The organism is Roseovarius sp. MBR-6 (assembly GCF_040547525.1).
Lineage (GTDB): Bacteria > Pseudomonadota > Alphaproteobacteria > Rhodobacterales > Rhodobacteraceae > Roseovarius.
This window is the reverse complement of the sequence record NZ_JBEPPW010000015.1, coordinates 1-89,872: the sequence shown is the minus strand read 5'-3', so window position 1 is coordinate 89,872 and position 89,872 is coordinate 1. Positions and strand designations below refer to the sequence as shown.

Here is an 89,872-nt window from a genome sequence, read left to right as displayed (position 1 = left end):
ACGCCGGCCGAGGCAAGCCCTTGATAAAATGGCAGATAAGTCCATGACCCTGCCTGGATTCTGAAGAAGGAGAGGCATTATGAAACGCGATCGCCGCGACGGCCACGGAAGCAGAATATCTCGCCCGCGTGCGGATCGCGTCCGAGCCCTTCCTGCACCTGCAAGGCCAGTGTGTTCATGCCGCGACGCATGTCGGTGACGCCACCCGCGATCCAGACCTTCACGCCCGCTGGAAACGCGATCATCGCCCGTCAACCACTGACAGGATCCGCGCCAGCGCTTCAGGCTCGACCCCGGCGGGCACGACAAGCCTACGGCCATTGACCAAGACAATCTCCACCTGAGAGGTCCGTGAGAGATCAGGAGCATCAATCGGACCGGGCCGAGTGGTCGGGATATCCTGCATCACGGCCACTGGGGCAAAGGAGGTCGGGCGAGGGCCATCCAACTCACCGTTCCGATACTGCCGACGCCAGACTGTCAGCAGCGACCGGCAAACTCCATGCCGCCGCGCCGTCGCCGTCACTTGCCCGTGGCCGACAAAACTCTCCTCGACAATGCGCAGCTTGTCCTCATCCGACCAATGCCGACGGCGAACACCATCGGCGGCAGACAGAACTTCGATTTGAGGGCGGTTGATAAAGTCGGACATAACGTCGGACTTACCATCGGATCGTCGCCGAAGTCAGACGGCCCCCGCCGGAGCGTTACTCCTTGAATTCAATCCCTTCGATGATTTCGGGCATGCGGTTGGCACCATCGAGTTTGCGCCATTTTGTCTGGGCTGACATCATGAGCTTGAAGGCCATGGCGAGCCCGGTTTTGCGGCTGAGGCTACCCTTGGTTTTGCCAGTGCGATGCCGCACCGTGGCGAAGGTGCTTTCGATGGGATTGGTTGTGCGGATGTGCTTCCAATGTTCAGCGGGGAAGTCATAGAATGCCAGGAGCACGTCGCGGTCTTTGGTCAATAGAGGTGGTCCTGCTTTTTCGACCAGAATGCAGCCCAGTTAAGGTGGATCAGGGTTTCACATCAGGCTGCCATTTTCATGGGTTCCGTTTTGCTGGCATGGACCTCGTCGGGGGTCAATATGCCATGGGTCGAGTGGGGCCGTTCGGCATTGTAATAGGCGAGCCATTGGCCGATACCCTCCCGGGCTTGTGACCCGGTCTCGAAGGCGCGCAGGTAAACGCATTCGTATTTCAGAGATCGCCAGAGGCGCTCGATCATGCGATTATCGATCCAGCGGCCTTTGCCATCCATCGATATCTTCACCTTGGCCGCCTTCAGCTCATCGATCCAGTCGCCGCTGGTGAACTGCGATCCCTGATCGGTGTTGAAGATCTCCGGCGGGCCGTATTCGGCCAGGGCCTCTTTCAGAGCCGCGACACAAAAATCCGCCTCAAGCGTGTTCGACAACCGCCAGGCCAGAACCTTGCGGCTGTGCCAATCCATGATGGCCACCAGATACAAGAAGCCCCGCTCCATCCGGATATAGGTGATATCGGCGCACCAGACCTGGTTGGGCCGGGTGATTGCCAGCCCTTTCAGCAGGTAGGGGTAGATCTTGTGCGCCGGGTGCTTCTTGCTGGTGTTGGGCTCCTGGTAGATCGGCACCAACCGCATCAGACGCATCAAGCGGCGCACACGGTGGCGACCGCACTCGTGACCCTGCCGCTTCATGTGCCGCGCCATCTGGCGAGAGCCATACCACGGGGTTTCCAGGAACTGCTTGTCGATGATCTCCATGAACCGCAGATTCTCGGCGCTTTCGCCCCTGGGCCGGTAATACAGCGTCGAGCGCGACAGCTGCAGCAGCGTGCATTGACGCCGCTGGCTCAGCTCATGATCCTTGCTCACCATTTTTTGCCTCGCGTCCCGAGCAGTTGAACCGAGGCATTGGCTAAAAAATCCCGTTCCACCACCAGCTGCCCAATCTTCGAATGCAGCTTCTCGATCTCCGCCTCGTTCCCCTTCCCGGGATCAGCGCCCCGCCGGGTGAAGGCCGTGGCCATATTCTCGATCGCCGCGCGCTTCCAGGTGCTGATCTGGTTCGGATGCACGCCATACTTCTTCGACAGCTCGGCCAGCGTCATCTCTTCTCGGATCGCTTCAAGCGCGACCTTCGCCTTGAACTCAGGCGTATGCATTTTTCTCTTCGTCATCATGGATCGTCTCTCTCGTCATGCGATCCACCTTAACAACTGGTCCGAATTTCTGCGACCACCTCTGTTCTCGACCGCCCAATGGACGAAGACGCGCTTGAACGCTTTGGTCTTGGTCAAGCCGATGGCGCCGTGTTCCTGCGCGTAGCGCAGTGTCAGCAGCGCCGCGCGCAGCAATGGCGAATGCGCAAGGTCAGGATGGTCATCGGGAAGGGTGCGAAACTCGATCATGGTGGAATGCTGCCACAAGGATTTCGGCCGGGCCAGACTTAATTGGTCGGTGACCATGAACATCGGGACTTATGTTAGGTCATTGATTTTCATACATATTTTCAACGCGACTCTTCAAACGTTGATGTGGCGTTGATGTGTTTTGGACAAGCCAAAACCCGACTGTTTAAGTCGGATTCTAACCATTTGGAAAAGTTAAAGAATTTGGTTGCGGGAGTAGGATTTGAACCTACGACCTTCAGGTTATGAGACAACCCGACGGGGCCAAAATAGTGTTTGAATAGCAAAGATTTAAAGGGATTCTGGACTGGCGACGTCGGCGTCGTGTCGCACGGAGCAGACGCAAATCATTGGGAAGAAACGGGAAAGCCGCATGTTCATGAATCAGCGAACCTCAGTGGTTTACAGCCTACTGGCTGATTATGAGCAAAGCCCGTCCATGCGTCATATGCGAGAGCAGCGGTCCCTCGCCAAACTGGCCATCGAGATCGTCACGAAGCTGGATCAGGACAGCTCCGTCTGGAAGAAATGGGAAGGCCCGCGGGACAAGGTCCTGGCGGCGGCAATAGAGTGCTGGATCCCGAAGGACGACATGCTCGCCTTCCTGAATGGCCTGCCTGGCCCGGCTCTGACGATGACCGATCTCGAGCAGCGCATGAAGGCCATGATCGAGGAGGAATACCTCGGAGATCCGGAACCGAAGCTCGAGGCCGAATGTTTGGCCATCTACCAGGCCGAGAAAGAGGCTGGCACGGAAATGCCCGCCATCATCGGGCACCTGTCGGATTACGTGGGCGCGCAGTGGCAGCGCCTGCGTGATGAGCAGCGTGCGGAGGCCGAGCGGCGCTCGGAAGAGGCGCGACTGGAACGGGAGCGGCGGCTCCTGTCCTATGCCGATTGTCCGTGGACCCAGATCAAGGGCTCGAAATTTTTCTATTGCCGCAAGAACGGCCGGGTCTTCCAACTCAAGCCCAACAGTGACAAGAGCCTGACGCTCTATCGGGTGCAGGAGGTCGACGACGCCGCCAGCGGCGACATGATTGGCCGATATCGGTCGCGTGGGGATGCCAGCAAGGTGGTGGCCAAGGCAGCCTATGAGCCTGAGCCATTTCGGTAGAGCGGTTCAAAGCCCCGCAACAGGGGCGTTGGTGAGGGCCGATCCGGGTCATACGGGTGAACCGGGCGAAGCATTCATCAGCCGCCGCTCGGAATCGGTCACCCCAGCAGCTTGGCCTCGACTTCGGCCATGGCGTTCTGGTGGTCGGGCGAAGGGAACAGGTGGCCGTAACGCTCCATGGTCATCTGGATCGAGGAATGGCCTGCGAAGGTCATGATCTCCTTGATCGAGAAGCCCTGCTCGATCCAGAGCGACACCGCGAAATGGCGCAGGTCGTGCCAGCGCAGCTTCACGCCGACCTGCTCTTGCAGCTTGCGGAACCGGGATTGCGTGTTGGTGTGCTGGAGAACGCCGCCGCGCGGCGCCGGGAACACCAGCCCGAGCTCGCTCTTCGGACAGCGCAGCTTCCAGCGGCGCAGGGCGTTCAGCACCATCGGCCCGGCGGGGATGTCGCGATAGCCCGCGCGCGATTTCGGCTCGCCCATCTGGTTGTAGGCGTCGGCGCGCTGGCGGATGTGGATGAAGCCCTTCTCGAAATCCACGTCCTGCCAGCGCAGGCCCCGCAGTTCGGACGCGCGTAGACCGCCGAGGGCCGAGACGATCAGGTGCGGCTTGAAATCCTCGTCGGCTGCCTCGATCAGCGCGCGGATCGCCTCCTTCGACGGCACGGGCGCCTTATGGTCGATCCGGCTGGACTTGATGATCCGGACGCCGTGGGCGGCGTTGGTGAACAGCTGGCCGTTGTCGATGGCGTGGTCGAGGATCAGCTTCAGCACCGAGATGGCGCGGCGGGTCAGATGCTCGGACCGCCCGTTCAGCAGCAGCCGGTCGCGGAACTCGTTGACATGGCGGCGAGTGAGGTGGGCGATCAGCTTGTCTCCGATCCCCACCTCGGGATCCTTGATGTGCAGCCGCACATAGTCGCTGTAGCCGCGCAGCGTCGAGCGCTCCATCCGCCGCCCTGTCTTGTAGCGCACCTCGCAATGGTCGAGCCACGCCTTGGCGGCCTCGGCCACCGTGATGCTCTCGCTGTCGGCCAGATAGGTGTTGTTGGCGACCAGCGAGCGGACCTTCACCAGATAGACGTCGGCATCCTTCCGGCGCGGGAACAGCTTCGAGCGGCGCTTGCCGCCCTGGTCGGTGAAATCCACCTGCCAGCGCACGAGGCCCGAGGGCAGTGTTCGCTTCCGGATCGTGGCCATGGGTTACCTCGCTTTGCCAATGGGTTGAGCCCGATCAGCCTGTCGTGCTGCCATGCATTTGCCGAGTTGGCGAGGCGAAAGCGACCGGGGTGGAGTCCACTTTAGGATTTTTACTCCGAAACCCTCTTGTGCGCCAGAAGTTTTGGACTTATGGTCCGAAACAAGCTCAGGAGACCCCGCCCGCGATGGCAAAGCTCAGCGATCTCATCCCCACTCTCGCCCGCATTCTGCCGATGCCCGAGCAGACCGTGGCGGTGATCGCGCGCGCCCTGCGCCAGGAAAGGCTCATTTCCACGGGAGGTAGGGGGCCGGGCGCCGCCGACATGACGCCCGATGACTGCGCCAATCTGTTGCTGGCGATCATGGCGGCCGATCAGGTGAAGGATGCCGTCGATGCCGTGCGTAGGTTCCGCAGCCTGACGATGGAGGCGGTTCACTGCCGCGATGCCGCGGCGGAGGGGGAAGAGGAAGACTGGCTGGCCCTTCCGCCGGCGATGCGCGGTCTCCTTGTCGTCCGGGACTTCGGGGAGATGCTGTCGGGCCTGATCGCGGCGGCGCGAGACGAGGTGCTCCACAAGGCCCTGGACGGAGTGGCGCTGCCCTTCATGAAGATCGAGGTCGAGCGGCGGTTCCGGACGGCATCGGTGTCCTTGAGCGGCTCGAGCAATGAACTGGCGCCACCGCAGCCGGTGCTGATCGCCACCTTTGGCATCCCGGAAGGACCGGAGCGGGAGCGAATTGAACAGGAGGATTTCGCCGCTGGCGGGGATGCCATGATCACCTTCGCCATCGGCCACAGAACGATCATCGCGCTGGGCGCGCTGATCCGCAGCTAGGAGGACAGGACATGCAAACGGAAATGCGGGCTGGACCCGCCACGGGAGAGGCTTGCCCGGCGCTGGCCGAGGATCTGCTGCGGGGCGCGGACGCCATCGCGATCTTCGTCTTCGGCGACGCTAAGGAGCGGCGGAAGGTCTACTACTACGCCAGCGAGGCCAAGGTGCGGATGCCTACCTTCCGCATGGGCAACGTGATCTGCGCGCGGAAATCGCGGCTCATCGACTGGATCGAGCAGCAGGAGGCCGCGCGATGAACGATTTCAACATCCCGCTCTCCACCGACGACCACGTTGTCATCGGCAATCGCCTCCGTGAGTGCCGTGACGCACTGATGCACGTCATGACCTCGGCGGTGCCCGGCACCCTGACCTATCTGGAAGCCGACCGGTCCCTCGCAGCGCTGGACCGTCTCCGCGCCGAGCTCGAGCACGATCTGCGAGGCACCACGTCCTACGAGCGCGACCCGCGGCATCTGACCGGCAAGGTCTACTACGGCTTCGTCCGGTTCGTCGGCAGCGGCGAGGGGCCGGAGGAGCACTGGAACGACGACTTCGCCGCCTGGGTCCTGGACGGGGAGTGAGCCATGGAGGACGCCATCCGCACGACCGAAGACATGGCCCGCGACGAGGCGTCGGCGGATGCGTCCACCGAGGCGCCCGTCGCGGCCGAGATTGAGGACCCGACCGAGCTACGCCTGCGGTTGCAGCGCAACGGCTATCGCCCGATCCCGGTTCTGGGCGCGCATGTCGCCATGAAGGGCGCGGGCAAGCGGCCGATGATGAAGGGCTGGGAGACGGTCTGCGCCAGCGCCGACGAGGCCGAGATCGCGCGCTGGACGAAGGCGCAGCGCAACTGCACCAATACCGGCCTGCTCTGCGGCGAGCTCGTCGGCGTCGATATCGACGTGCTGGATCGCGACCATGCCCACCGGCTGACCTGCATCGCCACCGAAATGCTCGGCATGTCGACCGCCTCTCGCATCGGGCGCGCACCGAAGATCCTGCTGGCCTTCCGCACCGATGCGCCGTTCGACAAGGTGCAGACCAGCGAGTTCCACATGCTCGACGGCACGGTGGCGCGGGTCGAGGTGCTGGCGACCGGGCAGCAGTTCGTGGCCTTCGGCATCCACCCCGACACGAAGGCACCCTATCATTGGCCGGAACGCTCGCCGCTCGACGTGCCGCTGCACGAGCTGCCGATCGTCAGCCGCGACCGCTGCGCGGCCTTCATCGCGGCGGCCGAGGAGTACCTGCGCAAGGTGGGCGGCCAGACCACCGCCGACCGGCGCGAGATCGACCGCGATGGGCGCAAGGCCGCCGGGCTCAAGCAGAAGGAAGCCCCGTCGCGCGAGCTGATCGAGGAAGCCGTCGCCCATATTCGCAACGACGAGCTGCCCTACGACGACTGGATCAAGGTCGGGCTCGCGCTCTACGCAGCACTCGGTCCCGATGGCCGCGACCTTTGGGAGACCTGGTCGGCCGAGGCGTCGAAGAACGACACTGCCTACACCGCCGAGAAATGGGACAGCTTCTCATCCGTGCGCAGCGTGACCGTGGGCACGCTGTTCTGGCTCGCACGGCAGAACGGCTGGCGCGCGGAACGGGTGGAGCGGGTGCGAACCTCGCGCGATCGTATTCCCGACGGCCAGGATGCCGACGATGACGACGGAGACGGCCGCCCGGTGATCCGCATCTTTGCGGGCTTCCTGCACCGGGCCGTCGACATGGCCGAGGGCGCGCTGATGCAGGCGGGGCTCGGCTACTATCAGCGAGGCAGCATGGTGGTGCGCCCGGCGATGGTGCCGGTGGCGGTCTCGGATGGGCGCACTGTCGATGCGCCCCGGCTGGTGGACGTCAAGGCGCACCACATGGCCGAGGCCTTCACCCGCGCGGCGAACTGGAAGCGGTTCGACAAGCGCGAGGGTGAGTGGCTCAGCACCGACTGCCCGCACAAGATCGCCGAGACCTTCCTCGTCCGCGAAGGCCAGTGGCGGCTGCCAGTGCTGACCGGCATCATCAACTGCCCGACCCTGCGGCCCGACGGCTCGATCCTCGATCTGCCCGGCTATGACCCGCAGACCGGGCTGCTGTTCGACCCGCAGGATGTCCGTTTCCCCGCCCTGCCGCGCGATCCCGACCGGGCCACGGCCCTGCGCGCGCTCGGGTTCCTCAAGGATCTGATCTCGACCTTCCCCTTCGTCACCGACGCGGACCGGTCGGTCGCGCTCTCCGGAATCCTCACGGCGCTGATCCGCCGGTCGCTGCCGACCGCGCCGCTGCACGGGTTCAACGCGCCGACCGCCGGGACGGGCAAATCCATGCTGGTCGACCTGGCGAGCCAGATCGCCACCGCCCGCCCCGCGCCGGTGATCGCGCAGGGCAAGTCCGAGGAGGAGATGGAGAAGCGGCTGGGCGCGGCGCTGATCGCGGGCGACGTCCTGATCGCCATCGACAACTGCGAGGAACCGCTGGGCGGCGAGCTCCTGTGCCAGACCCTCACCCAGACCAGCCTCAAGGTCCGCATCCTCGGCAAGTCGGTCAACGCCGAGGTGCCAAGCAACGCCGCCGTCTTCGCCACCGGCAACAACCTGACTCTCGAGGGCGACATGACACGCCGCTCCATCCGGGCGACGCTGGATGCGGGCGTCGAGCGACCCGAGCTGCGCGCCTTCGACCGCGATCCGCTCGCCATGGTGACGGCGCAGCGCGGCGACTACGTCACGGCCGGGCTGACGGTGCTGCGCGCCTACCACATCGCCGGTCGGCCCGAGATGCGCGCGCCCCTCGGCTCCTTCACCGACTGGTCGCGCTGGGTTCGCGACGCCTTGATCTGGCTGGGCGAGGCCGACCCTTGCGAGACCATGGAAGGCATGCGCGGGGCGGACCCGAAGCTGGAAGCCCTGACCACTGTGCTGGAGCAATGGCGCGAGGTGATCGGCATGGACCGGGTCAGCGTTCGCGAGATCATCGAGCGCGCCACGGAACAGCGCCCGCAGCTCTACGGTCGGTCGGAGTTCATCCACCCCGAGTTCCGCGAGGCCCTGCTGCGCGTGGCGGGCGAAGGCGGCGCAATCAACGGCGGGCGGCTCGGCAAGTGGATCGGCGGGCAGCAGAACCGCATCGTGAACGGGCTGCGCCTAGTCTCCGCAGGCTTGTCGGCAGGGCGCGCGCGCTGGCAGCTGGAGACCGCGGAGACCGGGGCCGCGCCGATCAACGACGGTTCTGAAGTTCTCCGGAGCCGTGCCGATGCGTGACGCTCATTCCCGATCCGTCTGGTGGGTTTGGTGGGTTTGGTGGACTTGTCCCCGGCCAAATCTGTGTTTGTCGCCCGAAGTGTCAGCGACGTGGCAGGTCACGACACGTGACGCCATGCATCACACCACCATGCGTGAAATGACAGTTTACAGGGGCAGGCCGGATCACCCCACCAATCTCCACCATCCCCACCAGACAGATCGTCAACCGGCGGGATGGCACGGCACGCCGCGCGAAAACTTCAGAACCGTCGTGTGCGAACGGGAACGCCGGGTCGCAGTCCACCGGGCGGTTCCTCCTGCGCACATTCGTATGTGGGGACGCGCAGCGCATAAGCCCGCCAGCGTCAGGGGGCGGAAATGACTAAACTCGACAGCCATGAGACCAAGACCGCCTTCGCCGCCCGCGTCGGGCTGACCAAGGGCCGCATCTCGCAACTGGTGGCCGAGGGCCTGCCGGTGCGCGCGGACGGGCGGATCGACGTGGCGGTGGGGCTCGCCTGGATCGAGAACAACCTCGACCCCGCCCGGCGCAACAAGGGTGGCGCCGCCAGCCCGACCCGCGCGGCGACGACGCTGGCCGAGGCCAAGCGGCTGCATGAGATCGTGAAGGTCCAGCGCGCCAAGCTGGCGTTCGAGCGCGAACAGGGCCAGCTGGTCGAGACCGCCGCCGCCACGCGCACGGTGTTCGCGCGCGCCCGTGCCGAACGCGACGCTCACATGGCATGGGTCCAGCGCACAGCGCCCCTGCTGGCCGCCGAGGTCGGCGCCGATCCCCGCGCCACCTTCGCCGCGCTCGACCGGATGATGCGCGAGCATCTCGAACACCTGGCCGACCTGCCGCTGGGGAGTTTTGGCGATGGTGCCTGACATCGACCTTGCCTGGCGGCGCGGCATCCGCCCCGAACCGCCGATCCCGGTCTCGGACTGGGCCGACCGGCACCGCATCCTGCCGCCGACCTCGGCCGAACCGGGCCGCTGGCGCACCGACCGCACGCCCTATCTGCGCGCGGTGATGGATGCGCTCTCGACCGCCAGCCCTTACGAGCGTGTCGTCCTGATGAAGGGCGCGCAAACGGGTGGCTCGGAGGCGGGGCTGAACTGGCTCGGCTACATCATCCAGAACGCGCCCGGCATAGCCATGCTGGTCATGCCCTCGCTCGACATGGTGCGCCGGAACACCACCGTCCGCATCGACCCGCTGATCGAGGCGACGCCCGCGCTGCGGGAGCTGGTCGCCGCGCCCCGCTCCCGCGACGCCGGAAACAGCCTGTTCCGCAAGTCCTTCCCCGGCGGCCAGCTGGTGATGACCGGCGCGAACAGCGCCGTGGGGCTCCGCTCCACGCCCGTCCGCTACCTGTTCCTCGACGAGGTGGACGGCTATCCCGGCGACGCCGATGGCGAGGGCGACCCGGTCGATCTGGCCATCCAGCGCACCGCCACCTTCCGCGGGCGGCGCAAGATCTACATGGTCTCTACGCCCACCCTGAAGGGCCATTCCCGCATCGAGGCCGCGTTCGAGCACAGCGACCGGCGCTTCTACCACGTCCCCTGCCTGCATTGCGGCGACATGGCCCCGATCACCTGGGCGCGCATCCGCTGGCCCGAGGGGCAGCGCGACCAGGCCTATCTGGTCTGCGAGGCCTGCGGCGGCATCCACCACGAGCACGAGAAGCCGCACCTGTTGGCCGCAGGGGAATGGCGCGCGACGGCTGAGGGCGATGGGCGCACCGCGGGCTTCCACCTCTCCGCGCTCTATTCCCCGTGGGAGACCTGGGCCGATATAGCCGCCGAACACGGCCGCGTCCGCAAGGACCCCGCGCGCCTGCAGGTCTGGGTGAACACCAAGCTGGGCGAGTCCTGGGAGGACCAGGCGGGCGACACCGTCCCGGCCGATCCGCTGATGGCGCGGCGCGAGGACTGGGGCGAGGCGCTGCCCGCCTCTGTCGCCGTGCTCACCGCGGGCGTCGACGTTCAGGGCGACCGGATCGAGGTGCAGATCCTCGGCTGGGGCCGCGACGAGGAGGCGTGGGTGATCGACTACCGCGTGCTCTGGGGCGACCCGTCCGGGCCGCGGCTCTGGTCCGACCTCGACATGGTGCTGCAGGCGACCTTCCCGCATCCCGCCGGGCTCGAACTCCCCGTGCGCGCCGCCGCCATCGACACCGGCGGCCACCACACCAAGATGGCCTACGAGTTCTGCCGCACCCGCCTCGCCCGCCGCATCTGGGCCATCAAGGGCCGCGGCGGGCCCGGCATCCCGGTCTGGCCGCGACGCCCGACGCGGACGAACAAGGGCAAGATCCCGCTCTTCATCGTCGGCGTGGACGCGGTGAAGGACGCCGTCTACGCCCGCCTGCGCCTGACCGAACCCGGCCCCGGCGCGATCCACTTTCCCCGCCGCCTCGACGCCGACTATTTCCGCCAGCTGACCGCCGAGCGCGTGGTCACCCGCTTCGAGCGCGGACGCCCCATCCGCTCCTGGCAACCCAAGCGCGACGGCGAGCGCAACGAGGCCCTCGACACCTTCGTCTACGCCCACGCCGCCCTGCACGGGCTCATCAGCATGGGGCTCAGGCTGAACGAGGAGGTGGCGGCGTCGAAAACTGGGGCGACGCCGACGCATGAGGCGAAGGGCGCTATCCGGTCGGCTTGGATGAAGTGATCAGTTGACAAGCGGAGGCGAGCAGTCTCGCCAACTGCCTATTTCGATCAGCTATTCCGCGGCCGCCGGTGATACAGCTGCGCCTCGCGTATGAGCCGCTTCGAGATTCTCAAGTCCTTGTAAGATCTCGTACTGACGCGCAGTGTTTAGAAGCCCTTCTGCCTCGAGGAACTCGATCTGCTTCGCCATGTAGTCGCGGAAAACGGGATCAGCATCAGTACATATGCTGTTTCGCCCCTCTCGAATTGCGACACGGGCGGTAACTCCGCTACCCGCAAAGAAATCAAGTACGGTGGAGCCGGGGAAAGAGAGGGCGCGAACTAGCCTCTCTATGACCGCAGCGGGCTTTTGAGTAGGATGCCCGACGCGCTCAAGTGAGTTACCGTTCAGGCGAGACATTCGCCAGACGTTGGTCGGGTTCCTTCCCTTCTCGACAGACTCTGGGTTGAGCCGCTTGTCTTTCATGTAAGCCGCTTTGGTTTGCTCGTCATACGGCTCCCGAACAGCGTCGAGATCAAAAAAGTACTTTTTCGTCTTCGCGAACCAAGCAATCTCTTCGTGCCTATTCGCAAAAAACCGCTGCGCACTCATTCCATTGGGGTAGTTCCAAATAATCAAATTTGCGAGCAGCATTTTGCTATTTTTTCGCATGTGCGAAATTATCGAAATCAGATCACCAGAACCAGCCTCTCCCTGATACTGCAAGCCACCAAAAATGGCGATGCTCCCGGTTGGCGACAGAACGCGCTCCGCTTCGGCGAGCCATTGACTTGCCCAAGTAATATAATCGACACGATTATCCCAATCCGCCAACATGATATTGTAGGGTGGGTCACAAATAATAAGCTGAACTGAATCATCTGGCAGTTTCGCCAAAGCGTCAAGGCAGTCGGCGACATCAAATATGTGCCTCGTGTTCTGGGCCTGATTAATGGACAGTGACGCTTCAGACGAGTGCTTTCCGCCAGACTTACGAAGCGCATTCATTGCGCGGTGACCTGCGTTGCGGTGCGATCGGTTTGCCATTTAGAGTTCTGCCTTCTTATTCTGCGTCGAATGTCCTGGGAAGGATGTCCATGTTGGCAACCCATAGTCCAGAGATTTCATGCCCCGGTCGCACCCAAGTCCTCCGCGATTATCTTTAGAGATGTCTGAGCGACGTCGAGCATCACTTCGCCCATCTCTCCCGCAGTCCACGGATCTGCTTTGCAGAAGAGTGAAGCAACTTGAGTCATGTGCTCGATGTCGCCTGCTTTGATTACGATGTTTTCACAGTAGTTCTTGTTGATCTCGCGAGAGAGGCTGCTGGCAGTAACCCGATCTATGCGATTCAACATCCCAGAATTATGCACCACCCTTACCACGCGACCATCGGGCCGAGTGACATCGAACGATTGAGTTGCAAAATTCGATCCTTGAAGGAAGACAACGTAGGGAAAGTGCCTCTCATCAAGCATATAGTTTCTGATCTCAAGAACGTTCTTGTGCATGCGTTCGATAGCGTTGCCAGCAGCCATGAAATCCTGGTCTTTATTCTTGCCCTGCAAAACACCGGCGCTAATCTTCTCGACGTCGTTTCCTTGATGCTTGGATTCACCCACCAAGACAATCCGCCATCGTCCGTTCTTGTCGAGAACTTCGGTGATGCCGCCGTCCGGTCGAATACTCGCGCTTTCGACGAATAGAGCCTGCCCGAGCCGCGCATCAAAACCCCGCAGCTTTTCGTTCATTTCTTTCTTGCTGAGAGATATGAGATGCCTGAACTCTAGCTCTGGGAACTGTTCAGCCAGCTTTGCCAGAACACCAACCATCACCTCACGGATGGACAGGTCGTGCTTCTGGGCAGCCGCTCCGAAGATGCTTAGCGGTCCTCCCCCGAGTTCTTGCTGCACCCCGAGTCTAAGTGCTTGACCCTTGCCCTTGAAATCAACCTCGCCCGCCACTGCGATCCCCCGAAATACACGATCTTGGGGTTTTCTCTATCAGACGGCACTACCACAAGATAGTGGGGATCGTCCTCATCTGTGAGGTGGCGTCAGCTTGCCGGCAGTCGTGATGGCAACGCTGGCTGGCAGTGACCAACCAATGCTGTGAGACGGTGCGAAAGTTCTTCGGCCATTGCCAAACATTCTGAATGGGCATGCGCGTTCCGATAGGCGATTCTGTCGCCCATGCGGACTATTCTCCATCGCCTTCTCGGCCTCGCGCGCGCTCGCGGCTTTGACGCTGCGGGTGGAGGGCGGCGTTGGGAGGGGGCGCGGACGGTCGACGGGCTGAACGCGGCGATCCTCGCGGGCGCGACCACGGCGGCGCGGCGGGCCGGGTGGTATGCGCGCAACAACCCGTGGGTCGCGGCGGCGGTGGACAGCCTGGTCGGCAATGTCGTCGGCGCCGGGATCAAGCCGCAATCCACCCATCCCGACCGGGCCGTGCGAGAGCGGCTGCAGGCGCTCTGGCTGCGCTGGACCGATCATGCCGCCCCGGACGGGCTGGCCGATTTCTACGGGCTGCAGGCCATGGCGGTGCGCGCGATGGTCGAGAGTGGCGAGAGCTTCGCCCGGCTGCGCGTCGCAAGCGACGCCGCCGCCATTCCTCTCCACGTCGAGCTTCTGGATCGCGAGCAGGTTCCCATGGACCTGCACCGCGAGATCGGCGGCGGGGCGCGGATCCGCGCGGGCATCGAGTTCGATGCCGCCGGTCGCCGGGTCGCCTACCGGGTCTTGTCCTCCCGCCCGGGCGATCCGCTGGGGTCTCTCCGCATGGACCCGCTCCGCGTCCCCGCCGCCGATTGCCTGCACCTGTTCAAGCCGCTCGCTGCGGGCCAGCTGCGCGGCATCACCTGGCTCGCGCCGGTGCTGTTGCGGCTGCATGAGCTCGACCAGTTCGAGGACGCCGCGCTGGTGAAGGCCAAGGTCGCGGCGCTCTTCACCGGCTTCATCACAGATCCCGATGGAACGGCGGGCGGGCTCTCGGGCTCCAACACCGGTGGCGCGCTGACCGTGGGCATGGAGCCCGGCAGCCTGATCCCGCTGCCGCCCGGCACCGACATCCGCTTTTCCAACCCCACCGAGCACGACGCCTACGCGCCCTTCGTCAAGAACCACCTGCGCGCCGTCGCCGCCGGGATGGGCCTGCCCTACGAGCTGGTCTCGGGCGATCTGGAAGGCGTGACCTATTCCTCCATCCGCGCGGGGCTGATCGAGTTTCGCCGCCGGGTCGAGCAGCTCCAGCACAACGTGGTGGTGCATCTGTTCTGCCGCCCGGTCTGGGAGCGGTTCGTGCGGCTCGCGGTGCTGACCGGCGACCTGCCCGCGCGGGACTTCGACCGGAACCCCGACGCCTATCTCGGCTGCGAATGGCTGCCGCCGAAGTTCGACTACGTCGATCCGATGAAGGACGTGCAGGCCGAGATCATGGCGATCGGCGCAGGGCTCAAGAGCCGGTCCCAGGCGATCTCCGAGCGCGGCTACGACGCCGAGCAGGTTGATGCCGAGATCGCGGCCGACCGCGAGCGCGCGGAGGGGTTGGGGCTCGCCTTCGGACAGGCGGCGTCGCTGCAGCAGAAGGAGCCCGCCGATGGCTGATATCGCGACAGACACCCTGCCAACGCTCGCGCTGCAAACCCTTCCAGACGGAAAGGGTATCCTCACCCGCCGCGCGACGCTTGCGCCTGCTACGGCCGATCCGGAGGCCCGCACCGTCGAGGTGGTCTGGTCCACCGGCGCGGCCGTGCGCCGCCGCGACATGGCGGGCCAGTACATCGAGCGGCTGAGCCTCGCGCCTGAAGCTGTCGACCTCTCGCGTCTGGAGGGTGCCAGCGTCCTCGACGCACATCGCCAGACCGCCGTGCGCGACGTGCTGGGCTCCGTCCGCAGCGCCGCCGTGGACGGCAAGCGCGGCACTGCGCTCATCCAGTTCTCGGCGCGGCCAGAGGTGGAGCCGGTCTGGCAGGACGTGCTGGCGGGCATCCTGCGGCATGTCTCGGTCGGCTACTCAGTCGAGGACTGGGCCGAGACCACCGAGAACAGCGCGCGCGTGCTGACCGCCGTGCGCTGGACGCCCCACGAGATTTCCCTGGTGCCGACGCCCGCCGACCCCGGCGCCCACATTCGCATGGAGACAGAGATGACCGACACGACCACCACCCCGGCGCCGCCCGAGGCGCCCACCACCGAGACCCGCGCCGAGGCGAACGCGGAGATCCGCTCCATCGCCCGCATCGCCGGGCTCGACCAGTCCTGGATCGATGGCCAGATCGACGGAGGCGCCGATCCCGACACCGCGCGCCGCGCGGCCTTCGAGGCGCTGGCGCAGCGCTCCTCGCCCACGATCCGCACCGAGCAGGTCCGCGTCGAGATGGGCGAGAGCCAGGACGATCCGGCCCTGCGCGCCCGGCAGATGGGCGAGGCGCTCTACGCCCGGATCAACCCGCGCCACGAGCTGAGCGAACCGGCCCGGCGCTACGCCTATTCGACCCCGGTCGACATGGCGAAGGAACTGCTGACTCTGCGCGGCGAGAGCACCATGGCGCTGTCGCCCGCGAGCCTCGTGACCCGCGCGCTGCACACCACCTCGGACTTCCCGATCATCCTCGGGGACACGGTGGGCCGGGTGCTGCGCGACGCCTATCAGGCCGCGCCCTCGGGCATCCGCCGCCTCGGTCGCCAAACCACGGCGCGGGATTTCCGCGCGGTGAACAAGATCATGCTGGGCGAAGCGCCGCTTCTGGAGAAGCTGAACGAGCACGGCGAGATCAAGGCCGGGACCATGGCCGAGGCGCGCGAGGCCTACAAGGTCGAGACCTGGGCGCGGAAGATCGGCATCACCCGGCAGGTGCTGGTCAACGACGACCTTGGCGCCTTCGCGGACCTCGCACGCCGCATGGGCCAGGCCGCGGCCGAGACCGAGGCGCGGATCCTCGTGACGCTCCTCGAGGCGGGCAGCGGCAACGGGCCGACCATGTCGGACGGCAAGACGCTGTTCCACGCCGACCACGGCAACAAGGCGGGCACGGGTGCCGCAATCTCCGACGCCACGCTGTCGGCGGCGCGGCTGGCACTGCGCACCCAGAAGGGCATCGAGGATCGCACGATCCGCGTCACACCCCGCAACCTGCTCGTCCCGCCCGCGCTGGAGACCACGGCCGAGAAGTGGCTGGCGAGCATCGCCCCCGCGACGGCGGCCGATGTGAACCCCTTCTCCGGATCACTGTCACTGGTCGTGGAGCCGCGCCTGTCCGGCGCAACGCGCTGGTATGTGACCGCCGACCCCGGCGAGATCGACGGGCTGGAGTTCGCCTATCTCTCGGGCGCCGAGGGCCCGCAGGTCGTAAGCCGCTCGGGCTGGGACGTGGACGGCGTGGAGATCCGGGTGATCCTGGATTTCGGGGCCGGGTTCATCGACCACCGCGGCTGGTTCATGAACGCCGGGGCGTGAGCATGGCCGGCCTCGCCCAGCTCACCGCCTGGCGGGACGCCCTGATGGCCGCGCGCTACCGGGGCATCCGCACCGTCGAATACGACGGCAAGCGCGTCACCTACGCGAGCGACGGCGAGATGGCTGCCGCGTTAGCGGACCTCAACCGGCAGATCGCAGGGACGACCGACCGCATCTCGGTCGTCCGCATCCAATCGTCGAAAGGGCTCTGAGATGAAGAACTACCTCCTGAACGGCCACATCGTCCGCGTCACCACGCCCGCGGGCGGCATCGCGTCGGGCGACGCGCTGATCGTCGGCAGCATCTTCGGCATCGCCGCCTATTCTTCGGCCGAGGGCGACCCGGTCGAGCTTTCCACCACTGGCGTGTTCCAGCTGCCGAAGGCCAGCGCCGCGGTACTGACGGTCGGCGCGCGCGTTTCGTGGGACAACCCGGCGAAGGAAGTGAGCAGCCCAGCTGCGGGACGCTTCCCTATCGGCGTGGCGGTCGAGGCAGCCGGGAGCGGCGTCACCAGCGTCGCTGTGCGGCTGGATGGGGTGGCGACGGCGGCGGCTTGACGGAAGGATTGACAAGCGCTCTGTGAGCAACATACACACTTCTTGTTTACGTTGTTCACAGGATCACCCAAAGTGTCTGAGGATGAGGATTTCGTCGGCATCAACGAGATTGCCGACATGGCCAAGGTAACGCGGCAAGCGGTAGCCAATTGGCGAACCCGCATGTCCGACTTCCCAAAGCCAGTCGTCGAACTCGCTTCTGGTCCTGTGTTCAAGCGCTCGCACGTTAGTGCTTGGCTCAGGAGAAGGAGGATACCGATGGCCCACGTGTTTTCGACCATCAATTTGAAAGGCGGCGTCGGAAAGACCACGACGACGGTAGCGCTTGCCGAAACGCTTTCTGGCGAGCTCGGCAAGAAGGTTCTCGTCATCGACCTGGACCCTCAGACCAACGCGACCACCATGCTGATTGGTGAGGAGCGCTGGCGAGAACTGAACGACGCAGGTCACACGCTCGCTCAGCTATTTAAGGATGCGCTGGACCCCTCGAGCAAGAAGTTCGACCTCGAGAAGACGCTGCAGAAGCGCGTCTCGGATGTTTCTGCTGCGCGATCTATCGACCTGCTTCCCTCGAGCCTGGACCTGATCGACGTGCAAGATGAGTTGGTGAACACGCCGGTCGGCAAGTACGGGGCGATCAGGCCCTTCGATATCCTGTGGCGTGCCGTGAAGGACATCGTGGAGCAGTATGACGTCGTCATTGTCGATTGCCCACCGAACCTCGGCAAGATCACGCAGAACGGCCTGCGGATGTCACAGGGTTTCATCATCCCGACGATCCCGGACATCCTATCTACGTACGGCATCCCTCAGATCGTCAAACGCGTGCGTGAATTTGCCGAGGAGATCGCCGAGCCAATCGAGCCCCTCGGCATCGTTATCCAGAAGTACCAAGCCAATTCGAACGTGCATGGCAACATGATCAAGCAGCTCAAGCAGAACCACGATGCCGAGCCGAGGAACTGGCCGCCCGTATTCGCGACGCGGATCCCACAAGCGAACCAGATCGCAGCCGCTGGGGAACATGCGAACTACGCCACACTCAAGCAGAAGTGGGGATATCAGGGGCTACACGAGAGCTTCTCGAATCTGACCAAAGAGATATTGGCCAAGTTGGGTGCGTGAAGATGAAGCTCAAGAAGACACTCCAAGACTTGATAAAGGTGGTCATCGAGGAGGCCAACCGGAACCCGGAATTCGCCAAGGAGCTTGAGACTGCCCTTGGCTTAGAACCGAAGCCCGAGAAGGAGGAAAAGAGCCGATCCGCTCACCGGCGCGCGGCTGCCATCCTCGACCCGATTTCGCTCGCCCGAGAGGGGGAGGACGCGCTCCGGACGAAGCTTGAGCCGCTGACACTCGACCAGCTACGGGACATTGTGGCCGAGTACGGCATGGATCCGGGCAAGCTCGTCATGAAATGGAAAACTCCTGACCGAGTCATCGACCGGATCGTCGAATACTCCGTAGCGCGGGCCAAGAAGGGCGAGGCGTTCCTTCGTTAGACGGAACGTGCCGTGAACACTTTGCGCATCCCGTGTCGCATCCGTGTTACACGGAGGAATCGGGGCTGGTCGTAAGCCTTTGGAATCTTTGGGGAGTGTTCGGGACGGGCTTGCAACACGACGCGACACGCAAAAGCCGCCCCGAGGGCGGCCTAAGTGTTTGATATATATCAGTAAAGTTTGGTTGCGGGAGTAGGATTTGAACCTACGACCTTCAGGTTATGAGCCAAAACCCCAGCGATTCCAATGACTTATAGATTTCAACGGCTTAGCCGACAAGCCTTTGTTCTCACGCATTTTGTTACCCGGCATCCAGCAACATACGCATGCACTCAATCGCGCTGGATGGGCCCAAAACCGCATATGTCCGTTGACTCAGCGTTGACTCGAACCGGCGCGATTACAATCAATCTTGGTCGCATCATCGTGCAGGAAACTCACAATTTCAGCTGCCGCTGTGCGGACCTTTCGGACCTTAGCTGCGCTTGCAAGTTTCTTGTTCGCATCTGCCGCATACCCTATGTGGTGTGGTATACTTGCTTCTTCGTGGCGTTACGCACCATTCAATCAACAACCAAAAAGATCGTACAGCCCTTCTAGGAGATCTTTGCCGCAGAACCCGAGCGGATCGCGTAGCTCAACCATGAAATCAACCTGCTCGCGCGAGTGGGATGGCAAACAGTAAATTCTTCCTAACTCTTCCTTTGTGAAGTGCTCGACCAAGTGCGCATATGGATCGGTCCCACGTTGTTTTGCACCCTGCAGCAATATACCCAAAGACATTACCTGTCCTGCCGACGTGGTAGCCTGTTTGCAGCGCAAGACTTCTCTAAACCCAGCTGTGTGGGATACTCCAGTTGCGCTGCCGTACGGCTCTGTTGCACAAATCCCGTGAGGGATTCATCTCGTGAATCCAGCGTGGTAGCTTGGATGCATGAGCAGACCCACATCCCCCACCTACAAGACCAGGAACTGGCCGGCCTATAACGAAGCGCTCAAGCGCCGGGGCTCGCTGACGATCTGGTTCGACCCCGAGATGACCTGGGATGCCGTGCCGACAGGCAAGCGTGGCCGCCAGCAGACTTACAGCGATACCGCCATCCAGACGTGCCTGACGATGAAGGTGCTGTTCGGCATGGCACTGCGGCAGACGACCGGGTTCGTCGAAAGCTTGTTGCGGCTGGTCGGGCTTGGCTGGTCGGTGCCCGACTTCAGCACGCTGTCTCGCCGCCAGAAGACGCTCGCCGTGAACATCCCGTATCGCGGCTCCAGAGGGCCGTTGCACCTGCTGATCGACAGCACCGGCATCAAGGTCGAGGGCGAAGGCGAATGGCATGCACGCAAGCACGGTGGCCCGAAACGGCGCGTCTGGCGCAAGATCCATCTCGGGATCGACGAGCAAACGCTGGAGGTTCGAGCCGTCGAGATCACCGGGAGCCATATCGGCGATGCGCCGGTGCTGCCCGACCTTCTCAGCCAGATACCGGAGGGCCAGGAGATCGGCAGCGTCACGGCAGACGGCGCCTACGACACCCGCAAGTGCCATGATGCGATCGCCGAGCGCGGCGCTCATGCCGTCATCCCGCCCCGCAAGAACGCGAAACCGTGGAAGACCGTCACCGCCGGGGCCGTGGCCCGTAACGAGGCCCTGCGCGCTTCGAAATACCTTGGCCGCGCGCTCTGGCGGCGATGGAGCGGATACCACCGCCGAAGTCGCGTCGAAACGAAAATGCTTTGCGTGAAACTGATGGGCCAGCGGCTCATGGCACGGGACTTCGACCGTCAGGTCGCGGAGCTCCAGGTCCGGATCGCCGTCCTGAACGGCTACACCGCGCTCGGAATACCTGTCACAGAGGCCGTGGGATAAGTCTGTCCGGGGAAAGGGGAGCCTCGGCCATCAGCCGATTTGTGCAACAGAGCCCTGCACGATGCACGAACGGTAGGAATGCGAAAGCCGCATCGCGGCGTTCTGGCTCTTGATGAGTAGCCGGTATGGGCTCGAAGCAGCCCTCGGCCCGCTTGGGATAGTCGTCGCAGAGCTCCTCCTATCATTGCAGAACAAAAAGGGACCGGCACAGTTCATCATTTCCATTTGCCGCTTTATGCCACCCTGCCACCCCATCTCTCGATGTTTGAGTTGAACTGCAGCGCGGATCACGCCTGTGTCACGTCAGCACGGAGGTGGTCTATCATGGCGCAAAGGGAAAAACTGACCGAAAAACTGGTCAAAGCCGCCGAGCCGCGCACAGGCATCTACCAGGTCTTCGACGAGGACGTGCGGGGGTTTTCGCTGCGCGTCTTCACATCCGGCAGCAGAAATTTCACGCTGGATTACCGTGTCAAAGGCCGCCAGCGCCGCTTCACGATCGGCAGATGGCCTGAATGGACGGTCACCGCCGCGCGCGAACAGGCCAAGGCGCTGCGCCGCATCATTGACGATGGCGGTGATCCGCTGGGCGAGCGGGAAGCCGGGATGACGGCCCCCCGGATCCCGGATCTGATCGACCGATATATCGAGACCCACCTGCCCAATCTGGCCCCGACCAACCGCGCCGACCAGATTTCCATGCTGCGCAAGCTGGTGCAGCCGGTCTGGAAGCACAAGCTGGTCGAGGAGGTCACGCTCGACGATGTCGACAGACTGCTCGCCCAAGTGGCAAAGGGCCGCGCCCGCCCGTCCAAGGCCAAACCCAACAATCGCGCCCGCAAGCTGCAAGGGTCGAAACCGACCCCGATCCGCGCCAACCGAACCGGCGAGGTCCTGCGCAAGATGTTCAACCTCGCCGTCCAGTGGAAGATGCGTCCCGACAACCCGGCGATGGGGTTTCACCGACGCATCGAGACCGAACGTGAACGCTATCTGAGCATGGATGAGATTGATCGTCTGGCCAAGGCGCTGGGCACGGCCGAGGACCAGCGCGCCGCCAGCATCATCCGCATGTGCATGTTGACAGGCGCCCGCCTTGGCGAGGTGCGCTGCGCGCGGTTTGAGCAGTTCAACCTCGAGTTTGCCACATGGTCGAAGCCCGCGACCACCACCAAGCAGCGCAAGATTCACCGTCTGCCGATTTCGCCGGATGTGGCCGCCATTGTGCGCCAGAGGCAAACCGCCGTGCATCGGGATTGCCCGTGGCTGTTTCCCGGTGATGTGCCCGGCCAGCCGGTCAAGGAAATCCGCCGGTTCTGGCGTCAGATCCAGACCGAGGCCGGGATTACGGGCGTGCGCATACATGACCTGCGCCATACCTTCGCCTCCTTGCTGGTCAGCGGGGGCGCGTCGCTGGAGATGATCGGAAAGCTGCTGGGGCATTCTCAGATGCGCACCACGCAACGCTATGCGCATATGATGGACTCGCCGCTGCGCGACGGGGTCAATGCGGTCGCAGAGATGATGAAGCCGCAGCTGCGCATTGTTCAGGGCGGGCGCTGAACTCGCCCTGAACGGGGAACAACGCCGTTATTGCGGTTTTTTGAGCGCCCGCCAAATCGGGCTGAGCTTGCGCCGGATCTGGCTTTCATCCGGAACAGACCCATCCTTGGCATGCGCCACGAACCATTCCTGACCTTCCGCGACAAGCTCGGCCTGTGATTCCGGCAATCCATGCTCGAACAACCTGATCATCAGGGACTGAAGCATCCCCTCCCAATCGTGCCGTGACGACCGCCCGGGGCTGACATGAACCCGGTGCAGCGGATCGTATTCATCCTCAAAGCGCTGGGCGGTTTTTGCCGTCACCAGAAGATCGTCCAGTTCGATGGTTGCGCCTTGGGCAGGATCGGTGATGATCTTCCAGGTCTCGCTACTCGGCGGCCGGATGCGCCAGACCATGCAGGCTCCGGGATCTGAGCGATTGCGCCGAAACAACGGCATGATGTCTTCAGCACAGACCGCCACGAGCCCAACCAGCGGTTCAGTGCCGCAGCAATGGACCAAGCCAATGCTGACAACAATTTCAATGATTCCCTCGGTCGCCCATCCGACAATATCGGCAGGCGCGCATCCCCAACGCACCGCCAAATCCTCCAAAGCCCAGAAAACACGTGGTGGTAAAGCCATCGCTTCGTCCCTTTCAAAGTTTGCATAAGGGGTGCGCGCGGCATGATCTCGGGCGTGCCGAGGGAACCCCGGCCTTACTCTGATCGTGCAACTTTCGGTTGTTAATACAAGCAAGACACTCGCCTCTGCAAAAATGGGAATTCCCAGAAAACGTCAATAAAACAAGGGGTGGCACGAAGGCCGCATTGAATACGCCGGTTTATGCCACCCTGCCTCCCCCTGCCATCTGCTCCCCTGCACCCCGTGACGCAATCGCCCGCAATCGGGCGCAAAAGGGGAAGGAAACACAGATGTTGGATACGCAGGACAGCCGCCATGAAGGGCCCGACATGGGCCTGTTGGAGGACTGGATCAGTCGGCATGATCTGGCAATCAGCCTCGGGGTGTCGGAGGACACGCTGTGGCGTTGGGACATGAGGCGCACCGGCCCGCAGAGCATCAAGCTGGGGCGGAAGGTCTATTACCGGCGCAGCACCGTGCGCAGTTGGCTTGAGGCCAGAGAACAGGCACGCAAGACACCGTCGCGGGGTCGGCGATGACCGCGCCCTTTCCCTTCCGCAAGCGCCAGGCGCGGGATCGGGCGCGCGCCGACTGGATCGAGGAGCGGCGGCGGGAGGCGCGCATGGTCGTGGCCGATGTGGTGCATCATTCCGACCATCTGATCCGACTGGCCTGCAACGTACTCGTCCAGCACGGTGAAACCCCTGAGGAGCGAGAGGACGCGCGCATCCTGCTGGTCGTGCTTGATGCCAAGACCCCAGGGCGGGGCGGCGATGACCAGCGAAATCCGGAGGTGGTGCGATGACCCGGCACGGCACACCCGAGGCCGATTTGCAGCGCGCCATCGTGCAGGCGCTGCGCTTTGCCCTGCCCCGCGATGCCATTGTGCATCACTGCGCCAACGAGGTGACCGAGGCCGGGCCTCGCGGCGCTAAGCGCCAGTCGATCCTCGTCGGCATGGGCGTCCATGCGGGCTTTGCCGACCTGATCGTGATCTGCAGCGGCCGCGTCCTGTTCCTCGAGGTCAAGAGCGAGACCGGCCGATTGCGGAAATCGCAGGAGGTGTTTCGCGACACGGTCTGCGCACAGGGGCTCAGTTGGGCGCTGGTCCGCTCGGTCGACGATGCGCTCGGCGCGCTGGCCGACAACGGCTTCACCAGCCGCGTGCAGCTCCCGGCACGGAGGGCGGCACCATGAGCCACAAGGCAACCGTCTGGGCGATCCAGCAGCGCGGGCTGAAGCCCGCCACCAAGATCGTGCTCTGGTTCCTCTGCGACCGGCACAACCCTGACTTCGGGTGTTTTCCGACGCAGGCACGACTGGCCGATGATGCGGAAATGTCGATCTCGGCGCTGAACGACCACCTCGCCCGGCTCGAGGAACTGCGATTGATCCACCGCGTCCGCACCCATGATCCGCGCACCCACAAGCGGCAGGCCACGCGCTACATCCTGGGGTTCGAAGACGGCTTTCCACAAGAGCCAACTCCGGAATCCGGAGACGGCCTTGAAGGAACGGACGCGGAACAGAATGACAACCCAACTCCGGAAAGTGGAGATGGAGCCATCTCCGGATTTTCGGCAAAGCCATCTCCGGATTTTGCCCAAAGCCATCTCCGGAATCCGGAGACTAACCTTGTAAGAGAACCTTTAAGGGAACCAGTAAAGGAGGAGGAGGGCGCGCAGGCGCGCGAGGCTGAGTTTGATTTGTTCTTCGCAGAGCTGCTGCAAGCGCTGGGCTTTGCCGCCAACGCTACCCTGCCCGCCTGGTGGCAGGGCTGGCCAGCCCGCACCCATGTTCGCCGCTGGATCGACGATCTCGGGCTGACCGAAGACAGGATCCTCGAGATTGCCGTCGAGACCCGGCGCGATCATCCCGAGCCGCCCGATGGGCCCAAGGCACTGGATCGGTTCATGGAACGGGCGGCCCAGCGCGATGCACAGGCGGCCATCGCGACTGCGAAGGGAACAAAAGCCAAGCGGCGGCGCAAGGCAGATGCAGCCCCCCCGCCCAGCGAGGATGAGCTGGCCGCGTTCTATGCCGCCAAGGTCAACTCCGACGAATACCTGCCCAAGGGCATGATCAGCACCGCCATGTGCGGATTGATGCTGGCACGCGGGCTGGTCACGCCCGAACGCCTCAGCCAGCGCGGGGTGCGGTGAATGGCATGGTGTCACGTCCCCGGCACGGCCTCTCCCTCTGCGCAGGCGGCGGAGGCCTGGATATGGGCCTCATGCTCGCCGAACCCGGATATCACACCCGCGCCTTTGTCGAATGGGAGGACTGGCCGCGATCCGTCCTCATCGCAGCCCAGCGCGCAGGATACTTCGCCCCTGCCCCAGTCTGGGACGACATCCGCAGTTTCGATGCCCGACCCTTCTGCGGGGCGTTTGATGCCGTCCTCGCCGGATATCCCTGCCAACCGTTCAGCGCAGCTGGAAAGCGCGGCGGTGCCGATGATCCCCGTCACCTCTGGCCCGAGGTCGCCCGCGTCATCGGCGAATGCCGCCCCCAATGGGTGTTCCTCGAAAACGTCGCCGGGCATGTCACACTCGGCCTTGAAACCGTCCTGCGAGAGCTTTGGGGATTGGGCTACACGCCTGCGGCGGGTCTGTTCAGCGCGGCAGAAGTTGGCGCGCCGCACCAGCGGCTGCGCATCTTCATCCTGGCCCACACCGATGAGCCTGCATCCGGGCACGGCCAACTACAACCCGGCTGGCAACAGCGATTTCACCCGCAAGGCGGAAGCGCTGGCGCTGGGCATCACCAGCTGGTCGACACCGAAAGCGACGGATGGGGCGAAGGGTGGACCGGGCCAGAGCTATGGTTCGGGCGGGATGCCGCCCCTGCCCGCGCAGGCGGCACAATGGCAAACGCCGGTGGCCGACGACCAGATGGACCGGCTTCATGGCAAGATCAACAGCCGGGGCGAGCCGAAGCTCAGCGCGCAGGCGCTTCAGTGGCCAACACCGGCGGCGCAGAACTGGAAGGGCAGCAGCCCGGCCAGCGTCACCCGGGCGGATGGCAAGAGCCGGATGGATATCCTGCATTACCGGGCGGAGCAGGGATTCACCCGCCCGGCCCCGGCGATCATGCCGGATGGGCTGAAACCCTCGCATCACGCCCCGATCTCGCGCCGGCTCTGGGCTTCGATGATTGCCTCGCATGGGCGCGTCGCATCAAAGCGGATCCTGAAGGGCCGAGCACGGCGGCGGCTGAACCCGCTCTTCGTCGGATGGCTGATGGGCTGGCCCATCGGGCACGCGCTCTGCGCCTGCTCGGCAACGGAGTTCACCCTCTGGCAGCAGCACATGCGTGGCGCTCTCTCGCAGCTGCCCATGGCCTCGGGCCCGTGGATCTGGCGGCCATTGGGCGAGGCCCAGCGCCCGGCGCAGATGGATTTCCTTGAAAGATTGCAACCATGAGCATCCAGGGGCGGATTGGCCGCATTGGCGGCAGCAAGGTCAAACGCACGCTGGGCGTGCAGGCGGCGCTGGAATGGGCGTTCCGGGTGGAAAAGGCCCAGCTGGAATTGCCGCCGCCAAAGGACGTGACCGAGGAGGGCTTCGGTTTCGGCCTCGAATACGTCCTGCTGCAGCGTGCCGCGCTGGGCTGCAAGGTCGATGGCGGGCAGCACAAAATGGGCAGTTACACTCATCCCGATGCCGAATTGATCGCCGCCACCGTCGCCGGAATGCCAGACAGCCTCGGCGGCATCCGCATGGCGATCCGGGTGGCGGAACTGGCCCGCGCCGGGCTGACGCCCGACTGGATGCCCGGCGTCGTGCCGCGATGTGTGCCGGTCGAGGTGAAGCGCAACCAGCATGGCGAACGGGCCAGCACCATCGTCGTCGGCACCGAACGCCTGCTGACCCGAGGTAAATGGCGCACGGTCGAAGTGCTGGCTTGCCCGGTCACCTGGCGCCCCCATCCGGAACAGATCGCCTCCGCCCAGCGCGGGTATGAGGATTGGTGGCGGGCGCTGGATTGGCTCCGGGATGGGTTGATGGCGGGCGGGATGCTGCGCGAGGTCGAAGTTACAGCGGCGATGCCGAAGGTGCGGCCGTGGCAATCTCGGCAAGGAGCAACGTCCTCTTAATGGCTGGATTTCAGCTTCTGGCTGAAATACGCTGCGGAAAAGCAGTTCCGGGGGAAAATTTACCAATGGCATCAATCGACAACGGCTCCGACCTTGGCATTGAAGCCAGCCTGTTCAAGACCGCCGACAAGTTGCGCGGCAATATGGAGCCGTCGGATTACAAGCACGTCGCCCTTGGCCTGATCTTCCTCAAGCACATCTCGGACGGGTTCGAACTGAAACGTCAGCAACTGCTGGCCGAATATCCCGAAGGCGCGGAAGACCCCGACGAATACCTCGCCGACAACATCTTCTGGGTGCCAACTGAGGCGCGCTGGTCGCACCTGCAAGCCAACGCCAAGCACCCGACCATCGGCCGCCTGATAGACGAGGCGATGATCGCCATCGAAAAGGTAAACCCATCGCTCAAGGGGGTCCTGCCCAAGGATTACGGCCGCCCTGCCCTGAACGCCGTCATGCTGGGTGAGCTGATCGACCTGATCTCCGGCATCGCGCTGGGCGAGGGCAAGGACAAGGCGCGCGATCTGCTGGGCCGGGTCTACGAATACTTCCTCGGCCAGTTCGCGGGCTCCGAGGGCAAGCGCGGGGGCGAGTTCTACACCCCCCGCTCGGTCGTGCGCACGATGGTCGAGATGCTGGAGCCCTACAAGGGCCGCGTCTATGACCCCTGCTGCGGCTCGGGCGGCATGTTCGTGCAGTCGGAGAAATTCGTCGAGGCCCACGGCGGCCGTCTGGGCGACATCGCCATCTACGGGCAGGAGTCGAACTACACCACCTGGCGGCTGTGCAAGATGAACCTCGCCGTGCGGGGCATCGACGCCGACATCCGCTGGAACTCGGAAGGCAGCTTTCACAAGGACGAACTGCCCGACCTGCGCGCCGATTACGTCCTCGCCAACCCGCCCTTCAACATCTCGGACTGGGGCGGCGAGCGTCTGCGCGAGGATCCGCGCTGGCGCTTCGGCATCCCGCCCGCGGGCAACGCCAACTTCGCCTGGCTGCAACACATCCTGCACCACCTGTCGCCCACCGGCACGGCGGGGGTGGTGCTGGCCAATGGCTCGATGTCCTCCACGCAAAGTGGCGAGGGCGAGATGCGCCGCGCGATGATCGAGGGCCCCAATGGAAACGATGGCGTGGTCGATTGCATGATCGCCCTGCCGGGGCAGTTGTTCTATTCCACCCAGATCCCGGCCTGCCTGTGGTTTCTGGCGCGGGACAAGTCTAACGGCATCGCGCGGGACAAGACGCTGCGCGACCGGCGCGGCGAGGTGCTGTTCATCGACGCCCGCAAGCTGGGCCATATGGTCGACCGCACTCGGCGCGAGTTCTCCGACGCCGACATCGCCCGCATCAGTGGCACCTACCACGCCTGGCGGCTGGGCGAGGGCTACGAGGATGTGCCGGGTTTCTGCAAATCGGCGAGCATCGAGGAAATCCGGTCCCACGGCCACGTCCTGACGCCGGGCCGCTATGTGGGTACCGAGGTGGCGGAGGAGGACGAGACGCCATTTACTGAACGCTTCGCGGCCTTGCAGGAGCAACTGGAAGCGCAGTTCGCCGAGGCCGAGGACCTGACGGCGACGATCCGGGCTCGGCTGGCGGGGGTTGGGGTGTGAATAAGCTAAGCGACCTAGTCGAGTTCAACCCATCGATTCGACTGCAGAAGGGCGTTTTGGCACCGTTTATCGAAATGGCGGCGCTACCAACCAATGCGCGAGATATTCCGGAAGTTCGGGTGCGCGAGTTCTCAGGTTCAGGTTCAAAGTTCGAGAACGGCGACACACTCTTCGCGCGGATCACGCCATGCTTGGAGAACGGCAAGGGCGGCTATGTTTCCACCTTAGGAGCAGGCATGTCAGGGCACGGCTCAACCGAGTTCATTGTTATGCGTGCAAGATCGCAGGCTGATAGCCTATTCGTCTATTATGTCACGAGAGACCCGGAGTTTCGGCGCTTTGCCGAGAAGCAGATGTCTGGAACGTCTGGCCGACAGCGCGTCGCTTGGCAGTCGATAGCTGAATACGAGTTGCCAACAATCGAGCCATCGCAGCGCGCAGCCATCGCCGCCACCCTCGGGGCGCTGGATGACAAGATCGAGCTGAACCGGAAGATGAACGCCACGCTGGAGGCCATGGCGCGGGCGCTGTTCCGCGACTGGTTTGTCGATTTCGGCCCCACCCGCGCCAAGGCCGAAGGCCGCGCCCCCTACCTCTCCCCCGACCTCTGGTCCCTCTTCCCCGACCGCCTCGACGCCGAGGGCAAGCCGGAGGGGTGGGAGGTTTCGACCATCGGCGAAGTGATCGAGCTACTCGACCACAAGCGCGTGCCGTTGTCGTCCCGGGAACGCGCGAAGCGGCAAGGGCGCTATCCCTATCATGGGGCAACGTCTGTTATGGATCACATCGACGACTTCCTGTTCGACGAAAAGCTTCTACTGCTTGGAGAGGATGGATCTGTTGCACAAGCAGACGGGCGGCCATTCACGCAGTATGTCTGGGGCAAAATCTGGGTGAACAACCATGCGCATGTTATTAAGGGACGCGAATTGAGTGTGGAGCAGCTCAAGCTGTTCTTCGACCAAGTCGATATCCGGCCATTCGTCACCGGCGCTGTGCAGCCGAAGTTAAATCAGGCAAACCTCCGGCGAGTGCCGTTTCTTCGCGCGAGCGCCAGAATTCATTCCGCCTTCGACGCTGCGATTGCTCCGCTCTTTGATTTGATACGGCAGAACCATGAGGAATCCCGCACCCTCGCCCAGACCCGCGACCTCCTGCTGCCGCGCCTGATGTCGGGGGAATTGCGGGTGGCCGAGGCTGAAAGCCTCGCAAGCGAGGTGGCGTGATGGCGGTTGTCTATCATCAGGGCCGCTTCCCGCCCGATGCGCTCGACTGGCCGCAGCTTTTGCCGCTGATCGGCCCGGCCAATGCCGCCGTCGCGCGCTATGAGGGCGTGCTGCACGGCATCCCCAACCCCAACGTGCTGCTCTCACCCCTGACCACGCAAGAGGCCGTGCTGTCCAGCCGGATCGAGGGCACGCAGGCCACCATCGGCGAGGTGCTGGAATTCGAGGCCGAGGGCGAGCCGGGCGATGAAAGCACGCCCAAAAAGGCCGATATCCACGAGGTGCTGAACTATCGCGCCGCACTGGCCGAGGCCGCGCGGCTGCTGGAGGAATTGCCCCTGTCGCAACGCCTGATCCGGTTGACCCACGCGCGCCTGATGCAGGGTGTGCGCGGCCAGGGAAAGGCACCGGGCGAGTATCGCCGCATCCCCAACTGGATCGGCCCCGAAGGCTGCACCATCGAACAGGCGCGCTTCATCCCCTGTTCCGCCGAGGCGCTGCCCGGTGCGATGAGCGCGTGGGAGGATTATATCCACGCCCCTGCCCCCGATGCGCTGATCCAGCTTGCCGTGCTGCATGCCGAGTTCGAGGCGATCCACCCGTTTCTGGATGGCAACGGGCGGCTGGGGCGGTTGATCATCCCTTTGTTCCTGAAATCCAAGGGCCTGCTGTCGGCGCCGAACTTTTACCTGTCGGAGTATCTGGAAGCTCACCGCGACGAATATTACGATCGCCTGCTGGCGGTGTCGCGGGATGGCGACTGGACCGGCTGGTGCGGGTTTTTCCTGCGCGCGATCATCGAACAGGCGGGCACCAATCAGGCCAAGGCACAGGCGATCCATGCGCTATACACCGCGCGCAAGGACTGGATGGTCGGGGCCACGCGGTCGCAATATGGCGTGCGCGCGCTCGACTGGTTCTTCGGCCGCCCGATCTTTGTGGCGTCGGATTTCGTGGCGCAGGTGGACATTCCAACGCCAACGGCACGGCGCATCCTGCGTCTGGTGCGTGAAAACGGGCTGCTGCGGGAGATACGGCCCGCAAGCGGTCAGCGGCCTGCCGTTCTGGCTTTCCCCGATCTGCTGAACATCTGCGAAGGGCGGACGGCGTTTTGAGGATCACTTATGCGCATCAAACCGTTTTGTGTGTCATATTCGCGGCCAAAGTGAATGACAAAATGCGTTGTGTGGAACAAGTGAGCGACAAACCGAAGGACACCGGATGCTGACGGAAGCCGAAGTCGAAGCCGTCCTGCTGCAACAGTTGCAGGGGCTGGGCTATGCCTGCCTCAACGACACGGTCTCCGGCCCCGATGGCAACGCGCCCGAGCGGGACGCCTATTCCGACACGATCCTGCCGCGCCGCCTGCGCGACGCCGTCGCCCGGCTGAACCCCCACATCCCCGAGGAGGCGCGCGAGGAGGCGCTGCGGCGGGTGGTGGCGGCCGACCGCCCCTCACTGATCGAGGAGAACCGCCGCCTGCACCGCGCGATGGTCGAGGGCGTGCCGGTGGAGTTCCGAGCCGAGGATGGCACGATCCGTGGCGATGCCGTGCGGCTGATCGACCCGGACGACGAGCAGAACGACTGGCTGGCCATCGCGCAGTTCACCGTGATTGAAAACGGCCACAACCGCCGCCCGGATGTGGTGGTGTTCCTGAACGGCCTGCCGGTTGGCGTGATCGAGGTGAAGAAGCCCGGCGCCGAAACTGCAACCTTGGGCGCGGCCTTCAACCAGTTGCAGACCTACAAGGCGCAAATCCCGTCGCTGTTCCGCACCAATGCGGTGCTGGTGACGACCGACGGGATACAGGCACGCATCGGCTCTCTGACCGCCGACATCGAGCGGTTCATGCCCTGGCGCACCACCGATGGCGCCGAGGTTGCCCCCAAGGGCGCGCCGGAAATGTCGGTGCTGATCGAAGGGGTGTTTGACCGCGCGCGCCTTCTGTCGCTGATGCAGGATTTCACGGTGTTTGGCGACACCCCCGGCGGCATCGCCAAGATCATCGCGGGCTATCACCAGTTCCACGCCGTGAAGCGCGCCGTGGCCAGCACCGTTGCCGCCAGCCGCGCGCAGGGCGACCGCAAGGCCGGTGTGATCTGGCACACGCAAGGCTCGGGCAAGAGCCTGCTGATGGCGTTCTATGCCGGGCAGCTGGTGCGCGAACCGGCGATGGAAAATCCAACCATCGTTGTCGTCACTGATCGCAATGACCTGGACGACCAGTTGTTCGGGACATTCGCGATGTGCCGCGACCTGATCCGTCAGACCCCGGTGCAGGCTGACAGCCGCGAGGATTTGCAGCAAGCATTGGCTCGGGCCTCTGGTGGGGTCATCTTCACAACCATCCAGAAGTTCGCCCCTGAAAAGGGCGAAGCCTATCCCATGCTGACCGACCGTCGCAATGTGGTCGTCATCGCGGATGAGGCGCACCGCAGCCAATATGGCTTCAAGGCACGGATCGAGAAAACCGGCGAGATCGCCTATGGTTTCGCCAAGCACTTGCGCGACGCGCTGCCGAACGCGTCCTTCATCGGCTTCACCGGCACACCCATCGAGAAGGACGATGTGAACACCCCGGCCGTGTTCGGCCATTACATCGACATCTACGACATCAGCCGCGCCGTCGAGGACGGGGCGACAGTGCCGATCTACTATGAGAGCCGCCTTGCCCGGATCGAGCTGCCCGACGCGGAAAAACCAAAGGTCGATGCCGAGATCGAGGAACTGACCGAGGACGAGGCAGAAAGCGAACAGGAACGCCTGAAGCGCAAATGGTCCACCGTCGAGGCGCTGGTCGGCTCTGAAAAACGCCTGCGCATGGTGGCCGAAGATCTGGTCGCGCATTTCGAGGCGCGGGTGCAGGCCATGGACGGCAAGGCCATGGTCGTCTGTATGAGCCGCCGCATCTGCGTGGACCTCTACAACCAGATCGTGGCCCTGCGCCCCGACTGGCATTCGGATGATGACGCAAGCGGACTGATCAAAATCGTCATGACCGGCTCCGCATCGGACCCTGAAGCCTGGCAGCCGCATGTTGGCGGCAAGGCCCGGCGCGATCTGCTGGCAAAGCGCGCGAAGGATCCGAAAGACCCGCTCAAGCTGGTGATCGTGCGCGACATGTGGCTGACCGGCTTTGACGCGCCCTCAATGCACACGATGTATATCGACAAGCCGATGCGCGGGCACGGGTTGATGCAGGCGATCGCGCGGGTGAACCGGGTGTTCCGCGACAAACCCGCCGGGCTGATCGTCGATTACATCGGCGTCGCCCAGAACCTGAAATCCGCGCTGGGCCAGTATTCCAAGTCGGATCAGGAACAAGCAGGGATCGACGAGGCCGAGGCCGTCGCGGCGCTGCTGGAACGGCTGGACGTGGTACGCGCCATGTTCCACGGCTTTGACTATTCCAAAGGATTGACTGGCACCCCACAGCAACGCCTTGTCACACTGGCCGAAGCGCTCGACTGGATACTGGCAAAGCAAGACGAGGCGGCGCAGCGGGAAACCGACAAAGAAGCCAAGAAAGCCGCACACCGGCGGTATCAGGATGCTGTGTTGGGCTTATCCAAGGCCTTTGCGCTCTGTTCTGCCAGCGACACCGCCCGCGATGTGCGCGATGAGGTCGGGTTCTTCCAGACCGTGCGCACCGCGATGGTCAAGGCGGCTGACACATCGGGCCGGTCGGCTGCTGACCGCGACCTTGCGATACGCCAGATCGTGAATGGCGCAGTCGGTTCAACCGAAATCGTCGATATCCTGTCGGCGGCCGGACTATCGTCGCCGGATATTTCAATCCTGTCGGATGAGTTCCTGGCCGAGGTTGGGCAGATGGAAAAAAAGAACCTCGCCTTGGAGGCGCTGAAGAAGCTGCTGAACGATGAGATCAGATCGCGCAGCAAGTCGAACGTGATTGAGACACGGAAGTTCTCGGAACGGCTGGAAGAGGCGATTTCGCGCTATCACACCAACGCCATCAGCACGGTCGAGGTGCTGCAGGAACTGATCGCACTGGCCAAGGAGGTCCGCGAGGCCAGGAACCGTGGCGAAGAGACCGGGCTGACGCCCGAGGAAATCGCCTTCTACGACGCGTTGGCAGACAATCAGAGCGCCGTCGATGTCCTAGGCAATGACCAGCTGAAGATCATCGCGCATGAATTGCTGAAGGGTCTCAAGGCCAATGTGAGCATCGACTGGGCGCATCGCGACAGCGCTCGCGCGCGACTGCGGGTTCTCGTCAAGCGGATCTTGCGGAAGTACGGCTATCCGCCAGATCTGGAAGAAGCTGCCGTGCGGGGCGTTCTAGCGCAGGCGGAGGCGATCCTTTCGGAGATCAATCCAGCAAATCAACGGAGCTAGTCAGATGCGTTTGCCAATCCTGATGATGGCCTTGACCCTCGCCGCACCCGCATTCGGCCAGAGCTTTTCATGCCGGATCGGCACCCAACCCGCCTGCCTCGACTATGGCGACAAGGTCTGTTCCAGCAGCGGGATGTGCGTCGACCGCGATGCCGCCTGCTTCAATAAGTATCAGTGCAACTACGAGGGCTTCACCTGCAAATCCAACGTCACCGAATGTGTCGAGGCGCACGATAACCTCCTTCGGAAGCACAACGCGTTGGTCGAAGATTTCAACAAGAACCTGAAGATTGCCAAGGATATGGCATCGCGCCTCGATGACATCGAAACCTGCCTGATCTACGCCAGCACGCTTGAGGCCGCAAAGCGATGCGCCCCATGATCCCCGAAGGCGATTTCCGCTTTATCGCGCTGGATGTAGAAACCGCCTGCAGCGATGCGAGCAGCATCTGCCAGATCGGGCTGGCCTGCGTTCAGCCTGACAACCAGATCCAGACGTTCTCAATGCTGGTCAATCCCGGCACCAGGTTTGACGCGTTCAACATGCAGCTTCACGGCATTGGACCCGATCATGTTGCCGATGCGCCCCGCTTTCCCGATGCCTTGAGCGCGCTGTTGCCGCTGCTTGCAACGCACCACCTTGTCCAGCACAGTAATTTCGACAAGCAGGCGATGAATGCAGCCTGTGGTTTTTGCGGTCTCCCCACTCCGGACCTTCGCTGGAGCGACAGCGTGATAATTGCCCGGCGTGCGTGGCCAGAGTTGAGGGGCAACGGCGGGCACGGACTTGCCAACCTCAAGCGCACCCTGAACCTGCAGTTCCGCCATCATGACGCTGGCGAGGATGCCCGAGCAGCAGCCATGGTCGTGCTGCATGCCGAAGCCCATCTGTCAATGCCATTCGAACAGCTGATCATTCCGGCCTCCAAACCCAGCTTTTCAGCGAAGCAGACCCGAACCGGCAATGCAACCGGCGTGCTGGCTGGTTGCACAGTGGTGTTTACCGGCAATCTTGACATGTCACGCGAGACCGCTTCCGATCTTGCCGCCAACGCGGGCATGAACGTCAAAACGAGCGTGACCAATCAGACCACGCACTTGGTCGTGGGAGACCAAGACCTCAGCGTCTTGGCGGGCCACACGAAAAGCAGCAAGCACCGCAAAGCGGAAGACAAGCGCGATGCTGGCCACCCTATCCGGATCATGGGAGAAAGTGAGTTCAGAAAACTTTTATCAGGAGACAAAGCCATATGAATGGCACGATATTTTTAGCCTTAGCTTGTGCCGCTTCAGTGACTGTATCGACTGCACAAGCACAGAATATCTATGCGGACATTGCGACCGGAATGGCGAAGCAAGGCATGGCCGAAGCCGAAAAGCTGCTGGAAGCTGCGCCCGGCCTGCTGGGTGAAACGCTAAAACGTGGCGAGTCCGGCGAGGAATTTGAGACAGCTCAATATTGCAGAGGAACGCTACAATCCGCCGTCAATCTTGGCGCAGTCCTGTCAAATATCATGCCATTTTCCAAAGTCTGGACCCTTGAGGACGATCGAGGGCCGGTAGGTCGATTTCGCATCATGTTGAATGGAGAACAAATTCACGCCGACGTCTATTGCGAAGACAATGTCTTGCGTTCGGTTCAACGCCCCTGGGGACCTGGCAGTTCTGACCCTGATGCAGTGCAGGTCACCGCGTTCAGCGCACTCGCAGGAGCAGCCCTCAACCTCAAACTTCAGGGTGCATTTGATAACCTGGAAGTTGAAACGGCAGCAGGACCTAATTCGGACAACTCTGATTTAACAAGCGCCGCACCAGCTGCCACAGCTGACGCCGACTTGCCGCAAAATTCTGATGGAGCTGCCGATGTCCGCTTACCCGCAGCGGGAAAAGCTGCGCTTGCAACCAAAATTCAAAGCTGTTGGAATGTTGGATCGCTGTCCGCTGAAGCGCTCCAGGTAAGTATTAAAGTTTCTGTCAATCTGGCGGAAAATGGCATGCCTGAGCCTGAAAGCATCACGATGGTGTCCCATAACAGCACGAATGAAGCGGCGGCGAAGCAAGCTTTTGAAGCTGCGAGAAGAGCGATCATTCGTTGCGGTGCAGGCGGCTTTGAATTGCGGCCTGATGAATACGAGGAATGGAGGACGATCACGCTGGAATTCGATCCCGAGCGAATGCGCATTCGTTGAAAACCAGCCGTTACGCATGAAGTTGCAAACCTTTGCTTGAGCCCCCTCCCAATGGTTCCTCCCCGGCGCCAAACGTATACGGGGGGGCGCAGCGCAGCATTTCGCTAGCGACAGGCATTTTCACCGGGGAATCCAGGTGGAATCCACCTGCCGGCCAATCTTGGGAAAAGAGACTCATTATCAAAGGGTTGCGGAATCACGACCTTGGCGTGCTGGATTCTTTTGCGGAAGCCAGGGAATCCAGTTGTCGGAAGCCACCACGCCGGAAGCCAGCCAGCGGAAGCCACCTGCCGGGAAGCCATTGAATCCAGATGCATTTTTTGTTTGACAAAGCTGCCCCCCTTGACCTACCCCTTGATCATCGAAAATTTGCGCCCGGAGGACACGCCCCCTCGCGGGCGATTTTCGTTTCCCGACATCGCGGATCCCGATCCTGCCGCTGGCATCGCCCAGCGTGCATCGGCGTGCCCGCCCTTCCACACAAGGAAGCCACCCCATGGACCTGGTCTTCGCGCCGAGCCAGATCGAGACGTGGCCTCTCGACCGGCTGCGCCCCTATGCGCGCAATGCCAAGGTCCACGGCACGGACCAGGTTGCCAAGATCGCCGCCAGCATGGCCAAGTTCGGTTGGACCGTGCCCTGCCTGGTGGCCGACGATGGCGAACTGATCGCGGGGCATGGCCGGGTGTTGGCGGCGACCATGTTGGGGTTGACCGACGTGCCGGTGATCCGGCTCGGCCATCTCGACGAAGCCGAGCGCCGGGCCTACCGGATCGCCGACAATAAATTGACCGAGTTGGGCGAGTGGGACGAGGCGCTGCTGCGCGACGAGATCGCGGGGCTGCTGGCCGAGGATTTCGATCTGTCGCTGCTGGGCATCACCGACGCGGATCTGGATGCGCTGTTGCGCGATCCGGATCAGGTCGAAGGCGGCGCTGGCGAGGGCGAGGATGACATTCCCGAGCCGCCGGTCACGCCGGTGTCGGTGGCGGGCGACCTCTGGCAGCTTGGATCGCATCGGCTGATATGCGGCGACAGCACGTCCGCCGATGTGGTCGGGCGGCTGCTCGGCGATGTTCGCCCCCTGCTGATGGTGACGGACCCGCCCTACGGCGTGGACTATGACCCAAGCTGGCGCAACCAAGCGGGCGCGGCCAAAACCAAACGAACCGGCAAGGTGCTGAACGACGACCGAGCGGATTGGCGCGAGGTTTGGGCCCTGTTCCCCGGCGACGTAGCCTATGTCTGGCACGGTGCGCTGCATGCCGCCGAGGTGGCGGAGTCGCTGATCGTCTCGGGTTTTGCCATCCGCTCGCAGATCATCTGGGCCAAGGATCGGCTGGTGCTCAGCCGCGGCGATTACCACTGGCAGCATGAACCCTGCTGGTATGCCGTCAAGAAGACCGGCAAGGGACATTGGGCCGGTGACCGCAAGCAGACGACGCTCTGGAACATTTCCAGCAAGGATCAGGACGCCGAGACCGTGCACGGCACCCAGAAGCCGGTGGAATGCATGCGCCGCCCGATCCTGAACAATTCCAGCCCCGGCCAGGCGGTGTTTGAACCCTTCATGGGATCCGGCACCACGCTGATCGCGGCGGAAACCACCGAACGGATCTGCTACGGGGTCGAGCTCGACCCGGCCTATGTCGATGTCGCCATCGAGCGCTGGCAGTCCTTCACCGGCGCGGAAGCGGTGCTGGCGGACACCGGCGAGAGCTTCGCCAGCCTCAAGGCCAAACGGTTGACTGCATGAGCATGCATTTGCGTCCCAGCCAGATCGAGTTCTGGCCGCTGGACCGCCTGAAGCCCTATGCCCGCAACGCCAAGACCCATGACGCCGATCAGGTGGCGCGGATCGCTGCCAGCATGGCCGAGTTCGGCTGGACCGTACCAGTCCTTGTGGCCGCCGACGGCGAATTGATCGCGGGCCATGGCCGCATCCTGGCGGCGGCCCACCTCGGCCTGTCCGAGGCCCCGGTGATTGTGTTGGGCCATCTGACCGAGGCACAGCGCCGGGCCTATCGCATCGCCGACAACAAATTGACCGAGCTGGGCGGCTGGGACGAGGCGCTGCTACTGCAGGAATTGCAGGAGCTGCTGGCGGCGGAGTTCGACCTCGGGCTGATCGGGATTCCGGAGGACGAGCTGGACGCCCTGCTGCACGCGGGCGACGACGACAAGACGGTGATCGACGACGATGCGACCGATGCCATCCCCGCCCCGCCCGCCGAACCCATCACCAAGCCGGGCGACATCTGGGCGCTCGGCAAGCACCGGCTGTGCTGCGGCGACGCGACCGACCCGGCCGCTGTCGCCAGGCTGATGCAGAATGAGGCGGCCACGCTGATGTTCACCTCGCCGCCCTACGCCCAGCAGCGCGACTATGGCGCGGCCAAGGAAAAGGTCGGCGATTGGGATGCGCTGATGCAGGGCGTGTTCGCCACGGCCCCGGTCACAGCGGACGCGCAGTTGCTGGTCAACCTCGGCCTCGTGCACCGCGACAGTGAGTGGCAGCCCTATTGGGAAGGATGGGTCGAATGGATGCGCGCCTCTGGCTGGCGACGGTTTGGCTGGTATGTCTGGGATCAGGGGCCGGGCCTGCCGGGCGACTGGCAGGGACGCCTGGCCCCGTCGCACGAGTTCATTTTCCACTTCAATCGCGCACCCCGCAAGCCGCACAAGACCGTCCCGTCCAAACACGCGGGCGAGGTCCTCGGCGGCGGTGGGCTGCGCGGCGCCGACGGCAGCGTCCACGCCAAGAACGGCACCGGCAACGCGATCCAGAGCCACCGCATCCCGGACAGTGTCTTCCGGGTCATGCGCCACAAGGGCGGGTTGGGCGCGGCCGGATCGCACCCGGCGGTGTTCCCGGTGGCGTTGGTCGAGGCGGTGCTGACCACATTCTCGGATCCGGGCGATCTGATCTATGAGCCGTTCTGCGGCTCCGGCACCCAGATCGTTGCCGCCGAACGCGTCGGGCGGCGCTGCTTCGCGATGGAGCTGGACCCGATCTATTGCGACGTCGCCGTGCGGCGGTGGGAGATGGCGACGGGGCGGACGGCCAGCCGGATCGACGAACGCGACGAGGCCGCGAAGCCCGCGCGCCGGGCAAGGAAACCGGCATGACACAGTCGCGCCGCATGTCGCTGATGGAGGCCATCACCAATGTCGCCGTGGGCTATGGGCTTGCCGTCGCCGCGCAGATCGCGGTTTTCCCGTGGTTCGGCCTGCATGCGAGCCTCGGCGAAAACATGACGCTGGGCGGGGTTTTCGTGGTGATCTCGCTTCTTCGCAGCTACGCGCTGCGCAGGCTGTTCGAGGCAGTCGGCGAGCGGTAGCCTTTGGCAGCTATGCGGGATGTCAGAACAAGGCATACGCCGGTTCAACGCTGCAATCTTCCCTAAATCGGCAGCTCCGACGTAGCCTTTTCCGTCGAAACCACGATAGAAGTTCGGAACTTTCGGACGTTCTTGTCGGCGAAGAAGAACCGATGCGTGAACGCCTCGTAGGCCCCAATATTCTGTGCCATCACGACAAGAATGAAATCGGCATCCCCGGCAATGCAATAGAAGTGGGTCACCTGCCGGTCCTCGCGCGCCTTGCGTTTGAAGGCGTCGATCTGATCAAGGCGATCCCGCTCAAGCTCGACCGCCACGATGGCGGTGATGCCCAGTCCCAAGGGCTTGGGGTCCAGAATTGCCACTTCACGCTGGATAACCCCCGCGTCCCGTAGCAGGCGCATCCGCCGCTGCACGGAGGCGGTCGAGATACCGGTCGTCTCAGCAAGCGCTTGAATTGACGTCTTGGCATTCCGCTGCATCTGATCGAGCAGCTTCCGGTCTGTCGCGTCCATGATTTCGTCCCGCAGCTTCCAAGCGTGATCTGATCTTAGCCGATCACAAAACTGCGTAAAGCCGCATATCATACATCACAAAACATATTTATGTTGCGAGCCATGAGACGTGGTGCATTTGCAATTCTTCCTCTCGCCCTTGGTGCAGCCGTCTATGGCTTCGCTTTCGGGTTGCTGGCCGCGCAGGTGGGTTTTCCGTGGTGGGGTGTCGGCCTGATGAGCGCGTCTGTCCATGCAGGTTCATCGCAGATTGTCGCGGTAGAGCAGTTTGCCACAACCGGGACAGTGGTGGGGGCAGTGCTGGCGGGAGCTGCTCTCAATCTGCGCTACATTGGCATTATAGCTTCATTGTCAGATGTGCTGGGCGGACTGTCGCTGCGTGCGAAGTTGCTCGCCATCCACATCACAGGAGACGAAAACTGGGCGCTGACTATGGCAGAACGCGCGAAGTCGCCGGACGTGGGAGCGGCGTTTCTGATGGGGTCAGGCTTCGTGATGATCTTAGTCTGGACAGCGTCGACCACAGCGGGTGCCCTGATCGGGGCAGTGCTCCCTGATCTTGAACGCTTTGGCCTCGGCTTCGCCTTCACCGCGGCCTTCATCGCCATGGCAAGGGGGCTGTGGCGAGGGCAATCACAGCTGCTCCCATGGATCATTGCGTCAGGAGCCACAATGTCCGTCGTTTCTTTGGGTATGCCCAAAGCCTATGGCATCATCGTGGGCGCGCTCTTCGGGCTGGCAACCTGCGCATTACTGCGCCGCAGGAAGGCGGCCATTGGATGAGCGGAACGTATTGGGCAGTGATCGGGCTATTGGCCGTCGCGGCTTTCGCGATCCGCGTGTCGGGGCTGGTTGCGGGCGGGCGTATCCGGGCATCACGACATGCCTGGATGCTGGATGAACTGCCGGGGCTGATCGTGGTCAGTCTGGTCGCTTCCTCACTCGCCGGACAATCATTGCCAACCTGGATTGCGGCCGGGGTGGCGCTTGGCGCCGCTGTTGTGACGAACCACGTCATCCTGACCATGGCCGTGGGTGTGGCGGCCTTTTCCGGACTGGCTTGGCTGGGCGTGTAGCTGAATGACCGATTCGGGCTCTTTTCGACGTCATCCGATCCGATACACCGACCCGCGTCCTTGCTCTTTTACGGATGTGATCTGTAGCCCCAGCTTCTTCTTCAGCCCGCCCGAGATCAGGCCACGTGCACTATGCGGCTGCCACGAGGTCGCCTCGACAATCTCGGCGATGGATGCGCCCTCGGGCCGCTGAATGAGCGCGATGATCTGCGCCTGCTTCGTGCCCGAGCGGATGGCGACGGGTTTTGCGGTGTCCGCAGCTTCGGGCGTCGGTGCGACATCGGGCTTGGGCTTTCCCTTCCGCGCGCTGGCGACAGCGCTGACCACCACCGGCTCGATCCCGATGGCCTCCAGCCCGGCCTCGGTGGCGATCAGCGTGGTGCCATGTCCGTCGCCCGTCTCGCGCCAGAGCGGCTCGCCGCGGCGAGGGTCGGCATCAACCTCCTCGATCCAGCCATTGGTGATCATGCGGGTGACGGCCATCTTGGCGGCCGCGCCATGCAGCCCCTCGGGCAGCGGCATGGCCAGATTGCCGGGGCGGGTCGCCGCGCGGCTGAGGATGATGGTCTGCGTGTCGGTGAGTTTGGGCATGGGATGTCTCCGATAGTGTCGGGCAGCGCGGAATGCGCGTTCTCCTACCAGACCAAGCCCGCCATGGTGGCGGGCCGGGCGAGGCGCAAAGCCGGGGATCACTCGGCGAACTCACCCTCGCCAAAGGCGCCGTCGGTGATGCGCTTCAGCAGGCTCGCGTAGTGCTCCAGCGTGCCGACATGCCCCCAGTTGACCTCGTCGGGGTGGGTCTCGAAATGGTCGTCGCTGAGACTTGCCAAGCGGGCGAGCATGGTGTCGATCTCGGCTTTCTTTGCGATGAATGCGGAGAGTGCGTTCGACCGGTTCCTTGAACCGGTGGCGGAACCGGTCTCACCCCGGTTGCGCGCGGCCTTCTCGGCGCGCAGCTGGTGGCGGGGTGTGGTGATCGGGTTGAGGCGGGTCATGGCGGGGTTCCTTTGGCTGAGTTGCATCGTTTTGGTACAATCACCATCGCTCTGCTGCGCCGATTATCGTAGGCAATTCCGAGCAATTTCATGGCTTTGTAATCATGCAATGTGATCCGGATCGATCAGTGCCGCCTGTTCCGCCTCATGGCGCTGGGCGGCATCGGGCGAGTCGCGCCGCGCATTGATGATGGCGACAAACAGCGCGCGGGCGATGGTGGCGACCTCGTCGGCCCCGGCGCTGGTCAGGTTGGCATCGTGGATCGCGATGGCCTCGCCCAGATCGGTCAGGGCATAAAGCGTGGCGAATTCCGCCTCGGTCGCGTCGCAGGTCTCGGTGTCACGGTCGTCGGGGCTGGTGGCCACGCTGCGGCAGAACCGCAGATCGAAGCCGATGGCACACTCGCGGCGGGCAAGCTCGACAAGAGTCTCGCCCTCGGGCAGGCAGTTGAAGGACGGGGGCATCGTCGTGCCCCCTCAGATCAGCTGAAGGCTCGCCAGCAGGACGCTGGCGGCGGCAAGCTGGGTGGTGGGCAGCTCGATCTTCAGATGCGAGATCACATCCGAGGCCTCGGCCTTGATGCCCTCGTCGCGCAGCGCAGCCTCGATCATCCGGGCGGCAGCGTCAGGTCCCTTGAGGTTCAGCGGATCCGGCAGGGCGGCATGGTCAATGCGGATCGTGGTCGTGGCAGTCATGGTCATGTCCTTTCAGGATTGGCTTGTCGATGTGGTGGCTTCACCCGTGCGGCGTCCGGCCTCGAAGGCCTCTTCCAGCGCGGCGCGGATCGCCCAGACCGCGACATCGTGGAAGTCGAGGCGATCACTGTTGCGGGTCTCCAGCGTCTCGATCGTGTGAAAATGCCGTGTCGCGATCTCCAGCAGCAGGGCGTCGCTGGGGGCTTTGGCGGGGGCGGTCTTTGCGGTCATGGCGTCGTCTCCGGGGGTGAGTTGCATCGTTTCCTTGGACCCAGACTCGCTCTAGCGGCAAGTGTAATCAACTGAATAAAACGACCATTTCCGTTTAATTCCAATATCTTGAGGCTCCGTCAATCGCCATGGAAGGTATGTCCGAGCGCGAGTACTCCGCCCATTCCGGCCTGTCGCGCGGGGCGATCCAGAAGGCACGCAAGGCCGGGCGGCTGGTGGTTTACAAAGACGGGTCGATCAACGCGGCCGCCTCCGATGTGCGCCGCGCCGAGATGACCGATCCGGACCAGCAGCGGCGCAGCACGGGTGGCGACAGTGGTTTCTCCGGCCCGGCCGACAGCTCGTCCTATCTGAAGGCCCGCACCGCACTGACGGTCTATCAGGCGCAGGAACGCCAGCTGGCGATCCAGAAACGGAAGGGCACGCTGGTCGACCGGGCGCGCGCCGAGACGCTGGTGTTTCGCCTTGCGCGCCAGGAGCGCGATACCTGGGTGACCTGGCCCAGCAGAGTGGCGGCGCTGATGGCGGCCGAAGTGGCAGCAGAGGTGGAACAGCAATCCGGCACACCGGTGATCATCGAGGCCGCGATCCTGCAGAGGGTGCTGGAAACCCATGTCAGAGCGCAACTCGACGCCCTCGCTGATCTCAGGGTCTCGCTTGGATGATGACAATGATGATCTGACCGGCGACGACCTGACCGTCGATCTCGACCTCGGGTTTGACGGGGCCGAGGACATCCTGCGCGTCTGGCGGAACGGGATGCGGCCCGATCCGGACCTGACGGTGTCGGAATGGGCGGATGCGCATCGCTGGCTGTCGTCGCGCGCTGCGGCTGAACCGGGGCGATATCGCACCGCTCGCGCGCCCTATCTGCGCGAGATCATGGATGCGCTGTCGCCGCGCCACCCGGCACAGCGCGTCTCGTTCATGAAAGCCGCACAGGTCGGCGCGACCGAGGCAGGCAACAACTGGATCGGCTTTGTGATCCATCACGCGCCGGGGCCGATGCTGGCAGTGCTGCCGACGGTGGAGATGGCCAAGCGCACGTCGCGTGGACGGATTGATCCGCTGATCGCGGAAAGCCCGACGCTGCGCGAGCGGGTCAACCCGGCCCGGTCACGCGATGCGGGCAATTCGATGCTCTCAAAAGAGTTCCCCGGCGGCATTCTGGTGCTGACGGGCGCGAACTCGGCCACCGGCCTGCGCTCGATGCCTGCCCGCTACATCTTTCTCGACGAGGTCGACGCCTATCCGGCCTCCGCCGATGAGGAAGGCGATCCGGTCACGCTGGCAGAGGCGCGCACCACTACCTTTTCGCACCGGCGCAAGGTGTTCATGGTCTCGACCCCGACCATTCGGGGCATCAGCCGGATCGAGCGGGAATACGAGGCCAGCGATCAGCGGCGGTACTTCGTGCCCTGCCCGCATTGCGGCCACATGCAATGGCTGCAGTTCGAGCGCCTGCGCTGGGACAAGGGACAGCCGGACACGGCAGCTTACCACTGCGAAGCCTGCGAGACCCCCATCGCCGAGCATCACAAGACGCAGATGCTGGAGCGGGGCGAGTGGCGCGCGACCGCAGTCTCGGCCGATCCGCAGTCCATCGGCTTCCACATCTCGGCGCTCTATTCGCCGCTGGGATGGAAAAGCTGGGCGCAGATTGCGCGGGACTGGCTGGCGGCGCAAGGCTCAGAAGAGATGCTGCGCGCCGCGCGCAACACCCTGCTGGGCGAGACATGGGTCGAGAGCGGCGATGCGCCGGAGTGGCAGCGGCTGGCGGAACGGCGCGAAAGCTACGCGGGCGTGCAAATCCCCGTCGGTGGTCTGTTCCTGACCGCTGGCGTCGATGTGCAGAAGGACCGGATCGAGGTCGATGTCTGGGCCTGGGGCCGGGACCTCGAGTCCTGGCTGGTCGATCACATCGTGATTGCGGGTGGTCCGGACGATCCGACGTGCTGGGACAAGCTGACCGCCCTCTTGGGCCGCACATGGGTCTGCGCCAATGGCGCAGTGATGCTGATCGGCAAGCTGGCCATCGACACCGGCTATGAGGCCGCTGCGGTTTACGCTTGGGCGCGCAAGCAGGGTTTTGAGCAGGTCGCGCCGATCAAGGGCCTCGAAGGCTTCAACCGAGCGACGCCGGTGTCGGGCCCGACCTTTGTCGATGCGACCATCGGCGGCAAACGTCTGCGCCGGGGCGCGCGGCTGTGGTCGGTGGCCACGGCGACGTTCAAGACCGAGACCTATCGCTTTCTGCGGCTGGAGCGCCCCTCTGATGAAGACAGAGCGCTGGGCGCGCTGGACGCCCCCGGCACGGTGCACCTGCCCGACTGGATCGACACAGAATGGCTGAAACAGCTGGTGGCCGAACAGCTGGTCACGGTGCGCAACAAGCGCGGCTATGCCCACCCCGAATGGCAAAAGATGCGCGAGAGGAACGAGGCGCTCGACACCCGCGTCTATGCAAGGGCGGCGGCGTGGATCATGGGCGCGGATCGCTGGGACGAGGCGACCTGGCGGCGGCTGGAAGCGCAGGCCGGGGTGGAAACCCGACCGCCAGTCTCCCCGGCTGCTGTCGAAGGTGTGGCCGCAGAACCGACCACGCCCACCCCGCCCAAGGCGGGAACACCGACCACGCCACGGCGCAAACGCCGGGCCTACACGCCGAACTTCATGAGGGACTGAGATGGATCTGGAACGGATGCGCGCCCTGCTGGCCGCGCTGCAGGAGGCGCGCTACGCGGGCGTCCGCTCGGTCAGTTATGACGGCAAATCGATCAACTACGGCTCGGACGCGGAATTGGCGAACGCCATCGCCGATCTGGAAACCCGGATCGCCACGGCCAATACCGGCACGCCGCGTCGTCGGCGCTGGGGCACCGTGGCCTCGAAGGGTCTGTGATCCATGGCTTTCGAGGCGTTCCGCCAGCGGCTGGGATCGATCATCGGCGGGTTCGATGCCGCTCAGGCCCATCGGCGGCTGCGCGGGTTTCGGGCCAGCCGCGCCCATGTGAACACGCTGATCGCGGCCTCGGGGGACACGATCACCGCCCGCGCCCGCTGGCTGGTCCGGAACAACGGCTATGCGGCGAATGCGGTGGAGTCCTTCGCCAGCAATGTGGTGGGCGACGGGATCAAGCCGTCGTCGTCGATTACCGACGCGGCAAAGAAGGAAGAGCTGCAAGCACTCTGGCTGGCCTGGACGGATGATGCCGACGCCGAAGGGTTGACGGATTTCTACGGGCTTCAGCGCCGGGCGGCGCGCGAGGTGTTCCTATCGGGCGAAGTGTTCTTTCGCATCCGCCCGCGTCGGGTCGAGGATGATCTGACCGTGCCACTGCAATTGCAGATGCTGCCAGCGGAAATGCTGCCCCTCGACATGAACCGCACCCTGCCCGGTGCCGGGCTGATCCGTCAGGGCATCGAGTTTGACGGCATCGGCCGCCGCGTCGCCTATCACTTCCTGCGCCGCCACCCGGGTGATCTGACCGATCCCGGCCTCGCGGGCGAAACCGTCCGCGTTCCGGCTACGGATGTGATCCATGTGCTGGACCCCGTCGAGGCAGGCCAGTTGCGCGGCGTGTCGCGCTTTGCCGCTGCCATCGTCAAGCTGTTCACGCTGGACCTTTACGATGATGCCGAACTGGAGCGCAAAAAGATCGCGGCGATGTTCGCGATGTTCATCACCTCGCCCGCCCCGGAAACCCCGCTGGAACCGACAGAGGAGGATCTGGAGGTCGAACCCGGCCAGGTGGTGCGGCTCGATCCCGGCGAGGATGTCTCGACGCCCGCCACACCGGATTCGGGCGGCACCTATGAGCCGTTCCAGTATCGGACCCTGCTGCAGATCGCGGCGGCGCTGGGCGTGCCCTATGGCTATCTGACCGGCGACACCGCCAAGGGCAACTTCTCGAACACGCGGATCAGCCTCATCGAATTCCGCCGCCGCATCTCGGCCTGGCAGCATGGCGTGCTGGTCTATCAGCTCTGCCGCGCGGTCTGGGTGCGCTGGATGGACACGGCTGTGCTGTCGGGCGCGCTGGACCTGCCGGGTTATGACAGCCAGCGGCGGCAATATCAGGCCTGCGCATGGTTACCGACCAAATGGGACTGGATCGATCCGATGAAAGACGCCTCGGCCGAGATCCTGCAGATCGAAGCGGGCCTGAAATCCCGAACGCAGGCGCTGGCGGAGCGCGGCTATGACGCCGAACAGGTCGACCGGGAAATCGCTGCAGAGCGAAAACGCGAATTGGCGCTGGGCCTCGACTTCCGCCGCCCCGGATCGCCTGCGCAGGGGCCGGGCGAAGGTGAAGCGAAGGAGGCGGATCAGGACAGCGCCAAGGATGACGGGGCTGACGACGACGCACAGGAACGCGGCGATGAAAAACCCGACGCATCGGAGGGCGCATGATGCACCACGCCCAGATCGCCCAACGCGCCTTCAACACGCCGCTGATGGTCGATCCGGCCAAGGCGATGGCGTTCCTCTCGGGGTTAGGGCCGCGCATCACCGGGCAGGAGATCACGTTCCAAGGTGTCGATCTGCCGTCCAGCGAGGTTGAATACGCGGCTATGCCTGCGCGTGCCTCATTGTTTGGCAATGACCTTGCCCAGCGTCACCAACGCAGTGGCACCCAGCCCTTCGCCATGATTGACGGCATCGCGGTCATCGAAATCGCGGGCACACTGGTTCATCGTGGTGCATGGATCGGCCAGTCTTCGGGCCTGACCTCCTATGAGGGGATCGCCGCACAGCTGCACGCAGCGCTCGCGGATCCCGGCGTGCGGGGCATCGCGCTGGACATCGACAGCTTCGGCGGCGAGGTGGCCGGGGCCTTCGATCTGGCGGATCGCATCCGCGCCGCCCGAGCGCAGAAGCCTGTCCAAGCCTTTGTCGCCGAACATGCGCTGTCGGCTGGCTATGTCCTCGCCAGTCAGGCCGACCGGATTGTCCTGCCCCGCACGGGCGCTGTGGGCAGCATCGGCGTCGTCGCGCTGCACACCGACATGAGTGGGGCGCTCGACCAGAAGGGCATCGCTGTCACCCTGATCCATGCAGGGGCGCACAAGGTCGACGCCAACCCCTACCAGCCGCTGCCCGAGGCTGTGCACGACCAGATGCAGCGCGAGCTGGAGGTGGTGCGCTTCCTCTTCGCGGAAACCGTCGCTGCCGGTCGCGGGGATCGGCTGACGCATGCAGCCGCGCTGGCGACAGAGGCCGCCGTGTTTCGCGGGGCCGATGCCATTGCTGCGGGCCTCGCCGACGAATTGGCCGACCCCGTCACCGCCTTCCGCACCTTCGCCGCCGCCCCGCGCGGCACCACTTCCTCCAGCAGAAAGGGTCCACAGATGACCACCACGCCCACTGACACCCCGAACCCGGCGCCGGTTGCCGCCACCGATGCCACCCCGACCGCCGAGGTCGCGCCCGAGGCACCTGCAGCATCGGCCCCTGCGGCCACACCAGTCACGCCGCCTGCCAGTGCGCCAACGGCGCCTGAGCCATCCGCGCCGGACACATCCGCCATGACCGCCGATGCCGTCCGCGCCGAAGCCGCCGAGGTGGCGCAGGTCTGTGCACAGGCCGCCCGGTTGGGCGTGACCCTCGACGCGGCCGATGCCGTCACCAAGGGTCTGAAGCCTGAAGCCCTGCGCGCCCGGGTTCTGGCCGATCTCGCCGCCCGCAGCGATGCGGCGGGCATCATCGCCACAGCCCCGGCCGCAGCCGCCGCCAAGGATAGCCCGATCATCTCTGCCGCAAAACAGGCCGCTTCCGACTCCAAGCGCTGATCACCTTCCCCAATCCATCCCGGAGACTGAACCATGCCCGTCCTGACCCAACCGCCCAGCATGGGCGACGTCCTCAAATATGAGGTCAACCCGAACTACACCCGCGAAGTGATCACCCTGTTGCAAGGCATGCCCTACCCGGTCGGCTCGGTGCTGGGGAAAATCACGGCCAGCGGTAAATACAAGCTGGCCACCAGCGGCGGCACCGATGGGGCCCAGACCGCCAGCGCCGTGCTGCTCTATGCCGTCGATGCCACGCTGGCCGATGCAGTTGGCATTGTTGTGGTCCGTGGCCCTTCCATCGTGTCGCGCGCGGGTCTCGCTTACGACGCGACCGTCGATGACGGCGCGAAGATCACCACCAAGCTCGGCCAGTTGGCCGCCGTCGGCATCATCGCCCGCGACGGCGTCTGACGCACGACCTCTGACGCTTGGCTCGCCACCCTTTCCCCCCTTCCCCCGGAGCACTCCATGACCCTCGTTCGCAATCCCTTTGACGCTGGCGGCTATTCGCTGGCCGAGATGACGCAGGCCATCAACATCCTGCCCAACCTCTACACCCGCCTCGGCCAGATTGGCCTCTTCCGCTTCGAGGGCGTCAGCCAACGATCGGTGATCATCGAGCAATACGAGGGCGTGCTGAACCTGCTGCCCTCCGTTCCCCTCGGTGGTCCGGCGACCATCGGCACGCGCGAGGGGCGCTCGATGCGGTCCTTCGCCCTGCCGTGGATCCCGCATGATGACGTGATCCTGCCCGGCGACATCCAGGGGCAGCCGAGCTTGGGCGTCTTCGACGGTGCCGACCCGCTGGTCGAAGTGATGAACCGCAAGCTGCAGCTGATGCGCCGCAAGCATGCCCAGACCCGCGAATACATGGAGATGAATGCGCTCCGCGGCATCGTGAAGGACGGGGCGGGGACCACCCTCTACAATTACTTCACCGAGTTTGGCCTGGCGCAGATCTCGGTGGATTTCCTGCTGGGGACCGCTGGCACCAATGTCCAAGGCAAGGTCCGCGAGGTCTTGCGGGCGATGGAGGACAACCTGCTGGGCGAAAGCATGTCGGACGTGCACGCCCTCGTCAGCCGCGAGTTCTTCGACAAGCTGATCGCGCATCCCAAGACCGAGGAGGCCTACAAGTTCTACGCCGCCACCGGCGCGCAGCCCCTGCGCCAGGATGTGCGGCGCAACTTCCCCTTCGCAGGCATCGTGTTCGAGGAGTATGCGGGCACGGTGACGCTTTCCACCAAGGCAACCGAACGGCTGATCCCGGCCAGCGAGGGTATCGCCTTCCCGCTTGGCACCATGGACACGTTCACCACCTATGGCGGCCCCGCGAACCTGCTGGAGGCGGCCAATACCCTCGGCCTGCCGCTCTACGCCCGTCAGCACCTCGATGAAAAGGGCCGCTGGATCGACCTGATGACGGAGGCCTCGATCCTGCCGGTCAACAAGCGACCGCGCATCGCGATCCGCATTCACAGCTCGAACTGACGGCCCCGTCATGAACGCCTTCGCTTCCGCCATGGACCGCATCTATGCCAACCCGTCCATGGCGGCGGCGGCCGTCTGGATTTCCGCCACCACGTCCGAAGAACGACCCATCCGCGTCATCCGCCGCGCCCCGGATCGTATCACAGACTTCGGCGCTGGGCGCTTTGTCAGCGACACGATGATGGTGGATGTGCGCGTGTCCGACCTGCCCGATCCTCGCCCCGGCGATCTGATCGTGATCGGGGCCGACAGCTTCACCATTCAGGGCGAGCCGGTGCGTGATCGCGAACGCCTGATCTGGACACTGGACCTGCGGCCATCATGAAACTGAAACTCGACATCACGCCGGACCTCGTCGCCGCCATGGCCGCAGAGGTGAAGGCGGGTGAGAAGGCCGTCACCGCCGCCATGCGCGAGGCCGGAACCGGGCTGAAAACCGCTTGGCGCGGCCAGATCACCGGCGCGGGGCTGGGGAGGCGGCTGGCGAACTCGATCCGGAGCCAGACCTTCCCGAAGGCGGGCGAGAGCCTGAATGCGGCGGCGCTGGTCTGGACCAAGGCCCCGGTCATCATCGGCGCGCATGACACCGGACCGCTGATCCGGTCGAAAGACGGGTTCTGGCTGGCGATCCCCACTCCGGCGGCCGGGAAATCTAGCCGCGGCGGCCGCATCACCCCCGGTGAATGGGAGCGCCGCACCGGGTTGCGGCTGCGCTTTGTCTTTCGCCGCCGAGGGCCGAGCTTGCTGGTCGCGGAAGGGCGGCTGAACACCAAGGGTCGCGCGGTGGCGTCGCGCTCGAAGACGGGGCGCGGGCTGACCACTGTGCCGATCTTCCTGCTGGTGCCGCAAGTCAAACTGCGCAAGCGGCTGGATCTGGCGCGGGATGCGGAGAGGGTGGTGGACGGCGTGCCGGGGCGGATTGTGGCGAAGTGGGTGGAGAGAAAAGGAGGCTGATGTCTGCATTGCGGGACGCAGCTGTCGGCCGTGCCGTGCCTTCCTTTGGTAATATCAAGCCGCAAGATCAGTCACTGCCAATGCGATGCCAAAGCCGACCAAAAACACGCCGAAAGTCCGGTCGATCCAATGACGCACACCGAAAATTCGCTGCTGGATAGGCGGAGCGCCAAAGAACAAGCTGACGGCGGAAAACCACATCACGTGCGATAGCGAGATGAACAACCCGTAGGCGATGCGCGTCGCAAGCGGCGTGTCTGCCTGAACGACCTGCATGAACAAGCTGACGATGAAGATCGTCGTCTTTGGGTTCAATGCGTTTGTCAGGAAACCGATCCGCAAGGCCCCCAAGTCTGACAGGGCCGTTCCGTTTCCCGTGACAGGCCCCTCTGCCTTGCGGCTGAACAGCATTTTTGCCCCGAGCCAGACCAGATAAGCCGCGCCAACCAGCTTTAGAATGTCGAACAAGGCTGGTGTTTCCCGGATTAACACCCCGATGCCCACCAGCGTGTAGCTGACATGGACAAGCACGCCCGCGCCAATGCCGAGTGCGGTCAAGATGCCTGCACGACGGGAAAGCGACAGTGAATTGCGCGACACCATGGCGAAGTCCGGCCCCGGACTGATGACGGCGAAGATGGTGATGGTGATGACAGCGAGCCATTCGGCCATGGACGTATCCTTTCGATTTTCCCCTCTGTTAGCGCGGCAACAGTCGCTGTAAAAACGATGACTTGTCTTAAGATTCCCCCGGCTCTTGTGCGATACAGGAGCCGCTCTCCGGCACCTCACACATGCCGGAGAGCGGCGGGGGACGGATCGGAAAAACGGTGGTCTCTCGGACCGGTCAGAAGTTGGATCGCCCCTGCCTTTCGCATGACCTGAACGGATACATGGGGAAGGCTCGCCCTTGCCCCGCATGACAAGCATAGGGAACGAAAGGCGATGCAGGATACCATCGGGATCGACATTTCCAAAGACACGTTCGACATTCACCGGCTTTCGGATCGCAGGCACGAGCGGTTTGGCAGCGACAAGGCGGGGCTTGCGTCCCTGCGTCGCTGGATCGGCAAGGCACCGGTCCGGATCGTCTACGAGGCGACGGGGCGGTATCACCGCGATCTGGAGGCGGTGCTGGGCGCGGCCGGTCATGATCTGGTCAAGGTCAACCCCACGCGCGCCCGTCGCTTTGCCCAAGCCATCAGCCAAGGCGCCAAGACCGACCGCGTCGATGCCGCCATGCTGGCGCGGATGGGGGCGGTGCTCGAGCTGGACGCCAAGCCGGTTCGCAGCGAAACCATGCATGAAATCCGCGAGTTGCACATCGCGCGCCGCGCCCTGAACAAGGATCGCACCGCCTGCCGCAACCGCTTGGAGGGCGCGCGTAACAAGGTCGTCCTGGCCCAGCTCCGCGCCCGCCTGCGCCAGGTGGACAGCCAGCTCGAGCAGATCGACGCCGAACTCGCGCGCCTCATTGCCGAGGTTCCCGCGCTTGCCCGGCGCCAGGCGATCCTGCGCTCCATCCCCGGCATCGGCGCGGTCACCGCAACCGCCATGATCGTCGAGATGCCGGAGCTTGGAACGATGGAGGCAAAGGAGGCCGCCAGCCTCGCAGGGCTGGCCCCGATCACCCGCGAATCCGGCAAGTGGAAAGGGCGCTCGAAGATCGGCGGCGGACGGCGGGGCGTGCGCAACGCGCTTTACATGCCCGCCCTGGTGGCCATCCGCCACAACCTGCACCTGGCGGAAACCTATCGCACCCTCGTCGATGCCGGAAAGCCCGCCAAACTCGCCATCGCGGCCATCATGCGCAAGCTGGTGATCCTCGCCAACGCTCTCATCAGGGATGACCGAACATGGACCGAAACCGCCCCTTGACCAAGACGGATAACTTCTGACAGGATGTGTGAGAAAAGATGACATATGAGATCGCCCATCACATCACTCCCGGCGCTCGCGTGCTTTCGGGTTGCCGCCGAAGTTGAGAGTTTCAGCAAAGCGGCAGACGTCCTCAATCTGACGCATGGAGCGGTCAGCCGTGCAGTGCGACTGCTGGAGGATGATCTGGGCACACCCCTTTTCGAGCGTCGTAACCGTGCGGTTTTTCTGACAGATGCCGGACGCAGGCTGGCGCAGGTGGTTGCGCGGGGCCTGGGAGAAATCGAGGACGAGGCGCGCCTTATCAAGGCAGAACTTGCCAACGCGCCAGTCACCGTCTCATGCGAGCCTACCCTGTTGATGCGCTGGCTCATTCCGCGTATGCCGCAGTTTCATGCAGAACACCCAAAAGCCGATATACGGCTGCTGGCTGGGGGCGGGCCAGTATTGCTCGGGTCTGGTATCGATCTCGCCATCCGCCGCAACGACTTCGCCTGGCCAGAGACTTACTTTGCGCGGCATCTGTTCGACGAGCAGATTGGGCCGGTTTGCCGTCCTGATCTGGCTGCGGTGTTCTTCGATGCAGATCGGATACGCACAGCTGCGGATATACTGCATACACGCTCCCGGCCATCTGCCTGGACAACATGGGCAGAGATCACCGGCGATACCTGTCCCTCCGGCAATGGGCAGGAGTTTGAGCATTTCTATTTCAGCCTGCAAGCCGCCGTGGCGGGATTGGGCGTTGCCATAGGTCCATGGCATCTGGTGCAAGGCGATATTCGTGACGGGCTTCTCGTCGCACCGCATGGGTTTCGCGCAGATGGCAGCGCCTATTTCCTGTTGTCGGCACAGAAGCCGAAAAACGGCTCATTATCCGAGATATTCGGAGACTGGCTGAGAGCGGTGGTGTGTGACGAGAGCGTTTCGCCAAATGTCGAAGCCCAAGACAGGCGTAAATAACCGTTGAGGGCTCAATCCGGCCACTGACTAATGGACAAAAGAATGCCCACCACCCGCGAAGCCATCCTCGCCGCGCTCCTAGCGCGACTTCAGCCGCTTGCCGCCCTCACCCTGCGCGATGACGTGCTGCCCGAACGGATCCCAGCAGGCGGTCTGATCATCCTGCGCGATGGCCAGCCGGGTGAGCCGGAGGTGACGCTGTCGCCCTTGCGATACCACTACCAGCACCGGGCCGAGCTGGAGGTGGTCGTCCAGGCGGGCACCGGCCGGGCCAGCGCCTTCGACAGCCTGATCGCCAGCATCGGCACGGCGCTGGAGGCCGACCGCACCCTCGGCGGCCTCTGCGACTGGGTCGAACCCGAAGCCCCGGCTTCGATCGACCTGCCCGTCGAGGGCGCGGCGGCGCTGAAGGCGGCGGTGATCACCGTCATTTTGCACTATTCCACCACGGGCCCTCTGGCCTGACACCCCCAACATTGAGGAGACCCCCATGGCACGTGCGCAAGGCGCGCGGGCGCAGATGGCGCTCGGCTTTGAGACAGTTTACGGCACCCCGCCGGTTGGCGGCTTCACCAGGATGCCGTTTGCCAGCACCTCGCTCGGATCGGAACAACCGCTACTGAACTCAGAACTGCTGGGTTATGGCCGCGATCCGCTGGCGCCGATCAAGGACGCGGTGACGGCGGATGGCGATGTTGTGGTGCCGATCGATGCCGCGGGCTTCGGGTTCTGGCTGAAGGCCGCATTTGGTGATCCGGTCACCACCGGGATTGGCCCGTTCACCCATGAGTTCCGGTCGGGATCATGGGTGCTGCCCTCGATGTCGATCGAGACCGCCATGCCGGAGGTGCCACGTTTTGCGATGTATTCCGGCTGCGTGCTGGATCAGCTCAGCTGGCAGGTCCAGCGCTCGGGGCTGCTGACCGCCACCGCACGGCTGGTGGCGCAGGGTGAGGCGATTGCCACCGCATCCGCCGCAGGCACGCCCGCCGATCTGGCGCTGAAACGGTTTGGCCACTTCAACGGCGCAATCAGCCGCAACGGCACGGCGCTGGGCAATGTCGTCTCGGCCGAGATCACCTATGCCAACAATCTCGACCGGATCGAGACCATCCGCTCGGACGGCAGGATCGACGGGGCCGATCCAAGCATCGCAGCCCTCACGGGACGGATCGAGGTGCGCTTTGCCGACAGCACGCTGGTGAGCCAGGCCATCAACGGCGATCCTGCCGAGATCAGCTTCGCCTATGTGCTCCCCTCGGGCGAAAGCTTCTCCTTCACCGTGCATGCTGTCTATCTGCCCCGCCCCCGGATCGAGATTTCCGGACCGCAGGGCGTGCAGGCCACCTTTGACTGGCAGGCGGCGCACGACACCGTGGTGGGCCGAATGTGCACCGCAACCCTGATCAATGATGTGGAGACCTACGGATGATCCGCCTGAACCTGACCGCCGCGCCCGAATGGCTGGACCTCGCCCCCGGCCTGCGCCTGCAGGTCGCACCGCTGACCACCGCGCTGATGGTGTCGGCCCGCGCCGATGCCGCCGTCGAGGCCCTGCCCGAGGATGCCAGTCAGGAAGACCTGGCGCTCGCCATGGCCAAGGCCATCGCCCGCCGTTCCGTGCTCGACTGGGAGGGCGTGGGCGATGACGCAGGCAATCCAGTGCTGGTCACGCCCGAGGGCATCGATGCCCTGCTGGAAATCTGGCCGGTCTTTGAGGCGTTCCAGACCTCCTATGTCGCGCGGGGCCTCATTCTGGACGCCGAAAAAAACGTCTCCGCGCCCTCGCCGACTGGTCCTTCGGCGGGGGTGAGCGATACTGCGCCGTCTGCAACGGACCCTGCCCCGACTGCCCCGCAAGACTGAACCGGCCAAGAACGCCGGAGGGCTGGCAGATCTGGGATCTGGTTGGCCGCCTTGGCGGCCAGCTGCGGGTGATCCCCGGCGCGGTGCTTGGCTGGGACATGGGCGCGGCTTTGGCCCTCGCTCGCGGCTTAGGCATTGATCCCCTGATCGCCGCCGAACTGCTGCCCGAGATCGAGGCGGTGATGGTGCGCAAACTCAACGAAGAGATGGAAGGAGGCCGCGATGGCTGAGAAACGCGTATCCGTCCGTCTCGTGGCGGAGGGCGGCCGCCAGGTGCGCGCCGAGCTCGAGGGTGTGGGCGCGGCTGGCGCGCGCGGCTTCGGTCGCCTGTCGCGCGAGATGGATCTGGCCAATGCCCGCGTCGCCGCCTTTGCCCGCCGCGCCACGCTGGCGGCCGCTGCCGCCACGGCCGCACTGGCCGCTGCGGGGGCCGCGATGATCCGCTCGGGGCTGCAAACGGTGGATGCGCAGGCCAAGCTCGCGGCCTCGCTCGGCACGACCGTGGCCAGCATTCAGGTGCTGGAACGCGCGGGCGATCTGGCGGGCGTGTCGATGGGTCAGGTCGAACAGGCCACCGTGCAGTTGACACGGCGGCTGAGCCAGGCGGCTGCCGGGGCTGGCCCCGCCGTGGACGCCCTGCGTCGCCTGCGGCTCTCGGCCGAGGATCTGCAACGCCTGCCGCTGGATCAACGCATCGCCACCATTCAGGAGGCGTTGGGCGAGTTTATCCCAGAGGCCGAGCGCGCCGCCGTGGCCTCGCAGCTCTTTGGCGACCGGGCCGCATTGGTGTTCACCCGGATCGACACGGCGACGCTGCGGCAAGCGACGGCGGATGTGCAGGATTTCGGGGTGGTGGTCTCGGAGGCTGACGCCAGCCAGATCCAGCGCACCAATGATGCGATCTCGCGGCTGGGGCTGATCTGGCGCGGGGTCTCGAACCAGCTGGCGGTGGCGGCGGCCCCGGCGCTGGAGGCGGTGGCCAATGCGCTGGCCGCCGTCGCGCGCACCACCGGGCCGCTGGGGACCGCGATCAAGGCGCTTTTTGACAACATCGGTCGGCTGACGTCCATCGCCGCCACCTTTGCGGGCGTCATGGCCGGGCGCTGGGTGGCCGGGCTGGCAGCGGCGGCGCTCTCGGTGCGCGGGCTGGCCACGGCACTGGTCGTGCTGCGTGGAGCCCTGATCCGCACCGGGATCGGCGCGCTGATTGTGGGCGCGGGCGAGCTGGTGTTCCAGTTCACAAGGCTGGTCGCGGGCGCGGGCGGCGTGGGCGAGGCGGTCCGGCTGCTGGGGGATCTGGCCAAAGAGGTCTGGTCCCGCATGGGATTGGCGCTCGACGCAGCCCTTGCCAACATGGCGGCGGGCTGGGAGGAGCTGAAGGCGTCCGGCCTTTCAGCACTTGAGGGCACCATCGCGGGCGTCGTAAGCTTTGGCGACCGGACGGCGGCGATCTTTCAGGGGGCCTTTGATGCCGCCGTGGCGATCTGGGGCGGACTGCCCGGTGCCATCGGCGACTTCGCCTTCCAGGCTGCAAACGGGTTGATTTCTGGCGTCGAGGCGATGCTGAACGGCGTCGTCACCCGCATCAACCGCTTCATCAACGGCCTGAACGCGGCGCTGGCGCTGCTGCCGGAATGGGCCACCGGTGAGGGCGGTGTGCGGATCGGCACGCTCGATCCTGTCGGATTGGGTCGGATCGGCAACCCGTTTGAAGGGGCGGCCACCGCTGCCGGGACCGCTGCGGCCGATGCCTTTTCGGCCGCGCTGTCGCGTAGCTTCCTGGAGCCACCCGACCTCGGCCTTGGCGCGATGGCCGAGGATGCCCGCGCCCGCGCCGATGGGTTCCGCGAGGCGGCGGGCATGCTGGCCGATGCCGCCGGGCGACCGCTCGCCAGCCTGCAGGCGCTGCGCGATGCCATGACCGACAGCGGGGCAGAGGCCGAAGCCGCGCTGGCCGCGGCCGCCGCCGCAGCAGCCGCGCTGGGCGAGGAACTGGACGGAACGGGCCGTGCCGCCGGGGGTGCCGGGGCTGCTGGCCGCGCGGCCGGGACAGCGACCGCTGAGGGGGCAAAAACCGCCCTGACCGGCTGGGCCGCCGTCACCGCCACGCTGGCCGACTATGCCACCAAGGCCCGCGACATTGGCGGCGATATAGGTCAGGCACTGGTCGGGGCCTTCCAGAGCGCCGAGAATGCCGTGGGCAATTTCGTCAAGACTGGCAAGCTCGACTTCGGCGATCTGGTCACCTCGATGATTGCCGATCTGGCCAAGCTGGCAGCGCGACGCTTCATCCTCGGCCCCATCGCCAATGCGCTCTCCGGCGCGCTGGGCGGCGCGGGCGGTTTATTCGCCAATATCCTGCACGCGGGCGGCGTGGTCGGCGCGCCGGGTCCGGGCCGCATGGTCCCGGCTCTGGCCTTTGCCGGTGCGCCACGCATGCACGCGGGAGGATTTGCGGGGCTGCGCCCGGACGAGGTTCCGGCGATCCTGCAACGCGGCGAACGGGTGCTCTCGCGGCGAGAGGCGGCTGGCTTTGGCCAGGGCCAGTCCGCAGCACCCGCCGTCAATGTCACGATCAATGCCCGCGACGCCGACAGCTTCCGGCAGTCTAGAACACAGGTCGCCGCCGACATTGCCCGCGCGGTGTCGCTGGGCCAGAGGGGCATCTGATGGCGTTTCATGAGGTGCGGTTTCCCGACAACATCAGCCGCGGGGCGCGCGGCGGGCCCGAGCGGCGCACGCAAGTGGTGGAACTGGCCAGCGGTGACGAGGAGCGCAACGCCAGCTGGGCCAATTCGCGCCGTCGCTATGATGTGGCCTACGGCATCCGCCGTGCCGATGATCTGGCGGCAGTGGTGGCCTTCTTTGAGGCGAGAGGCGGGCGCCTGCATGGGTTTCGCTTCAAGGATTGGGCCGATTACAAAAGCGGGCTGCCCTCGCAACAAGACACGCCCGCCGATCAGCAGATCGGTCTGGGTGATGGTCTCGCCACGACCTTCCAGCTGATCAAACGCTACATCTCGGGCGCGCAAAGCTGGACGCGCAGCATCACTAAACCGGTTCCGGCCTCAGTGCGGGTGATGCTGGACGACACCGAGGTGATCACCGGCTGGAGCGTCGATACCGACACCGGCGTGGTCAGCTTCGCCGAACCGCCCGCAGCCGGGGTGATCATTACAGCAGGTTTTGCTTTTGACGTGCCGGTGCGGTTTGACACCGACACGCTCGACGTCACCCTCGATATCGAGCGGCTGGGATCGATCACCTCCATTCCGCTCATCGAGATCCGCAGATGAAGACCCTCTCCCCAGACCTGCAGACCCATCTCGATGAAGGCACCACCACGCTCGCCTGGTGCTGGCGGATCAGCCGGACAGATGGAGGCAGCTTCGGCTTCACCGATCATGACCGCACCCTCAGTTTTGACGGCACCGAGTTTGAACCCGAAAGCGGCTTTGCCGCCTCGGAGATCCGCGCAGGCTCCGATCTGGCGGTCGATGCGCAGGATGCCACCGGCGTTCTGACCTCGGATCGGATCACCGAGAGCGACATCCTCGACGGGCGCTGGGACAACGCAGCGGTGGAACTGTGGCGGGTCAACTGGGCCGACACCAACCAGCGTGTGCTCTTGCGCCGGGGTGCGGTCGGGCAAATCCGGCGCGGGCGGATCGCCTTTGTCGCCGAGGTCCGCAGCCTGGCATATCTCCTCGGCCAGACAGTCGGACGGACGTTTCAGGCGGGGTGCGACGCGGAACTTGGCGATGCGCGCTGCGGCATCGATCTGGAAAACGCGATCTACAAGGGCACAGGCGTGGTGACCGACCTGCTGCGCGACCGCGCCTTCCGGGCCTCGGGGCTCGCAGGGTTTGAGGCCGGGTGGTTTGCCGCCGGGACCCTCACATGGACCAGCGGGGCGAATGCCGGGCGCATCACCGAGGTGCTGGCGCATGAGCTGGAGGGGAGCAACGCGACACTGACCCTGCTGGAAGCGCCGGTCCGCGCCATCGCTGAGGGCGACAGTTTCATCGCGCGCGCAGGCTGCGACAAGCGCATCGCCACCTGCACGGGCAAGTTCGCCAACACCCCCAACTTCCGGGGCTTCCCACATATCCCGGGGCAAGACGCGGTCCTCAGATATGCGTCGCAAGATGGCAGCCATGACGGAGGCGTTCTGTGATGACCGCCGATCCTGCCCTTGTCATTGCCACCGCCCGCCGCTGGCGCGGCACGCCCTATCACGATCAGGCCAGCCTGCGGGGTGTCGGTTGCGATTGCCTCGGCCTTGCGCGCGGCGTCTGGCGCGAGGTGGTGGGCGACGAGCCCTTCCCGATCCCGCCCTACAGCCGGGACTGGGGCGAGATGGGCCCGCGTGAAGTGCTGGCCGAGGGGGCGCGCCGCATGATGATGGAAACAGCACCCGCCGATGCACCGCCCGGCGCGCTGGTGCTCTTTCGCATGGCACCCCGCGCCATCGCCAAGCATGTCGGGATCCTCACCGGCCCGCAAAGCTTCATCCACGCCTATGAGCACCTTGGCGTGATCGAGCAACCGCTCACCCCCGGCTGGCGGCGGCGCATCGCCTTCGCCTTCCTTTTCCCGCGCTCCAGCAACATCTGAGTGTTTCATCATGGCAACCCTTGTCCTCGGTGCCGTCGGCACCGCCATTGGCGGCTCGATCGGCGGCAGCATCCTTGGGCTGTCCGCCGCCACCATCGGCGGTTTTGTCGGCTCCTCCATCGGGTCGGTGGTCGACACCTGGATCGTCTCGTCGCTGGCCCCCGCCCAGCGGATCGAAGGCCAGCGCCTCGACAGCCTGCGCATCACCTCCTCGACCGAAGGCGCGGTGATCCCGCGCCTCTTCGGGCGGATGCGCATCGGCGGCAATATCATCTGGGCCACGGATTTCCGCGAGGAGACAAAGACCAGCCGTCAGGGCGGCGGCAAGGGCGGCGGGCCCAAGGTCACCACCACGGAGTTTCTCTACTTTGCCTCCTTCGCCGTGGCGCTCTCGGAGGGCGAAGTGACCGGCGTGGGGCGCATCTGGGCCGATGGCAAGCCGATGGATCTCTCGGGCGTCACCTGGCGCTGGTATCCGGGTGACGAGGCGCAGGAGCCCGATCCGTTCATTGCCGCCAGGATGGGGGCAGGCCAAACGCCCGGCTTTCGCGGCACCGCCTATGTGGTCTTCGAAGAACTCGCCCTCTCCGCCTTCGGCAACCGCCTGCCGCAGCTCTCCTTCGAGGTGTTTCGCCCATTGGACGATCCCGACACCGCCGAAGGACTGGTGCGGGCCGTCACGATGATCCCGGCCTCGGGCGAGTTCATCTATGCCACGCAGCCAATCCGGCGGCTCTCCGGTCCGGGCGGGGCCACCCGCGCCGAGAACCTGAACGCGATTTCCGACACCTCCGATATCGTCGTGGCGCTCGACCGGCTGCAGGCCTCGGTCCCGGGCATCGAGAGCGTCAGCCTCGTGGTGGCCTGGTTCGGCGATGACCTGCGGGCCGGGCAGTGCAGGATCCGGCCCGGTGTGGAACTGCCCGTCAAGATCACAACGCCCGTCGCCTGGTCGGTGAATGGCGTGGCGCGGGCGGCTGCGCATCTCGTCAGCCGCGACAGCGACGACCGCCCGGTCTTTGGCGGCACACCGGCGGATTTCGCGGTGGTTCAGGCGATCCGGGAGATCAAGGCGCGCGGGCTGCGGGTGACCTTCTATCCCTTCATCCTGATGGATGTGCCCCCCGGCAACAGCCTGCCCGACCCGTATTCCGACAATGAAGCGGTGACGGGCCAGCCAGCTTTTCCCTGGCGGGGGCGGATCACCGCTTCGCCTGCAGCGGGTTTTGCCGGGAGCGTCGACAAAACCGCTGCAGCCGCCGCACAGGTCACGGCCTTCTTTGGGGGCGCGACGCCTGCCAGTTTCAGCCTGTCTGGGGATGCTGTCAGCTGGGCCGGACCTCTGGACGACTGGGGCCTGCGCCGGATGGTGTTGCATTACGCGCATCTCTGCGCCGTGGCGGGCGGGGTCGACGCCTTTCTGATCGGCTCGGAGATGCCCGGGCTCACCACGATCCGGAGCGGGGCCGCGACCTATCCCGCCGTCACCGCGTTCAAATCCCTTGCTGCTGATGTTGACTCAATCCTCGGCGCAAGCACCGCGATCAGCTATGCCGCCGACTGGTCGGAATACTTCGGGCATCAGCCCAGCGATGGATCAGGCGATGTGTTCTTCCATCTCGATCCGCTCTGGGCGGATCCCGGCATCACCTTCATCGGCATTGATAACTACATGCCGCTCTCGGACTGGCGCGACGGGTTTGACCATGCCGATGCCGTGCAAGGCTGGCCCGAGATCTACGACCGCGCCTACCTGCATAGCAACATCGCGGGGGGAGAGGGGTTCGAGTGGTTCTATGCCAGCGACCCTGACCGCGCTGTGCAGATACGCACGCCGATCACTGACGGGGCAGTGCCTTCGACCTTCGATCCGGCGCTAGAATTCATCTCTGGCCGTCAGGGTGCCTGGTTTGATCCGTCCGACCGTGCGACGCTATGGCAGGACATTGAGGGCACGATCCCTGTGACCACCATCGGCCAGCTTGTTGCGCGTATTGATGACAAGAGCGGCAATGGTCATCACGCCATCCAACCCGACCTTGTGCACAGGCCCGTTCTTGGGCAGGAGAACGCCGCACCCTTTCTCGATTTCACCATTGACCGCTTCCTCTACTTCGACATGACCGGCGTCTACTCGTCATCGGTCTCAATCGCCATGGCCGGTTACACGAATGCCCTGACCTGGCACACCCTGCGCTCTTTTGAAGGCACGCTGGGTTTTTACGTTGGCCTTTCGCACCCAAGCAACGCGGGGCCGGTCAACGTGTTGGGCGGAGATATCACTGTCGATGGTGTGCTTGTCCCAGACCAGCGCAACGCCCTGCATGCTGCCATCTATCGGCGCTTCCGCGTGATTGCGTCGCAGAACAACAGCGATGTCACCGGACTCAATGTTCCTCGGGCGACCTTCGGGAAATATGCCACGATCAATCCCGGCTCTTACCGTGTCTACGGTTATATCGAGGTTGAGACCGACGCCTTTGATGATTTCGGTGCTCTTGGTGAATGGCTGCGCCAGAAGATGTTTCCGCCAAAACCATGGGTGTTCCGCTTCAAGGATCTGCGTGCGTGGTGGTCGGAGCAACACTTTAACCGCCCCGGTGGGGTGGAGGTCGCGACGCCCACAGCGTGGGTGCCGCAATCCAAGCCCGTCTGGTTCACCGAACTGGGCTGCCCGGCGATTGATCGCGGTACCAACCAGCCGAATGTGTTCTTCGACCCGAAGTCCTCGGAAAGCCAGGTGCCCTACTTCTCGCGCGGCTGGCGGGATGATGCGATCCAGCGGGCGTATCTGGAGGCCAGCTATCTCTGGTGGGGCGCGGCCGCGAACAATCCGGTGTCTTCCGCCTATGGCGCGCCGATGGTGCATCTGCCCGACTGCGCCGCCTGGACCTGGGATGCCCGGCCCTATCCGTTCTTTCCCGAACTGACCGACATCTGGAGCGATGGCCCGAACTGGCGGCTCGGGCACTGGCTCACCGGGCGGCTGGGGGCTGTGTCGCTGGCGGCATTGGTGCGCCAGCTCTGCCTGCGCGCCGGGCTTCCCGAGGAACAAATCGACGTCTCCGAGTTATGGGGCGCGGTCGAAGGCTATGTGATTTCGGCACTGGAAGCGCCGCGCGCCTCGCTCGGCACCCTGGCGCGGCATTTCGGGTTCGATGCGGTGGAAAGCGAAGGCCGCATCCGGTTCCTGATGCGCGGCCGGATCGCCAGCGTGACCATCACCCCCGACGGCATGGTCGCGCCATCGTCAGGATCGGGCGATGGGATGGAGCTGACCCGCGCGCAGGAAACCGAACTGCCCCAGGCCCTGAAGTGGCAGGTTGCCCGCGCCGACGAGGATTACGACGCGGCTCAGGTCGAGGCCCGGCGCATCACGGTGGACACCGCGCGCATCGCGTCCGAGGCCTTCCCGATAGCGGTGCCGCCCGAGGCGGCCGAGCGCCGCTGCCGCCGCGCCCTCATGGAGGCCTGGGTTGGCCGCGAAACTGCGGCGTTCCGTCTGCCGCCGTCGCGTCTGGCACTGGATCCGGCGGACGTGATCCTGCTCGATCACGATGGCCGCCTGACGGAAATGCGCCTCGTGTCCATCGCCGATTCCGACCTGCGCAGCATTGACGCCGTGCGTCAGGACCGCGCCGTCTATGACCTGCCGCCCGGCGAGCGGCGCCCGACCACGCTCTCGACACCGACAGTGTTTGGCGCGCCTGAGATCATACTCATGGACCTGCCGCAGCTGCGCGAGGATCAGCCTGCGCATCGGCCGTTGATTGCGGGCCATGCCAGGCCATGGCCGGGTGAGATTGCCGTCTACCGAAGTGCGGCGACGGATGGGTTTTCCCTGCTGACCACATTTGGCACGCGAGCACGCATGGGCGTGCTGGCGGCGGATTTCCATGCCGGGCCGGTGTCGCGCTTCGATCTTGGCAATGCGCTGCTGGTCGATCTCTATTCTGGCACCTTGGAAAGCGTCACCGATCTCGCCCTCTTCGGCGGGGCGAATGCGCTGGCCGTGGAGACCAGTCCGGGGCTCTGGGAGATTGTCCAGGCGGGCACGGCCGAACTCGTCGCGCCGGGGCGTTACCGCCTGACCCGGTTGCTGCGCGGCCAGCGCGGCACCGAAGGTGTCATCGCCAGCGTTGTGTCCACGGGCGCGCGCGTCGTGGTGCTGGACACGGCATTGACCTCGCTGCCAGTTTCCGAAGCTGATCTCGGTCTGCCATGGAACTGGCGCATCGGCCCGGCCTCTAAGCCCGTGAGCGACGAGACCTACACCGCGGTGGAGTTCACCCCCGAAGGCGTCGGGCTGCGCCCCTTCTCGGTTGCCCATGTCGCGCAGCCATGGCGCAGGCCGCGCACGCCCGGCGATCTGACGATCCGCTGGACGCGGCGGTCGCGGTCGCTCGCGGCCGACAGCTGGGGCGCGGTCGACGCGCCGCTCGCGGAGGAAACTGAAGCCTACGAGGTCGAGATCCGCGACGGGGCAACTGTTAAGAGAACCTTACAAGTTGCCACGACCTCGGCCCTCTACACGGCCGCCCAACAGACCGCCGATTGGGGCGCGCTGCTTGGCCCCGGCGAAAGTCTTGAGCTGCGCATCTTCCAGCTTTCCGCCCTGATCGGGCGCGGTGCAGCCAGAACCATCACGCTCACATTCTGAAAGCCCTCTCATGTCCGACATCACCACCCATCTCCTGCTGCCCTACATTCTGGCATCGCAGGCGCAGAAGCATGTCACCCACAATGAGGCCCTGCGCCTGCTGGATGCCATGGTGCAACTGTCGGTGCTTGACCGGGATCTGACAGCCCCACCCGCCAGCCCTGCTGACGGCGACCGCCACATCGTCGCCTCGAGCGCGACCGGCGACTGGGCAGGCTGGGACCTGAACGTGGCATATTGGGTCGATGGCGTCTGGATGCGGCTGGTGCCGCGCCCCGGCTGGCGCGCATGGGTCGAAGACGAGGGTATGCTGCTGGTCTATGACGGCGCGGGCTGGGTCGGAAGCACGCCGGATGCGTTGCAGAACATGGCGCTGCTGGGGCTGGGCACCACCGCCGACGCCGCCAATCCGTTCTCGGCCAAGCTGAACGCGGCACTCTGGACAGCGAAGACCGTCGCCGAGGGTGGCACAGGCGATCTGTTCTACACGATGAACAAGGAGAGCAGCGCCGATGATCTCGGCCTGACGCTGCAGACAGGCTTCGTGACCAAGGCGCTGCTGGGGCTCTTCGGCTCTGACCGCTTCCGCCTCGCGGTCTCGCCCGATGGCAGCACCTTCTTCGATGGCCTCATCGTCGACAATGTCACCGGCATCGTCGATCAACCCCGGCTGCCGCGCTTCAAGGCCTGGACCAACTTCGACAATCACGTGGGCGTCGGGACCTGGACGAAGATCGGCATCAACATGACCGAGAGCAACGATCAGAGCGTGTTCGACGCTGCGACCGGCCTCTTCACCGCGCCCGCCTCCGGCACCTACCTCTTCGGCGCGACGCTGCTCTACAAAATCAATGCCAGTGCCACGGCGCGGATGCGCGGACGGCTGGTGCTGAACGGCACGACCGAAATCCGCGGCTCCTTCGGTGAGATCAGCGGCGGCCACGTCTCTCTCGCCACAGCGCTCTGGCTGCAAACCATGGTGACGCTGGTCGCGGGCGATACCGTCGAGTTGCAGGGCTATTTCCGGGTCGCAGACGGCTTCTTCGCCGCCAATCACACCTCATTCTGGGGCTGCAAGGTCGGATGAGGCACACCGGCACACCCCTGTTGCACACCAACACCAGCCCCCGACCAAAGGATATCACCATGACCGAACGAACGCCCCTGCTGCAGGAGGTCGGCGCGGCCTTGCGCGACAATGGCCTGACCGCCGCCATCACTGCGCTGATCGGCGGCTTCATAGCCCTCCTCGCCGCCGTCACGCGCCGCGCCTTCACCAATGACGCGATGCTGGTGCGTTTGGATCGCGAGCTGCTGGCCGAACGCGACCGCGTGGACCGCCAGCGCGCCGAGGACCGCAAGGGCGATGCCGACCGGCTGGAGCGCATCGAGACCGACATCCGCGCCATGCGCGATCTGATGTTCGAGGCGTTCCAGCGCGGCCGCACCGACTGACGATCGCGCCCATCACCAAGCCACCCCACCCGACCCGCCCACTGCAGGCGGGTTTTGCATTTCTGGAGACCCATCATGCCGACCACCACCTATGCCCATTACCGCGACGTTCCCGACAGCGCCTGGCGCTGGCCCAGCTTCTCGCCCGCCGAGATTGCATCGCGCGGCGAGGGCGCGATCAAGATCAACACGGAGGCGCTGGACAAGCTGCAGTCTCTGCGCAACCGCCTCGGCAAGCCGCTGATCGTGCGCTCCGCCTATCGCAGCCCCAGCCACAACCGCGCGGTCGGCGGGGCACCGGCATCGAAACACATGCAGGGCACCGCGTTTGATATCGCCATGTCGAACCATGACCCCGTTGCCTTTGAGGCCGCAGCCCGCGCGGTGGGGTTCCTCGGCTTCGGATATTACCCCCGCTCGGGCTTCATGCATATCGATCTCGGGCCCGCGCGCAGCTGGGGCGATCCCTTCCCTCCCCGCGCGACGCCCTTCGTGCCGGAGGTCGCCCCTGCCCGCGAGGTGCTGGCTGACAGCCGCACCCTGAAAGGTGGCGGGACGGCCGGGGTTGCCACGGTCGGTGCCGCCGGTGTCGAAGTGGCGCAGGATGTCCTTGCCGAGACGCAATCCGCAATCCTGCCGCTGGTGCCTTATCTCGACACCCTGCGCTGGGTCTTCATCGTTCTGGCCCTGCTCGGCATCGCCGTCGCCATCCATGCCCGGATCGATGACTGGAAGCGGGGGCAGCGCTGATGGGCTGGATCACCACCATCCTCTCCAGCGGCCCGACGCGCACAGCGCTGGGCCTTATCCTGGCAGCAATCACCACCGTCCTGTTCCTCCTGAACCTCCGCCGCGCCGGGGAACGCGCCGGGCGGCTGGCGGAACGCCTTTCAACATCGGAGAAAACCCATGACATCCAACGCCAGATGCTGGACGCCGCCAGTCGCCGCCCCGCTGATCGCGATGCTCTCGCTCAGCGCATGCGCGATGGGCGGTTCTGATGTTCAGACAACCTGCCCGCCGGTGGTGGAATATAGTCAGGCCGATCTGGGACGCGCGGCGGATGAAGTCGAGGAATTACCGGAGGGCGCGGTCCTGACCGGCATGCTCGCCGATTATGGCGTCCTGCGGGAGCAGGTGCGCGCGTGTGGGTGAAGGGCGCTTTCCGGATGTATTATACTAGGTCAGATCAGCGGGCCGGTACCCGTCGCCCTGCCGCGCGCCTTGCGTTCCCGCTCTTCAAGCACCTCGCTCCACATTTCATAGGTTGAAGCGACCATTTGTTCGAGTAGCTCACGGGAGTACAATTCAATCCCTTCGTCCGTGTGCAGCCTGACCGCACGCCGGTCCTCCGACGGGTCGCCAAACTGCGCGATTGTCAGCCGAACCTCGGCAAAGTCCTCGTCAGCCGCCCGGATGCGCTCGTGCATCATTGAGAAGGCAAACCGGCGGCCCTCAGCGGTCAAACCTCTGGTGCGGCGCGGTTCGATGAACAGGGCGCTCGCTTGCTCGTCGATGGCGAGGATCATGGGGAGCCAAAGGGTGATCTTCTGACCCATGCCCATCGACAGCGGGAAGAACTCGTGCCGCCGCCCAAACACCCGGCCAGAAGTCGCAAAGTCATGCAGGCCCAAGGCAACGCGTCGGTTGTAGTTGAACTCCTCATCCGACCGGCTCCGCTTCCGCAACTCGGACTCGATCACGGCCCAAGGCGTCGGCTCGGCTGCGCCCAAGTCTAAATCGGGCTGGATGTTGAAGATGTCGGAGAAGCAGGCACGCACCGGCTTGTAAGAAAAGGTCGAGAAGCCGCCCTTCATCTGCTCCAAGCTCTTGCGCTTCATGTCATCGCGCTGGGGCGCGATGCGCGCAAGGTCAATGTCAGGCAAAAGGCGTGTCGTCACTGGGCGGTTCTCCTGCACGAGGATTTGTGCCGACCGACACCTTATGGTGGCGGAATCGGTCGATGATCACATCATCCGGTATCCGCATCCCAAAAGCAACATCTGTTCGTGCTTTGTCCACGACCACTGACCAAGGTGAGTCCTTGGCGTGAGAGAGATCGACGAGCCGTCCAGCCGGAAGCTTCCCATATGAGTGCATTACGACAGTGACGAGTTGCAGAACTTCGGGGTCGGTCGGCTTGGGCAAGTCGCGGGCCTTGCCGGTGAGCGGGTCTTTCGCGACCGCGCGGTTAACGATTGGCGCAGCCCCTGATGGCTTGAACGCGCGATAGACGGCAGGATGCACAGGGCCGTACCGCCAAGCCTCGAAGTAGCCCGACACAAGCGGTCGCTTCGTCTTGGTCAAATGTATGCCGTGAGCAAAGTAGAGCAACTTCTGGAGGGCAAGATTCGTAATCTTCCAGTGCCACCGATCCGCCTCGTCGAGCATAAGGTTCGCGATTGCCCTTGGATCGTATGGCTCGCTCATAGCCTCATGCCCGCCGCCTTTGAGTTCCATTTTTGTTCTGCATCATGCCTCACTACGAGGTGATTTGGCAAGGCGTGCTGGGGGTTCCGTTTGAGCATCTCGGACCACCTGCTTCATTACCAAATCTGCGCCACAGGCCTGTCCGCCAGATTACCGCATATCCAAGTGCCATACTCAGGCCCTACCATTTGTTCAAGCCACGGCGACTTGATTGCTACAAATATGCGTGGTCGCGTGGGTGCAAACTCAAAAGAAGGCGCGCCGCACTAACCGGCCGAAACTGCTGAACGTTGAGTCAATTGCCTATCAGCAGTCGCTCGACTGTCCTCTGGCTAATGAACGCGGCTATTTCGTGCAGTGTCCGCTTATCCGCGCCCGGCCGCGTCCGCAGCTCTGCGATGGCGTGCGTCGCTGAGGCAATGGTCGTCCACTCGGTCTCAGGCAAATCCGGAGCGTTCCACCGCTCGCGCAGGAACGCCTCAAACTGCTCGGCCTCGTCAGTAGTCATGATTTCAGGCGCGTGAAAGGCGATGAGCCTGCGGCCGAGCTGGCGCAAACGGACATCGGCTAGAAGATCAACGATCCGCCGCCGCCGTGGCCAGTCTGCCCGCTGGAACTCGGCCAGCAGATCACGATCAGCCTTGGCATAGAACCCGCCGTAGATCTGCTTCTCGACCGGTGGGGGAGACGCAGCTGGATCCTCGACATATCGCGCGGCCATGGCCTGCCCGACCCGGGCGCGGAAGGCGGGGTTGGCGGCGATCAGGGCCGCTTTGCGCAGGTGGTCCGGATCTGGAGTGGCAATCGGGAAGAGAGACGGCACCTTATTGGTCGCGATGCTGCGGATGATCTGGGGCGTACCATCGACCGCCTGGAACAGCGCCGCATCATCGGCCTGCATCAATGCCTCTGGATCGCCCGCCTGCAGATCGAAGAAGGCCGCCTGCGTCGGGTTTCCGTTAGCAGTGCCACAGAAACATCCCACATAGGCACGGGGCGGCCCACCACCGAAGCGCAGCACCAACTCCACGGGGCGGAAGGTTTCCAGCGTCGCCATGACGTTCTGCTTGTCGCGGTTGCGCAGGATTGCCGACCAGAGCGCGGGATCCCCACTGGCAATGAGGCGGGCGATATGGATCGTGGCTTCGACGTCACCAAGCGCATCATGGGCATTGTGCGCGTTGAAGCCGTTGGCCGGAGCCAGACGATCCAGCTTGAAGGAAGAGCGGCCGGTATCGTCGGTCGGCCATTGCATCAGACCGGGATTGCGACACCACACAGCATAGACGGCGGTCAGGATGTCGAGCCTATTGTTGCCGTTGAACTGGGTGGCATAGATGTTCGGCTGCAGGTTCTGGTAGAAGGCTTGGCGCAACACCTCCTCATCAAACCGGATGGTGTTGAAGCCCGCCCATGTCGCAGGCGCCCAACGTTCAGTCAGATCCATGATTGTCTGGGTGAACTCGAACAAGGACGGCAGCTCGGGGTCAAGCAGCTGCTCGGGCGTCACGCCGGTGACAATCAGCGCCTGAGGGGACGGGATGATGTGTGGCGCGATCCGGCAGCGAAGATTGACGCGCTCGATCTCGACAAAACTGTCATCCGTGCGGATCGCCGCAAACTGCAGCGGCTGATCAAAGGCGGGCGATATCCCGGTGGTCTCAAGATCGTAAAAGACAAATCCCATCAGAGGACCTTTTCAAACAAACAAGTGGCCTCTGCCCCATTACCGGCTGCGCGCGCTGCTGCGCATGGCCCAATCCGCGCCGCCATAGGTGACAGCATAAACAAGCACTTCGGCGGCGTCATCGTCAACAACGAAGGCAATCACGGCTTTCCGACCTGCCGGGATGGCACGCAGACCAGGGGCGATTTCATCGCGGAGACTGCCCTTGTGGGGCGTGGCCTTCAGCGTGGCGATGGCCGCCTCGATCTCGGCCAGCTTGCGGGCGGCCGCATCGGGACCGGCATAATCGAGAATCCACTGGGCGATGGCGTCAAGGTCGCGCGCGACAAGTGGGTGGAAACGAATGCGGTAGTTCACGCTCCGCGGGCCGCCCCGATGGTATGGCGAGCAGTGGCGAAGGCGTCGTCCTGGTCGATGAACTCTTCGCGCGGCGTTTCCATGCGCGCACGGATTTCCTGCGTGAGGGCAGAGAGGGCCACGTCGCGTTCCTGTTCATCCTGCATCATCTGTTCCAGCGCGGCCGCGACTGCAGCGCTCTGGGTCGCGAACACGCCCTGCCCGACCTTTTCAGAAAGGAACTGGTGGTGGCGGTCGGTAAAGCTGAGGGTAGTTTTGACGGTCATCCGAGCCTCCATGGTATGACTGAGTCATATACTGGATCGGGGCGTTGGTTTCAACAGTGGCTTATGCAGCGCAGCGGCGAACATGCCCAAATGCAAAAATCCCCCTGAGTTTTCAAGGGGACTTGCAAAACGTTGACTTGGCGTTGACTCGTTTTTGCGCGGGCCGTACACAAGTGTTTTTGTCGGGTTCTAACCATTTGGAAAGGTTAGATAATTTGGTTGCGGGAGTAGGATTTGAACCTACGACCTTCAGGTTATGAGCCAAAACCCCTGCGATTCCAATAGCTTATAAAAACCAACGGCTTAGTCGATAAGCCTTTGTTCTCACGCATTTTGTTTCTCGGCAACCGACAACATTCACCTGCGCTCAACCGCGCTGGGTATGCCCAAAACCGCATATGTCCGTTGACTCAGCGTTGACTCGACCCAATGCGATTATGGCCCATCCTGATCGCTCATCTCGCAGCAAACGCGCAATTTCTGCTGCCGCTGTGCGGACGATATACCGTTTTGCTGCTATGCAGCGTGCGCAGACGTGAACGGCGGCAATGCACAGAAAGCGAACCAGAAAACGACCTCATACTGCTGGGTCTACCCGAGAGGCTGTGTGTCACCGCACGATGCCATATGGCGCTCTCGCTGGCGCAAAATCGCACGATCATGCCGGTCCCCGGTGACATTCGAAGCTCTGCAGGGCAAATTTTGCATAATAATGTATGCCAAATACACCAAAGTGTCTCTTTATTACATCATTAAATGGTGTCACTTTGGTTGAAAGTGCCATGGAGGTTACACAATGACAATAAATTCAGAGACATTAGTTAAGCTTCGCCGCCGCTCAGGCTTCTCTCAGCAGGATCTGGCGGACCGCGCTAAAATCTCGAAACGGACGATCGCGCGCCTTGAGGCGGGCGAAGCCGAGACGGGAAACAGGGTTCACACAATCCGCAATCTGGCGCGCGCCCTGAAAGTGGATGCCGAAGTCCTGTCAGCCCCGCCTTCCGATGACGACATCAATGAACTTGGTGGGGGGATGCAGCGTGTCATGACCTTCGTCACGTCCGGAACAAGCCTCGACTTCCAGATGATCCAGGATCGCTACGGGGTGTCTGTTGACGAACTGGTAGCGGCTGCGCCGTGGATGTTCACGCTTCTGGCAGAAATGAGCATGCTTGATCGCCGTGAAAAGCTAAGTGCGGCCAGATCAAACCTCACTCGACTGCGCGAAGGGATGGCCTCGCATCTTGGGAAGGACGGTGATCCCTTTGGCGAGGTCAGTGCGCGGCTTGATGCAGAAGAGGCTTCTGTCGTCGCCGATGATGTGCTCGGCAAGATGCTCCGGGACGTTGAAGAATGGCCTGAAGTGGAAGATCACCCCTTCACAGCCTTTCTCGCTGAACAAGCTGAAAAGCTGAAAAGCCCCACAGTTGACGCTGCGGAACTTGAAACGCAGTTGTTAGAGCCGCTCCCCGTGTGGCGTATCCATCTTGCCTGGCTAAATGACTTGTCCGGTGGTGACCCGGTCGCGGCATACGCCCTGCACTCGGGTCTGGTCCGTGTCTCTGACATTCCTAACGAATTGCGGGAGGATGCCAGAACGGCGGAACGGGTCGCCTTCCTCCGCAAGGCCGTGTCGCCAGAAGAAAAGGCACAGTTCGAGCAAAACAAGTTCAACCAAATCAAAGGAGAAATAAAATGAATGCCCACAGCAACGCCGTTGAGTTTTTGGACTACGAAGGGCTGCGCCTGAATGTATCCTGGCTTATGGGTCGTAGTCGTTCACCAGATCTTCTGCCTGCCAAGCCCGGCCTTTACGCTGAAATCTACTGGCCGGAGCGTGGGGTTCGGATTGGCGAAACGGGACGGAGCATCCGCGGCAAAATTCGCCACGATATTCGCTGGTTCAAGAGCATGCATGCCGGAACTGCCCCGCCCGAACAGCTTCGCCGCACCCTTCCGATTGCGATGGCGGCAAAACGAACGGGAACCGTAGGGTTTGAATTTTACCCGGTTTCGATTGATCCGAGGCTGGCGGATAAGGAACTGCGGCAGAACGCCGAGAGGTTTCTGTTCTCTTGGGTCCGCTCTCAGCCGCAGTGGGTCGATTGGAACCGGCAGGTCAGCTGGCGGTAGATTGGCTTCTTGTAGCTTCTTTGATAGTTCTGCGTCTCGGAGCGCGCTGGATGAGGAACGTCCACACAAGGCTGAGACCGGTCGACTGCCCCCGCAGCATCTGTGTCAACGGAAATGGCAACAGTGGGCTCGAAGCAGCCCCTTGTCAGCCTAGGAAAGTCGACACCGATCCCACCTACCACCGCAGAACAAAAAGGGACCGGCACGAGCCCTCATTTCCATTTGCCGGTTTATGCCACCCTGCCACCCCTTCGGTCGATGTTTGAGTTGAACTGCAGCGCGGATCACGCCTGTGTCACGTCAGCACGGAGGTGGTTCATCATGGCGCAAAGGGAAAAGCTGACCGAAAAACTGGTCAGGGCGGCCGAGCCTCGCGCGGGCATCTACCAGGTCTTTGACGAGGATGTGCGGGGATTTTCTCTGCGCGTCTTTACATCCGGCAGCCGGAATTTCACACTGGATTACCGGGTCAAAGGCCGCCAGCGCCGCTTCACCATCGGCAGGTGGCCTGAATGGACGGTCACCGCCGCGCGCGAACAGGCCAAGGCCCTGCGCCGCATCATAGACGATGGCGGTGATCCACTGGGCGAGCGCGAAACCGGGATGACGGCCCCCCGCATCCCCGATCTGATCGACCGCTATATCGAAACCCACCTGCCCAATCTTGCCCCGACCAATCGCACCGACCAGATTTCCATGCTGCGCAAACTGGTCCAGCCAGTCTGGAAGCACAAGCTGGTCGAGGAAGTCACGCTCGATGATGTCGACAGATTGCTTGCCCAAGTGGCCAAGGGCCGCGCCCGCCCGTCCAAGTCCAAACCCATCAATCGCGCGCGCAAGCTGCAGGGATCCAAACCAACCCCGATCCGTGCCAACCGAACCGGCGAGGTCTTGCGCAAGATGTTCAACCTTGCCGTCCAGTGGAAAATGCGTCCCGACAACCCGGCGATGGGGTTTTACCGGCGCATCGAGACAGAGCGCGAGCGCTATCTCAGCATGGATGAGATTGATCGTCTGGCCAAGGCGCTGGGCACGGCCGACGACCAGCGCGCCGCCAACATCATCCGCATGTGCATGTTGACAGGCGCCCGCCTTGGCGAGGTGCGCTGCGCGCGGTTCGAGCAGTTCAATCTCGAGTTCGCCACATGGTCGAAGCCCGCGACCACCACCAAGCAGCGCAAGATCCATCGTCTTCCGATTTCGCCGGATGTGGCCGCCATCGTGCGCCAGAGGCAAACGGCTGTGCATCGGGATTGTCCGTGGCTGTTTCCCGGTGATGTGCCCGGCCAGCCGGTCAAGGAAATCCGCCGCTTCTGGCGTCAGATCCAGACCGAGGCCGGGATTACGGGCGTGCGCATCCATGACCTGCGCCATACCTTCGCTTCCCTGCTGGTCAGCGGGGGCGCGTCGTTGGAGATGATCGGCAAGCTGCTGGGGCATTCGCAGATGCGCACTACGCAACGCTATGCGCATATGATGGACTCGCCATTGCGGGATGGAGTGAATGCGGTCGCGGAGATGATGAAACCGCAGCTGCGCATTGTTCAGGGCGGGCGCTGATCTCGCCCTGAACAATGATCAACGCCGTTACTGGGGTTTCTTCAATGCCCGCCAGATCGGGCTGAGTTTTCGACGGATCTGGCTTTCATCCGGAACAGACCCATCCCTGGAGTTTGCCACAAACCAGTCCTGGCCTTCCGCCACAAGCTCGGCCTGCGATTCCGGCAACCCGTGTTCGAACAACCTGATCATCAGAGCCTGGAGCATCCCCTCCCACTCGTGCCGTGACGAACGCCCGGGGCTGACATGAACACGGTGCAGCGGATCGTACTCATCTTCAAAGCGCTGGGCAGTTTTGGCCGTCACCAGAAGATCCTCCAGTTCGATCGTCGCACCTTGGGCGGGATCGGTGATGATCTTCCATGTGCCGGTGCCCTGCGGCCGGATGCGCCAGATCATGCAGGTCCTGGGATCTGAGCGATTGCCCCGAAACAACGGCATGACATCCTCCGCGCAGACCACCATCAGTCCAACCTGCGGCTCGGTTCCACTGCACTGCACCTTCCCGATGCTGGTAACAATTTCAATTATTCCTTCGGTTGCCCATCCCACAATATCGGCAGGAGCGCATCCCCAACGCACGGCCAGATCCTCCAAAGCCCAGAATACACGGGGTGGTAACGCCATCGCTTCGTCCTTTTCAAAGTTTTCATGTGGGGCGCGCGCGCGGCAGTGATTCCAGACATGCCGAGGGACTCCCGAACCCACCGTGGCTTTGCAATCCTTGGTTGATAAGGCTCAAGAAGTATTCGCCTCTACAAAAATTGGTGAACGTGAGAAAACATCAATAAAACAAGGGGTGGCACAAATGGCGCGATGAATACGCCGGTTTATGCCACCCTGCCACCCCCCCTCCTCTGCTCCCCTGCACCCCATGACGCAATCGCCCGCAATCGGGCGCAAAAGGGGAAGGAATCACAGATGTTGGATACGCAGGACAGCCGCCATGAAGGGCCCGACATGGGCCTGTTGGAGGACTGGATCAGTCGGCATGATCTGGCGATCAGCCTCGGGGTGTCCGAGGACACGCTGTGGCGCTGGGATGCAAAGCGCACCGGTCCGCAGAGCATCAAGCTGGGGCGGAAGGTCTATTACCGGCGCAGCACCGTGCGCAGCTGGCTTGAGACCAGAGAACAATCACGCAAGGCACCGTCGCGGGGTCGGCGATGACCGCGCCCTTCCCCTTTCGCAAGCGTCAGACGGGCGATGAGACGCGCGCCGAGTGGATCGAGGAGCGGCGGCGCGAGGCGCGGATGGTCGTGGCCGATGTGGTGCACCATTCGGACCATCTGATCCGGCTCGCCTGCAACGTGCTCGTCCAGCATGGCGAAACCCACGAGGAGCGTGAGGACGCGCGCATCCTGCTGGTCGTGCTTGAGGCCAAGATCCCAGGGCGGGGCGGCGATGACCAGCGAAATCCGGAGGTGACGCGATGACCCGGCGCGGCACACCCGAGGCCGATCTGCAGCGCGCCGTTGTGCAGGCGCTGCGCATTGCCCTGCCCCGCGATGCCATCGTGCATCACTGCGCCAATGAGGTGACCGAGGCCGGGCCGCGTGGTGCGAAACGCCAGGCGATCCTCGTCGGCATGGGCGTCCATGCCGGTTTCGCCGATCTGATGATCCTGTGCGATGGCCGCGTGCTGTTCCTCGAGCTGAAAGCCCCGAAAGGACGGCTGCGCCCGACGCAGGAGACCTTCCGCAATGCAGTGCTGGCGCAGGGCTTTGGCTGGGCGCTGGTGCGCTCGGTCGACGATGCGCTGGGCGCGCTGGCGGACAACGGCTTCACCAGCCGCGCGCAGCTCCCGTCGCGGAGGGCTGCACCATGAGCCACAAGGCAACTGTCTGGGCCATCCAGCAACGCGGGCTGAAGCCCGCCACCAAGATCGTGCTCTGGTTTCTCTGCGATCGGCACAACCCGGACTTCGGGTGTTTCCCGACGCAGGCGCGGCTGGCCGATGATGCGGAAATGTCGGTCTCGGCGCTGAACGACCATCTCGCCCGACTCGAGGATTTGCGACTGATCCACCGGGTCCGTACCCATGATCCGCGTACCCACAAGCGGCAGGCCACACGCTACATCCTGGGGTTCGAGGATGGCTTTCCACAAGAACCAACTCCGGAAATCGGAGACGGGCTTTTGGGAACGGAGGAAGAACAGGACGATGACCCAGCTCCGGATTCCGGACATGGAGCCATCTCCGGATTTCCAGCAAAGCCATCTCCGGATTTTGGCCAAAGCCATCTCCGGAATCCGGAGACTAACCTTGTAAGAGAACCTTTAAGGGAACCAGTAAAGGAGGAGGAGGACGCGGCTGCGCGCGATGCCGATTTTGATCGGTTCTTCGCAGAGCTGCTGCAAGCGCTGGGCTTCGCCGCCAATGCCACCCTGCCCGCCTGGTGGCAGGGCTGGCCAGCGCAAACCCATGTTCGCCGCTGGATTGATGATCTCGGGCTGTCCAATGATCGGATCATCGAGATCGCCATCGAGACCCGAGCCAATCATCCCAACCCGCCCGATGGCCCCAAAGCCCTCGACCGGTTCATGGAGCGTGCAGCCCGGCGCGATGCGCAGGCGACCATCGCGAATGCGAAGGGCACAAAGGCCAAGCGGCGGCGCAAGTCAGATGCAGCGCCCCCGCCCAGCCCGGATGCGCTGGCGGCGTTCTATGCCGCCAAGGTCAACTCCGACGAATACCTGCCCAAGGGCATGATCAGCACCGCCATGTGCGGATTGATGCTGGCACGTGGGCTGGTCACGCCCGAACGCCTCAGCCAGCGCGTGGTGGCGTGAATGGCATGGTGTCACGTCCCCGGCACGGACTATCCCTCTGCGCAGGCGGCGGAGGCCTGGATATGGGCCTCATGCTCGCCGAGCCGGGATATCACACCCGCGCCTTCGTCGAGTGGGAGGACTGGCCGCGAACCGTCCTCATCGCGGCCCAGCGCGCCGGGTATTTCGCACCAGCCCCAATCTGGGATGATCTGCGCAGCCTCAAAGCCCGGCCCTTCCGCGGTGCATTCGATACCGTCCTCGCGGGATATCCCTGCCAACCGTTCAGCGCCGCTGGAAAGCGCGGCGGTGCCGATGATCCCCGTCACCTCTGGCCTGATGTCGCCCGTGTCATCGATGAGTGCCGCCCCCAATGGGTGTTCCTCGAAAACGTCCCCGGCCACGTCACCCTCGGCCTTGAAACCGTCCTGCGAGAGCTTTGGGGTCTGGGCTACACGCCTGCGGCGGGTCTGTTCTCAGCGGCAGAAGTCGGTGCGCCGCACCAGCGGCTGCGCATCTTCATCCTGGCCCACACCGATGAGCCTGCATCCCGGCACGACCCGCTACAACCCGGCCGGGAACAGCGACTTTACCCGGAAAGCCGAAGCACTGGCGTCGGGCATCACCAGCTGGTCGACGCCGAAAGCGACGGACGGCGCGAAGGGTGGGCCGGGCCAGAGCTATGGCTCGGGCGGGATGCCGCCCCTGCCCGCGCAGGCGGCGCAATGGCAAACGCCGGTGGCGGACGACCAGGTGGATCGGCTGCGTGGCAAGATCAACAGCCGGGGCGAGCCGAAGCCCAGCGCGCAGGCGCTGCAGTGGCCGACACCGGCGGCGCAGAACTGGAAGGGATCGAGCGAGGCCAGCGTCATCCGGGCGGATGGCAAGTCCCGGATGGACATCCTGCATTACCGGGCGGAGCAGGGCTTCACCCGCCCGGACCCGGTGAGCACGAGACGTGGGCAGCGGTCCTCGCCACACGCCCCGATCTCGCGCCCGCTCTGGGCTTCGATGATTGCCTCGCATGGGCGGGCCGTCTCGCGGCGGATCCTGAAAGCTCGCACGCGGCGGCGGCTGAACCCGCTCTTCGTCGGATGGCTGATGGGCTGGCCCATCGGGCACGCGCTCTGCGCCTGCTCGGCAACGGCGTTCACCCTCTGGCAGCAGCACATGCGTGGCGCACTCTCGCAGCTGCCCATGGCCTCCGGCCCGTGGATCTGGCGGCCGAGCGAGGAACCGGATCGCCCAGCGCAGATGGGCCTCTTTGAAGGGAGGCTGCCATGAGCATGCAGGGGAGGATTGGGCGTTCGGACGGCACGAAAGCAAAACGCGCGCTGGGCGTGCAGGCGGCGCTGGAATGGGCGTTCCGGGTGGAAAAGGCGCAGCTGGAATTGCCGCCACCGCAAGATGTTGCAGAGGAGGGCTTCGGCTTTGGCCTCGAATACGTCCTGCTTCAGCGTGCAGCGCTGGGCTGCAAGGTCGACGGCGGTCAGCACAAGATGGGCAGTTATACTCATCCCGATGCCGAGGTGATCGCCGCCACCGTCGCTGGGATCCCAGACAGCCTCGGTGGCATCCGTATGGCGATCCGGGTTGCGGAACTGGCGCGGGCTGGCCTGACCCCCGACTGGATGCCCGGCGCCGTGCCGCGCTGCGTGCCACGTGACACGCGTGAGAACCAGCACGGCGTGCGCGCGGTGACCGAAGTGGTTGGTGTCGAGCGCGTGCTGCATCGCGGGCGCTGGCGCAGCGTCGAGGTGCTGGCCTGCCCGGTCACCTGGCGACCGCATCCGGAACAGATCGCCTCCGCCCGGCGCGGCTATGAGGATTGGTGGAAGGCACTGGATTGGGTGCGGGATGGGTTGGTGGAGGGCGGGATGATGCGGGAGGTGGAGGTGACGGGGGTGATGCCGAAGGTGCGGCCGTGGCTGGCGCGAAGCAGCCTTGCGTTGTAAGCATAGGCGAAGCATTGCAATTTTCGCCTTCCCCTTGCGGGCTTGTCGCGCAAACTTGCCTATAAACCAGTCGGGGACGTGCCAAATGACCGAAGAGCAGAAGAAGAAACTCGAACAAAAGCTCTGGGACATTGCCAACACCCTGCGCGGCAAGATGAACGCCGACGAATTTCGCGATTACATCCTGGGGTTCATCTTCTTCAAATACCTGTCCGAGCGCATGCACCTTTATGCCAACGAGGTACTGAAACAGGACGGCATCGATTACCTGTCGGTCAATGAGGCCACGCCGGACGGCCGCGCGATCCTTGATGCCGTCAGCGAGGCATCCGTCGATGCGTTGGGCTATTTCCTGCGCCCGTCCGAGCTGTTCAGCCAGATCGCCAAACGCGGATCAAAGCCGGGCCAGTTCATCCTGGCTGACCTGACCAAGATCCTGAACAATATCCAGCGGTCCACCATGGGCACAGAGTCCGAGGATGATTTCGACAACCTGTTCGAAGACCTTGACCTGACGTCCACCAAGCTGGGACGCACCGAAGAGGCCAAGAATACCCTGATCGCGCGCGTCCTGACGCATCTGGACGAGATTGATTTCCAACTAGATCAGGCCGACAGCGATGTGCTTGGCGACGCCTATGAATACCTCATCGGGCAGTTCGCCAGCGGCGCGGGCAAGAAAGCGGGTGAGTTCTACACACCCCAGCAGGTCTCCACCATCCTCGCACGTATCGTCGCCACTGGCAAAACGCGGCTGAAATCGGTCTATGATCCGGCCTGCGGGTCGGGTTCCCTGTTGCTTCGCGTGGCGAAGGAGGCGGAAGTTTCCGAGTTCTTCGGGCAGGAGATGAACCGCACCACCTACAACCTCGCCCGCATGAACATGATCCTGCACGGGGTGCATTATCGCAATTTCGACCTGAAGCAGGAAGACACGCTGGAACACCCCCAGCATGAAGGCATGCGTTTCGAGGCAGTGGTGGCCAACCCGCCGTTCAGCGCCAACTGGTCGTCCAACCCACTGCTGCTGTCGGACGACCGGTTCAGCCAATATGGCAAGCTGGCCCCGGCATCGAAGGCCGACTTTGCCTTTGTCCAGCACATGCTGCATCACCTGGATGACAACGGCACCATGGCGGTGATCCTGCCGCATGGCGCGCTGTTCCGTGGCGGGGCCGAGGGGCATATCCGGCAATACCTGATCAAGGATCGCAACTGGCTGGATGCCGTCATCGGCCTGCCTGCCAACATCTTTTACGGCACCACCATTCCCACCTGTATTCTGGTGTTCAAGAAATGCCGCGAAACCGAGGATGTGTTGTTTGTCGATGCCTCGGGCTGTTTTGGGAAGGCCAAGAACCAGAATGTCCTGCGTGACTGCGATGTGGGCCGCATCGTTGCCGCCTATCGCGGGCGCACGACAGAGGACCGGTTCAGCCACCGCGCTTTGCCCGCCGAGATTGAGGAAAACGACTACAACCTGAACATCCCGCGTTATGTGGACACGTTTGAGGCCGAGGCCGAGATTGATCTGGCCACCGTGGCGGCGGAACTGCGCAGCATCGACGGCAACATGGCGGCGCTCGACGAAGCCATTCGCGGCTTTTGCGCCGAACTGGGGCTGGAGGCGCCAGTATGAGCCTTGCATCACAGGCTTATAAGACAAAAGAACTTGGCGATATCTGCGAGTTTCTGTCTGGTGGCACGCCGTCGAAGGACCGGGAAGACTATTGGGGTGGCGACGTTCCGTGGGTGACTGCGCGCGACCTCAAGACCACTCACCTCGAAGAGACGGGGTTGCGACTTACGGCAGCGGGAGCAAGAACACTGAAATGCGCTCCACAAGGGGCAATTGTCATCTTGGTTCGTGGAATGACTCTTTTCAAAGACATTCCCGTGGCGGTTCTGCGCAAACCGATGTGCTTCAACCAAGACATCAAAGCGCTCGTGGTTGACGCAGAACATGACGGAATGTTCGTTGCGTACCAACTAATCGCGCGAAAGTCGTTCATTCAGCGATTGGTGGACAGTGCGGGGCACGGAACGGGACGGCTTGATACTGGCCTGTTGAAGGCGGTTCCGCTCAGGTTCCCCACCCTCCCCGAACAACAAAAAATCGCGGGGTTTCTGGGGGCGGTGGATGCCAAACTTGCGGCGCTGGCGGCCAGGCAGGCGGCGCTGGGGCGGTTCAAGGCGGGGCTGATGCAAAAGCTGTTCAGCCAGCAGCTTCGGTTTACGCGGGATGATGGGTCAGCTTTTCCGGATTGGCAGGAGAAGCGGCTGGGGGAGGTGTTCACCTGGGTGAAAACCAACAGCCTGTCGCGCGAGTTCTTGACCCATGACGGTGGAGAGGTTCAGAACATTCACTACGGTGATATCCACACAAAATTCCGCCCGCTTTTTCGCCAGTCCTTCGAGGCGGTTCCTTTCGTCGGGGCTAACAGCACCCTGAAGCCATTCACCGATGACGAATATTGCCGTGTCGGTGACGTGGTGATTGCAGACGCATCCGAAGACTATGCCGATATCGGCAAAGCCATCGAAATCGTTGAGGTGCGCGAACGCTCGCTGGTAGCGGGGTTGCACACCTACATTGCACGCCCCAAAATCGGCTCTCTGGTGGTCGGGTTCTCGGGTTATCTGTTGCGCAGCGCACCAATGCGTCAGCAGATCATTCGCATCGCGCAGGGTATTTCTGTTTTGGGGGTTTCGAAGGGAAATCTTGAAAAACTGACCTTCTGGATTCCCCACCCCGACGAACAAGCCAAAATCGCCGGTGCCCTCTCGGCAATGGATGCCAAAATTCAGGCGGTGGCGGATCAGGTCGCCAAACTCCAGACCTTCAAGAAGGGTCTGTTGCAGCAGATGTTCGTGTAGCAGTCGCTACCCGCGCGGTGCACCCTTGACATTTTGCAGGATTTAGCCATATAACTGCCATATGCCACGGGAGAAAGCGCCATGCCACAACTTCATTTGATCGAACAGCCCACGGTGCCACCCGTGCCGCAGTTCACCCCGGCCGAGGTGCAGGCGATGCAGCGCGCATTCGTCAACCTCGCCGAACGGTGGCAGATCACCGACGATCAGGCTGCGGTGCTGATGGGCGATATCTCGGTGCGCACCTTCCGGCGCTGGAAGGCGGGCGATCTGGGCCGCGCCGGTGTGGACACCGCCGCGCGCCTGTCGAACCTGATGGGCATCCACAAGGCGCTGCGCCTGCTGTTCAAGGAACCTGCCCGCGGCTACGGCTGGATCAAGCGGCCCAATGACGCTTTTGGCGGGGCCCCGGCGCTTGAGGTGATGCTGGGCGGGCAGTTGACCGACCTCATGCGCGTGCGCCGCTATCTCGATGCGATGCGCAGCCCGTGGTAGCAGCGCCGCCCGAGCCACCGCTGGCCCGCGTGACATGGGACCGCTATCATCGGCTAATCAATTCCGCCTATCCGCCGATTGATCTGTTTGAGGATATCGCTGACCCCGCCGACTGGCTGCTGATCGGCGCGGGCGAGGGCAGAACCAACCCACGGCTTGCCCAGACCATCGGCAACCTTGATCTGGTGCCCCCCGGTCGGCGGGTCGGCGGGCCGGGCGCGTCCTATGTCATGGCACCGTTCACCCATGTCAGCCCCGATCATCCGGGGCGGTTTCACGATGGCAGCTTTGGCGCGTTCTACGCTGGCGAAAGCTTCGAGACCGCACTGTTCGAGACCGTGCATCACACGCAGATATTTTGTGCCATGACGCATGAGACGCCCGGCTGGATCGCCGACAAACGCGAATTGGTCGGGCGCATCGACGCGCACCTGACCGACATTCGTACGGGGTTTCCCGCGCTGCTGGACCCCGACGACTATACAGCGTCACAGGCGTTCGCGCGCCGCATGAAGGCGGCCGGATCGAACGGGATCGTCTATCCTTCCGTTCGCAACCCCGGCAGCACCTGTTTTGCCGCCTTTTACCCGGATGTCATGGAGGTGCCTGTTCAGGGGCGGCACATCAGTTATCACTGGGACGGCACCCGGATCGACATGATCAAAGATCTGGCCGCGTCTGCCTTCTATTCGATTTCACCATAAGGCGTTTTTGATGATCCAATCCGAAGCCCAGCTTGAGACGGGTCTGGTCAAAAGGCTGCACAGCCTTGGCTGGGAGCCTGTGACCATCACCGACGGCGCTGGGCTGCGCGCGAACCTGAAAGCGAATCTAGAGGCACACAACGGCGTCAGCTTGTCGGATGCCGAATTCACCCGCGTGCTGAACCACCTCGACAAGGGCAACGTTTTCGACAAAGCCAAGATCCTTCGCGACCGCATGGCCCTGCCCCGCGACGACGGCACGACCGTCTACATCCAGTTCCTGAATTCCGAAGAATGGTGCCGCAACCGGTATCAGGTCACGTCGCAGGTCACCCAAGTCGGCAGCTACAAGAACCGCTATGACGTGACGCTGCTGATCAACGGACTGCCGCTGATCCAGGTGGAGCTGAAGCGCCGCGGCATGGAACTGAAGGAGGCCTTCAATCAGGTCAACCGCTACCAGCGCCATTCCTATTGGTCGGACCATGGGCTGTTTCAGTATGTGCAGCTGTTCGTCATCTCGAACGGTGTGAACACAAAGTACTATGCCAACAACCGCGATCAGGATTTCAACCAGACCTTCTTCTGGGCCGATGTCGAAAACAAGCTGATCACCCAACTAGACGCCTTTGCCGACGCCTTCCTCGAGAAGTGCCATGCGTCAAAAATGATCAGCAAATACATCGTCCTGCACGAAAGCAACAAGGTGCTGATGGTGCTGCGACCCTATCAGTACTTCGCGGTCGAGGCGATTGTCGAGCGGGTGAAGGCCGGGCGGAAGAATGGCTATATCTGGCATACAACCGGCTCAGGCAAGACGCTGACCAGCTTCAAGGCAGCACAAGTGCTGATCGAAAACCCCAAGGTGCATAAGGTCGTCTTCGTCGTCGACCGCAGCGATCTGGATTATCAGACGACCAAGGAATTCAACCATTTCAGCGATGGTTCGGTCGATGGCACGGACAACACCCGTGCGCTGGTCAAGCAGCTGGCAGGCGATCACAAGCTGATCGTCACGACGATCCAGAAGCTGAACACGGCGATTTCCCGCGACAGGTTCGAGGGCCCACTGCAGGCGGTGAAGGACGAGCGGGTCGTGTTCATCTTCGACGAATGCCATCGTTCGCAGTTCGGCGAGACCCACAAGCGCATCGTCGCGTTCTTCAGCCGGGCGCAGATGTTCGGTTTCACCGGCACGCCGATCTTTGCCGAAAACGCGATGGCCAAGCGGACGACCAAGGATCTGTTCGGCGACTGCTTGCACAAATACGTCATCACCGATGCGATCAGCGATGAGAACGTCTTGCGCTTTTCGGTCGAGTATTGGGGCAAGCTGAAGCGCAAGGATGGCAGCCTGATCGACGAAGAGGTCGCGGGCATCAACATCAAGGAATTCTTCGACCACCCCGACCGGATCAACGGTGTCGTCGACTGGATCATCCAGAACCATGATCGCAAGACCCATAGCCGCCAGTTCAGCGCGATGCTGTGCGTCAGTTCGGTCGATGCGCTGATCACCTATTACGAAGCCCTCAAGCGTCGGCGCGATGCGGGCGAGCACGATCTGCGCGTGGCCACGATCTTCACCTACACGGTCAACGAAGAAGATGCCGATGCCGACGGCATGATCGGCGATCCGGATTTCAACATCGGCGTGGACAAGCCGGTCAATGTGCACACCCGCGAAAAGCTGGACCGGTTCATCGCCGACTATAACGCGATGTACCAGACCGCCTATTCGACGAAGGACAGCCACAGCTTTTACAACTATTACAAGGACATCGCCAAGCGGATGAAGGAGCGCGAGAGGCGCGACTTCCAGGACAAGGACCGCGTCGACATCCTTTTGGTGGTCAACATGTTCCTGACCGGGTTCGATGCCAAGAAACTGAACACGCTCTACGTCGACAAGAACCTGCGGTTCCACGGGCTGATCCAGGCGTTTTCGCGGACCAACCGCGTCCTCGGTCAGGTCAAATCCCAAGGCAACATTGTCTGCTTCCGGAACCTGAAGGCAAAGACGGACGAGGCGATCACGCTGTTTTCCAACAAGGACGCCATCGAAACCGTCCTCATGGCTCCCTATGAGGAATATGTTGCCCAGTTCAACGCGGCTGTCGCCAAACTGCTGGAAATCGCCCCGGACGTGGACAGCGTGAATGACCTGCAAACCGAGGGCGAAATGCTCGCCTTCGTGCAAGCATTCCGCGAGTTGATCCGCGTCCGCAACGTGCTGGGCAGCTTCACGCAGTTCAGTCCTGACGACCTGACCCTCGACCCGCAGAAGTTCGAAGACTACAAGAGCAAGTACCTCGACATCTATGATCGGACAAAACGGACCAAGGAAACCGAGGCCGTGTCGATCATCGACGAGGTCGATTTCGAACTGGAGTTGATCCAGCGTGACGAAATCAACGTCGCCTACATCCTCGGCTTGCTGGCCGAGGTATCGCGGGATGCCAACAGCCTGGATGCCACCCAGCGTGATGAAAGCGCGCGCAAACGCAAGCTGGTGATGGACATGCTTGGATCAGAGGCCCAGCTGCGCAGCAAGCGTGAATTGATCGAGCGGTTCATCGAACAGCATATGCCGAGGGCACAAGACAGCGGCGCCAGTGTGGAAGAGACCTTTCTGGCCTTCTGGAACGAAGAGCGGGTCAAGGCCATGGAGACCGTGTGCGCAGAAGAGGGCATTGCACCGGCGGCATTTCAGCGTCTGGTCGAAGACTACCAATTCACCGGCAAGCCGCCGCTGCGGGAAGCTGTCATCGATGTGTTGGAGCAAAAGCCAAAGATTCTGGAACGCAAGAAGATTACGGAGCGGATCATCGACAAGCTGCTGGGGTTGGTCGCGACGTTTGATGACGGGCTGGGAGGGATATGACGAAAATAGCGGTTTGTGGGCATTCGGACCTATGGAAAGCGAACGGCAAGACTCCGCTGAAGCGGTCATTCTTCGAAGCTCTCAGGTCTTGAACCACTCTGCGCAAACTCCTGCCAAATCGTGCATCCGGCGCCACCCTGGCAGGCGGTCATGGGGCGACGGGCAGCTGTCGCGCCAGGCGGCGATGGCACTACCACACGCCAGCGGGCAATGCTAAAGTATGTTCATCATCCGAAACACTTTGCGAGTTCGCGAGGGCCAAATGAATTACACCCCCGTCAAGGAACTTGGCCGCGGCAGTTTCGGTATCGTCCATGAAGTTTTGGGCGACGACGGGGATAGTTATGCTCTAAAAGTCCTAAACCCTGCAGCATTCCAGCAGCAAGATCACGCTATGCTTATCCGGCGATTTGAACGGGAGGTCCGCTATCAGCAGATGGTAGATCACCCAAACGTAGTGCCTGTTTTTGCGCATGAACTCACTGCCAATCCACCTTGGTTTGTGATGCCGCTCGCTGCTGGCAGTTTGAAGGACGACCTTGAGGCGGATAGGACGCTAGGAGGTGCACCGAAAAAACCGCTGTTCGATATTCTCGCCGGTTTAGAGGCCCTGCATCATCTTGGGTTGCGGCACCGCGACTTGAAGCCCGCGAACGTTTTGAAGTTTCCGCAGCAAGACGGCTCTGTGCGATACAGCATTTCCGACTTCGGCCTCACGACACCTGGTGTTGGTCAGACATCAACCCTTACTGGGTCAAACATGGCGGGTGGAACGCCCATGTATCGCCCTCCAGAATGTGCAAACAACTTCAGACGCGCCACAGAACAAGCAGATATCTATTCCTTCGGTGCGATACTCCACGATATTTTCAGTGGCGGTATTGGTCGCATTCCCCATGCCGAGTTGACGGTAGCAGGCGCATTGAAGCCGATTGTTGAGAAGTGTACGAAGGCGCAACCGCGCCGGCGTTATGCTTCAATTGCCGCTCTGCGCGAGGAACTTTTCGACGTCCTCGATAACACTGCGATCCAATTCTTCTCCCAAGAGGAATCGGATGTAATTGATGTACTGAAAGCGAAAGATAACCTCACTGATGACGAGTGGGACCGAGCGTTTAACCTAATCGACGATAATGCGGACAAAGGTCGGTCGAACAGAAATATAATGAGGGCACTGTCCCTCAATCACATTAATTCAGTTTTTGGCAGTTCTCCCGACATGTTCCATGGTCTCGGTGAACTTTATGCCGACTATTCTGTGTCAGGTGCATTTGACTTCGACTATTGCGACGTGATCTCGGATAAAGCGCAGCTGTTTTTCGATCTCGGTGATCTGAGCCTCAAGGCCAAGATCGCGCTCGCCATGCTGGAACTTGGCACTAGCCACAACCGCTGGCGTGTTGAATGGCAGTTCATGCGCATGACCGGGCACGAGTGCGAACCTGCGCTCGCGGAGCGGATCAAAATGGATGTGATCGCGAAGAACTTTCCGTTCGAGGCGCGCATGCGCCATATTGAACAATCCATAAACGTGAAGCCGGATCAGCTTCACCCGACACTTCAAGGCTTGGCCGCAGGCACGGTATGAAGTTCAAGTTGTGCAGCATTGCAGGTCCGAAGGGCGAGAACCAGGACGCCATTCTGCCTCCGTTTGAGGCAGACGGCTGTACTTGGTGCGCGATTGCGGACGGTGTTGGCTCGTCAGCACTAGGTGGGCTTGCGGCGCGGACAAGTCTTGAGATCGTGCAGGAGATCAACGGCAGCGAAACTATGTCCGATTTGTTTATCCGCATCCGGCGCAGGTTTTCAGAGATTGCCCGCGAGCATGGCCCCTCGAAGTCGATCAGCACAACGCTATCTGTCCTTCGTATATGCGGTGACCGAGCCACAGTCGGGCATGTTGGCGACACCCGGATTTCTCACTATCGTGGCGAGGGGGTCATGGCGAGAACGAAGGATCAAACAGAAGTTCAAAAACTGCTCGACGACGGAGCGCTCTCGAAGCACCAGGCAGCGCGCTACCCACGCCGCAACGTCCTGCTCTCGGCCATGTCGGCCGGGCGGGAGTATGATCTGCACGAACAGGAATTCAGGGTGCAGACAGGCGACCGCATTCTCCTGACGAGTGACGGCTTCCACGGCAAGTTGCTGCGCGGACGCATCGCCCATCTATCAGCGTCGAACTCTGTGTTTGAGGATTTCTGGGCGGTGGTTCAGGATGCTTTGTCTGCCGAAAAACTTGATGATGACGCCTCCTGTCTCGCGATCGAGATAGAGTGATGGCCCGAAAATTGTCAAATCATCAGTCTCTCAATTGAAAGCGCTCGGAGTTCGCCCCGCCCTTCAGGCATGACTCCCTGTATCAATAGACTCGATGCGCATGATGTGGTCTTTTGGACGGCCAACGAACGACGGTTTTTGAAGATTGGGCACTCCCATCGTTCAACGTCCGCAACGGGTCGGATCCGACACAATCCCCCCTCCCAATGGTTCCTCCCCAGCCCTGAACGTATGCGGGGGGGCTGAGCGCGGCCTTTCGCTAGCGACTGGCTTCTTCACCGGGGAATCGTAAGCCTACGGGGAAGGCCGCCTTTCTGGCTTGAGGTGTCAACGGCGGAGACAAAACCGGCCACGTGGCGGTGCAAAAGTAGGCCAGTGGCGGGGCACTAAGCGCCATGGCGCGTGCGCTGCCCAAATAGC

At 63.4% G+C, this 89,872-nt stretch carries 93 protein-coding genes and 6 pseudogenes; 77 read left to right on the top strand and 22 right to left on the bottom strand.

Going from position 1 to position 89,872, the window contains the following annotated elements; genetic code table 11:
* Positions 1 to 77: 77 nt before the first annotated feature.
* The 5 genes and pseudogenes from tnpB to ABIE57_RS20630 all read right to left on the bottom strand — a co-directional run.
* Entirely contained in the window at positions 78 to 224 is a 147-nt protein-coding gene (tnpB, locus tag ABIE57_RS16205) for an IS66 family insertion sequence element accessory protein TnpB (protein WP_354540065.1), read from the bottom strand.
* Positions 225 to 241: 17 nt separating this feature from the next.
* Positions 242 to 652: an IS66-like element accessory protein TnpA gene (gene tnpA / locus ABIE57_RS16200; protein ID WP_354540064.1), complete on the bottom strand. Its 411-nt coding sequence runs from the start codon at positions 650 to 652 to the stop codon at positions 242 to 244.
* A gap of 55 nt (positions 653 to 707) precedes the next feature.
* A pseudogene (locus ABIE57_RS16195) lies at positions 708 to 968 on the bottom strand (transposase); the annotation flags it as partial.
* Between the two features lie 62 nt (positions 969 to 1,030).
* Positions 1,031 to 2,166, bottom strand: a protein-coding gene (locus ABIE57_RS16190; RefSeq protein WP_454283761.1) for an IS3 family transposase whose coding sequence is annotated in 2 segments (ribosomal slippage) — positions 1,031 to 1,896 and positions 1,896 to 2,166 — 1,137 coding nt in all. Because the reading frame shifts where the segments join, the coding sequence is not laid out codon by codon here.
* A 63-nt stretch (positions 2,167 to 2,229) separates the two neighbouring features.
* Positions 2,230 to 2,394, bottom strand: a pseudogene (locus ABIE57_RS20630) (hypothetical protein); the annotation flags it as partial.
* Between the two features lie 373 nt (positions 2,395 to 2,767).
* On the opposite strand from ABIE57_RS20630, the gene ABIE57_RS16180 reads away from it, so the two are divergent.
* A complete protein-coding gene (locus tag ABIE57_RS16180; protein WP_354540062.1) occupies positions 2,768 to 3,511 on the top strand; it encodes a hypothetical protein in 744 nt (247 codons plus the stop codon).
* A gap of 98 nt (positions 3,512 to 3,609) precedes the next feature.
* On the opposite strand, the gene ABIE57_RS16175 is transcribed toward ABIE57_RS16180, so the two are convergent.
* On the bottom strand, positions 3,610 to 4,713 hold the full coding sequence (locus ABIE57_RS16175; RefSeq protein ID WP_354540061.1) for a site-specific integrase: 1,104 nt from the start codon (positions 4,711 to 4,713) through the stop codon (positions 3,610 to 3,612).
* A 185-nt stretch (positions 4,714 to 4,898) separates the two neighbouring features.
* Between ABIE57_RS16175 and ABIE57_RS16170 the strand changes: the two genes are divergently transcribed.
* The 6 genes from ABIE57_RS16170 (at position 4,899) to ABIE57_RS16145 (ending at position 11,470) form a co-directional block, all read left to right on the top strand.
* Positions 4,899 to 5,549 carry a hypothetical protein gene (locus ABIE57_RS16170; RefSeq protein ID WP_354540060.1) on the top strand — a complete coding sequence of 217 codons (651 nt, stop codon included), beginning with the start codon at positions 4,899 to 4,901 and terminating at the stop codon, positions 5,547 to 5,549.
* A 23-nt stretch (positions 5,550 to 5,572) separates the two neighbouring features.
* Positions 5,573 to 5,806, top strand: a complete 234-nt coding sequence (locus tag ABIE57_RS16165) for a hypothetical protein (protein WP_354540059.1) — start codon at positions 5,573 to 5,575, stop codon at positions 5,804 to 5,806.
* Positions 5,803 to 6,132, top strand: coding sequence for a hypothetical protein (locus tag ABIE57_RS16160; protein ID WP_354540058.1), 330 nt, complete (start codon positions 5,803 to 5,805; stop codon positions 6,130 to 6,132). Before ABIE57_RS16165 ends, ABIE57_RS16160 begins: the two co-directional genes overlap by 4 nt.
* Before the next feature lie 3 nt (positions 6,133 to 6,135).
* Positions 6,136 to 8,805, top strand: coding sequence for a PriCT-2 domain-containing protein (locus ABIE57_RS16155; protein WP_354540057.1), 2,670 nt, complete (start codon positions 6,136 to 6,138; stop codon positions 8,803 to 8,805).
* Positions 8,806 to 9,165: 360 nt separating this feature from the next.
* The gene (locus ABIE57_RS16150; protein ID WP_354540056.1) at positions 9,166 to 9,675 is read left to right on the top strand and encodes a hypothetical protein; all 510 of its coding nucleotides are present in this window, start codon (positions 9,166 to 9,168) and stop codon (positions 9,673 to 9,675) included.
* Positions 9,665 to 11,470: a phage terminase large subunit family protein gene (locus ABIE57_RS16145; RefSeq protein ID WP_354540055.1), complete on the top strand. Its 1,806-nt coding sequence runs from the start codon at positions 9,665 to 9,667 to the stop codon at positions 11,468 to 11,470. The genes ABIE57_RS16150 and ABIE57_RS16145 overlap by 11 nt, the downstream gene beginning before the upstream one ends.
* A 51-nt stretch (positions 11,471 to 11,521) precedes the next feature.
* Here the strand turns inward: ABIE57_RS16145 and ABIE57_RS16140 are convergent, their stop codons facing one another.
* Both ABIE57_RS16140 and ABIE57_RS16135 read right to left on the bottom strand, forming a co-directional pair.
* Positions 11,522 to 12,457 (bottom strand): DNA-methyltransferase, encoded by a 936-nt coding sequence (locus tag ABIE57_RS16140; RefSeq protein ID WP_354540054.1) that lies wholly within the window; start codon positions 12,455 to 12,457, stop codon positions 11,522 to 11,524.
* Between the two features lie 116 nt (positions 12,458 to 12,573).
* Positions 12,574 to 13,413, bottom strand: a complete 840-nt coding sequence (locus tag ABIE57_RS16135; protein WP_354540053.1) for an EcoRI family type II restriction endonuclease — start codon at positions 13,411 to 13,413, stop codon at positions 12,574 to 12,576.
* A 228-nt stretch (positions 13,414 to 13,641) separates the two neighbouring features.
* Here ABIE57_RS16135 and ABIE57_RS16130 point away from each other — a divergent pair, with 228 nt between their 5' ends.
* The 8 genes from ABIE57_RS16130 to ABIE57_RS16095 all read left to right on the top strand — a co-directional run bounded on the left by ABIE57_RS16130 (position 13,642) and on the right by ABIE57_RS16095 (position 22,396).
* Entirely contained in the window at positions 13,642 to 15,054 is a 1,413-nt protein-coding gene (locus ABIE57_RS16130; protein WP_354540052.1) for a phage portal protein, read from the top strand.
* On the top strand, positions 15,047 to 16,906 hold the full coding sequence (locus ABIE57_RS16125; protein ID WP_354540051.1) for a prohead protease/major capsid protein fusion protein: 1,860 nt from the start codon (positions 15,047 to 15,049) through the stop codon (positions 16,904 to 16,906). Before ABIE57_RS16130 ends, ABIE57_RS16125 begins: the two co-directional genes overlap by 8 nt.
* 2 nt (positions 16,907 to 16,908) lie before the next feature.
* On the top strand, positions 16,909 to 17,118 hold the full coding sequence (locus ABIE57_RS16120; protein WP_354540050.1) for a phage head-tail joining protein: 210 nt from the start codon (positions 16,909 to 16,911) through the stop codon (positions 17,116 to 17,118).
* Position 17,119: 1 nt separating this feature from the next.
* Positions 17,120 to 17,464 carry a DUF2190 family protein gene (locus ABIE57_RS16115; protein ID WP_354540049.1) on the top strand — a complete coding sequence of 115 codons (345 nt, stop codon included), beginning with the start codon at positions 17,120 to 17,122 and terminating at the stop codon, positions 17,462 to 17,464.
* Positions 17,465 to 17,536: 72 nt separating this feature from the next.
* Positions 17,537 to 18,589: a ParA family protein gene (locus ABIE57_RS16110; protein ID WP_354540048.1), complete on the top strand. Its 1,053-nt coding sequence runs from the start codon at positions 17,537 to 17,539 to the stop codon at positions 18,587 to 18,589.
* Positions 18,590 to 18,591: 2 nt separating this feature from the next.
* The gene (locus ABIE57_RS16105; protein ID WP_354540047.1) at positions 18,592 to 18,966 is read left to right on the top strand and encodes a hypothetical protein; all 375 of its coding nucleotides are present in this window, start codon (positions 18,592 to 18,594) and stop codon (positions 18,964 to 18,966) included.
* 934 nt (positions 18,967 to 19,900) lie between these two features.
* The gene (locus ABIE57_RS16100; protein ID WP_354540046.1) at positions 19,901 to 20,833 is read left to right on the top strand and encodes an IS5 family transposase; all 933 of its coding nucleotides are present in this window, start codon (positions 19,901 to 19,903) and stop codon (positions 20,831 to 20,833) included.
* Between the two features lie 324 nt (positions 20,834 to 21,157).
* Entirely contained in the window at positions 21,158 to 22,396 is a 1,239-nt protein-coding gene (locus tag ABIE57_RS16095; RefSeq protein ID WP_354540045.1) for a tyrosine-type recombinase/integrase, read from the top strand.
* A 27-nt stretch (positions 22,397 to 22,423) separates the two neighbouring features.
* Here the strand turns inward: ABIE57_RS16095 and ABIE57_RS16090 are convergent, their stop codons facing one another.
* A complete protein-coding gene (locus ABIE57_RS16090; RefSeq protein ID WP_354540044.1) occupies positions 22,424 to 23,023 on the bottom strand; it encodes a hypothetical protein in 600 nt (199 codons plus the stop codon).
* A 290-nt stretch (positions 23,024 to 23,313) separates the two neighbouring features.
* Between ABIE57_RS16090 and ABIE57_RS16085 the strand changes: the two genes are divergently transcribed.
* The 17 genes and pseudogenes from ABIE57_RS16085 (at position 23,314) to ABIE57_RS16005 (ending at position 39,859) form a co-directional block, all read left to right on the top strand.
* Positions 23,314 to 23,562 (top strand): helix-turn-helix transcriptional regulator, encoded by a 249-nt coding sequence (locus ABIE57_RS16085; RefSeq protein WP_354540043.1) that lies wholly within the window; start codon positions 23,314 to 23,316, stop codon positions 23,560 to 23,562.
* Complete coding sequence (locus ABIE57_RS16080; protein WP_354540042.1) at positions 23,559 to 23,828, top strand: hypothetical protein; 270 nt, start codon at positions 23,559 to 23,561, stop codon at positions 23,826 to 23,828. Before ABIE57_RS16085 ends, ABIE57_RS16080 begins: the two co-directional genes overlap by 4 nt.
* A complete protein-coding gene (locus tag ABIE57_RS16075) occupies positions 23,825 to 24,220 on the top strand; it encodes a VRR-NUC domain-containing protein (RefSeq protein WP_354540041.1) in 396 nt (131 codons plus the stop codon). Before ABIE57_RS16080 ends, ABIE57_RS16075 begins: the two co-directional genes overlap by 4 nt.
* Positions 24,217 to 25,185 (top strand): helix-turn-helix domain-containing protein, encoded by a 969-nt coding sequence (locus ABIE57_RS16070; protein WP_354540040.1) that lies wholly within the window; start codon positions 24,217 to 24,219, stop codon positions 25,183 to 25,185. The genes ABIE57_RS16075 and ABIE57_RS16070 overlap by 4 nt, the downstream gene beginning before the upstream one ends.
* A gap of 5 nt (positions 25,186 to 25,190) precedes the next feature.
* A pseudogene (locus ABIE57_RS16065) lies at positions 25,191 to 25,646 on the top strand (DNA cytosine methyltransferase); the annotation flags it as partial.
* Between the two features lie 55 nt (positions 25,647 to 25,701).
* Positions 25,702 to 26,448 carry a DNA methyltransferase gene (locus ABIE57_RS16060; RefSeq protein WP_354540039.1) on the top strand — a complete coding sequence of 249 codons (747 nt, stop codon included), beginning with the start codon at positions 25,702 to 25,704 and terminating at the stop codon, positions 26,446 to 26,448.
* Positions 26,445 to 27,122, top strand: a complete 678-nt coding sequence (locus tag ABIE57_RS16055; RefSeq protein WP_354540038.1) for a hypothetical protein — start codon at positions 26,445 to 26,447, stop codon at positions 27,120 to 27,122. The genes ABIE57_RS16060 and ABIE57_RS16055 overlap by 4 nt, the downstream gene beginning before the upstream one ends.
* 65 nt (positions 27,123 to 27,187) lie before the next feature.
* Positions 27,188 to 28,741, top strand: a complete 1,554-nt coding sequence (locus ABIE57_RS16050) for a class I SAM-dependent DNA methyltransferase (protein WP_354540037.1) — start codon at positions 27,188 to 27,190, stop codon at positions 28,739 to 28,741.
* The gene (locus tag ABIE57_RS16045; RefSeq protein WP_354540036.1) at positions 28,738 to 29,967 is read left to right on the top strand and encodes a restriction endonuclease subunit S; all 1,230 of its coding nucleotides are present in this window, start codon (positions 28,738 to 28,740) and stop codon (positions 29,965 to 29,967) included. Before ABIE57_RS16050 ends, ABIE57_RS16045 begins: the two co-directional genes overlap by 4 nt.
* Positions 29,967 to 31,082: a Fic family protein gene (locus ABIE57_RS16040; protein WP_354540035.1), complete on the top strand. Its 1,116-nt coding sequence runs from the start codon at positions 29,967 to 29,969 to the stop codon at positions 31,080 to 31,082. The genes ABIE57_RS16045 and ABIE57_RS16040 overlap by 1 nt, the downstream gene beginning before the upstream one ends.
* 106 nt (positions 31,083 to 31,188) lie before the next feature.
* Positions 31,189 to 34,329: a type I restriction endonuclease subunit R gene (locus tag ABIE57_RS16035; protein WP_354540034.1), complete on the top strand. Its 3,141-nt coding sequence runs from the start codon at positions 31,189 to 31,191 to the stop codon at positions 34,327 to 34,329.
* Positions 34,330 to 34,333: 4 nt separating this feature from the next.
* On the top strand, positions 34,334 to 34,711 hold the full coding sequence (locus ABIE57_RS16030; RefSeq protein WP_354540033.1) for a hypothetical protein: 378 nt from the start codon (positions 34,334 to 34,336) through the stop codon (positions 34,709 to 34,711).
* Complete coding sequence (locus tag ABIE57_RS16025; RefSeq protein ID WP_354540032.1) at positions 34,708 to 35,583, top strand: exonuclease domain-containing protein; 876 nt, start codon at positions 34,708 to 34,710, stop codon at positions 35,581 to 35,583. Before ABIE57_RS16030 ends, ABIE57_RS16025 begins: the two co-directional genes overlap by 4 nt.
* Positions 35,580 to 36,518, top strand: coding sequence for a cell envelope integrity protein TolA (gene tolA, locus ABIE57_RS16020; protein ID WP_354540031.1), 939 nt, complete (start codon positions 35,580 to 35,582; stop codon positions 36,516 to 36,518). Before ABIE57_RS16025 ends, tolA begins: the two co-directional genes overlap by 4 nt.
* Before the next feature lie 496 nt (positions 36,519 to 37,014).
* The gene (locus ABIE57_RS16015) at positions 37,015 to 38,274 is read left to right on the top strand and encodes a site-specific DNA-methyltransferase (protein ID WP_354540030.1); all 1,260 of its coding nucleotides are present in this window, start codon (positions 37,015 to 37,017) and stop codon (positions 38,272 to 38,274) included.
* Positions 38,271 to 39,647, top strand: a complete 1,377-nt coding sequence (locus tag ABIE57_RS16010; protein ID WP_354540029.1) for a site-specific DNA-methyltransferase — start codon at positions 38,271 to 38,273, stop codon at positions 39,645 to 39,647. The genes ABIE57_RS16015 and ABIE57_RS16010 overlap by 4 nt, the downstream gene beginning before the upstream one ends.
* Positions 39,644 to 39,859, top strand: coding sequence for a DUF7220 family protein (locus ABIE57_RS16005; RefSeq protein ID WP_354540028.1), 216 nt, complete (start codon positions 39,644 to 39,646; stop codon positions 39,857 to 39,859). The genes ABIE57_RS16010 and ABIE57_RS16005 overlap by 4 nt, the downstream gene beginning before the upstream one ends.
* A gap of 62 nt (positions 39,860 to 39,921) precedes the next feature.
* Here ABIE57_RS16005 and ABIE57_RS16000 read toward each other — a convergent pair whose 3' ends face one another.
* Entirely contained in the window at positions 39,922 to 40,374 is a 453-nt protein-coding gene (locus ABIE57_RS16000; protein ID WP_354540027.1) for an Lrp/AsnC family transcriptional regulator, read from the bottom strand.
* 102 nt (positions 40,375 to 40,476) lie between these two features.
* Here ABIE57_RS16000 and ABIE57_RS15995 point away from each other — a divergent pair, with 102 nt between their 5' ends.
* Positions 40,477 to 41,157 (top strand): AzlC family ABC transporter permease, encoded by a 681-nt coding sequence (locus tag ABIE57_RS15995; RefSeq protein WP_354540026.1) that lies wholly within the window; start codon positions 40,477 to 40,479, stop codon positions 41,155 to 41,157.
* Positions 41,154 to 41,450 carry an AzlD domain-containing protein gene (locus tag ABIE57_RS15990; protein ID WP_354540025.1) on the top strand — a complete coding sequence of 99 codons (297 nt, stop codon included), beginning with the start codon at positions 41,154 to 41,156 and terminating at the stop codon, positions 41,448 to 41,450. The genes ABIE57_RS15995 and ABIE57_RS15990 overlap by 4 nt, the downstream gene beginning before the upstream one ends.
* Positions 41,451 to 41,480: 30 nt before the next feature.
* On the opposite strand, the gene ABIE57_RS15985 is transcribed toward ABIE57_RS15990, so the two are convergent.
* From ABIE57_RS15985 to ABIE57_RS15965, 5 genes are all read right to left on the bottom strand, one after another.
* The gene (locus ABIE57_RS15985) at positions 41,481 to 42,041 is read right to left on the bottom strand and encodes a DUF3489 domain-containing protein (RefSeq protein WP_354540024.1); all 561 of its coding nucleotides are present in this window, start codon (positions 42,039 to 42,041) and stop codon (positions 41,481 to 41,483) included.
* Between the two features lie 98 nt (positions 42,042 to 42,139).
* Positions 42,140 to 42,445 carry a hypothetical protein gene (locus ABIE57_RS15980; protein ID WP_354540023.1) on the bottom strand — a complete coding sequence of 102 codons (306 nt, stop codon included), beginning with the start codon at positions 42,443 to 42,445 and terminating at the stop codon, positions 42,140 to 42,142.
* A 102-nt stretch (positions 42,446 to 42,547) separates the two neighbouring features.
* Positions 42,548 to 42,910, bottom strand: coding sequence for a hypothetical protein (locus ABIE57_RS15975; protein WP_354540022.1), 363 nt, complete (start codon positions 42,908 to 42,910; stop codon positions 42,548 to 42,550).
* Between the two features lie 12 nt (positions 42,911 to 42,922).
* Positions 42,923 to 43,141, bottom strand: coding sequence for a hypothetical protein (locus tag ABIE57_RS15970; protein ID WP_354540021.1), 219 nt, complete (start codon positions 43,139 to 43,141; stop codon positions 42,923 to 42,925).
* Positions 43,142 to 43,153: 12 nt separating this feature from the next.
* The gene (locus ABIE57_RS15965) at positions 43,154 to 43,372 is read right to left on the bottom strand and encodes a DUF6900 domain-containing protein (protein WP_354540020.1); all 219 of its coding nucleotides are present in this window, start codon (positions 43,370 to 43,372) and stop codon (positions 43,154 to 43,156) included.
* 128 nt (positions 43,373 to 43,500) lie between these two features.
* On the opposite strand from ABIE57_RS15965, the gene ABIE57_RS15960 reads away from it, so the two are divergent.
* From ABIE57_RS15960 to ABIE57_RS15920, 9 genes are read left to right on the top strand one after another with little or no spacing between them, the layout of a single operon-like run.
* Positions 43,501 to 44,037, top strand: a complete 537-nt coding sequence (locus tag ABIE57_RS15960; RefSeq protein WP_354540019.1) for a hypothetical protein — start codon at positions 43,501 to 43,503, stop codon at positions 44,035 to 44,037.
* Positions 43,985 to 46,057, top strand: a complete 2,073-nt coding sequence (locus ABIE57_RS15955; RefSeq protein ID WP_354540018.1) for a phage terminase large subunit family protein — start codon at positions 43,985 to 43,987, stop codon at positions 46,055 to 46,057. The genes ABIE57_RS15960 and ABIE57_RS15955 overlap by 53 nt, the downstream gene beginning before the upstream one ends.
* A 1-nt stretch (position 46,058) precedes the next feature.
* Positions 46,059 to 46,274: a phage head-tail joining protein gene (locus tag ABIE57_RS15950; RefSeq protein WP_354540017.1), complete on the top strand. Its 216-nt coding sequence runs from the start codon at positions 46,059 to 46,061 to the stop codon at positions 46,272 to 46,274.
* Between the two features lie 3 nt (positions 46,275 to 46,277).
* Positions 46,278 to 47,786 (top strand): phage portal protein, encoded by a 1,509-nt coding sequence (locus ABIE57_RS15945; RefSeq protein WP_354540016.1) that lies wholly within the window; start codon positions 46,278 to 46,280, stop codon positions 47,784 to 47,786.
* Positions 47,786 to 49,165 (top strand): S49 family peptidase, encoded by a 1,380-nt coding sequence (locus ABIE57_RS15940; RefSeq protein WP_354540068.1) that lies wholly within the window; start codon positions 47,786 to 47,788, stop codon positions 49,163 to 49,165. Before ABIE57_RS15945 ends, ABIE57_RS15940 begins: the two co-directional genes overlap by 1 nt.
* A 33-nt stretch (positions 49,166 to 49,198) precedes the next feature.
* On the top strand, positions 49,199 to 49,579 hold the full coding sequence (locus ABIE57_RS15935) for a head decoration protein (protein ID WP_354540015.1): 381 nt from the start codon (positions 49,199 to 49,201) through the stop codon (positions 49,577 to 49,579).
* Between the two features lie 57 nt (positions 49,580 to 49,636).
* Entirely contained in the window at positions 49,637 to 50,659 is a 1,023-nt protein-coding gene (locus ABIE57_RS15930) for a major capsid protein (protein WP_354540014.1), read from the top strand.
* Between the two features lie 10 nt (positions 50,660 to 50,669).
* Complete coding sequence (locus ABIE57_RS15925) at positions 50,670 to 50,984, top strand: head-tail joining protein (protein WP_354540013.1); 315 nt, start codon at positions 50,670 to 50,672, stop codon at positions 50,982 to 50,984.
* Positions 50,981 to 51,613, top strand: a complete 633-nt coding sequence (locus tag ABIE57_RS15920; RefSeq protein WP_354540012.1) for a DUF6441 family protein — start codon at positions 50,981 to 50,983, stop codon at positions 51,611 to 51,613. The genes ABIE57_RS15925 and ABIE57_RS15920 overlap by 4 nt, the downstream gene beginning before the upstream one ends.
* 54 nt (positions 51,614 to 51,667) lie before the next feature.
* On the opposite strand, the gene ABIE57_RS15915 is transcribed toward ABIE57_RS15920, so the two are convergent.
* Complete coding sequence (locus ABIE57_RS15915) at positions 51,668 to 52,285, bottom strand: LysE family translocator (RefSeq protein WP_354540011.1); 618 nt, start codon at positions 52,283 to 52,285, stop codon at positions 51,668 to 51,670.
* 273 nt (positions 52,286 to 52,558) lie between these two features.
* Here ABIE57_RS15915 and ABIE57_RS15910 point away from each other — a divergent pair, with 273 nt between their 5' ends.
* From ABIE57_RS15910 to ABIE57_RS15835, 17 genes and pseudogenes are all read left to right on the top strand, one after another.
* Positions 52,559 to 53,491, top strand: a complete 933-nt coding sequence (locus ABIE57_RS15910) for an IS110 family RNA-guided transposase (protein WP_354540010.1) — start codon at positions 52,559 to 52,561, stop codon at positions 53,489 to 53,491.
* Between the two features lie 45 nt (positions 53,492 to 53,536).
* Positions 53,537 to 54,454 (top strand): LysR family transcriptional regulator, encoded by a 918-nt coding sequence (locus ABIE57_RS15905; RefSeq protein ID WP_354540009.1) that lies wholly within the window; start codon positions 53,537 to 53,539, stop codon positions 54,452 to 54,454.
* 42 nt (positions 54,455 to 54,496) lie between these two features.
* A complete protein-coding gene (locus ABIE57_RS15900; protein ID WP_354540067.1) occupies positions 54,497 to 54,919 on the top strand; it encodes an acyl-CoA transferase in 423 nt (140 codons plus the stop codon).
* 25 nt (positions 54,920 to 54,944) lie between these two features.
* A complete protein-coding gene (locus ABIE57_RS15895; RefSeq protein ID WP_354540008.1) occupies positions 54,945 to 55,886 on the top strand; it encodes a phage tail tube protein in 942 nt (313 codons plus the stop codon).
* Complete coding sequence (locus ABIE57_RS15890) at positions 55,883 to 56,320, top strand: phage-derived protein YdaY family protein (RefSeq protein ID WP_354540007.1); 438 nt, start codon at positions 55,883 to 55,885, stop codon at positions 56,318 to 56,320. The genes ABIE57_RS15895 and ABIE57_RS15890 overlap by 4 nt, the downstream gene beginning before the upstream one ends.
* 68 nt (positions 56,321 to 56,388) lie before the next feature.
* Positions 56,389 to 56,550 carry a DUF7697 family protein gene (locus ABIE57_RS15885; RefSeq protein ID WP_354540006.1) on the top strand — a complete coding sequence of 54 codons (162 nt, stop codon included), beginning with the start codon at positions 56,389 to 56,391 and terminating at the stop codon, positions 56,548 to 56,550.
* Positions 56,543 to 58,990, top strand: coding sequence for a phage tail tape measure C-terminal domain-containing protein (locus ABIE57_RS15880; RefSeq protein WP_354540005.1), 2,448 nt, complete (start codon positions 56,543 to 56,545; stop codon positions 58,988 to 58,990). Before ABIE57_RS15885 ends, ABIE57_RS15880 begins: the two co-directional genes overlap by 8 nt.
* Positions 58,990 to 59,616: a phage distal tail protein, Rcc01695 family gene (locus tag ABIE57_RS15875; RefSeq protein ID WP_354540004.1), complete on the top strand. Its 627-nt coding sequence runs from the start codon at positions 58,990 to 58,992 to the stop codon at positions 59,614 to 59,616. The genes ABIE57_RS15880 and ABIE57_RS15875 overlap by 1 nt, the downstream gene beginning before the upstream one ends.
* Positions 59,613 to 60,497 (top strand): phage/gene transfer agent baseplate hub protein, encoded by an 885-nt coding sequence (locus ABIE57_RS15870; protein WP_354540003.1) that lies wholly within the window; start codon positions 59,613 to 59,615, stop codon positions 60,495 to 60,497. Before ABIE57_RS15875 ends, ABIE57_RS15870 begins: the two co-directional genes overlap by 4 nt.
* Positions 60,497 to 60,937, top strand: coding sequence for an NlpC/P60 family protein (locus ABIE57_RS15865; protein ID WP_354540002.1), 441 nt, complete (start codon positions 60,497 to 60,499; stop codon positions 60,935 to 60,937). Before ABIE57_RS15870 ends, ABIE57_RS15865 begins: the two co-directional genes overlap by 1 nt.
* Before the next feature lie 10 nt (positions 60,938 to 60,947).
* A pseudogene (locus ABIE57_RS20625) lies at positions 60,948 to 62,789 on the top strand (baseplate multidomain protein megatron); the annotation flags it as partial.
* A gap of 681 nt (positions 62,790 to 63,470) precedes the next feature.
* A pseudogene (locus tag ABIE57_RS20620) lies at positions 63,471 to 65,597 on the top strand (baseplate multidomain protein megatron); the annotation flags it as partial.
* Positions 65,598 to 65,607: 10 nt separating this feature from the next.
* Entirely contained in the window at positions 65,608 to 66,684 is a 1,077-nt protein-coding gene (locus ABIE57_RS15855; RefSeq protein ID WP_354540000.1) for a DUF2793 domain-containing protein, read from the top strand.
* A gap of 59 nt (positions 66,685 to 66,743) precedes the next feature.
* Entirely contained in the window at positions 66,744 to 67,052 is a 309-nt protein-coding gene (locus ABIE57_RS15850) for a hypothetical protein (protein ID WP_210880135.1), read from the top strand.
* 75 nt (positions 67,053 to 67,127) lie between these two features.
* Positions 67,128 to 67,802, top strand: coding sequence for a YcbK family protein (locus ABIE57_RS15845; protein ID WP_354539999.1), 675 nt, complete (start codon positions 67,128 to 67,130; stop codon positions 67,800 to 67,802).
* Positions 67,802 to 68,053, top strand: a complete 252-nt coding sequence (locus tag ABIE57_RS15840) for a hypothetical protein (RefSeq protein WP_354539998.1) — start codon at positions 67,802 to 67,804, stop codon at positions 68,051 to 68,053. The genes ABIE57_RS15845 and ABIE57_RS15840 overlap by 1 nt, the downstream gene beginning before the upstream one ends.
* Positions 68,040 to 68,207 carry a hypothetical protein gene (locus ABIE57_RS15835; protein WP_354539997.1) on the top strand — a complete coding sequence of 56 codons (168 nt, stop codon included), beginning with the start codon at positions 68,040 to 68,042 and terminating at the stop codon, positions 68,205 to 68,207. The genes ABIE57_RS15840 and ABIE57_RS15835 overlap by 14 nt, the downstream gene beginning before the upstream one ends.
* Before the next feature lie 29 nt (positions 68,208 to 68,236).
* Here the strand turns inward: ABIE57_RS15835 and socB are convergent, their stop codons facing one another.
* The 5 genes from socB to ABIE57_RS15810 all read right to left on the bottom strand — a co-directional run bounded on the left by socB (position 68,237) and on the right by ABIE57_RS15810 (position 71,792).
* Positions 68,237 to 68,953 (bottom strand): type VI toxin-antitoxin system SocB family DNA replication inhibitor toxin, encoded by a 717-nt coding sequence (socB, locus tag ABIE57_RS15830; protein WP_502950138.1) that lies wholly within the window; start codon positions 68,951 to 68,953, stop codon positions 68,237 to 68,239.
* Positions 68,931 to 69,512, bottom strand: coding sequence for a type VI toxin-antitoxin system SocA family antitoxin (socA, locus tag ABIE57_RS15825; protein WP_354539995.1), 582 nt, complete (start codon positions 69,510 to 69,512; stop codon positions 68,931 to 68,933). The genes socB and socA overlap by 23 nt, the downstream gene beginning before the upstream one ends.
* A gap of 265 nt (positions 69,513 to 69,777) precedes the next feature.
* Positions 69,778 to 71,169 carry an exonuclease domain-containing protein gene (locus tag ABIE57_RS15820; RefSeq protein WP_354539994.1) on the bottom strand — a complete coding sequence of 464 codons (1,392 nt, stop codon included), beginning with the start codon at positions 71,167 to 71,169 and terminating at the stop codon, positions 69,778 to 69,780.
* Between the two features lie 39 nt (positions 71,170 to 71,208).
* Positions 71,209 to 71,526 carry a type II toxin-antitoxin system RelE/ParE family toxin gene (locus ABIE57_RS15815; RefSeq protein WP_354539993.1) on the bottom strand — a complete coding sequence of 106 codons (318 nt, stop codon included), beginning with the start codon at positions 71,524 to 71,526 and terminating at the stop codon, positions 71,209 to 71,211.
* Positions 71,523 to 71,792, bottom strand: coding sequence for a hypothetical protein (locus ABIE57_RS15810; protein WP_354539992.1), 270 nt, complete (start codon positions 71,790 to 71,792; stop codon positions 71,523 to 71,525). The genes ABIE57_RS15815 and ABIE57_RS15810 overlap by 4 nt, the downstream gene beginning before the upstream one ends.
* Positions 71,793 to 72,588: 796 nt before the next feature.
* Between ABIE57_RS15810 and ABIE57_RS15805 the strand changes: the two genes are divergently transcribed.
* The 3 genes from ABIE57_RS15805 (at position 72,589) to ABIE57_RS15795 (ending at position 75,485) form a co-directional block, all read left to right on the top strand.
* On the top strand, positions 72,589 to 73,491 hold the full coding sequence (locus ABIE57_RS15805; RefSeq protein ID WP_354539991.1) for a helix-turn-helix domain-containing protein: 903 nt from the start codon (positions 72,589 to 72,591) through the stop codon (positions 73,489 to 73,491).
* Positions 73,488 to 73,925, top strand: coding sequence for a hypothetical protein (locus ABIE57_RS15800; RefSeq protein ID WP_354539990.1), 438 nt, complete (start codon positions 73,488 to 73,490; stop codon positions 73,923 to 73,925). The genes ABIE57_RS15805 and ABIE57_RS15800 overlap by 4 nt, the downstream gene beginning before the upstream one ends.
* A gap of 321 nt (positions 73,926 to 74,246) precedes the next feature.
* A complete protein-coding gene (locus ABIE57_RS15795) occupies positions 74,247 to 75,485 on the top strand; it encodes a tyrosine-type recombinase/integrase (protein WP_354540066.1) in 1,239 nt (412 codons plus the stop codon).
* A gap of 27 nt (positions 75,486 to 75,512) precedes the next feature.
* Here the strand turns inward: ABIE57_RS15795 and ABIE57_RS15790 are convergent, their stop codons facing one another.
* Positions 75,513 to 76,112 (bottom strand): hypothetical protein, encoded by a 600-nt coding sequence (locus ABIE57_RS15790; RefSeq protein WP_354539989.1) that lies wholly within the window; start codon positions 76,110 to 76,112, stop codon positions 75,513 to 75,515.
* Between the two features lie 294 nt (positions 76,113 to 76,406).
* Here ABIE57_RS15790 and ABIE57_RS15785 point away from each other — a divergent pair, with 294 nt between their 5' ends.
* The 14 genes and pseudogenes from ABIE57_RS15785 to ABIE57_RS15720 all read left to right on the top strand — a co-directional run bounded on the left by ABIE57_RS15785 (position 76,407) and on the right by ABIE57_RS15720 (position 89,452).
* Positions 76,407 to 76,655, top strand: coding sequence for a helix-turn-helix transcriptional regulator (locus ABIE57_RS15785; protein ID WP_354539988.1), 249 nt, complete (start codon positions 76,407 to 76,409; stop codon positions 76,653 to 76,655).
* Positions 76,652 to 76,921 (top strand): hypothetical protein, encoded by a 270-nt coding sequence (locus ABIE57_RS15780; RefSeq protein ID WP_354539987.1) that lies wholly within the window; start codon positions 76,652 to 76,654, stop codon positions 76,919 to 76,921. Before ABIE57_RS15785 ends, ABIE57_RS15780 begins: the two co-directional genes overlap by 4 nt.
* Positions 76,918 to 77,313 (top strand): VRR-NUC domain-containing protein, encoded by a 396-nt coding sequence (locus ABIE57_RS15775; protein WP_354539986.1) that lies wholly within the window; start codon positions 76,918 to 76,920, stop codon positions 77,311 to 77,313. Before ABIE57_RS15780 ends, ABIE57_RS15775 begins: the two co-directional genes overlap by 4 nt.
* Entirely contained in the window at positions 77,310 to 78,278 is a 969-nt protein-coding gene (locus tag ABIE57_RS15770; RefSeq protein WP_354539985.1) for a helix-turn-helix domain-containing protein, read from the top strand. Before ABIE57_RS15775 ends, ABIE57_RS15770 begins: the two co-directional genes overlap by 4 nt.
* 5 nt (positions 78,279 to 78,283) lie before the next feature.
* Positions 78,284 to 78,772 (top strand): annotated as a pseudogene (locus ABIE57_RS15765) (DNA cytosine methyltransferase); the annotation flags it as partial.
* A gap of 22 nt (positions 78,773 to 78,794) precedes the next feature.
* Positions 78,795 to 79,541 (top strand): DNA methyltransferase, encoded by a 747-nt coding sequence (locus ABIE57_RS15760; RefSeq protein WP_354539984.1) that lies wholly within the window; start codon positions 78,795 to 78,797, stop codon positions 79,539 to 79,541.
* The gene (locus ABIE57_RS15755) at positions 79,538 to 80,212 is read left to right on the top strand and encodes a hypothetical protein (protein WP_354539983.1); all 675 of its coding nucleotides are present in this window, start codon (positions 79,538 to 79,540) and stop codon (positions 80,210 to 80,212) included. The genes ABIE57_RS15760 and ABIE57_RS15755 overlap by 4 nt, the downstream gene beginning before the upstream one ends.
* An 85-nt stretch (positions 80,213 to 80,297) precedes the next feature.
* Positions 80,298 to 81,851 carry a type I restriction-modification system subunit M gene (locus ABIE57_RS15750; protein WP_354539982.1) on the top strand — a complete coding sequence of 518 codons (1,554 nt, stop codon included), beginning with the start codon at positions 80,298 to 80,300 and terminating at the stop codon, positions 81,849 to 81,851.
* Entirely contained in the window at positions 81,848 to 83,089 is a 1,242-nt protein-coding gene (locus ABIE57_RS15745) for a restriction endonuclease subunit S (RefSeq protein ID WP_354539981.1), read from the top strand. Before ABIE57_RS15750 ends, ABIE57_RS15745 begins: the two co-directional genes overlap by 4 nt.
* Positions 83,090 to 83,170: 81 nt before the next feature.
* Positions 83,171 to 83,584, top strand: a complete 414-nt coding sequence (locus ABIE57_RS15740) for an antitoxin Xre/MbcA/ParS toxin-binding domain-containing protein (RefSeq protein ID WP_354539980.1) — start codon at positions 83,171 to 83,173, stop codon at positions 83,582 to 83,584.
* Complete coding sequence (locus ABIE57_RS15735; RefSeq protein WP_354539979.1) at positions 83,578 to 84,288, top strand: RES family NAD+ phosphorylase; 711 nt, start codon at positions 83,578 to 83,580, stop codon at positions 84,286 to 84,288. Before ABIE57_RS15740 ends, ABIE57_RS15735 begins: the two co-directional genes overlap by 7 nt.
* Positions 84,289 to 84,298: 10 nt before the next feature.
* Entirely contained in the window at positions 84,299 to 87,172 is a 2,874-nt protein-coding gene (locus ABIE57_RS15730) for a type I restriction endonuclease subunit R (protein ID WP_354539978.1), read from the top strand.
* A gap of 262 nt (positions 87,173 to 87,434) precedes the next feature.
* Positions 87,435 to 88,760 (top strand): serine/threonine-protein kinase, encoded by a 1,326-nt coding sequence (locus tag ABIE57_RS15725; protein WP_354539977.1) that lies wholly within the window; start codon positions 87,435 to 87,437, stop codon positions 88,758 to 88,760.
* Positions 88,757 to 89,452 carry a PP2C family protein-serine/threonine phosphatase gene (locus tag ABIE57_RS15720; RefSeq protein ID WP_354539976.1) on the top strand — a complete coding sequence of 232 codons (696 nt, stop codon included), beginning with the start codon at positions 88,757 to 88,759 and terminating at the stop codon, positions 89,450 to 89,452. Before ABIE57_RS15725 ends, ABIE57_RS15720 begins: the two co-directional genes overlap by 4 nt.
* Positions 89,453 to 89,872 lie beyond the last annotated feature (420 nt).

What these genes read in the sequence shown, in the direction of transcription:
- ABIE57_RS16085 (WP_354540043.1), top strand. Translation starts at nt 23,314, where the DNA reads ATGTTGGATACGCAGGACAGCCGCCATGAAGGGCCCGACATGGGCCTG.
- ABIE57_RS16175 (WP_354540061.1), bottom strand. Translation starts at nt 4,713, where the DNA reads ATGGCCACGATCCGGAAGCGAACACTGCCCTCGGGCCTCGTGCGCTGG.
- ABIE57_RS16035 (WP_354540034.1), top strand. Translation starts at nt 31,189, where the DNA reads ATGCTGACGGAAGCCGAAGTCGAAGCCGTCCTGCTGCAACAGTTGCAG.
- ABIE57_RS15985 (WP_354540024.1), bottom strand. Translation starts at nt 42,041, where the DNA reads ATGCCCAAACTCACCGACACGCAGACCATCATCCTCAGCCGCGCGGCG.
- ABIE57_RS15780 (WP_354539987.1), top strand. Translation starts at nt 76,652, where the DNA reads ATGACCGCGCCCTTCCCCTTTCGCAAGCGTCAGACGGGCGATGAGACG.
- ABIE57_RS15820 (WP_354539994.1), bottom strand. Translation starts at nt 71,169, where the DNA reads ATGGGATTTGTCTTTTACGATCTTGAGACCACCGGGATATCGCCCGCC.
- ABIE57_RS15875 (WP_354540004.1), top strand. Translation starts at nt 58,990, where the DNA reads ATGGCGTTTCATGAGGTGCGGTTTCCCGACAACATCAGCCGCGGGGCG.
- ABIE57_RS15800 (WP_354539990.1), top strand. Translation starts at nt 73,488, where the DNA reads ATGAATGCCCACAGCAACGCCGTTGAGTTTTTGGACTACGAAGGGCTG.
- ABIE57_RS15810 (WP_354539992.1), bottom strand. Translation starts at nt 71,792, where the DNA reads ATGACCGTCAAAACTACCCTCAGCTTTACCGACCGCCACCACCAGTTC.
- ABIE57_RS16120 (WP_354540050.1), top strand. Translation starts at nt 16,909, where the DNA reads ATGGCCGGCCTCGCCCAGCTCACCGCCTGGCGGGACGCCCTGATGGCC.
- ABIE57_RS16055 (WP_354540038.1), top strand. Translation starts at nt 26,445, where the DNA reads ATGAGCATCCAGGGGCGGATTGGCCGCATTGGCGGCAGCAAGGTCAAA.
- ABIE57_RS16050 (WP_354540037.1), top strand. Translation starts at nt 27,188, where the DNA reads ATGGCATCAATCGACAACGGCTCCGACCTTGGCATTGAAGCCAGCCTG.
- ABIE57_RS15770 (WP_354539985.1), top strand. Translation starts at nt 77,310, where the DNA reads ATGAGCCACAAGGCAACTGTCTGGGCCATCCAGCAACGCGGGCTGAAG.
- ABIE57_RS16140 (WP_354540054.1), bottom strand. Translation starts at nt 12,457, where the DNA reads ATGAATGCGCTTCGTAAGTCTGGCGGAAAGCACTCGTCTGAAGCGTCA.
- tnpA (WP_354540064.1), bottom strand. Translation starts at nt 652, where the DNA reads ATGTCCGACTTTATCAACCGCCCTCAAATCGAAGTTCTGTCTGCCGCC.
- ABIE57_RS15725 (WP_354539977.1), top strand. Translation starts at nt 87,435, where the DNA reads ATGAATTACACCCCCGTCAAGGAACTTGGCCGCGGCAGTTTCGGTATC.
- ABIE57_RS15930 (WP_354540014.1), top strand. Translation starts at nt 49,637, where the DNA reads ATGACCCTCGTTCGCAATCCCTTTGACGCTGGCGGCTATTCGCTGGCC.
- ABIE57_RS15965 (WP_354540020.1), bottom strand. Translation starts at nt 43,372, where the DNA reads ATGACCGCAAAGACCGCCCCCGCCAAAGCCCCCAGCGACGCCCTGCTG.
- ABIE57_RS15720 (WP_354539976.1), top strand. Translation starts at nt 88,757, where the DNA reads ATGAAGTTCAAGTTGTGCAGCATTGCAGGTCCGAAGGGCGAGAACCAG.
- ABIE57_RS16165 (WP_354540059.1), top strand. Translation starts at nt 5,573, where the DNA reads ATGCGGGCTGGACCCGCCACGGGAGAGGCTTGCCCGGCGCTGGCCGAG.
- ABIE57_RS15990 (WP_354540025.1), top strand. Translation starts at nt 41,154, where the DNA reads ATGAGCGGAACGTATTGGGCAGTGATCGGGCTATTGGCCGTCGCGGCT.
- ABIE57_RS15960 (WP_354540019.1), top strand. Translation starts at nt 43,501, where the DNA reads ATGGAAGGTATGTCCGAGCGCGAGTACTCCGCCCATTCCGGCCTGTCG.
- ABIE57_RS15805 (WP_354539991.1), top strand. Translation starts at nt 72,589, where the DNA reads ATGACAATAAATTCAGAGACATTAGTTAAGCTTCGCCGCCGCTCAGGC.
- ABIE57_RS15970 (WP_354540021.1), bottom strand. Translation starts at nt 43,141, where the DNA reads ATGACTGCCACGACCACGATCCGCATTGACCATGCCGCCCTGCCGGAT.
- ABIE57_RS15915 (WP_354540011.1), bottom strand. Translation starts at nt 52,285, where the DNA reads ATGGCCGAATGGCTCGCTGTCATCACCATCACCATCTTCGCCGTCATC.
- ABIE57_RS16105 (WP_354540047.1), top strand. Translation starts at nt 18,592, where the DNA reads ATGAAGCTCAAGAAGACACTCCAAGACTTGATAAAGGTGGTCATCGAG.
- tolA (WP_354540031.1), top strand. Translation starts at nt 35,580, where the DNA reads ATGAATGGCACGATATTTTTAGCCTTAGCTTGTGCCGCTTCAGTGACT.
- ABIE57_RS15950 (WP_354540017.1), top strand. Translation starts at nt 46,059, where the DNA reads ATGGATCTGGAACGGATGCGCGCCCTGCTGGCCGCGCTGCAGGAGGCG.
- ABIE57_RS15755 (WP_354539983.1), top strand. Translation starts at nt 79,538, where the DNA reads ATGAGCATGCAGGGGAGGATTGGGCGTTCGGACGGCACGAAAGCAAAA.
- ABIE57_RS15925 (WP_354540013.1), top strand. Translation starts at nt 50,670, where the DNA reads ATGAACGCCTTCGCTTCCGCCATGGACCGCATCTATGCCAACCCGTCC.
- ABIE57_RS16015 (WP_354540030.1), top strand. Translation starts at nt 37,015, where the DNA reads ATGGACCTGGTCTTCGCGCCGAGCCAGATCGAGACGTGGCCTCTCGAC.
- ABIE57_RS16005 (WP_354540028.1), top strand. Translation starts at nt 39,644, where the DNA reads ATGACACAGTCGCGCCGCATGTCGCTGATGGAGGCCATCACCAATGTC.
- ABIE57_RS16095 (WP_354540045.1), top strand. Translation starts at nt 21,158, where the DNA reads ATGGCGCAAAGGGAAAAACTGACCGAAAAACTGGTCAAAGCCGCCGAG.
- ABIE57_RS16080 (WP_354540042.1), top strand. Translation starts at nt 23,559, where the DNA reads ATGACCGCGCCCTTTCCCTTCCGCAAGCGCCAGGCGCGGGATCGGGCG.
- ABIE57_RS16090 (WP_354540044.1), bottom strand. Translation starts at nt 23,023, where the DNA reads ATGGCTTTACCACCACGTGTTTTCTGGGCTTTGGAGGATTTGGCGGTG.
- ABIE57_RS15730 (WP_354539978.1), top strand. Translation starts at nt 84,299, where the DNA reads ATGATCCAATCCGAAGCCCAGCTTGAGACGGGTCTGGTCAAAAGGCTG.
- ABIE57_RS15775 (WP_354539986.1), top strand. Translation starts at nt 76,918, where the DNA reads ATGACCCGGCGCGGCACACCCGAGGCCGATCTGCAGCGCGCCGTTGTG.
- ABIE57_RS15785 (WP_354539988.1), top strand. Translation starts at nt 76,407, where the DNA reads ATGTTGGATACGCAGGACAGCCGCCATGAAGGGCCCGACATGGGCCTG.
- ABIE57_RS16115 (WP_354540049.1), top strand. Translation starts at nt 17,120, where the DNA reads ATGAAGAACTACCTCCTGAACGGCCACATCGTCCGCGTCACCACGCCC.
- ABIE57_RS15845 (WP_354539999.1), top strand. Translation starts at nt 67,128, where the DNA reads ATGCCGACCACCACCTATGCCCATTACCGCGACGTTCCCGACAGCGCC.
- ABIE57_RS15980 (WP_354540023.1), bottom strand. Translation starts at nt 42,445, where the DNA reads ATGACCCGCCTCAACCCGATCACCACACCCCGCCACCAGCTGCGCGCC.
- ABIE57_RS15895 (WP_354540008.1), top strand. Translation starts at nt 54,945, where the DNA reads ATGGCACGTGCGCAAGGCGCGCGGGCGCAGATGGCGCTCGGCTTTGAG.
- ABIE57_RS15870 (WP_354540003.1), top strand. Translation starts at nt 59,613, where the DNA reads ATGAAGACCCTCTCCCCAGACCTGCAGACCCATCTCGATGAAGGCACC.
- ABIE57_RS15955 (WP_354540018.1), top strand. Translation starts at nt 43,985, where the DNA reads ATGTCAGAGCGCAACTCGACGCCCTCGCTGATCTCAGGGTCTCGCTTG.
- ABIE57_RS15865 (WP_354540002.1), top strand. Translation starts at nt 60,497, where the DNA reads ATGACCGCCGATCCTGCCCTTGTCATTGCCACCGCCCGCCGCTGGCGC.
- ABIE57_RS15910 (WP_354540010.1), top strand. Translation starts at nt 52,559, where the DNA reads ATGCAGGATACCATCGGGATCGACATTTCCAAAGACACGTTCGACATT.
- ABIE57_RS15835 (WP_354539997.1), top strand. Translation starts at nt 68,040, where the DNA reads ATGGGCGGTTCTGATGTTCAGACAACCTGCCCGCCGGTGGTGGAATAT.
- ABIE57_RS16010 (WP_354540029.1), top strand. Translation starts at nt 38,271, where the DNA reads ATGAGCATGCATTTGCGTCCCAGCCAGATCGAGTTCTGGCCGCTGGAC.
- ABIE57_RS16025 (WP_354540032.1), top strand. Translation starts at nt 34,708, where the DNA reads ATGATCCCCGAAGGCGATTTCCGCTTTATCGCGCTGGATGTAGAAACC.
- ABIE57_RS15850 (WP_210880135.1), top strand. Translation starts at nt 66,744, where the DNA reads ATGACCGAACGAACGCCCCTGCTGCAGGAGGTCGGCGCGGCCTTGCGC.
- ABIE57_RS15905 (WP_354540009.1), top strand. Translation starts at nt 53,537, where the DNA reads ATGAGATCGCCCATCACATCACTCCCGGCGCTCGCGTGCTTTCGGGTT.
- ABIE57_RS15945 (WP_354540016.1), top strand. Translation starts at nt 46,278, where the DNA reads ATGGCTTTCGAGGCGTTCCGCCAGCGGCTGGGATCGATCATCGGCGGG.
- ABIE57_RS15975 (WP_354540022.1), bottom strand. Translation starts at nt 42,910, where the DNA reads ATGCCCCCGTCCTTCAACTGCCTGCCCGAGGGCGAGACTCTTGTCGAG.
- socA (WP_354539995.1), bottom strand. Translation starts at nt 69,512, where the DNA reads ATGGAACTCAAAGGCGGCGGGCATGAGGCTATGAGCGAGCCATACGAT.
- ABIE57_RS15855 (WP_354540000.1), top strand. Translation starts at nt 65,608, where the DNA reads ATGTCCGACATCACCACCCATCTCCTGCTGCCCTACATTCTGGCATCG.
- ABIE57_RS16155 (WP_354540057.1), top strand. Translation starts at nt 6,136, where the DNA reads ATGGAGGACGCCATCCGCACGACCGAAGACATGGCCCGCGACGAGGCG.
- ABIE57_RS15790 (WP_354539989.1), bottom strand. Translation starts at nt 76,112, where the DNA reads ATGGCGTTACCACCCCGTGTATTCTGGGCTTTGGAGGATCTGGCCGTG.
- ABIE57_RS15795 (WP_354540066.1), top strand. Translation starts at nt 74,247, where the DNA reads ATGGCGCAAAGGGAAAAGCTGACCGAAAAACTGGTCAGGGCGGCCGAG.
- ABIE57_RS16100 (WP_354540046.1), top strand. Translation starts at nt 19,901, where the DNA reads ATGAGCAGACCCACATCCCCCACCTACAAGACCAGGAACTGGCCGGCC.
- ABIE57_RS16030 (WP_354540033.1), top strand. Translation starts at nt 34,334, where the DNA reads ATGCGTTTGCCAATCCTGATGATGGCCTTGACCCTCGCCGCACCCGCA.
- ABIE57_RS16130 (WP_354540052.1), top strand. Translation starts at nt 13,642, where the DNA reads ATGCGGACTATTCTCCATCGCCTTCTCGGCCTCGCGCGCGCTCGCGGC.
- ABIE57_RS16145 (WP_354540055.1), top strand. Translation starts at nt 9,665, where the DNA reads ATGGTGCCTGACATCGACCTTGCCTGGCGGCGCGGCATCCGCCCCGAA.
- ABIE57_RS16075 (WP_354540041.1), top strand. Translation starts at nt 23,825, where the DNA reads ATGACCCGGCACGGCACACCCGAGGCCGATTTGCAGCGCGCCATCGTG.
- ABIE57_RS16070 (WP_354540040.1), top strand. Translation starts at nt 24,217, where the DNA reads ATGAGCCACAAGGCAACCGTCTGGGCGATCCAGCAGCGCGGGCTGAAG.
- ABIE57_RS16160 (WP_354540058.1), top strand. Translation starts at nt 5,803, where the DNA reads ATGAACGATTTCAACATCCCGCTCTCCACCGACGACCACGTTGTCATC.
- ABIE57_RS16060 (WP_354540039.1), top strand. Translation starts at nt 25,702, where the DNA reads ATGAGCCTGCATCCGGGCACGGCCAACTACAACCCGGCTGGCAACAGC.
- ABIE57_RS15890 (WP_354540007.1), top strand. Translation starts at nt 55,883, where the DNA reads ATGATCCGCCTGAACCTGACCGCCGCGCCCGAATGGCTGGACCTCGCC.
- ABIE57_RS15760 (WP_354539984.1), top strand. Translation starts at nt 78,795, where the DNA reads ATGAGCCTGCATCCCGGCACGACCCGCTACAACCCGGCCGGGAACAGC.
- ABIE57_RS15880 (WP_354540005.1), top strand. Translation starts at nt 56,543, where the DNA reads ATGGCTGAGAAACGCGTATCCGTCCGTCTCGTGGCGGAGGGCGGCCGC.
- ABIE57_RS15920 (WP_354540012.1), top strand. Translation starts at nt 50,981, where the DNA reads ATGAAACTGAAACTCGACATCACGCCGGACCTCGTCGCCGCCATGGCC.
- ABIE57_RS16000 (WP_354540027.1), bottom strand. Translation starts at nt 40,374, where the DNA reads ATGGACGCGACAGACCGGAAGCTGCTCGATCAGATGCAGCGGAATGCC.
- ABIE57_RS15840 (WP_354539998.1), top strand. Translation starts at nt 67,802, where the DNA reads ATGGGCTGGATCACCACCATCCTCTCCAGCGGCCCGACGCGCACAGCG.
- ABIE57_RS15995 (WP_354540026.1), top strand. Translation starts at nt 40,477, where the DNA reads ATGAGACGTGGTGCATTTGCAATTCTTCCTCTCGCCCTTGGTGCAGCC.
- ABIE57_RS16040 (WP_354540035.1), top strand. Translation starts at nt 29,967, where the DNA reads ATGGCGGTTGTCTATCATCAGGGCCGCTTCCCGCCCGATGCGCTCGAC.
- ABIE57_RS16170 (WP_354540060.1), top strand. Translation starts at nt 4,899, where the DNA reads ATGGCAAAGCTCAGCGATCTCATCCCCACTCTCGCCCGCATTCTGCCG.
- ABIE57_RS15900 (WP_354540067.1), top strand. Translation starts at nt 54,497, where the DNA reads ATGCCCACCACCCGCGAAGCCATCCTCGCCGCGCTCCTAGCGCGACTT.
- ABIE57_RS15935 (WP_354540015.1), top strand. Translation starts at nt 49,199, where the DNA reads ATGCCCGTCCTGACCCAACCGCCCAGCATGGGCGACGTCCTCAAATAT.
- ABIE57_RS15745 (WP_354539981.1), top strand. Translation starts at nt 81,848, where the DNA reads ATGAGCCTTGCATCACAGGCTTATAAGACAAAAGAACTTGGCGATATC.
- ABIE57_RS16125 (WP_354540051.1), top strand. Translation starts at nt 15,047, where the DNA reads ATGGCTGATATCGCGACAGACACCCTGCCAACGCTCGCGCTGCAAACC.
- ABIE57_RS16150 (WP_354540056.1), top strand. Translation starts at nt 9,166, where the DNA reads ATGACTAAACTCGACAGCCATGAGACCAAGACCGCCTTCGCCGCCCGC.
- ABIE57_RS16180 (WP_354540062.1), top strand. Translation starts at nt 2,768, where the DNA reads ATGTTCATGAATCAGCGAACCTCAGTGGTTTACAGCCTACTGGCTGAT.
- ABIE57_RS15740 (WP_354539980.1), top strand. Translation starts at nt 83,171, where the DNA reads ATGCCACAACTTCATTTGATCGAACAGCCCACGGTGCCACCCGTGCCG.
- ABIE57_RS15750 (WP_354539982.1), top strand. Translation starts at nt 80,298, where the DNA reads ATGACCGAAGAGCAGAAGAAGAAACTCGAACAAAAGCTCTGGGACATT.
- ABIE57_RS15940 (WP_354540068.1), top strand. Translation starts at nt 47,786, where the DNA reads ATGCACCACGCCCAGATCGCCCAACGCGCCTTCAACACGCCGCTGATG.